This is a genomic window from Oryzihumus sp. JJN4-3R (genome assembly GCF_057747915.1).
The window spans coordinates 1,026,459-1,141,801 of sequence record NZ_CM173229.1; the positions used below are offsets into that span (position 1 = coordinate 1,026,459).

The 115,343-nt window shown below is 70.4% G+C and carries 89 protein-coding genes, 1 tRNA gene and 2 riboswitches (2 of these 92 cut by a window edge); of the genes, 35 read left to right on the top strand and 55 right to left on the bottom strand.

The window, feature by feature from the left end; translation table 11 throughout:
• The 4 genes from AC3ANM_RS04645 to AC3ANM_RS04660 all read left to right on the top strand — a co-directional run.
• Positions 1–576, top strand: the 3' portion of a protein-coding gene (locus AC3ANM_RS04645; RefSeq protein WP_488286972.1) for a globin domain-containing protein. Its footprint begins 636 nt before the window's first position; only the last 576 of its 1,212 coding nucleotides appear in the window; its start codon lies off the left edge, out of view; its stop codon occupies positions 574–576.
• Positions 577–786: 210 nt separating this feature from the next.
• A complete protein-coding gene (locus tag AC3ANM_RS04650; RefSeq protein ID WP_488286973.1) occupies positions 787–2,034 on the top strand; it encodes a DUF445 domain-containing protein in 1,248 nt (415 codons plus the stop codon).
• Positions 2,035–2,256: 222 nt separating this feature from the next.
• Positions 2,257–3,882: an APC family permease gene (locus tag AC3ANM_RS04655; protein ID WP_488286974.1), complete on the top strand. Its 1,626-nt coding sequence runs from the start codon at positions 2,257–2,259 to the stop codon at positions 3,880–3,882.
• A gap of 245 nt (positions 3,883–4,127) precedes the next feature.
• On the top strand, positions 4,128–4,871 hold the full coding sequence (locus AC3ANM_RS04660; RefSeq protein WP_488286975.1) for a hypothetical protein: 744 nt from the start codon (positions 4,128–4,130) through the stop codon (positions 4,869–4,871).
• Positions 4,872–4,945: 74 nt separating this feature from the next.
• Here the strand turns inward: AC3ANM_RS04660 and AC3ANM_RS04665 are convergent, their stop codons facing one another.
• Positions 4,946–5,299, bottom strand: a complete 354-nt coding sequence (locus AC3ANM_RS04665) for a hypothetical protein (RefSeq protein WP_488286976.1) — start codon at positions 5,297–5,299, stop codon at positions 4,946–4,948.
• Positions 5,296–6,402, bottom strand: a complete 1,107-nt coding sequence (locus tag AC3ANM_RS04670) for a hypothetical protein (protein WP_488286977.1) — start codon at positions 6,400–6,402, stop codon at positions 5,296–5,298. Before AC3ANM_RS04670 ends, AC3ANM_RS04665 begins: the two co-directional genes overlap by 4 nt.
• Before the next feature lie 37 nt (positions 6,403–6,439).
• Positions 6,440–6,558, bottom strand: a riboswitch (SAM riboswitch).
• Between the two features lie 151 nt (positions 6,559–6,709).
• On the opposite strand from AC3ANM_RS04670, the gene AC3ANM_RS04675 reads away from it, so the two are divergent.
• Together AC3ANM_RS04675 and AC3ANM_RS04680 are read left to right on the top strand one after the other, a co-directional pair.
• The gene (locus AC3ANM_RS04675) at positions 6,710–7,423 is read left to right on the top strand and encodes a hypothetical protein (protein ID WP_488286978.1); all 714 of its coding nucleotides are present in this window, start codon (positions 6,710–6,712) and stop codon (positions 7,421–7,423) included.
• Between the two features lie 89 nt (positions 7,424–7,512).
• Positions 7,513–8,115, top strand: a complete 603-nt coding sequence (locus tag AC3ANM_RS04680; RefSeq protein WP_488286979.1) for a dual specificity protein phosphatase family protein — start codon at positions 7,513–7,515, stop codon at positions 8,113–8,115.
• A gap of 10 nt (positions 8,116–8,125) precedes the next feature.
• On the opposite strand, the gene AC3ANM_RS04685 is transcribed toward AC3ANM_RS04680, so the two are convergent.
• The gene (locus AC3ANM_RS04685; RefSeq protein ID WP_488286980.1) at positions 8,126–8,830 is read right to left on the bottom strand and encodes an NUDIX hydrolase; all 705 of its coding nucleotides are present in this window, start codon (positions 8,828–8,830) and stop codon (positions 8,126–8,128) included.
• A gap of 84 nt (positions 8,831–8,914) precedes the next feature.
• Here AC3ANM_RS04685 and AC3ANM_RS04690 point away from each other — a divergent pair, with 84 nt between their 5' ends.
• From AC3ANM_RS04690 to AC3ANM_RS04700, 3 genes are read left to right on the top strand one after another with little or no spacing between them, the layout of a single operon-like run.
• Positions 8,915–10,360 (top strand): ADP-ribosylglycohydrolase family protein, encoded by a 1,446-nt coding sequence (locus AC3ANM_RS04690; protein ID WP_488286981.1) that lies wholly within the window; start codon positions 8,915–8,917, stop codon positions 10,358–10,360.
• The gene (pnuC, locus tag AC3ANM_RS04695; protein ID WP_488286982.1) at positions 10,357–10,971 is read left to right on the top strand and encodes a nicotinamide riboside transporter PnuC; all 615 of its coding nucleotides are present in this window, start codon (positions 10,357–10,359) and stop codon (positions 10,969–10,971) included. Before AC3ANM_RS04690 ends, pnuC begins: the two co-directional genes overlap by 4 nt.
• Entirely contained in the window at positions 10,968–11,990 is a 1,023-nt protein-coding gene (locus AC3ANM_RS04700) for an AAA family ATPase (RefSeq protein WP_488286983.1), read from the top strand. The genes pnuC and AC3ANM_RS04700 overlap by 4 nt, the downstream gene beginning before the upstream one ends.
• Here the strand turns inward: AC3ANM_RS04700 and AC3ANM_RS04705 are convergent.
• From AC3ANM_RS04705 to AC3ANM_RS04735, 7 genes are all read right to left on the bottom strand, one after another.
• Positions 11,987–12,904, bottom strand: coding sequence for a hypothetical protein (locus tag AC3ANM_RS04705; protein WP_488286984.1), 918 nt, complete (start codon positions 12,902–12,904; stop codon positions 11,987–11,989). The genes AC3ANM_RS04700 and AC3ANM_RS04705 overlap by 4 nt on opposite strands.
• Complete coding sequence (locus AC3ANM_RS04710; protein WP_488286985.1) at positions 12,904–13,473, bottom strand: hypothetical protein; 570 nt, start codon at positions 13,471–13,473, stop codon at positions 12,904–12,906. Before AC3ANM_RS04710 ends, AC3ANM_RS04705 begins: the two co-directional genes overlap by 1 nt.
• 154 nt (positions 13,474–13,627) lie before the next feature.
• A complete protein-coding gene (locus tag AC3ANM_RS04715; protein ID WP_488286986.1) occupies positions 13,628–15,256 on the bottom strand; it encodes a twin-arginine translocation signal domain-containing protein in 1,629 nt (542 codons plus the stop codon).
• Positions 15,253–15,714, bottom strand: coding sequence for a hypothetical protein (locus AC3ANM_RS04720; RefSeq protein ID WP_488286987.1), 462 nt, complete (start codon positions 15,712–15,714; stop codon positions 15,253–15,255). The genes AC3ANM_RS04715 and AC3ANM_RS04720 overlap by 4 nt, the downstream gene beginning before the upstream one ends.
• On the bottom strand, positions 15,711–16,319 hold the full coding sequence (locus tag AC3ANM_RS04725) for a hypothetical protein (protein WP_488286988.1): 609 nt from the start codon (positions 16,317–16,319) through the stop codon (positions 15,711–15,713). Before AC3ANM_RS04725 ends, AC3ANM_RS04720 begins: the two co-directional genes overlap by 4 nt.
• A gap of 86 nt (positions 16,320–16,405) precedes the next feature.
• Positions 16,406–17,227, bottom strand: a complete 822-nt coding sequence (locus AC3ANM_RS04730; RefSeq protein WP_488286989.1) for a hypothetical protein — start codon at positions 17,225–17,227, stop codon at positions 16,406–16,408.
• Between the two features lie 3 nt (positions 17,228–17,230).
• Positions 17,231–17,782 carry a MauE/DoxX family redox-associated membrane protein gene (locus tag AC3ANM_RS04735; protein WP_488286990.1) on the bottom strand — a complete coding sequence of 184 codons (552 nt, stop codon included), beginning with the start codon at positions 17,780–17,782 and terminating at the stop codon, positions 17,231–17,233.
• Between the two features lie 962 nt (positions 17,783–18,744).
• Here AC3ANM_RS04735 and AC3ANM_RS04740 point away from each other — a divergent pair.
• Positions 18,745–19,029 carry a hypothetical protein gene (locus tag AC3ANM_RS04740; RefSeq protein WP_488286991.1) on the top strand — a complete coding sequence of 95 codons (285 nt, stop codon included), beginning with the start codon at positions 18,745–18,747 and terminating at the stop codon, positions 19,027–19,029.
• 70 nt (positions 19,030–19,099) lie between these two features.
• On the opposite strand, the gene AC3ANM_RS04745 is transcribed toward AC3ANM_RS04740, so the two are convergent.
• Together AC3ANM_RS04745 and AC3ANM_RS04750 are read right to left on the bottom strand one after the other, a co-directional pair.
• The gene (locus AC3ANM_RS04745) at positions 19,100–20,032 is read right to left on the bottom strand and encodes a mechanosensitive ion channel family protein (protein WP_488286992.1); all 933 of its coding nucleotides are present in this window, start codon (positions 20,030–20,032) and stop codon (positions 19,100–19,102) included.
• Positions 20,033–20,115: 83 nt separating this feature from the next.
• The gene (locus AC3ANM_RS04750) at positions 20,116–20,622 is read right to left on the bottom strand and encodes a hypothetical protein (protein WP_488286993.1); all 507 of its coding nucleotides are present in this window, start codon (positions 20,620–20,622) and stop codon (positions 20,116–20,118) included.
• Between the two features lie 133 nt (positions 20,623–20,755).
• Between AC3ANM_RS04750 and AC3ANM_RS04755 the strand changes: the two genes are divergently transcribed.
• The gene (locus AC3ANM_RS04755; protein WP_488286994.1) at positions 20,756–22,339 is read left to right on the top strand and encodes a N,N-dimethylformamidase beta subunit family domain-containing protein; all 1,584 of its coding nucleotides are present in this window, start codon (positions 20,756–20,758) and stop codon (positions 22,337–22,339) included.
• 9 nt (positions 22,340–22,348) lie between these two features.
• Here the strand turns inward: AC3ANM_RS04755 and AC3ANM_RS04760 are convergent, their stop codons facing one another.
• Together AC3ANM_RS04760 and AC3ANM_RS04765 are read right to left on the bottom strand one after the other, a co-directional pair.
• Positions 22,349–23,293 (bottom strand): alpha/beta fold hydrolase, encoded by a 945-nt coding sequence (locus AC3ANM_RS04760; protein WP_488286995.1) that lies wholly within the window; start codon positions 23,291–23,293, stop codon positions 22,349–22,351.
• A 66-nt stretch (positions 23,294–23,359) separates the two neighbouring features.
• Entirely contained in the window at positions 23,360–24,565 is a 1,206-nt protein-coding gene (locus AC3ANM_RS04765; RefSeq protein WP_488286996.1) for a TQO small subunit DoxD, read from the bottom strand.
• Positions 24,566–24,732: 167 nt separating this feature from the next.
• Between AC3ANM_RS04765 and AC3ANM_RS04770 the strand changes: the two genes are divergently transcribed.
• Positions 24,733–25,788 (top strand): zinc-dependent alcohol dehydrogenase family protein, encoded by a 1,056-nt coding sequence (locus tag AC3ANM_RS04770; protein WP_488286997.1) that lies wholly within the window; start codon positions 24,733–24,735, stop codon positions 25,786–25,788.
• 37 nt (positions 25,789–25,825) lie between these two features.
• Here AC3ANM_RS04770 and AC3ANM_RS04775 read toward each other — a convergent pair whose 3' ends face one another.
• Both AC3ANM_RS04775 and AC3ANM_RS04780 read right to left on the bottom strand, forming a co-directional pair.
• The gene (locus tag AC3ANM_RS04775; protein ID WP_488286998.1) at positions 25,826–29,170 is read right to left on the bottom strand and encodes a TM0106 family RecB-like putative nuclease; all 3,345 of its coding nucleotides are present in this window, start codon (positions 29,168–29,170) and stop codon (positions 25,826–25,828) included.
• Between the two features lie 59 nt (positions 29,171–29,229).
• A complete protein-coding gene (locus AC3ANM_RS04780) occupies positions 29,230–29,655 on the bottom strand; it encodes a PNPOx family protein (RefSeq protein WP_488286999.1) in 426 nt (141 codons plus the stop codon).
• Positions 29,656–29,985: 330 nt separating this feature from the next.
• Here AC3ANM_RS04780 and AC3ANM_RS04785 point away from each other — a divergent pair, with 330 nt between their 5' ends.
• Positions 29,986–30,705, top strand: a complete 720-nt coding sequence (locus AC3ANM_RS04785) for a hypothetical protein (RefSeq protein WP_488287000.1) — start codon at positions 29,986–29,988, stop codon at positions 30,703–30,705.
• 66 nt (positions 30,706–30,771) lie between these two features.
• On the opposite strand, the gene AC3ANM_RS04790 is transcribed toward AC3ANM_RS04785, so the two are convergent.
• On the bottom strand, positions 30,772–31,296 hold the full coding sequence (locus tag AC3ANM_RS04790; RefSeq protein WP_488287001.1) for a hypothetical protein: 525 nt from the start codon (positions 31,294–31,296) through the stop codon (positions 30,772–30,774).
• 355 nt (positions 31,297–31,651) lie between these two features.
• On the opposite strand from AC3ANM_RS04790, the gene AC3ANM_RS04795 reads away from it, so the two are divergent.
• The 5 genes from AC3ANM_RS04795 (at position 31,652) to AC3ANM_RS04815 (ending at position 36,142) form a co-directional block, all read left to right on the top strand.
• Positions 31,652–32,863, top strand: coding sequence for a sensor histidine kinase (locus tag AC3ANM_RS04795; RefSeq protein WP_488287002.1), 1,212 nt, complete (start codon positions 31,652–31,654; stop codon positions 32,861–32,863).
• Positions 32,860–33,537 carry a response regulator gene (locus tag AC3ANM_RS04800; protein WP_488287003.1) on the top strand — a complete coding sequence of 226 codons (678 nt, stop codon included), beginning with the start codon at positions 32,860–32,862 and terminating at the stop codon, positions 33,535–33,537. Before AC3ANM_RS04795 ends, AC3ANM_RS04800 begins: the two co-directional genes overlap by 4 nt.
• 93 nt (positions 33,538–33,630) lie before the next feature.
• Positions 33,631–34,524, top strand: a complete 894-nt coding sequence (locus AC3ANM_RS04805; RefSeq protein WP_488287004.1) for a CPBP family intramembrane glutamic endopeptidase — start codon at positions 33,631–33,633, stop codon at positions 34,522–34,524.
• A gap of 132 nt (positions 34,525–34,656) precedes the next feature.
• Positions 34,657–35,049 carry a hypothetical protein gene (locus AC3ANM_RS04810; protein WP_488287005.1) on the top strand — a complete coding sequence of 131 codons (393 nt, stop codon included), beginning with the start codon at positions 34,657–34,659 and terminating at the stop codon, positions 35,047–35,049.
• A 583-nt stretch (positions 35,050–35,632) separates the two neighbouring features.
• Positions 35,633–36,142 (top strand): hypothetical protein, encoded by a 510-nt coding sequence (locus AC3ANM_RS04815; RefSeq protein WP_488287006.1) that lies wholly within the window; start codon positions 35,633–35,635, stop codon positions 36,140–36,142.
• Positions 36,143–36,272: 130 nt separating this feature from the next.
• Here the strand turns inward: AC3ANM_RS04815 and AC3ANM_RS04820 are convergent, their stop codons facing one another.
• The 4 genes from AC3ANM_RS04820 to AC3ANM_RS04835 form a co-directional block, all read right to left on the bottom strand.
• Positions 36,273–36,722 carry a hypothetical protein gene (locus tag AC3ANM_RS04820; RefSeq protein ID WP_488287007.1) on the bottom strand — a complete coding sequence of 150 codons (450 nt, stop codon included), beginning with the start codon at positions 36,720–36,722 and terminating at the stop codon, positions 36,273–36,275.
• Positions 36,722–38,140: a hypothetical protein gene (locus tag AC3ANM_RS04825; protein WP_488287008.1), complete on the bottom strand. Its 1,419-nt coding sequence runs from the start codon at positions 38,138–38,140 to the stop codon at positions 36,722–36,724. Before AC3ANM_RS04825 ends, AC3ANM_RS04820 begins: the two co-directional genes overlap by 1 nt.
• The gene (locus AC3ANM_RS04830; RefSeq protein ID WP_488287009.1) at positions 38,074–38,937 is read right to left on the bottom strand and encodes a hypothetical protein; all 864 of its coding nucleotides are present in this window, start codon (positions 38,935–38,937) and stop codon (positions 38,074–38,076) included. The genes AC3ANM_RS04825 and AC3ANM_RS04830 overlap by 67 nt, the downstream gene beginning before the upstream one ends.
• 75 nt (positions 38,938–39,012) lie before the next feature.
• Complete coding sequence (locus AC3ANM_RS04835) at positions 39,013–40,677, bottom strand: hypothetical protein (RefSeq protein ID WP_488287010.1); 1,665 nt, start codon at positions 40,675–40,677, stop codon at positions 39,013–39,015.
• Positions 40,678–41,509: 832 nt separating this feature from the next.
• A riboswitch (SAM riboswitch) is annotated at positions 41,510–41,623 on the bottom strand.
• Positions 41,624–42,264: 641 nt separating this feature from the next.
• On the opposite strand from AC3ANM_RS04835, the gene AC3ANM_RS04840 reads away from it, so the two are divergent.
• From AC3ANM_RS04840 to AC3ANM_RS04855, 4 genes are all read left to right on the top strand, one after another.
• Positions 42,265–44,328, top strand: a complete 2,064-nt coding sequence (locus AC3ANM_RS04840; protein ID WP_488287011.1) for a hypothetical protein — start codon at positions 42,265–42,267, stop codon at positions 44,326–44,328.
• Positions 44,303–46,198: a hypothetical protein gene (locus tag AC3ANM_RS04845; RefSeq protein WP_488287012.1), complete on the top strand. Its 1,896-nt coding sequence runs from the start codon at positions 44,303–44,305 to the stop codon at positions 46,196–46,198. Before AC3ANM_RS04840 ends, AC3ANM_RS04845 begins: the two co-directional genes overlap by 26 nt.
• Positions 46,195–46,716 carry a hypothetical protein gene (locus AC3ANM_RS04850; protein ID WP_488287013.1) on the top strand — a complete coding sequence of 174 codons (522 nt, stop codon included), beginning with the start codon at positions 46,195–46,197 and terminating at the stop codon, positions 46,714–46,716. The genes AC3ANM_RS04845 and AC3ANM_RS04850 overlap by 4 nt, the downstream gene beginning before the upstream one ends.
• Positions 46,717–47,028: 312 nt before the next feature.
• Positions 47,029–47,907 (top strand): EVE domain-containing protein, encoded by an 879-nt coding sequence (locus AC3ANM_RS04855; protein WP_488287014.1) that lies wholly within the window; start codon positions 47,029–47,031, stop codon positions 47,905–47,907.
• 617 nt (positions 47,908–48,524) lie between these two features.
• On the opposite strand, the gene AC3ANM_RS04860 is transcribed toward AC3ANM_RS04855, so the two are convergent.
• A complete protein-coding gene (locus tag AC3ANM_RS04860) occupies positions 48,525–49,190 on the bottom strand; it encodes a restriction endonuclease (protein ID WP_488287015.1) in 666 nt (221 codons plus the stop codon).
• A gap of 200 nt (positions 49,191–49,390) precedes the next feature.
• Between AC3ANM_RS04860 and AC3ANM_RS04865 the strand changes: the two genes are divergently transcribed.
• Positions 49,391–49,633 (top strand): hypothetical protein, encoded by a 243-nt coding sequence (locus AC3ANM_RS04865; RefSeq protein ID WP_488287016.1) that lies wholly within the window; start codon positions 49,391–49,393, stop codon positions 49,631–49,633.
• Positions 49,634–49,793: 160 nt separating this feature from the next.
• Here AC3ANM_RS04865 and AC3ANM_RS04870 read toward each other — a convergent pair whose 3' ends face one another.
• The 9 genes from AC3ANM_RS04870 to AC3ANM_RS04910 all read right to left on the bottom strand — a co-directional run bounded on the left by AC3ANM_RS04870 (position 49,794) and on the right by AC3ANM_RS04910 (position 78,032).
• The gene (locus tag AC3ANM_RS04870) at positions 49,794–52,004 is read right to left on the bottom strand and encodes a UvrD-helicase domain-containing protein (protein ID WP_488287017.1); all 2,211 of its coding nucleotides are present in this window, start codon (positions 52,002–52,004) and stop codon (positions 49,794–49,796) included.
• A complete protein-coding gene (locus AC3ANM_RS04875; protein WP_488287018.1) occupies positions 52,004–58,480 on the bottom strand; it encodes a DEAD/DEAH box helicase in 6,477 nt (2,158 codons plus the stop codon). Before AC3ANM_RS04875 ends, AC3ANM_RS04870 begins: the two co-directional genes overlap by 1 nt.
• Positions 58,480–63,141, bottom strand: coding sequence for a DNA methyltransferase family protein (locus tag AC3ANM_RS04880; protein WP_488287019.1), 4,662 nt, complete (start codon positions 63,139–63,141; stop codon positions 58,480–58,482). Before AC3ANM_RS04880 ends, AC3ANM_RS04875 begins: the two co-directional genes overlap by 1 nt.
• Before the next feature lies 1 nt (position 63,142).
• Positions 63,143–66,055 (bottom strand): helicase-related protein, encoded by a 2,913-nt coding sequence (locus tag AC3ANM_RS04885; protein WP_488287020.1) that lies wholly within the window; start codon positions 66,053–66,055, stop codon positions 63,143–63,145.
• A 140-nt stretch (positions 66,056–66,195) separates the two neighbouring features.
• Positions 66,196–67,899 (bottom strand): DrmB family protein, encoded by a 1,704-nt coding sequence (gene drmB / locus AC3ANM_RS04890; RefSeq protein WP_488287021.1) that lies wholly within the window; start codon positions 67,897–67,899, stop codon positions 66,196–66,198.
• Positions 67,889–71,053 (bottom strand): helicase-related protein, encoded by a 3,165-nt coding sequence (locus AC3ANM_RS04895; RefSeq protein WP_488287022.1) that lies wholly within the window; start codon positions 71,051–71,053, stop codon positions 67,889–67,891. The genes drmB and AC3ANM_RS04895 overlap by 11 nt, the downstream gene beginning before the upstream one ends.
• A 5-nt stretch (positions 71,054–71,058) precedes the next feature.
• Positions 71,059–72,780, bottom strand: a complete 1,722-nt coding sequence (locus AC3ANM_RS04900; RefSeq protein WP_488287023.1) for a UvrD-helicase domain-containing protein — start codon at positions 72,778–72,780, stop codon at positions 71,059–71,061.
• A complete protein-coding gene (locus AC3ANM_RS04905) occupies positions 72,777–77,402 on the bottom strand; it encodes a DEAD/DEAH box helicase (RefSeq protein ID WP_488287024.1) in 4,626 nt (1,541 codons plus the stop codon). Before AC3ANM_RS04905 ends, AC3ANM_RS04900 begins: the two co-directional genes overlap by 4 nt.
• A 171-nt stretch (positions 77,403–77,573) precedes the next feature.
• Entirely contained in the window at positions 77,574–78,032 is a 459-nt protein-coding gene (locus AC3ANM_RS04910) for a very short patch repair endonuclease (RefSeq protein WP_488287025.1), read from the bottom strand.
• 68 nt (positions 78,033–78,100) lie between these two features.
• On the opposite strand from AC3ANM_RS04910, the gene AC3ANM_RS04915 reads away from it, so the two are divergent.
• Together AC3ANM_RS04915 and AC3ANM_RS04920 are read left to right on the top strand one after the other, a co-directional pair.
• On the top strand, positions 78,101–79,204 hold the full coding sequence (locus AC3ANM_RS04915) for a DNA cytosine methyltransferase (RefSeq protein WP_488287026.1): 1,104 nt from the start codon (positions 78,101–78,103) through the stop codon (positions 79,202–79,204).
• A gap of 54 nt (positions 79,205–79,258) precedes the next feature.
• On the top strand, positions 79,259–79,993 hold the full coding sequence (locus AC3ANM_RS04920; RefSeq protein ID WP_488287027.1) for a hypothetical protein: 735 nt from the start codon (positions 79,259–79,261) through the stop codon (positions 79,991–79,993).
• A gap of 58 nt (positions 79,994–80,051) precedes the next feature.
• Here AC3ANM_RS04920 and AC3ANM_RS04925 read toward each other — a convergent pair whose 3' ends face one another.
• The 3 genes from AC3ANM_RS04925 to nrdR all read right to left on the bottom strand — a co-directional run bounded on the left by AC3ANM_RS04925 (position 80,052) and on the right by nrdR (position 85,870).
• Positions 80,052–82,130, bottom strand: coding sequence for a DUF262 domain-containing protein (locus AC3ANM_RS04925; protein WP_488287028.1), 2,079 nt, complete (start codon positions 82,128–82,130; stop codon positions 80,052–80,054).
• A 231-nt stretch (positions 82,131–82,361) separates the two neighbouring features.
• On the bottom strand, positions 82,362–85,301 hold the full coding sequence (locus tag AC3ANM_RS04930; RefSeq protein ID WP_488287029.1) for a vitamin B12-dependent ribonucleotide reductase: 2,940 nt from the start codon (positions 85,299–85,301) through the stop codon (positions 82,362–82,364).
• A 74-nt stretch (positions 85,302–85,375) separates the two neighbouring features.
• Positions 85,376–85,870 carry a transcriptional regulator NrdR gene (nrdR, locus tag AC3ANM_RS04935; protein ID WP_488287030.1) on the bottom strand — a complete coding sequence of 165 codons (495 nt, stop codon included), beginning with the start codon at positions 85,868–85,870 and terminating at the stop codon, positions 85,376–85,378.
• 1,018 nt (positions 85,871–86,888) lie between these two features.
• Between nrdR and AC3ANM_RS04940 the strand changes: the two genes are divergently transcribed.
• Together AC3ANM_RS04940 and AC3ANM_RS04945 are read left to right on the top strand one after the other, a co-directional pair.
• On the top strand, positions 86,889–87,479 hold the full coding sequence (locus tag AC3ANM_RS04940) for a DUF6318 family protein (protein WP_488287031.1): 591 nt from the start codon (positions 86,889–86,891) through the stop codon (positions 87,477–87,479).
• Positions 87,480–87,901: 422 nt separating this feature from the next.
• Positions 87,902–88,363 carry a hypothetical protein gene (locus AC3ANM_RS04945; protein ID WP_488287032.1) on the top strand — a complete coding sequence of 154 codons (462 nt, stop codon included), beginning with the start codon at positions 87,902–87,904 and terminating at the stop codon, positions 88,361–88,363.
• Positions 88,364–88,491: 128 nt separating this feature from the next.
• Here the strand turns inward: AC3ANM_RS04945 and AC3ANM_RS04950 are convergent, their stop codons facing one another.
• Together AC3ANM_RS04950 and AC3ANM_RS04955 are read right to left on the bottom strand one after the other, a co-directional pair.
• Positions 88,492–88,854, bottom strand: coding sequence for an iron chaperone (locus tag AC3ANM_RS04950; RefSeq protein ID WP_488287033.1), 363 nt, complete (start codon positions 88,852–88,854; stop codon positions 88,492–88,494).
• Positions 88,855–88,980: 126 nt separating this feature from the next.
• On the bottom strand, positions 88,981–89,361 hold the full coding sequence (locus AC3ANM_RS04955) for a LysM peptidoglycan-binding domain-containing protein (RefSeq protein WP_488287034.1): 381 nt from the start codon (positions 89,359–89,361) through the stop codon (positions 88,981–88,983).
• 220 nt (positions 89,362–89,581) lie between these two features.
• Here AC3ANM_RS04955 and lexA point away from each other — a divergent pair, with 220 nt between their 5' ends.
• Positions 89,582–90,292: a transcriptional repressor LexA gene (gene lexA, locus AC3ANM_RS04960; RefSeq protein WP_488287035.1), complete on the top strand. Its 711-nt coding sequence runs from the start codon at positions 89,582–89,584 to the stop codon at positions 90,290–90,292.
• Between the two features lie 267 nt (positions 90,293–90,559).
• The gene (locus AC3ANM_RS04965; RefSeq protein ID WP_488287036.1) at positions 90,560–90,808 is read left to right on the top strand and encodes an SCO4226 family nickel-binding protein; all 249 of its coding nucleotides are present in this window, start codon (positions 90,560–90,562) and stop codon (positions 90,806–90,808) included.
• 123 nt (positions 90,809–90,931) lie between these two features.
• On the opposite strand, the gene AC3ANM_RS04970 is transcribed toward AC3ANM_RS04965, so the two are convergent.
• From AC3ANM_RS04970 to AC3ANM_RS04980, 3 genes are all read right to left on the bottom strand, one after another.
• Positions 90,932–91,807, bottom strand: coding sequence for an NAD-dependent protein deacetylase (locus AC3ANM_RS04970; protein WP_488287037.1), 876 nt, complete (start codon positions 91,805–91,807; stop codon positions 90,932–90,934).
• Between the two features lie 106 nt (positions 91,808–91,913).
• The gene (locus tag AC3ANM_RS04975) at positions 91,914–93,305 is read right to left on the bottom strand and encodes a patatin-like phospholipase family protein (RefSeq protein ID WP_488287038.1); all 1,392 of its coding nucleotides are present in this window, start codon (positions 93,303–93,305) and stop codon (positions 91,914–91,916) included.
• Positions 93,306–93,435: 130 nt separating this feature from the next.
• Positions 93,436–94,557 carry an aminotransferase class V-fold PLP-dependent enzyme gene (locus AC3ANM_RS04980; protein WP_488287039.1) on the bottom strand — a complete coding sequence of 374 codons (1,122 nt, stop codon included), beginning with the start codon at positions 94,555–94,557 and terminating at the stop codon, positions 93,436–93,438.
• Between the two features lie 84 nt (positions 94,558–94,641).
• Here AC3ANM_RS04980 and AC3ANM_RS04985 point away from each other — a divergent pair, with 84 nt between their 5' ends.
• Positions 94,642–95,571 carry a LysR family transcriptional regulator gene (locus tag AC3ANM_RS04985; protein WP_488287040.1) on the top strand — a complete coding sequence of 310 codons (930 nt, stop codon included), beginning with the start codon at positions 94,642–94,644 and terminating at the stop codon, positions 95,569–95,571.
• A 108-nt stretch (positions 95,572–95,679) separates the two neighbouring features.
• Here the strand turns inward: AC3ANM_RS04985 and AC3ANM_RS04990 are convergent, their stop codons facing one another.
• The 4 genes from AC3ANM_RS04990 to AC3ANM_RS05005 all read right to left on the bottom strand — a co-directional run bounded on the left by AC3ANM_RS04990 (position 95,680) and on the right by AC3ANM_RS05005 (position 100,629).
• Complete coding sequence (locus tag AC3ANM_RS04990; RefSeq protein ID WP_488287041.1) at positions 95,680–98,049, bottom strand: ComEC/Rec2 family competence protein; 2,370 nt, start codon at positions 98,047–98,049, stop codon at positions 95,680–95,682.
• The gene (locus tag AC3ANM_RS04995; RefSeq protein WP_488287042.1) at positions 98,046–98,756 is read right to left on the bottom strand and encodes a helix-hairpin-helix domain-containing protein; all 711 of its coding nucleotides are present in this window, start codon (positions 98,754–98,756) and stop codon (positions 98,046–98,048) included. The genes AC3ANM_RS04990 and AC3ANM_RS04995 overlap by 4 nt, the downstream gene beginning before the upstream one ends.
• 405 nt (positions 98,757–99,161) lie before the next feature.
• Entirely contained in the window at positions 99,162–99,749 is a 588-nt protein-coding gene (locus AC3ANM_RS05000; protein ID WP_488287043.1) for a glycerol-3-phosphate acyltransferase, read from the bottom strand.
• Between the two features lie 4 nt (positions 99,750–99,753).
• The gene (locus AC3ANM_RS05005) at positions 99,754–100,629 is read right to left on the bottom strand and encodes a DegV family protein (RefSeq protein ID WP_488287044.1); all 876 of its coding nucleotides are present in this window, start codon (positions 100,627–100,629) and stop codon (positions 99,754–99,756) included.
• Between the two features lie 198 nt (positions 100,630–100,827).
• Between AC3ANM_RS05005 and AC3ANM_RS05010 the strand changes: the two genes are divergently transcribed.
• Positions 100,828–101,169 (top strand): hypothetical protein, encoded by a 342-nt coding sequence (locus tag AC3ANM_RS05010; protein ID WP_488287045.1) that lies wholly within the window; start codon positions 100,828–100,830, stop codon positions 101,167–101,169.
• 58 nt (positions 101,170–101,227) lie between these two features.
• On the opposite strand, the gene leuS is transcribed toward AC3ANM_RS05010, so the two are convergent.
• Positions 101,228–104,137, bottom strand: coding sequence for a leucine--tRNA ligase (leuS, locus tag AC3ANM_RS05015; RefSeq protein WP_488287046.1), 2,910 nt, complete (start codon positions 104,135–104,137; stop codon positions 101,228–101,230).
• A gap of 260 nt (positions 104,138–104,397) precedes the next feature.
• Here leuS and AC3ANM_RS05020 point away from each other — a divergent pair, with 260 nt between their 5' ends.
• The gene (locus AC3ANM_RS05020; RefSeq protein ID WP_488287047.1) at positions 104,398–105,549 is read left to right on the top strand and encodes a glycoside hydrolase family 43 protein; all 1,152 of its coding nucleotides are present in this window, start codon (positions 104,398–104,400) and stop codon (positions 105,547–105,549) included.
• Between the two features lie 47 nt (positions 105,550–105,596).
• Here AC3ANM_RS05020 and AC3ANM_RS05025 read toward each other — a convergent pair whose 3' ends face one another.
• Positions 105,597–106,238 (bottom strand): lysoplasmalogenase, encoded by a 642-nt coding sequence (locus AC3ANM_RS05025; RefSeq protein WP_488287048.1) that lies wholly within the window; start codon positions 106,236–106,238, stop codon positions 105,597–105,599.
• 147 nt (positions 106,239–106,385) lie between these two features.
• Between AC3ANM_RS05025 and AC3ANM_RS05030 the strand changes: the two genes are divergently transcribed.
• Positions 106,386–107,159 carry a hypothetical protein gene (locus AC3ANM_RS05030; RefSeq protein ID WP_488287049.1) on the top strand — a complete coding sequence of 258 codons (774 nt, stop codon included), beginning with the start codon at positions 106,386–106,388 and terminating at the stop codon, positions 107,157–107,159.
• 64 nt (positions 107,160–107,223) lie between these two features.
• Here AC3ANM_RS05030 and AC3ANM_RS05035 read toward each other — a convergent pair whose 3' ends face one another.
• The 7 genes from AC3ANM_RS05035 to AC3ANM_RS05065 all read right to left on the bottom strand — a co-directional run bounded on the left by AC3ANM_RS05035 (position 107,224) and on the right by AC3ANM_RS05065 (position 110,909).
• Entirely contained in the window at positions 107,224–107,949 is a 726-nt protein-coding gene (locus AC3ANM_RS05035) for a hypothetical protein (RefSeq protein WP_488287050.1), read from the bottom strand.
• Positions 107,950–108,078: 129 nt separating this feature from the next.
• A complete protein-coding gene (locus tag AC3ANM_RS05040) occupies positions 108,079–108,879 on the bottom strand; it encodes an LLM class F420-dependent oxidoreductase (RefSeq protein WP_488287051.1) in 801 nt (266 codons plus the stop codon).
• A 93-nt stretch (positions 108,880–108,972) separates the two neighbouring features.
• Positions 108,973–109,045 (bottom strand) — tRNA-Ala (locus tag AC3ANM_RS05045).
• Between the two features lie 80 nt (positions 109,046–109,125).
• Positions 109,126–109,770 carry a histidine phosphatase family protein gene (locus tag AC3ANM_RS05050; protein ID WP_488287052.1) on the bottom strand — a complete coding sequence of 215 codons (645 nt, stop codon included), beginning with the start codon at positions 109,768–109,770 and terminating at the stop codon, positions 109,126–109,128.
• A 3-nt stretch (positions 109,771–109,773) separates the two neighbouring features.
• Positions 109,774–110,130, bottom strand: a complete 357-nt coding sequence (gene rsfS / locus AC3ANM_RS05055; RefSeq protein ID WP_488287053.1) for a ribosome silencing factor — start codon at positions 110,128–110,130, stop codon at positions 109,774–109,776.
• A gap of 9 nt (positions 110,131–110,139) precedes the next feature.
• A complete protein-coding gene (gene nadD, locus AC3ANM_RS05060) occupies positions 110,140–110,706 on the bottom strand; it encodes a nicotinate-nucleotide adenylyltransferase (protein ID WP_488287054.1) in 567 nt (188 codons plus the stop codon).
• Positions 110,707–110,723: 17 nt separating this feature from the next.
• Positions 110,724–110,909 (bottom strand): hypothetical protein, encoded by a 186-nt coding sequence (locus AC3ANM_RS05065; protein WP_488287055.1) that lies wholly within the window; start codon positions 110,907–110,909, stop codon positions 110,724–110,726.
• A 202-nt stretch (positions 110,910–111,111) separates the two neighbouring features.
• Here AC3ANM_RS05065 and AC3ANM_RS05070 point away from each other — a divergent pair, with 202 nt between their 5' ends.
• Positions 111,112–111,981, top strand: coding sequence for a hypothetical protein (locus AC3ANM_RS05070; protein WP_488287056.1), 870 nt, complete (start codon positions 111,112–111,114; stop codon positions 111,979–111,981).
• A gap of 188 nt (positions 111,982–112,169) precedes the next feature.
• Entirely contained in the window at positions 112,170–113,210 is a 1,041-nt protein-coding gene (locus tag AC3ANM_RS05075; protein ID WP_488287057.1) for a glycosyltransferase family 2 protein, read from the top strand.
• Here the strand turns inward: AC3ANM_RS05075 and AC3ANM_RS05080 are convergent.
• The 3 genes from AC3ANM_RS05080 to proB form a co-directional block, all read right to left on the bottom strand.
• Positions 113,176–113,871: a class I SAM-dependent methyltransferase gene (locus AC3ANM_RS05080; RefSeq protein WP_488287058.1), complete on the bottom strand. Its 696-nt coding sequence runs from the start codon at positions 113,869–113,871 to the stop codon at positions 113,176–113,178. The genes AC3ANM_RS05075 and AC3ANM_RS05080 overlap by 35 nt on opposite strands.
• A gap of 26 nt (positions 113,872–113,897) precedes the next feature.
• Positions 113,898–115,181 carry a glutamate-5-semialdehyde dehydrogenase gene (locus AC3ANM_RS05085; protein ID WP_488287059.1) on the bottom strand — a complete coding sequence of 428 codons (1,284 nt, stop codon included), beginning with the start codon at positions 115,179–115,181 and terminating at the stop codon, positions 113,898–113,900.
• Positions 115,182–115,297: 116 nt separating this feature from the next.
• Positions 115,298–115,343, bottom strand: partial view of a glutamate 5-kinase gene (proB, locus tag AC3ANM_RS05090; protein ID WP_488287060.1) — the 3' end only. Its footprint extends 1,073 nt past the window's final position; only the last 46 of its 1,119 coding nucleotides appear in the window; its start codon lies off the right edge, out of view — the gene reads right to left on this strand; the stop codon is at positions 115,298–115,300.

Genomic DNA, 115,343 nt, shown 5'->3' on the forward strand with positions numbered 1-115,343 from the left:
CCGCGTCCGGAGACCGTCCAGATCACCGTGCGCCGGCAGCGCGGACGGGACGGCGCCCCCGACGGCCTGGTCTCCACCTTCCTGCACGACCAGGTGCGGGCCGGCCACCTGCTGGACGTGGGCACACCCTGTGGCGACGTCGTGCTGCAGGACGGCTCCGACCCCTTGCTGCTGATCAGCGCCGGTGTCGGCATCACCCCGGTGGCCGCGATCCTGGACGAGCTGTCGGCGCACCAGCCCGGCCGGCCCGTCACCGTCGCCCACGCCGACCGCTCGGCCGCACACCACCCGCTCTACGCGACGGTCGCCTCCGCCGCCCGCGCCCTCGACCGCCTCACCGTGCACACCTGGTACGAGCAGGTCGACGAGCGCGGCGCGTGCCGGGCGGCCAGCGAGGGGCTGATGGACCTGGCCGAGGTCGCGGTCCCCCGCAACGCGCAGGTCTTCATGTGCGGCCCGCTGCCGTTCATGCGCGACGCGCGGGCGGCCCTGATCAAGCGTGGCGTGCCTGCGAGCCGGATCCGCTACGAGGTGTTCGGTCCCGACCTGTGGGCCGGCGCCCCCGACGCGGCCTGACCGCCCCACCCCTCCACCACCTGACCACCTGACCCTGCGGGCGGCGACGCCCGCAGCCCCCGACCCCCGGCGGCGCACCTCCCTCCCCCTTTAGAGGTGCGTCGCCGGGTCATCACGCACCCACCCCGCGGCCGGTGGGCGGGCATCCGGACGCCGCCCGACCGCGCATACCGACCCGCGGGCGCACCCTCGGTGAGGCAGGATCGGGCCATGACGACCCTGGCACCGGACCCGGCCGACCTCGACCGGCGGCGCGGGCTGCGCCGGATGCGGCTGCTGGCGCTCTCGCTGCTGGTCGTGGCCGCGGCCGTCTTCGTCCTCACGCTCCAACGCGGCGGGGCGTGGGGCTATGTCAACACCACCGCCGAGGCGGCCATGGTCGGTGCGCTGGCCGACTGGTTCGCGGTGACCGCGCTGTTCCGGCACCCGCTCGGCCTGCCGGTGCCGCACACCGCGATCATCCCCACGCGCAAGGACGCTCTGGCGCAGAACCTCGAGGACTTCGTCGGCACGCACTTCCTCACCGCCGAGGCGGTGCGCGAGCGGTATGCCGCGGCGGACGTCACCCGCCGGGTGGGCCGGTGGCTCAGCGAGCCCCGGCACAGCGCCCGCGTGGTGGCCGAGGCCTCGGCCCTGACCGAGCGCGCGATGGCCCGCCTCGAGGACGATGACGTGCGCGCGGTGATCGAGAACGCCCTGCTGCCGGGCCTGCTCGAGGAGCCGGTGAGCCCGCTGGCCGGCCACCTGCTGGAGGAGGTCGTCGCCGACGGGGCCCACCGAGGGGTCGTCGACCTGGCGGTCAACGAGGTCCACGCGTGGCTGGTCGCCAACGAGGCGACCGTCGCGTCGATGCTCACCGACCGGGCGCCGTGGTGGACCCCGCAGTGGCTGGACGAGCGGGTCGCCGAGCGGATCCACCGGGAAGCCGTGGCCTGGGTCAGCGACATCCGCGACGACCCCGACCACCGGGTACGGCAGGCGCTGGACGACCTGCTCACCGACCTGGCCCACGACCTGCAGCACGACCCGGACACCATGGCGCGGGCCGAGTCGCTCAAGACCCGGCTGCTCAGCCACCCGCAGGTCGGCGAGACCGCGGTCGCGGTGTGGAACGCGATCCGCACCTCCCTGTCCCGGGCGCTGCGCGACGAGGGCGGGCTGCTGCGCCGGCGGCTGACCGAGGAGGTCGGCCGGCTCGGCGAGCGCCTCGTCACCGACGACGGGCTGCGGGCGCGGGTCGACGCCTACGCCGGGGATGCCCTCGAGTACGTGGTGAAGACCTACGGCCACGAGATCGCCTCGGTCATCTCCCAGACGATCAACCGGTGGGACGGCAAGGAGGCGGCCGAGCGGATCGAGCTGCACGTCGGCCGCGACCTGCAGTTCATCAGGATCAACGGCACCATCGTCGGCGGCCTGGCCGGCCTGCTGATCCACACCGCCGCCACCCTGCTCTGAGGCGGCCCGGGCGACCGGGCGGCATACCCCGTCCTTCCCGCAGTTCCCTTGCGCCACACGAGTCGGCGGACTCTGGGAACGGCCTGAAAACGGGCTGTGGAGGCTGCTGTGACGCCCGCCTCATTAGGGTTCCCTTTGTCCCGGTTTGTGCTGCTAGCGTCCGGCCACTTCCGTGCCCCCTGCACATGGGCTCACCGAGTCATCCCCCTGGAGGTCCAGCACATGGCCCAGACCACGACCGCCCCGAGCGGATCCGGAAGCTCCCCCAAACTGAGACGTGACGTCGGGTTCTGGGGCCTGACCTTCGTCTCCCTCGGATCGATCATCGGCTCCGGGTGGCTGCTCGGTGCCCTCCTCGCCGCCCAGGTCGCCGGACCGGCCTCGATCATCTCCTGGCTGATGGCCGGCGCCTTCCTGGCGGTCCTGGCCCTCGTGCACGCCGAGCTCGGCGCGGCCTACCCGGTCTCCGGCGGCACCGCCCGCTTCCCCCACATCGCGTTCGGCTCCATCGCCGGCTTCACCAGCGGCTGGATGGGCTGGCTCCAGGCGGTGACCATCGCCCCGATCGAGGTCGAGGCGGCGCTGTCCTACACGAACAACAAGCTCCCCGGCCTGATCCACGACAACGGGACGCTGAGCACCACCGGCCTCATCGTGGCCTCGGTGCTGATGCTGCTCTTCACCATCATCAACATCGTCGGGGTCAAGCTGCTCGCCGAGACCAACACGGTCACGGTGATCTGGAAGACGGCCATCCCGGTGCTGACGATCGTCGTGCTGCTGCTGATGTCCTTCCACTCCTCCAACTTCCACGCCGGCGGCGGGTTCGCCCCCTTCGGCGCCCACGGCGTGATGGCGGCGCTGCCGGCCGGCGTCGTGTTCGCCCTCCAGGGCTTCGAGCAGGCCATCCAGATGGGCGGCGAGGCGCGCAACCCCCAGCGCGACATCTCTCGCGCGGTCATCACCGCCATGGTCATCGGCACGATCATCTACCTGATGCTCGAGGTCGCCTTCATCGGCGCCATCAACCCGGCCAACCTCGCCCACGGCTGGGCCAACCCGATCGGCAAGGGCGACTTCGGCCCATACGCCACCCTCGCGACGGGCATCGGCGCCGGCTGGCTGGCTGCCCTGCTCTACATCGACGCGGTCATCTCCCCCACCGGGACGGGCCTGCTGTATGTCGGGACCTCGGCGCGGCTGTCCTACGCGCTGGGGCACAACCGACACCTGCCTCGCGGCCTCGCCAAGGTGAGCCTGCGCGGCGTGCCGCTCACCTCGATCCTGTTGGCGTTCATCGTCGGCGAGATCGCTTTCCTGCCATTCCCGAGCTGGCAGTCGCTGGTCGGACTGGTGACCTCCGCGACGGCGATCATGTACGGCTTCGCGCCGGTCGCCCTCGGGGCCCTGCGCCGCGTGGACGGCGAGCGGCACCGCCCGTTCCGCCTCCCTGCGGCGTCGATCCTGAGCCCGCTGGCCTTCATTGCGGCGAACTTCATCGTCTACTGGTCCGGCTGGAAGGCCGACGAGAAGCTGGTGATCGCCGCCCTCATCGGCCTGGTGCTGTTCGGCATCAACTACGTCCGCACGCCCGCCGAGGAGCGCCCGGTGCTGGACCTCCGGGCCTCGGCCTGGGTGCTGCCGTGGCTGCTGGGCCTGGCCGTCATCTCCAAGCTCGGCCAGTTCGGCGGCGACAAGGTCATCCCGGCCTGGGTCGACCTGGCCGTCGTGGCCGTCTTCGCCCTCGCGGTCTACCACTTCGGTGCCCGCTCCGGCATGGAGGGCGCCAGCGAAGAGGCCGTGCTCGAGGACGAGCGCGCCGAGGAGGGTGACCTCGTCACCGCATAGGTCTGCACCGCACCGTCGTCGGGCACGCGAGCTTCAGGCTCGCGTGCCCGACGCGTCTGCATTGGGTAAAGACGACCCGCGGCCGGTGCCCCGCTGCCTACCGTCGCAGGCGGGAGGACACCGGCGCACCCGCTGGGCCGTGGCCGGGGGCCACCGCGACAGGGCGTGACGGGGTCGTCCCGCCCCTCCCCCCGTGACCCGCCCGCACCCACCCCGGGCAGGGTCTTTCGCGAAAGGTTCCACCCATGCGCCTGACCGCCTTGTGTGCCGCCGCCGGCCTCGCCGGCCTGGCCGGCCTTGTTGCCCCCTCCGCCGCCATGGCGGCCTCGCACGCGTCGGCCCACCCGGCCGACCACGGCAAGCACGCCGCCACCTCCCACGGCGCCAAGCACGACAAGCTCGCCGGCCTGCGCAAGGGCACGACGGCGGTCATCGCCGCCCAGACCCGCTCCGTCACCAGGCTCCTCGCCACCGAGAACGCGTCCTCCCGACTCAACACCACGGACAAGGCTGCCCTCGCCGCCGCGACCGCGAACGCCCTGACGGCTCTCGGCGCCGACACCTCTGCGGTGAAGACCGCCGCGACGGCACGCGACCTCCAGAAGCTCGGACAGGCCGCGGTCCGCACGGGCCAGGTCGCCCACGCGCAGTACGTCGTCGTGCTGGCCGCCGACCGGCAGGAGAGCGCCTCGGCCGCCCTGGCCCAGAGCGTGACCGCGCTGCAGACGCAGGTGGGCACCGCGACCCAGGCCGGCACCGACACCACGGCCCTGACGGCGGCCCTGACCGACCTCACCACCCAGCTCGCCACCGTCGACAGCAGCGCGAGCGGCGTCGTGACGGCGATCCTGGCGCTCTCCCCGACCGCGTCCCACACGGACCTGGTGACCGCCGAGCGCAGCGCCCGCACCGCGCTCCAGGCTGGGCACACCGCGCTCGCGGCCGCGACCACCGACGCCGACACGGTGAAGGCGGCCCTGGGCGGCTGACCCCGGGCACGTGGATCCGTGGGGTCGCGGACACCGGGCCGCGCGTGAGCTCGACCTTCGGGCTCACGCGCGGCTCAGGCGCCGGGTGAGAGGTAGGACGGCCCGCTGGGCGCCGGCGGCTCCTGCGTCTCGGGCACCTCCCCGGTGCGCTCGTGGCGCTCGATGAGCCGACGGCTCACGGCACGCAGCACCCGGGCGACCTCGACCGGGTCGGTGCCCGACGGCAGGAAGCCCCAGAGCTCCGGGCGCGGCAGTGCCACGTCGTCGAGGAACCCCTCCGGATCCACCGCCCAGAACCGGGATCGGCCGCGCGCCACGGCCAGGCGCAGCAGGTGCGGGGACCCCGGCAGCGCGAAGGTCAGGTGCCAGCCCCCGTCGGTCGCGACCCCGAAGCCGACCAGGGTCGCCTCGGTGGGCAGGAACGTCACGGCCGGTCCAGGGCGTCGTCGACCAGCTCGGCCAGCCCGCCCATGATGAGCGTCAGCACGTGCGCACTGCCCGGGAAGTCGGGCACCGCGGCGAGCAGGTCGTTGCTCAGGAACGCCGAGTAGCGCAGGCCGTCGTCGCCCACGGCCCACGCCCCGAAGGAGGTGTGCGCCTCGCCCGCGGGCGGACGGGTGCGGCCGGGCAGCTCGACGTCGACCCGGAGCCCCTCGCCCAGCCAACGGGAGGGCGCGATGGCGACCCTCAGGCGGGCACGGGTGCCGAGCTCGGCGGTCGAGCCCGCGTCCTCGTGCTCGAAGGCCCAACCCGGCAGGTCCCACAGCATCTGGTCCTGCAGCAGCGGCAGGGCGAGCCTGGCGGGACTGTCGACGCTCGACAGGAGCCTCATCGGAAACCAGCCCGAGGACTCGGCCAGGGCGGTGTGGACCAGGTCGGCTGCCGCGGCGAGCGTCAAGGCCTCCCGACGGTCCTCCAGCCGCGGTGGCACGGTGAACGACACGGTCAGGTCCGCCCCACCGTCGACCCCGGGCGTCCATGTGCCGAAGACCCCGGCGCCACGGCGGTCCCGCCGAGGCACGACCATCCCCGGCGTGGCGCAGGTGAGGTGCGCGCGACCGGTGGACGCGTCATACCGGCGGGTGAGGGTCGTCCGTCCCCAGCCGGAGCTGACCGCAAGGCTGTCCCGGCCGGCCCACAGCTCGCCGGCGAGCCACCGGCGCAGCGTCGCCCGCGCGTCCGGCAGCTCGATCGCGCACGGCGTGAGCTCGTCGTCGGCGTCGGCGCAGGAGAACCAGTGGCCACCGCAGATGAGCCCGTCGAGGGCAGGGATGACCTCGGCTTCCGGTCCGTGACGCTGGACCACCGCGCGCAGCCGCGCGGGCTGGTGGTGCCACCACCGCCGCTGCGCGCCGTCGGGCATCTGGACGAGCACCACGTCCCCCTCGAACCCGAGGACCCGCGCCGGCTCGCGGTCGGCGAAGTGCCGGCGCACCGGGATCCAGTGCATCTGGTGCCCGCGCCGATGGCTCAGGCAGCTGTTGACCTCCGGGATCTTGCGCCCGGACTGCTGTGAACTGTTGCCAGCCATGCTGACCCCCACACCTCGAGGCGCGGGTGACCCGCGCCTGCCGCTCGTACCGCCGGCACGGTGCCGGACAGTCGGGTCTTCTCCCAGGGGCACCGTGTGCGGAAGCGCGGTTGCCGTGACGGCCAGCGGGAGCCTGTATGCCGTCAGCTCAGGACCACCTCCACGGTAGACCCCAGCGCTGACAAGGGTTCTCAGGCCCGCGGCCCCGGCGCGTCGAGCGCAGGTGCAGCCGCGAGACGCCCTCTGTCGGTGGTCACCCCTACCTTCTTCGTACCGGCGGCGCACGCCGTTGTCGGGGGGAGGATGCGTGAACGACCAGCAGGACCGGCGGCCACGGGCCGAGGCCAGCGTGACCGTCGGTGGGACCACCCTGGGCCCGTTCGTCCTGCCCCGCCACAGCCCGGCGGGCGTCGGACGCGCGCCCGGCTGCGCGATACGGCTGGAGCCTGACTGGGCCCCGCGACGGCTGGCGACGTTCGCGCCGGTGGACGACGGCTGGTTGCTGCGCAACGGCGAGCGCACCCGGCTGACCGCCGTCAGCCGGACCCTGCGCCACGGCGTGTTCGAGCGCGGTGCGGTGGTGTTCCTGCAGGCCGGGCGCTGGAGCCTGGCGTGGGACCTCGACGGCGTCTGCACGGCCGAGGTGCGCATCACCTCGGTGCCGCAGGAGGCGAGCGAGCAGCTGCCCTACGCGCTGGACGACACGGTCCGGGACGCCGGCGCCGGCGTCATCGTCCGCACCGCGGTCGCCGGGGCGCGCATGCCCCTCTCGCCGCGGACCCGGCACCGGCTCGCGGTCCTGTTCGCCCACGAGCTCGACGGCACACCCCCACCGGAGAACCTGTGCCGCGCCGCCGGGCGACGGCTCGACCTGGCCGAGGCGCAGGTCAAGCGGACCGCGCTGCGCGTGCGCGACCGGCTCAACGCCCGGCGCGAGCACCCGCTGCAGTCGTTGGAGGAGCTGGGCTACTACCTGGTCCACGTGTCGGGCGCCATCGGCCCCGACGACCTGGATCCGTGAGGGTGGGGCAGGTACCCGGGTACCTGTCGTCCCGGTTCGATCCGTCGCAGACTGGGGAGGAATCCCCGACCTGACCCGTTGGAGTGCTTGTGCCGCCCACCCCACGCCCCGCGTCCGCCAACGCCAGCTTCGTCACCGACCGGCTCGCCGTCGGCGGTGACCTGAGCCCGCGCGAGGAGCTCGCCCTCGTCCAGCTCGAGGAGCTCGTGGAGCACGGCGTCAGCCACATCATCGACGTGCGGATCGAGTGGAGCGACGAGGCGTTCGTGGCCGAGCACGCCCCGCAGATCCGCTACCTGCACCACGGGATGGACGACGCCGGGCAGCAGGTCGACGCCCGCTGGTTCGACTCCGGGGTCGGCTACGCACTGGAGGCGTTCGAGACGACCCCCGACGCGGTCGTGCTGGCCCACTGCCACATGGGCATCAACCGCGGGCCCTCCCTCGGCTTCGCGATCCTGCTCGCCCAGGGCTGGGACCCGGTCGAAGCGCTCGACGCGATCCGGGCGGCCCGGCCGATCGCCTATATCGACTACGCCAAGGACGCGTTGCGCTGGCACCACGAGCGGGTCGGCAGCGAGCGCGCCGCTCTCACCCGCGACCTCAAGCGCCTGGCCGCCTGGCGCCGGCGCAACGAGCTCGACGTCGTCTCGATCATCCGCGGCATCCGCCGGGCCGAGTTCGCCGGCTGACCGCCCCTCGTCAGGGCGCGGGGCGCAGGATCGGCGGGCTGAGCTGCTCGGCCGGCCCCGCGCGATACAGCATGGCGGGGCGGCCGCCGCCGCGCGTGGTCCGCTCCCCCGTCTCGATGAGGAACCCCTCGGCGCCGGTGACCTTGCGGTGGAAGTTGCGCGGGTCCAGGGGCGCCCCCCAGACCGCCTCGTAGACGGCGCGCAGCTCGCCGACGGTGAACTCGGGGCGGCAGAACGCCGTGGCGAGCGGGGAGTACTCCAGCTTGGCCCGCGCCCGCTCGACCCCGTCGCGCAGGATCTGCGCGTGGTCGAAGGCGAGCCGGCGTGACTCCCCCAGCGCCTCGGCCACCGGCACCCAGCGCGCGTCGGCGGCGTCACTGCCCGCCCGCGGGTCAGGCAGGTCGGCCCCGAGGGCCAGCCACGCCACCGAGACCACGCGCATGCGCGGGTCGCGCTTCGGCGCGCCGTAGGTCCGCAGCTGCTCCAGCACCACCTCGGCCCGGCCGACCCCCGCCTCCTCGGCCAGCTCGCGGTAGGCCGCGTCCTCGATGTCCTCCTCGACCTGGGTGAACCCGCCCGGCAGCGCCCACCGGCCGGCATAGGGCTTGCCGCCGCGGCGCACGAGCAGCACCTGGAGCGCCTCGTCGCGCAGGGTGAGGACAACCAGGTCCGCCGTCACGGCGAAGGGCGGGTACTCGCTGGGGTCGTAGGCCATGACCGGATGGTAATCGTCATCTTGACGCTATGCATCCCCGTGACTTATCGTCATCACGACGAGATCGAGAGCAAGGGGGTTGGCATGGAGCTGACGACGATGCAGGCGGACCGCGCCGCCGGGGTGCTGCTGGCGCAGGCCTGCGGGGACGCCCTGGGCGTGCCCTACGAGTTCGGCCGGCCGCCGGTCGGCGAGCCGCAGATGATCGGCGGCGGCCTGGGGCCCTACGCGCCCGGCGAGTGGAGCGACGACACGCAGATGGCGGTCTGTATCGCGCGGGTCGCCGCCCGCGGCGACCTCACCTCCCCCGCGGCGCTCGACGAGGTCGCCGCCGCGTTCGAGGGGTGGCTCCACGGGGGCGCCAGCGACGTCGGCAACCAGACGCGGGTGGTGCTGACCCAGGCCGGCCGTTGGGATGGCCCGGCGGCGCAGCGGCTGCGGGAGGCCAGCGAGCAGCTCCACGCCCGCAACGGCCACACCGCCGGCAACGGCGCCCTGATGCGCACCGGGGTGGTCGGCCTGACCCGACTGGACTCCCGCGAGACCACGGCCCGGGCCGCCCGCGCGATCGCCGAGCTCACCCACACCGACCCGCTCGCCGGCGACTCGTGCGTGCTGTGGTCCGAGGCGATCCGGGTCGCCGTGACCCAGGGGCGGCTCGACCTCATCTCCGGGCTGGACCTGATCCCCGAGGAGCGTCGCGGCCAGTGGTCCCAGTGGATCCACGAGGCGACGGGCGTGGAGTCGAAGACGTTCTGCCCCAACGGTTTCACGGTCACGGCACTCCAGGCAGCGTGGGCCGCGATCAGCTCCACCGACGAGGGCGACGGTTCACCAGCGCACCTGCAGCGGGCACTGGCCGCGGCGGTCCACGCCGGCAACGACACCGACACGGTCGCCGCGATCGCCGGGGCCCTGCTGGGCGCGCGCTACGGCGCCTCGGCGGTCCCGGCCCGGTGGCGCCGGGAGGTCCACGGCTGGCCGGGGATGCGCGCCCGCGACCTGGTGTCCCTGGGCGTGCAGGCCGCGCGCGGCGGCGTGGGCGCCGGACAGTGGCCGCTGGCGAAGGCGATGGCCTCCGGACGCGAGCCGGCCCGCGCCGTGCCGCACCCGCACGATCCCGGGGTGCTGCTGGGCACGCTGGCGGACCTGCACCGCACCGCCGAGCTCGGCGTCGACGCGGTGGTCTCGCTGTGCCGTCTGGGCGCCGACGAGGCCCCCGCCTCCGGCGTCGCCGGCCGCGACCACCTCGAGGTGTGGCTGGTGGACAGCAACCTGCCGGCGGACAACGCCCACCTGGACTTCGTCCTCGACGACGCGGCCGCCGCGGTGCAGCTGCTGCGTGCCGAGGGCAAGCGGGTCCTGCTGCACTGCGTCCACGCCGAGCAGCGCACGCCCAGCGTCGCGCTCCGGTATGCCGTGCGGTTGGGGGCCGACGCGCGCGAGGCGGCGCGCGCGATACAGACGGTGCTGCCGAGCACCCGTGGCTACGGCCGCCTCTGGGAAGCGGCCACGGGAGGACGACGATGAGCTGGACCGAGGTCGCAGGCTTCGCCAGCGGCGCCCTGTGCGTGTGGCTGGTGGTCAAGCAGCACGTGGGGAACTTCCCGGTGGGGATCGCGAACAACGTGTTCTTCATCGTGCTGTTCGTGGGGGCCGGGCTCTACGCCGACGCCGGGCTGCAGGTCGTCTACATCGCCCTGGCGGTGTGGGGCTGGTGGCTGTGGCTGCGCGGCGGACCGCGGCGGAGCGAGCTGGCCGTGCAGCGCACCCCGAGCGGGGCGTGGCCGGCGGTCGTCGTCGGGATCGCTGCCGGCACAGCGCTGCTCGGCTGGGTGCTGTCGACGTGGACGAACTCGACGGTCGCCGGGTGGGACGCGCTGACGACGGTGATGAGCCTGGCCGCGCAGGTCATGCTGAACCGCAAGTGGATCGGCAACTGGTGGGTGTGGATCGCCGCCGACGTCATCTACATCGTGCTCTACGCGGTGAAGGACCTGTGGCTGACGTCGGGGCTCTACGTGCTGTTCCTGGCGATGTGCGTCCAAGGCCTGCGTGAGTGGCGGCGGTCGCTGGCCGCGCATCCCGTTGTGGTGGAGGCTCCTTCGGACGTCGTCGCGGCGGAGGTGGCGCACCCGTGAGCGTGCGCAGGTTCCGGCACGGTCTGGTGCTGGGCAAGTTCTACCCCCTGCACGCCGGGCACTCGGCCCTGATCCGCTCGGCGCTGGCGCAGTGCGACCGGGTGACGGTGCAGGTCCTGGCCAGCTCGGTGGAGTCGATCCCGCTGGAGGTGCGCGCGGGCTGGGTGCGGGAGGAGCACCCGACGGCGCACGTAGTCGCGGCGATGGACGACGCGGAGGTCGACTTCGCCTCGCCGTCGGCCTGGGACGAGCACATGGCCCTCATCGCCGGGCTGCTCGAGACGCCGGTGGACTCGGTGTTCACCTCCGACCCCTATGGCGCAGAGCTGGCCGCACGGCTGGGTGCCACCTGGGTGCAGGTCGACCCGGGCCGGGTGTCGACGCCGGTGTCGGGGACCGCGGTGCGCGCCGGTGTGGAGGGGCACTGGTGGGCACTTGGTCCGGCGGCGCGGGCGTGGTTCACCCGGCGGGTCGTGGTCCTGGGGGCGGAGTCCACCGGCACGACCACCCTGTCGCGGGCGCTGGCCGCGCACTACGGCACGTCGTGGGTGCCGGAGTTCGGGCGCGAGTGGTCCGAGGTCCGCCCCGGCGGCCTGGCCGCTCCGTGGCACACCGCCGAGTTCGACCTGGTGGCAAGGGAGCAGGCCCGCCTGGAGGACGCGGCGCTGCGCGCCGTCCCGCGGCCGCTGCTGGTGTGCGACACCGACGTGCTGGCGACCACCGTGTGGCACGAGCGCTACCTGGGCTCGCCCTCGGCGACGGTCGAGGCGCTGGCCAAGGCGCGGGTGCCAGACCTCTACGTGCTCACCGACTGCGACATCCCGTTCGTCCAGGACGGGCTGCGCGACGGGGAGCACCTGCGGCCGTGGATGACCGCCCGGTTCCGCGAGGTACTGGCCGCCCAGCCGGCCCCCTGGGTCGAGGTGAGCGGTCAGCACGAGGCCCGGCTGGCGGCGGCTGTCGCGGCGGTCGACGCCCTCCTGGCGCGCGGCTGGGACCTGGCCGACCCGCTCGGCTAGAACCCGTAGGTCACGATCGCCTGGGTCTCGGCGACCTCCACGGCGGCGGTCGAGGTCGGCCCCTTGAGCTCGGTCGGGGCGCCGGGGATGGTGACCGGGGTGCCGTTGACCGCGAAGGTCACCGACCAGACCGGCCGGGCCGTCGCGGCGAAGGCCGGCTGACCGTCGTCACCGTGGGTGCTGCCGGACACCGAGGAGCGCGGGTAGACGTAGGAGCACTGCGCCGACCGGGACGTGGTCCACGGGCAGTTGGTCGGGCCGCTGCCGTCGCCGGGGTCGAGCTCGAGGTGGTCCGGGGTCGCCCGGGCGACGAGGCCGAACGCCGAGGATCCGGTGAGCGGCCCGGCGGACAGGCCCTCGGCCCAGAACCAGGTGTCGAGGTAGACCAGCGTGCGGTGGTCGGGGTTGAACCGCAGCTGGGCGGTGGGTGGCCGCAGCGCGCCGAAGGCCGTCAGCGCCTGCTCCTGCAGGCTCGGTGGCTGCGGCTTCTTGGTGTTGTCCCACACGGCGGTGCCCGACCAGGTGGCGCCGCTGAAGCACATCACGACGTGCCACTGGGCGTCCTTGGACGGCGGCGGCCCCTGGGGCGGGGCGTAGGGCGCGACGTTGTCCTTGATGTAGCAGGGCGTCGTCCCGTCGCAGAACGTGGCCGGCGGCAGGAGGGTGCAGCTCGGCGTCGAGGCGCCGCCACCCCCGGGCTCCCCCGGCGTGCCCGTCGAGGTCCCGTCGGTGCAGACATAGCTGATGCTGCCGTCGGGGTTGTGCCGGACCTCCATGTTGTCGCAGGCGTGGGCGAGCTGTGGCGCCATCAGCATCGTCACGCCGACGGTGGCAACGAGCACGAGCAGTCGGCTCACCGCCCGGGCCCACCGGTGTCCGGGGCGGTCGGCCCGGCGCAGGGTGCCGGCGCGCATCAGCGGGCCCCCGGCGTGCACGCCGCGCCATCGCTCTGCCCGGTGACCAGCCACCGGCTGCCGGCACGCACGAAGCGGACGGTGACCAGCAATGGCGGCGCCGGCGTGGCCGTGGCGAGGGCCTCCTGCCCGCCCTTGCGCACCGAGTAGCCGCCGCGGGTGTCGACGCAGTCGACCAGGACCGCGGTGTTGCCGGTCACCGTCGTCGAGCGGACGTCGCGGCCCCAGGGCTTGACCTGGATGTAGCCCGCCGACTGCGTGGCGTCGAGGTTCTTGGCGTACTTCAGCGCCCAGGGGTCCTGGGCGACCTCATGCATCTTGGCCATGTCGACCTTGGCTCCCCCCGAGATCGCGTTGGACAGGTCGCGGTAGCGCCCGTAGGCGTCGATCACCGCCTGCTGCTCCGCCGAGGGCGCCGGCGCCGCCGCGGCAGTGGTGGTGCCCGAGGGCTGGTAGGTCTTCAGGGATCCCGCGCCCGACGCCCCGCCGCAGCCGGCGAGCAGCGCGACCACGGCGATCGGTGCGACGACGGCGATCGGCGCGCAGCGCCAGGCCGTGACGGTCCCCATCAGACAAGCCCCCTCGTCAGTCCTTCCCCGCCGCCGCTGCGTCGGCGTCCCCGGGGGTCCGGCACGCTGATGCTAGCCGCAGGTCTCCGCCCGTGGCGAGCCCGGGCCGTATCGCGCCCACCTCACCGACGGGGGCGGTCAAGGACCTCGTTGGTCACGACGGCGTCGGTGACGGCTGCGGCGGCTGCGGCGAGGTCGGCTGCGGAGCAATGGTGATCGTGCCGTGCTCGAAGTCGGCGTGCTGGGTGCCGTCCGGGTCGGTGACCACGTCGGAGACCGGGTAACCCCACGTGCCGGTCTCGGCGCCGTCGGTCTTCCACTGCGCCAGCACCGGACCGGCGAGGACGTGGCCGGCCCCTCCGCCGACGGACCAGACCTCGCCCCCGGTGAAGACCTGGAAGACCCCGCGTGCGTCGGCCCCGGTGCCCTGGTCGGCCGTCGGGTAGCCCAGCGACCCGCTCTCGGCGCCGCGGGCCACCCAGACGGGCAGGGCCATGCCGCGCACCACGCACGGGACCGTGGCCGGGCTGTCGAGGATGACGCCGCCGACGAAGACCTGGCGCCACGACCCGTCGGACCTGGTCGTGCGGTTGCCCTTGGGGTAGCCGAGGACGCCCTTCTCCCGGGAGAGCTTGACCCACTTGCTCATCGCGTCACCGTGGACGACGGACAGCGGGGTGGACCTGCTCCGGCAGATGACACCCTTCTGGAACGTCTGCGCCCAGCCGGAGCCGTCCGGCTGGTTGGTCTGGTCGGCCGCCGGGTAGCCCAGCACCCCCTTCTCGCGGCCGTTGTGGACCCAGGTGGTGAAGGCGTCGCCGTGCGTCTCCGCGAGCGCGGTGGTGGCGGTGTCGCACACCGCGCCCTTCTCGAAGACCTGCAGCCATGCGCCGCTCGCGCCCGGGATCCGCTCGCTGGTCGGGTAGCCGAGCGCACCCGTGGGGCCGCCCCGTGCGCGCCACTTGGTCAGGGCGGCACCCGAGACGGCCCGCGCCCCGTGGGCCTGGGTCCAGTAGATCGAGCCGTGCTGGTAGTTGACGTACCTCCCCTTGCCGTCGCCGACCGCCCGCTCGGGACCGGTCGAGCCGCCAAGGTAGGAGCCGTTGGCACCCAACGCGTTGTAGCGGGTCAGGATCGGCCCGCAGCCCTGCTCGCAGGGCGCGCTGTGCTCGGCGGTCCGGTTGTCCACCAGGGTGGTCGTCGAGCAGTTGTCCCACTTGTATGGCGGGACACAGCTCACCACGCGGCAGGCGACACCCCCGCTGCACCGGACCTGGGTGTTGCACTGGCCGTAGCGGAACGCGTTGCAGCAGTGCCGGCGCTGGTCGCAGGTGTGGGTGGAGCCGGAGCACCGGCAGGACCAGCAGCGGCTGTCGCAGATGTGGTCCCCCGCGCAGCCGGTGCTGCACGAGGTGCACGTGGCGTTGCAGTCGACGATGTATCGGTAGCCCCCGCAGCACCAGGAGGAGTCGGCGGCCTTCCACCAGCCGGCGCTGAACGTGCCGGGCGGGCACGCGTTGACGCCGTTGTTGACGGTGCAGCAGAAGACGGTCCAGCCAGCGGAGAACGTGTTGCCCGGACCGCAGATGGTGGCGTAGGCGTCCTGGGCCTTCAGGACGTAGTCCTTCGGCGCGACGGCCAGGGCCGAGCCCATGACCGCGGTCCGCACGAGGAACCCGCGCCGGGTGAACCGGCCGAGCGCGCGGGAGACCCGGTGGACGAGGCGGACGCTGCCGCCGGCCGGGCTGGTGGCCTGCTCCAGGGTGGTCAGGACGTTGCTCATCGGTGCTTCCATCCGCTCTCGACGCCGAGCTGGGCGACCTTGCGCTCGGCCTTCGGGACCACGGCCATCCGTCGGGAGTGGCTGCCGAGGACGACGAACAGGCAGAACGCCCGGTCGCCGTCGGTGAAGAAGTGCTGGGCGGCGCTGCGCCCGCCGAAGACCCGCTGCAGCCGGGCCGGGGAGAACTGCGAGGGCGCCAGGCGCGGCATGCCCCGCGGGGCGAACAGGCCCTGCCCGGCCAGCTCGGGGTCGAACTCGACCAGGGAGATGAAGATGTCGTTGCTGCCGAGCAGGTCCACCGCGCCACTGCCCAGGTCGCCGCGGTCGGCAGGCAGCGGCCGGGTGCTGGCGTGCAGGATCGGCAGGGTCTGCTCCCCCGGCGCCGCCGTGCGTTTGAAGATGCGGTGGTCCCAGCCGTCGCCGACGGTCACCGACAGACCGTGGTTGCGCAACCTCATGACAGCACCCCCTCGACGGCGACGGCGGCCAGCACCAGGGCGGCCGCCGCCAGCGTTGCCTGCGCCAGCCGGTCGGCCGGCGTGGCCCAGCGCTCGAGGCGCCGGAAGACGCGGTAGAGGCCCGACCGGTCGTGGACCCGGGCGAGCAGCGGCACCGGCAACGCACGGACCAGGCCGAAGAGACCGCCGATCGCCAGACCGGCGCGCAGGTCCCCGCTCCACGCGGCGAGCAGCACGGTGGCATAGACCGTGGCGCTGGTGATGATCGTGACGACGCCGAAGCCGAGCTGGGTGCCGAAACCCACGCCATACACCCAGCCGCGGTAGCCGGAGAGCCAACCCTCGTCGACCTGGCGGCGCCAGCTGGGCAGGCGGCGGCCGCCGACGCCCCGGTCCAGGAGCAGGCCGAGGGCGATGAGGGCGACCAGGACCATTGCGGCCCAAGGCGACTGGCGCGCGGCGACGGGCAGCAGGGAGCCGAGTGCGGCCGCGAGCAGACCGAGGGCCAGACCCCCGGCGAGGGACCCGAGCAGGTAGGCGACGACCGTCACCGACCAGCGGGTGGCGCGTGCCCGTTCACCGAACGGGCTGATGCTGGAGAGCATCGACTCGCCTCAAGGCGACCAGGTCGAGCGCACCGCGGCGACCGCGGCCATGGGCAGGCCCAGGGCCAGCGCGGTGGCGAGGGGGCTCATGGGCGGTCGGCCTCCGCGGCGCCGGAGGTGGTGCCGGCCGTGACGCCGCCGGTGGTGTCCGGCGGCTCGTACATGCTCGTGTGGCCGGGGTGGATGCCGGCATGGAGCAGCTCGCGGTCGATACGGGCGAGGTCGTCGCGGTCGCCGGACCCCTTGTCCCACGGGCCTTTCCGGCCGGCCTTGCGGCGCGCCTCGGCGGTGTCGTCGACGGCCTGGCCCATGAGGTCGACGACCTGAGCCCACGTCGTCGAGGAGCCCTCGCCGGTGATCTGTCCGTCCTCGACGTAGACGAAGTAGGGCGAGCCGGGGACGCCGTAGTCGGTCCACGCGGCGGAGGACTGCACGACGTCGAGGCTGTCGCCGGCGAGCTGGCGCAGCCGGGTGACGCTCTCCTCCTCCGGGCCCTTGGTGACGACGACGAGCCGGGCACCGCCGGGGATCGCGGTGTCGCCGCCGGAGAGCTCCTCCCAGAACGTCGCGCACACGCTGCACCCGCTGGAGAGGAACGCGACCAGGGTGCGCCGGTCCTCACCCGTGACGGGGATCGCGACCTCTTCGTCGCGCAGCGTGCTGCCGATGATCTCGGAGGCCTTGGTGTCCGGCGCTCGGGTGTTGGGCACGACGCCCTGCTCGAGCTGGACCGGCACGGGGCCGGAACCGTTGTGCTGGCTGGACTTCCCGCCGTCGGTCTCGAGCTCGAGGCCGGCGCCGAGCTCGTGCAGCGCCTTCATGATGAGCGCGTGGCTGCGCAGCAGGCCCAGGACCAGCACCGCGAGCAGCGCGATGGCGACTCCCTCGGCGACCACGACGGCGAGCATCGGCTATCCCTTCTGCGGGGCGGGTTGGGCGGTCTGCTGCCGGCCGCGGACCGCGGCAGGGGTGGTGGTCGGCAGCACGGCCATCATCAGCCAGGCGAGGAACGCGACCAGCGCGGCATACCCGAGGATCACCAGCGGGTATGCCGTGCCGGTCACCACCGACTGTCCGTCCGCGGCGAGGGCGGTCCACGCGCTGGCCGCGGCCAGCGCGGCGGTGACGAGCAGGTGGGCCTTCGTCGGCGGGGTGTCGGGCTTGCCGAAGCAGCCGCACGAGTCCAGGACTCCCCCGCGGCTGAGCGCCAGGGCCACGAAGCCGCTGAACACGAGGTAGGCCAGGGTCACGAGCCCGGCGGTCACGGGGCCCGGGCGGACGAAGCCGGCGACCCCCAGGACGACCTCGGCGGCAGCCAGCAGCCGGATGCGCTGCCGACCCGCCGGGAGGCCGACTGAGCGGATCGCACGCACCAGCGGCAGGGGGTCTCGCAGCTTCGGCAGCCCGGCGGCCACGAGCAGTGCGCAGGCCGCGAGGTAGGGCCCGGCGAGGAGATCCCCCATGGTCGGAACCGTAGCCGCCGCGCTCCACGGCGACCGCGCGAAATGCGGAGATTTCACGATTCTCCGTCAAATTGGTGGCGCAGGGCGTCGGCAGATTCGGCACGGCGCGTCCGGGGGTCCCAGCAATCCGTTCCCACGGCGGCACTCGAAGGGCGACCATAAGGCGATCGAACGCATGGGCGCGCGGCGCATCCGACACCACGGGGGAACAAAGGCCCGGCCGCGACCGTGTGAACGCAACGAGGCGGGAGGTTGCCGTGCTTGAGCAGTACAGAGACGAACCCCAGCATTGGTTCGTCAGGGACTCAGGATCAAGGGTCTTCCATCATCTCGACTACGACCGCCCCGAGTTCGATCACGCTCTATGCGGACACGCGTTTCGGGAGATCCTCTCGGAGGTGACGCTCCGACCGACCAGGGTCTGCCGCGCGTGCCAGGAACGCCTCCCCCAACACGAACTCAAGTGGTGGCAGGCACGGGCCGAAGCTGAGTCGGAGGAGCACGCTGACACACGACGAGCCCTACGCAGCGCTCGCGGACGCGCGACGTGGGCCGGACGCCGGCTGGCGGCAGCTGAGACTGAAGTGGAGCGGCTCGGGGCCATCGAAGAAGAGCTCGCCGCAGCCAGAACGGAACTTTCCCGCAAGCGCGAAAGAGTCGAGCACCTCAGGCAGGAGGTGAAGAACCTGACGACTGCCCTGACCAGGCTGAAGGCGGCCAGCTCGAGGCAGGAACGCGTCGCAGCAAGCGCGTCCCCGGGTCGGCCTCGACGGCGCCGGGTCGCTCCGCAGCCGCGAACAGGGGTCAAGAAGCACTTCTATCCGGTGGAGGGCGCCCCGTTCACGCCCAAGATCGTGTCTGGTGGGCTTCCCGGGCAAGGCAAGCGACGCTGACGAGATCCGAGTGTTCACCACACGCGCTCAGGTGAGCGGGCGGCATACCGGCGTATGAGGTGTCAGGGGGTGGGCAGCGAGGGGGACGTCGTGCTCGGGGTGACCGACCCGCCCGGGCTGGTGGTGCTGCCGCTCGTCGTCGTCCGGGTGGTGCTCGTCGGGCTCGGCGTCGTGATGGTGGCGCCCGTCGAGGTGGGCGACTCGATCCGGGTCGTGGTGCTCGTGTGGGTGGCTGTGGGCTCGCGGGTCGGCGTGGCCGTGCGGGTCCGGGTGGGGGCGACCGGGACCACCGTCGCCGGGGTGACCGGCGTGCTCGCGGGTGAGCCCACCGGTGGCGGGCGGACGAGGACGTAGACCGTCAGGGTGACCATGAAGATGGCAAGCAGGACCCAGGTCGAGGTGCGGATGGCGCGCAGGTGGGACATCAGTCGGTGCCGGAGCCGCTCTGGGTGCTCGTCGGGGTGTTGACGCCGGTGCTGACGCCGGTCGGCTCGGCGGTGTCGAGCTCGGTGGAGACGCTGATGCCCTCGCGCAGCAGGCCGACCGCGATCCGGGCGCGCAGGGCGCGGCCGACGTCGAACTGCTTGCCGGGCAGCGTGCGGGCGACCACCCGGATCTGGACGTGGTCCATGTCGATGCTCTGCACACCCATGATCGCCGGCTCGTCCAGGAGGAGCTGGTTCAGCGACGGGTCGTTGAAGGCCTCCTCGCCGATGCGGTGCAGCAGCTCGCTGACCCGGCTGACGTCGGAGGTGGCCGGCACCGGGACGTCCACGACGGAGCGGGCCCAGTCGCGGGAGAGGTTGGTGACCTGGGTGATCTGGCCGTTGGGCGTGATGACGACCTCGCCGTCGGCGGTGCGGATCGTGGTGATCCGCAGGGTGACGTCCTCGACCGTGCCGATCGCCGGGTCGGAGATGCCGGGGGCGTTGAGGCGGATGAGGTCGCCGAAGCCGTACTGCTTCTCGGTGATGATGAAGAAGCCGGCGAGCAGGTCCTGCACGACACGCTGGGCGCCGAAACCCAGGGCGACGCCGGCGACCGCGGCGGGCGCGACCAGGCCGGTCACCGGCACGCCGAGGCGCTGGGCGATGCCGACCGCGGTGGCGCAGTAGATGATCACCAGGATCGTCCAGGTGATGACCTGGACCAGGGCGTGACGGTGCTTGGAGGCCTCGGAACGCACCAGGGAGTCGGTCTCGGCGGCGCTGGCGTCGATCCGCTCGGTGATCCGGTTGCCCGCCCAGGTGGCGAAGCGGGTCAGCAGCATCGCCCCGGTCACCAGGAGCACGATCTCCAGACCGCTCCTGCGCACCCAGAGCCAGAAGTCGGTCAACGGCTGGACGTTGGAGAACATTGCTGTCCATGGTCGCGCGCCCGGGCGTGGTTGACCACCACTGCTGCCGGCCACGCACGCGGGCCCCGCCGGCCGAGCAGTCGTTACTCGAAGGGCAGCAGGTCGGTCAGGCGCAGGAAGACCTGCAGCTTGTAGGTCGCGCCGTGGGCTGCGGCCGCCTTCTGGAGCTGGGTGGCCGTGTGCGGGTCGGCGTTGTGGACGACCAGTCGGTCGGCCTGCTGCTCGTCGAAGGCGCGGCGGACGAGGTCACGGGCGAACTCCGGGGACGCCTCGTTGACGTCCCACAGGTCGACGCGGGCGCGCTTGCAGCGGAAGCCCTCGACGCCGGCGATGTGGACCAGGGCGAGGCTGGTGGCCTTGACCGTCGACCACTCCGGCGCGCGCCACGTCCTGATCTCGTTGACTGCGGTCGCGCCGTGCTTGCGCCAGTCCTTGGCTACGGCCGTTGCCGTTGTGCCGTAACGACTCCAGCCCTTGACGGCAGTCAGCGCCGCAGCACCGTGGCGCTGCCACTGGGCGACGTTCACGGGGGGCAGGGCGGGGATCCGGCCGCGGAGTGTCGACTTCCAGTCCGTGGGTGTCGCCGTCATGGACGCCAAGGGTAGATGTGCCCCATATGTCCGGATCACCGGGGGCTCGGGTCGCAGGGGTCCCCCGTTCGGTGGCCGCTTCTCACCTCCGTGGGTGAGGTGGCGCCCGCCGGGTCGGACCTAACCTCGGCGCATGGTGGCACGACCTCTGGCGGTCGTCGGCGGGGTGGCCCTGACCTTGGCGATGTGCTGCGCAAGCCAGGTCGCCGACCCGGCCGCCCGGGCGGTGACCAGCCCAGCACGGGCCGTGACCACGCCGGTCTGGGCCGCACCACTGACCTCCCCAGGCCGGGTGCCGCACGCCGGGCCGCACAGGACGGCGGCGCCACCGCTGCGGCTGGACCCGCACTGGCGGATCACGCGGCTCGGCGCCGAGCACGCGATCGAGGGATGGGCCGACCGCACCAGCATCCTGCCGGGTGAGCCGGTGGGGTTGCACGTCTCGACCGTGGCCCCTCGCTGGTCGGTGACGGCGTTCCGCATGGGCTGGTACGGCGCCGTGGGCGGGGCCCGTGTCTGGCACGCGAGCCGGCTGCCCGGCATACAGCGCGCGGCGAGCTCCGTTGACCCTGCGACCCACACGGTCCAGACGGACTGGCCGACCTCGCTCTCCCTGCCCACCGCCGGCTGGCCGCCGGGGGCCTACCTGCTGCGGCTGGACAGCGCCGCGGGGCAACGGTTCGTCCCACTCACGGTGCGCTCCCCCGACACCACGGGCCGGATCGTGCTGGTCGACGGCGTGACCACCTGGCAGGCCTACAACCAGTGGGGCGGCTACGACCTCTACCACGGGCCGGGCGGCACGGCCGACTTCGCGAACCGGTCGCGGATGGTCACCTTCGACCGGCCGTATGACGGGGACGGGTCGGGGCAGTTCCTCAAGCTCGACCTGCCCACGATCGCCCACGCCGAGCGGCTCGGGCTGCCGCTGGCGTACGCGACCGACATCGACCTGCACGCGGTGCCGACGTTGCTGACCGGCGCCCGGGCGGTGGTGACGTTGGGCCACGACGAGTACTGGTCGACGGCTATGCGCAGCGCCGTGACGCGGGCCCGGGACGCGGGCGTCAACGTGGCGTTCCTGGGCGCGAACGCGGTGTTCCGGCACATCCGGTTGGGGCCGACACCCTTCGGTCCGGACCGGGCGGAGGTCAACTACAAGGCGCCCTCGGACCCGCTGCGCGGTGTGGACGATGCGGAGGTCACCGTGAACTGGCGCGAGCCGCCGGTCCCCCGGCCGGAGAGCGAGCTCACCGGCGTCTTCTACGAGTGCAACCCGGTCAGTGCCCCGATGGTGGTGACGGACCCGGGCAGCTGGCTGTTCGCCGGGACGGGGGCCACGGCCGGTCTCCAGCTGCCGCACCTGGTCGGTCCGGAGTACGACCGGGTCAACCCCGGGGTGCCCACACCGGCCGGCATCGAGGTGCTCACCCACTCGCCGGTGACCTGCCGCGGCGTTGACAGCTTCGCCGACAGTGCCTGGTACACCGTGCCCTCCGGCGCCGGGGTGTTCGCCTCCGGCAGCAACTGGTTCACCTACGGCCTGCCCGAGGCCGGGGCGACCGGGACGACCGCCCGGGTCGTCGGCGGTGAGCTGACCAACCTGCTGCGGGCCTTCGCCGCCGGGCCTGCGGGGCTGGCGCACCCGTCGAGGTCAAACCTGGCGGGGCTGCACGCGTTCGCCGGCGACCCGGTGGCCCGGGCATACGGCCAGTGACCGTTCGAGTCAACGTGAAAGGCGTTGCAGGACCTCGGTGACGGCGTCCGGCGCGGCGAGCATCACCAGGTGACCGGCACCCGGTATCACCACGACGTCGTGGGTGCGCAGGCGTGCGGCGGTCGCCATCGCGCTGGCCCGGTCCATCTGCGGGTCCTTGCTGCCGTAGACGACGGTGGCCGGGAGGTGGATCTGTCGCTCCTGGGCGTAGGTCAGGCCGATCAAGGGCTGGCGCAGGATGGCCTTGAGGGCGCTCTCGGCGCCCGGCACGCGCAACGGCGTGAGCCACTGGTGCGGGTCGAAGGCGGGGCAGGTCGGCCCGCACGCGCTGCGGTAGGCACGCTCGGGCAGGCTGGTGTGCCGGGTGACGATCCGGAGCAGGCTTGTCGCGTACGGGTCGACGAACAGCCGGTGGACCCAGCCGGGACCGACCCCGTAGGGAGTGCCGTCCCCGTCCATGAACACGACGCGCCGCGCTGCTGCGGGGTCGAGACGGGCCACGTCGCCGACGATCGCCGCGCCGCTGGAGTGCCCGACTAGCACCGGCGCGCTGTGGTGGGCGGTGTCGAGGTGCAGGGCCGTGAGGAACGCGCGCAGCTGGGCGGTGTCCCCGGCCAGGGTGTAGGGACCCCGGCGCTCGGTGTAGCCGAAGCCGCGCACGTCCAGGGCGTAGACCCGGAAGTCCTCGGCGGCCAGCTGCGGACCGACGCGGTCCCACACCGCCGCGGACTCCATGAACCCGTGCACCAGCACGATCGGCGTCCCGCGGTCGCCCCACTGCTCGTAGTGGGTGCCCAGGCCTCCGGCGTGCACCATGTGGCCGTGGGTGTCCAGCGGCGGGACCGGCATGGTGTCGGCGCTGGTCCAGTCGTAGGTTGCGGCCGCCACCGTGACCACGACGAACGCGCCGAGCGCGGCGAGCCCCACGCGCCCCAGGACCCGACGCAACCCCACTGTGCTTCTCCCGTCAGCAGATCCAGCCCTGAACGCCCTGCGCCACTATCGGCGGTGACCGGGCTCCTAGCCAACCCGGATCTGGCCGCCCACGACGTGGACGGGGATGCTCGACAGCGGAGCCGGGGGTGGCCCCTGGAGCACCTGACCGGTGCGGCCGTCATACACGCCACCGTGGCAGGGGCAGAGGAACTGCACGCTGGAGGGGTCGTACTGGACCGGGCAGCCGGCGTGGGTGCAGACCGCCGAGAAGGCGACGACCTTGTCGGCGGCGGTGTGGACCGCCCAGCCGGGGTTGCCGTCGGCGGGGTTGGTGAACGACACCGCGTGGCCGACCGGCAGGGAGGACAGCGCTCCCACCGCCGTGGTTCCCGAGGACGAACCCGCGGTGGGGCTGGGAGCCGACGGGCCGGCGGTGGCCGGTCCGGGCCCGGCCACCTTGCTCACCCCTCCCACGGCGCGGCCGACCATCGCCGTGAGGGCGGCCACCAGCGCGGCCACGGTCGCCACGGCGCCCGCGGCCGCGCCGCCCTTGACCACGGCGCGCCGCCCGATCTCGTGGCGGACCTCCGGGCGCAGCTGCTCCTCGACGGGGAAGACCGGGCAGCCGGCCAGGCGCGTGCACTGCCCGTCCGCCGCGAGCCCGCACTTGCCGCCCCGCGCGCACAGCTGGCGCAGCCGGGGCACGCTCACCGGCACGACCGCCGGCTCGGGGCGCAGCCCGAGCTCGCCGCGGGCGCGATCCCGCAGCCACGCGTCCAGGCTGAGCACTCCCCCGGCGCCGAAGGCGAGCAGGACCGACCAGGCGAAAACGAAGACGATGTCGGCGCCGACGTAGTAGGGCGTGGTGTTCCAGCTGACCGTGAGGAAGAACGTCAGCGCCAGCAGCGCTCCGCCCGCGGCCGCGGCCCGGGCCCACAGGCCCAGCAGGGTGGCCACGCCGACGAGAAGCTCGCCGGTGGCGATCATCAGCCCGACCAGCGCCGGGGCGTGCAGCGACAGGGCCAGCAGCGGCCCGATCGGGCTGCTGTGCTGAAGCACCGTCATCTGGTGCACGACCGAGGTCGGGTCGTTCGCGTCGAAGAACCCGGGGTTGGCGAACTTCTGCAGCGCCGCGTACGTGAAGGTCAGCCCGAGGAACACCCGCAGCGGCAGGATCAGCCAGCCCGGCTTGTCCCGCACGCGCTGCCAGAGCGTGCGCGGGCGGAGCGTGCCCGGCCCGAGCTGGTCGCGATCCAGGGCCCGGGCTCCACGGAGCGGTGTGCGCGCCACACCCCGCAGGATGCGGCCGTTCGCTGGGAGCCACGTCAATGGCGGCTGTGAACGACCGGTCTGGGACGTTGCGCCCTACCCGCCTCCTCCCGGTTCTTCGAGAGTGAGGTCAGGCGGACCCGGCTCCGGGCTGCCGCCCCGGGGGACCATCGAGGGAGGAATCACTCATGAAGGCACTCGTCTACCACGGACCCGGCCAGAAGGCGTGGGAGGAGGTCCCCGACCCGGTGATCATCGACCCGACCGACGTCATCGTCCGGGTCGAGACCACGACGATCTGCGGCACCGACCTGCACATCCTCAAGGGCGACGTCCCCGCGGTGACCGACGGGCGCATCCTCGGGCACGAGGGCGTCGGCACCGTGACCGAGGTCGGCTCGGCGGTCTCGAGCGTGGCGGTCGGCGACCGGGTGATCATCTCGTGCATCAGCGCCTGCGGGGCGTGCTCGTACTGCCACCAGGGTCTCTACGCGCACTGCCTGGCCGAGGAGGGCGCCAGCGGGATCGGGTGGATCTTCGGGCACCTGATCAACGGCACGCAGGCCGAGCTGGTGCGGGTGCCGTTCGCGGACAACTCGGTCTACAAGGTCCCCGAGGGCGTGAGCGACGAGGCTGCGGTGATGCTGTCGGACATCCTGCCGACAGGATTCGAGATCGGCGTGCGCTACGGCCGGGTGAAGCCCGGCGATGTCGTCGCCGTCGTGGGGGCCGGCCCGGTCGGGCTCGCGGCGATGATGACGGCGAACCTGTACGGCGCCGCGCGGATCATCGCCCTCGACCTCGACGCCAACCGGCTCGACCAGGCCCTGACCTTCGGCGCGACCGACACCGTGGACAGCGGCGCCGCCGGGTGGGAGGAGCGGGTGAAGGCGATGACCGACGGGATGGGCGTCGACGTCGCGATCGAGGCCGTCGGCATCCCGTCGACGTTCGAGGCGTGCACCAGGATCGTGCGGCCCGGCGGGTCCGTGGCCAACGTGGGGGTGCACGGCGCTCCCGTCCAGCTGGCGTTGCAGGACCTGTGGATCATGGACCTGTCGATCACCATGGGTCTGGTCAGCACCTCGACCACGCCGATGCTGTTGAAGCTGGTGGCCCAGCACAAGCTCGCGGCGGAGAAGTTCGCCACCCACCACTTCGGCTTCGACCAGATGATGGAGGCCTACGACACCTTCGGCCGGGCGGCCGAGTCCAAGGCGCTGAAGGTGGTCATCCGCCGCTGAGGCGGGGTGTGCAGGGGCACCGCGGCGGGCGCGCGCACTAAGGCGTCCTACGCGTCGTCAGGGTCTGGACGTGCGTTGTCACCCGCACCGGCTCGGCCTCCTCGACGTAGCGGCAGAGTGCGTTGACCGCGCGCAGCTGCTCGGGGGTGTGCACCTCGGCGTTGAGCAGCTCGGGGCTGGCGACGACGAGGCTCAGTGCCTTGGCCCGGGACAGCGCGACGTTGAGCCGGTGCAGGTCGTAGAGGAAGTCCACGCCGCGGGGTGCCAGCGCCGCGCTCGAGCTGGCCATGGAGTAGATGACCACCGGGGCCTGCTGCCCCTGGAACTTGTCGACCGTGCCCACCCGTATGCCGTCCGGCAGCAACGCGCGCAGCGTCGCCACGTGCGCGTTGAAGGGGGCGACGACGAGGACGTCCTCGGTGGTCAGCGGCTTGGTCACGCCGTCGGGGTCGGTCCAGCAGCGCCCGAGCAGGTCCTCGATCAGCGCCTCGACAACGCCGACCTCCTCGGGGCTGGTCGCCTCGCGACCGAAGTGCTCGACCGGCACCCAGCGCAGCCCCGACCCGGAGAGCGGCCCCTGCCCCGAGATCGCCTGCCGTTCGCGGTGGGGCGCCGACTCCAGGCGGCCGTCGTACGAGAGCTCGGAGACGAACCGGGTGACCTCGGGGTGCATCCGGTAGGTCGTGCCGAGGAACACGCCGCGGTCGGCGGGCACGGTGTCGTGCTCGCCGATGAGGTGCTCCAGCGCGGAGACGCCCGCGCCGTAGGGGTGGGTGGCCTGGGTCGGCTGGGTGAGCTGCTGCGGATCGCCCAACAGCACAAGGGACTTCGCGGCCGAGGAGACGGCGACGGCGTTGGCCAGGGAGAACTGGCCGGCCTCGTCGATGACGAGCACGTCGACGGCCTCGCGCATCTCCGGGCGCGCCCAGAGCCAGGCCGTGCCGCCGAGCAGCTGCACCTGGCCGCTCGCGAGAGCATCGGCTGCCTCGCCGTTGTCGGCGATGAGCCGGACGTCGCCGTCGAAGGGATCGTCCTCGGGCACCTCGGAGACCTTGTGCATCGCCGGCTCGCCGACCTCGGTGAGGACGTGGCGGATCACCGCGTGCGACAGGGCCGTGACCCCGACCTTCTTGCCCGCGTCGAGCAGGGCGCGGATGAGGTGCGACGCGGCATACGTCTTGCCGGTGCCGGGCGGCCCCTGGACCGCGAGCACCTCCCCCTTCAGGCCTTTGCCGACCCGGACGACGACGTCCTTGGGCGCCTCCCCCGGACGCGCGGCCAGGAGCTCCGCCGGCGGCACGACCCCGCGGACCAGCCGAGCACCCATGGAGTCCTGCCCCGCGATCAGGTCGCGGCCGACGTCGGCGATCGACTCGCGCAGGACCTTGTCGTTGATCGGACCGGGCGGGCCGAAGCCCCGCACGGGCGCGGGCTCCTTCCTGACCCCGATGGACAGCTCGATCCAGCCCTCGACCGGGTCGTAGTCGCAGACCGTGCCGATGCCGGCCTGGGTGTCGACGTCGTGGGCACGGTCGCCGATCCGCAGCTTGCAGTCCTGCGGCGGGAACGGGTAGCGCCAGATCCGCGAGGTGACCCGGCCGGTCTTGCTGAGCACGTCGCGCACGGCCTCGGGCTCCCCGGGCGCGCCGATCGCGGTGGCGTCGTCGATGAGCTGCTCGGTGTCGAGGTCGCGGTAGCGGAAGAACTCCCACCAAGCCGGCCGCGCCTCGCGCCGGTGCCAGCCGACGCAGCCGGCGAGCAGGTCGTGCCCGGCGTCGAGCAGCTCCTCGGCGAGCGCGGTCTCGGCGCGCTCCTCCTCGGAGACCTCCTTGGTCTCCGGCGGTTGCGGGCGGGACAGCGTGTGACCGGCACCTGCCAGCTCGTCACGCCGGGCCTCCAGCCAGCGGTGCAGGTCGTGGGTGGAGCGCACGTCCTCGCGGTTGTAGTCCGCGATCGCCTCGAGGATCCCCTCACCGCCCTCGACCAGCCAGCGTTCGTACTCGATGACCGAGCTCAACGCATCGGCGACCTCGTCGCCCTCCCCGTGGCGGGTGTGGCCCCAGTAGAAGTCCTCGAGCTTCTTGATCGAGTAGGACGGCTTGCTGATCCGCACGCCCTGGCGCACCACGGCGTAGAGGTCGACGAGCCGCTCCCCGCGCAGCAGCTGGTCGAGCTCGGCCTCCCGGCTGCCGTGCCGGCTGGTCAGGCGCGCCAGGGCCGTCCGCTCGTAGGGCGCGTAGTGGTAGACGTGCATGTCCGGGTCCCCGGCCCAGCGGCGCATCAGCTCGTCGACGAGGTCCTCGGTGAGCCGCTTCTCCTGCTCGAAGTCGTGCGCCCAGAACGTCGTGAACGTGCCGGCGTTGTCCCAGATCCCGGCGAGGTACTCCCGCCCCGCGCCGCCCTCGGCCCACGGGTCGCCCTCGAAGTCCAGGTAGACGTCGCCCTTGCTGGGCGCGGGCAGCCGCTGCAGCCCTCGCCCCGGCTCCGGCACGAGCAGCTCGTATGCCGGGTGGTCACCTTCGCGCTCGGCCAGCTGGAGGCGCGCCTGCTGGTGCACCCGGGCGGCGGTCTGCCGGCTGAGGGCGCTGGCCACCTGCTCCGGCGGCGCGGTGGCCAGGGCCTTGAGCGTGGTGATCCCGTGCTCGCGCAACGCTTCCCGCTGGTCGGCACGCAGCCCGGCGACCTGGACGAGGTCGTCGGCGGCCGTCCACTCCTGCTCGCAGTGCTCCTGCCAGCGGCACTGGACGCACTGGGCGACGGGCGCGGGCTCGGTGGCGGGCTGCTCCTCGATGGCGGCCAGCAGCGCGGCTCGGCGCAGCCGCGCATACGGGGCGACGTCGACCAGCCGCCACGGGTGCTCGGCCTTGTCGCCGGTGACGACGACCAGGTGGCGGGGGGCCAGACCCTGCAGGGTGGTGAGCCGCTCGGCATACGTGGCCATCTGCAGCAGCGCCGGCACCTTGAGCCGGCGGGCGAGCTTGGTGTCGGCGATGTCGTAGGACCAGTCGCCGAGGTCGCTGGGCCGCTCGGTCCGGACGAGGAAGTCGGCGTAGCCGACCCAGACCCCGTCGAAGAGCGTGGCCTGGTAGATGACGTCGACGCCATCGCGCATGGCGCGCAGCGTCTCGATCTCGGCGAGCTGCCGGTCGGCCGTGCGGGCGATCTCGACGACCTCGAGCCCCCGGTCCCGCAGCTCCTGGAGGTAGCCGGCCTCGTGGGCGTTGCCCTTGGCGAAGATGAGGTTGAGCGCGTCGTCGGGGCCCTTGGCGCGCGGGCCGCCGTCGCCGAGCGCCCCCAGGTCGAGGGTGGTGATGTGCGGGCAGGCGACGTGCTTGGTCAGGTCCGTGGGGCTGAGCACCAGCTGGCCGTCGACTCGCTGCATGGCCCGACCATGCCACAGGGCTCGGACAGACCTGCCGGTCCAGCCCTCGACCTGCGTGGTCAGCCCTCCGCCGCCGCCCACCCGGTGGCGGCGACGACGCGGCAGACGAGCACCCGGTGGAAGGGGCGCTCGGCGTACTGCGGGACGGTCTCGGCCAGCCGCGCGGCCAGGACCTCGGTCAGCGACTCCGGCGGGTCGGGCACGTGCTCGAGCTCGGCCCGCACCCACCACAGGCGCGACCAGTTCTCGGCGTCCCAGTGCTCGACCAGCAGCGCGCAGCGCGGGTCGGCCACCAGGTTGTCCTCCCGCTGCAACCGCGAGGATGCCTTGGGCTTGACGGCGTCGATGGGGATCCCGACATGGCCCTCGGCCACGGCGTAGATCACGGGCACGGGGTCGGGGCCGCGCCGCGGGTGCATCGTGCACAGGACGCCGTGGACGTTCGCGGTGAGCCGGGCCTGCGCCTCCTCGGCGCCCAACCTCATCGCGGCGCTCCTGCCGTTGCCGCCGCGCAGCGAGGGTGCCGCGAGCGCGCGCGGACCGTCGCTGCCGGCGTGTCTCCGATGCCGGACACCAGCAGGCCAGAACCCAGCAGCGGCAGGACATCCGTCACGGACTCGACTCTGCCACCAACGGTGGGTCGACGCTGGACCCGTCGCGGCTGCTGGCCAAGCGGTGCCGGCAACGCCGAAGCCCGCGCGCGACAGGCCCGTCGGCGGATTTGCCCCGATATTGCCGCATTCAGGCCATAGACTCCCGCGACGTTCCGGTTCGATCTCATCGCCGGTGGCACACAAGGGGAAGGTGTCTGACTCATGAGCGACCGTTTCGACGCGCGCGCGTCCCTCGAGGGCGCGTTGGAGAAGGCACTGGTGATCCAGCAACCCCTGGTCGCCAAGCACGTGGAGCGCATGAAGGCTTCTCGTCCCGGCTGCAACCCGGCCGAGATCGTCCGCGCCCTGGAGAAGCAGTTCATGGCCACGCTCTCCGGGAGCGGGGCCGCCGTCGGTGGCGCCGCTCTCGCCCCGGGGGTGGGCACGGGCGTCTCCCTCGCGCTGTCCGCCGGGGAGACCATGACGAGCCTGAACGCCACGGTGCTCTACATGCTTGCCGTCGCGGAGGTGCACGGAGTCCCCGTCCACGAGGTGGAGCGCCGCCGGACATTGATGCTGGCCATCCTGCTGGGCGACAGCGGCACCAAGTTCGTCCAGAAGGCGACGGAGAAGACCGGCGCCCACTGGGCCAACCAGATCATCACCAAGATCCCGATGAGCCAGATCAACCAGATCAACAAGGTCCTCGGCCCCCACTTCATCACGAAGTACGGCACGCGGCAGGGCGTCCTCGTCCTGGGCCGGGTGCTCCCCCTGGGCATCGGCGTGGTCATCGGCGCCGGCGGCAACCTGGTCGTGGCCCGATCGATCGTGGCCGCCACCCGCAAGGCCTTCGGCGAGCCGCCGAGCGACTTCGTCACCGCGACGGCAGCCCCCGACGGCCATGTCCCGGAGCTCGTGGTCGAGGCCGCAGACTCGTAGCGCGCACTCACGCGCCGGGTCTCGGAGTGAGACCCGGCGCGTGAGCTGTTAAGGCGGTGTGACCGTTCAGACCAGCGCGGGAGCGGGGCGACCGGTCGAGCGCATCGCTCGCACCGTGGCGACGCCGGTGACGGCAACCCGCGTGACCACCATGGCCAACGCCATGAGGATGAACGCGGAGGTCCAGGCGTCGGCGCCGGTGATCTGGTGGGTCATCGAGAACTGCCCGACCTGCCGGCCGAACCAGTGCTCGGCGCCGTAGGCGAACGCCACCCGGCCGCCGATGACGGCGACCCACAGCGCGGCATACGTGGCACCGGCCCGCATCACGAGGCGACCGCTGCCGTCGCGGCCGACCCGCACGAGCATGCCCGCGACGACGCCGAGCACCGCGCCGAGGCCGACGCCGGCGAGCTCGAGGTCGAGGTCGTGGCCCACGGTCGGCACGTCGCGCAGGAAGGCGGCTGCCGCGACTGCCACCAGAAGCAGGGGGAGGACGAAGCGCTGGCGGGTGACCCGGCGGGTGCCGAGGTTGGCCCACAGCACGAAGGCGAGGAGGCCGGCGTTCAGGAGGTACTGGGTGGTGCTCATCAGGGGGTCCTTCCGGGGAGTCAGGCGGTGGTGATCGGTTCGATGACGACGCTAGGGACGCCCGCCCGCCGTGCCATCGCCGCTGGGGTGGAACTCCCGCCCGCCGCCTCTCCACCCACGGGTGGACGGACTGGCCCGCGGCTCCACTCCTGAACCGATGTCGCACCGACCTGCGCTGTCCTACGTTGCTGTGTGTCAGAGGCCGCCCGCGGCCGACCACCCCGCGCCCGAAGGAGCCCGCCCGCATGTCCGACCAGGTCAGCGACCGGCTGTATGCCGTGGTGCTGGCTCCCGTCGACCGCCTCCGGTATGCCGGGTGGCCGGCTGACACGCCCCCTGCCCCCGGGAGCACGCCGTGAGCGGCACCGCCTTCGGGGCCTCCGGCCCGGACACGCGCCGCTGGCTGGTCATCGCCGGCTGGGCCACCGCGGGGATCGTCGCGGTGTCTGCGCTGACCAGCGAGCTGCCCACCGCGCCCGGCACCCGGGCCGCCACGGTCGCCCTCACGGCGCTGGGCCTGGTCCTGTGGTGCGTGGCGCTGGTGCCACGGCTGCGCATCGTGTCGTTGCTGACCCTCACCCTGCTCGGCGCCGGCCTGTGCGGCGCCGTCCTCAACCTCATCGACCCGGGCGGCCAGGGGTTCGTCCTGGCCTACATGGCCGTGGCCGGCATCGGCCTGACCCTGCCCCGCCGACGGGCGGTGTGGGTGGCGCTCGTGGTGGCCGTGGCCACCGCCGTTGCCGAGGCGACGAACACGCCCCACCCCATCCCGGCGGCGCTGACCATGCTCGCGGGAATGGCGGCGTTGTTCCTGGCCACGCTGTTTGCCGGCGCCTCGCGCGACGCCCAGGCGCAGGCGCAGGCGCTGCTGGAGCAGGAGGCAGCCACCCGGGCGGCCCGCGAGGAGGCGGCCGTGCTCGGCGAGCGCGCCCGGCTGGCCCGCGAGCTGCACGACGTCCTGGCGCACACCCTGTCCGGGCTGGCGGTCCAGCTCGAGGGCGCCCGACTTCTCGCTGAGCGCACCGGCGCCGACCCGAGGCTGGCCGAGCAGGTCGCCAACGCCCAGAAACTGGCCCGCGACGGGATGGCCAACGCCAAGCGGGCGGTGGCGACGCTGCGCGGCGACGCCCTGCCCGGGCCGGCGCAGGTGCCGGACCTCGTCGAGCAGGCGCGTTTGTCCGGACTGCCGGCCACCCTGACCGTCGTCGGCAACCCTCGGCGGCTGCCGGCCGAGTCCGGGCTCGCGGTCTACCGCGCCGTGCAGGAGGGGCTCACCAACGCCGCGAAGTACGCCGGTCACGGCGCCTCCGCCACGGTGACGCTCACCTGGGCCGACGATTCCCTGACCGCCGAGGTCGTCGACTCCGGCGGTGACGGCGCCACCGCCGACCTGCCCTCCGGCGGCTACGGCCTGGCCGGCCTGGCCGAGCGCGCAGCGCTGGCCGGCGGCCGCCTGGACACCGGACCCACCACCGACGGGTGGCGAGTCGCGCTGACCATGCCGCTGCCCGCGGATACCCCTGCTGTTGCTGACGACTCCCCCGACGCCAAGGAGGCCCTCCGATGACCACCGCGCAACCGTTGCGGGTGCTGGTCGCCGACGACCAGAAGGTGGTCCGTGACGGGCTCGCCATGATGCTCGGGCTGCTCGACGGCATCGAGGTCGTCGGCACCGCGGTCGACGGCGAGGACGCCGTGCGGCAGGCGGTCGCGCTGGACCCGGACGTGGTGCTGATGGACCTGTCCATGCCCAACGTCGACGGGGTGGAGGCGACGCGGCGCCTGTCTGACCTGGGCGCGCGGGCGCGGGTGGTGGTGCTGACGACGTATGCCGACGACGACTGGGTGTTCCGCGCGCTGCAGGCGGGGGCGCGGGGGTTCCTGACCAAGGACGCCGGCGCGGCCGAGATCTCCGAGGCGATCACGACGGTGGCCTCCGGGCAGGCGCAGCTGGACCCGTCGGTGCAGCGCCGGCTGCTCGAGGCCCTGGCGTCGGGGGCTGCGCTCGGGGTTTCGTCGGGCACTGAGGCGGCCGCGGTCGACGACGGGCTGACCGCGCGCGAGGAGGAGGTGCTCACCGAGATCGCGGCCGGGCACTCCAACGCCGAGGTCGCGGCCCGGCTGTTCGTCTCCGAGGCGACGGTCAAGACGCACGTCAACCACCTGCTGGCCAAGACCGGCTGCCGCGACCGGGCGGCGCTGGTGGCGTACGCGTTCCGCACCGGGCGAGCCTCGGTATGACGCGCCGCCTCCACCCGTGGGTGGAGGCGGCGTTGGCGCAGATCCACTCTGGCGTCGATGTCTGCGCAGGTCAGCGTCCCTAGCGTTCTGGGCATGACCTCTTCTGCCTCGCCGCTCCGCCCGGCTACCCCGTCAGTTGCCGTCGCCTCCCCGCCCGTGCGCCCGCGTGGCGTGGACCGGGCGCTGGTCCTCTTCTTCGTCTTTGCCTACCTGCTGCCGTGGTCGGTGTGGGGCAGCCGGATCGCCCAGGAGCACGGGTGGATCGGCTGGCACCTGCCCGGCGGTGCCGCGCTGTGGACCCTGGTGCCGGTGACCGTCACGGCTGTCGCGCTGACCGGTGGGCGGGCGGGGTTGGTCGACCTGCTGCGCCGGATCACGCGCTGGCGGGTGGGTTTCTCATGGTGGCTGGCGGCGGTCAGTGTGCCGCTCGGTTTGTCGCTGGGTGCTGTCGGGGCGGACCTGCTGACGTCCGGGCGGACGCACTTGGGCTCGACGATGTCACTGCCTGCTGCGCTGTCCTACCTGCTCGTCGGGCTCGGCCTGTTCCTGCTGACCGAGGAGGCGGCGTGGCGCGGCTTCGCCCTCCCCCGGCTGATGCGGCGGTTCTCGCCGCTGGTCGCGAGCTTGGTGCTCGGCGTGGTGTGGGCGTTCTGGCACGCGCCCCTGTTCCAGCTGGCCGGGGAGCATGACTCGGCGATCCCGTTCTGGGGCTTCGCGATCATGACCGTGGCCACGAGCGTGATCACCGCCTGGCTGTATGTCGGGACCGGCGGCAGCGTGCTGCTCTGCGCGATCTTCCACGCGGTTACCGACGCGGCGTACTCCTACGTCGGGATCGTTGGCCACGACCACCACGCCTTCTGGGCGGCCGTCGTCCTCGAGGTGCTGCTCGCCGTCGGGCTGAGCCTCCGCTGCGGCCCGTCCCTGCGCGGCACGGGTCAGGGCGTGCTGGCCGCGAGGGCCGGTGCCGGGACGTCGGCCGGCTGAGTCAAGCCGCTCGCGCGGCTGAGCCAAGCGATGCACCCCAGCGCCGTGGCCTCGCGCCCTGCCTCCCGCCGATCGGTCGTCCTATCATTCCCCGCGACCGCCGCACCTGGAGAGACGTTGGGGACTGACACCGTGATCGAGCCACCCGCCCCGACGCAGATCGACGCGTTGCAGGCCGCAGAGCTCAACGCGGCGGCGTGGATGCGGCATTGGGGCCACCCCGACGCGGCCGTCACGGGCGGCGGAGCCGACGGTGGCGTGGATGTCCGGTCAGCCACGGCCGTCGCTCACGTGCAGTTCGGGGCGGCCGAGGTCGACGCGCCTGCCCTCCTGCGCCTGGTCGGCCCGCGCCGCTTTGACCGGCCCCCGGCGGTGTTCGTCTTCACCAGCGCCGGTTACGCACGGCGCGCTGTCGACTACGCCGACACGAGAAACGTCGCCTTGTTCACGTACGGCCATGACGGGTCGATGCACGCCGCCAAACGCCGTTGCATCAGTCGTTCAGGACCGCGCCCGGAACGCTGACACGTTCCCCGTGGACGAGGTGGCGCGCTGGGCTGCCGCCGTCCAGGAGCACAACGCGGCCACGACCGCAGCCAACGCGGGATTCGTGCGCCGCAACGGCTGGCTGGCTTGCTCCACGGTCTGCATGGTCGTAGCCATCGTGATGGGCGTGCGGGCCGCCGGCCTAGCGACTCCGACTTCCGGCGAGCAGCCTGCTGGCTGGGGGCCCGTCCTCGGGTATCTCGCCGTGAGCCTCGCGTCCTTCCTGCTCTGGAGCCGCCAGTCGCGGCGTCGAGCGACGCTGGCCGCCACCATCGGCAGCACCCCCGAACCAGGCCCGATGCCCCCGGCTGCTCGGGCGGTCGTCCGGGAGATCCCCGGGGTCCGGCTGGAAGCACCACCCAGGACAGGATCAACGCCATCAAGCGGTTGCGCACCACGGTGCCGGGGCTTGGCATGGCCGAAGCGAAAGCGCTCGTGGACGCCGCGGTCGGCGAAATGGACACCCCCCACCTGCGGTAGCGCCAGGGCCAGGTTCCCCACGATCCCTCAAGACTCGACAAAGCCGCAGGTCAGCCGACTGCTGCGTCCCTACGCTCGAATCATGACGACCGAGGGGGCGGCGACCGACGCGGAAGGGAATGCCCGTCCGGACGTCATCCAGCTTCGGTACGCAGGCAAGTGCCGGTGCGGGGTGAGTCTGGACCGGGGCGAGCGTGCTGGTTATGACCGCACGGCGCGACGAGTCGTGTGCCTGGCGTGCATGGCCGACCGCCAGGCCGGTCGGGTCGACCCGGGCACGCTCGCCGCTGAGGTCCCGGGCCCTCCCCTCCCGGGCACAGCCGGTGGCTCGGCGAGAAGCGAGTTCGACCGCCGCGCAGCCAAGCGGGCCGAGCGTCTGGCGCAGCGCAACCGTTTCATCCGCTTCGCCGCGGCGTTCACCAGCGAACCCCAGTCCACGACCGCCTGGGCGACGGGCGCCGTTGGCGAGGAGGTCGTCGCCCGGACGCTGACGGTCCTTGCCGACCGTGGAGTCCTGACCCTGCACGACCGCCGGATCCCCGGCCGGCGCAGTGTGGTCGGTCAAACAATGACCATCCAACGGTCACGATGACATTCCCGAGCATCGAAGGCCGCGTAAGAAGACGCAGGGCTGGAGCACCACATCCCAGCTACCGCGTGCACAGGTGGGCCGGGCAGACCCCACCCGTGACGTGGAGTAGGTCCGCAGTGCAGCGAAGGTGCTACCGGGATCGGTAGTTGACTCGCTCGCGGCGGCGCCACCTCGTGTTGCGCAGGCTGAGACCCAGCCGGGCGCACACCTCCCGCTCGAGGCTGTTCACCCGCTCCTTCGGAGTCGACTCGTGCAGCGGGAGGACCCAGTACGCCACCCACTCCTCGCCTTTCGACGGAGCGGCACTGGTGTGCTGAGCCAGCCGCCCAGCGGCTGCGTCGGCCCGGCCCGAACGCGGCTTGGTCTGGCCGGCGTAGCACGCGTACCCAGCGTGGTTTACCGGGATGTAGATCGCCTTCGTCTCGTCCCCGGCCCGGCTGCCGACGGCAACCGGGTAGGGGCGCAAGACCAGCAGATCCCCTTCCGCGAGAGCGGACAGCACCCGATACCGCTCCTCGGTCATCTTCACCACGCCGCCCCAGACCGCGGTCGGCTTCTGGCGCTCGGACCCCGCGGCCATCAGAACTCCTCGAGGGGCTCGAGAGACAGGGCGGGGACACGGGAGCCGAGCGCCCGGAGGATCTTCACCGTCGCCTCGACCTCGGCCCACTGGAGCTTGTCGGTCGTGCCGTTCGACTCGCGGTGCTCGAGGTAGTTTTCGAACGCGCCCTTCGCGACGGCCACGGCCTCAGCGAAGGCCGTCCACGCGTGGCGCTCCTGGAGGCTCCCGGGGATGACCGCGGCGTGTGTGCTGCGCTGCTTGGCGGCCAAGCGCAGGTTGGCGTTGTAGTCGGCGCCGGCCCAATCCGTGGGCGCGTCGACGAGGTTGCCCTCCTCGTCGATCCAGCGCAGGGGAAGGCCCGCGCGGGACCGCTTGATGCCGTCAGCCAGCAGGTCGATGCCCCAGCCAAAGCGGCTGATCTTGTCGACAATCGCGCCAACGGAGCTGCGGTCCACCTCCTGACCGACGCGCTGCGCAGCGCTGCCGCCCGGGGCCAGAAGGTTGCCGGTGGTCACCAGGGCGAAGAGGCCCAGGACGCCGAGGAGCCGCTGAGCGCCGGCGCCCTGAGGCAGGCCGTCGCGGGCGTAGTGGGCGAGCAGGTCCACGTCGGCGTCGGTCTCGATGTTCTCCACCGCCCACGGGCGGGACACCAAGTCCTGCCAGGTGCACACGGACTCGAACGCGTTGCGGATCTGCTTGGCGTCGCGGGAGTCGTCCTCGCGCAGGGTGACGCTGTAGGAGCGCAGAGCGAGCTCCACCGCGGGCTGGCTGCGGTCGGAGGCGTGCAGCTGCCCCGACCCCTTGATGCGGGCACGCATGAGACGGCGCGTGTCCGGGTCGCCAGCCGTCATCACCCGGAACACCAGAGCGGCTCGAAGGTCAGGCAGCCTCGGGTTCAGGTTGAGCCGCGTCATGGCGTCGGCGACCCCGTTCCGGCCGATCAGGACCGACGCGTGGTCCTCGTCGATAACGTCCGCCTCGAGGAGGTCGTTGACGATCTCTTCGGCGGTGATGGCGTGCTGCGCCTGGTCGGTCAGCGGCCTACCTTCGACGTTCATCTGGACGAGCAGGGCACGCACCGCCTGGGCGAACCGGCTCATGCCGTGCCGGTGGGCGTCGTCGTCGTTCCAGCCGACGATGATCCGGGCCTTGACGGTCAGCGAGTTGAGCGCGGCGGCCGCGTCGTTCCGCTCGAGAAGGTCTTTCTTGTAGCCGCGGGAGTCGGAGGGCTTGGCTGGCTGCAGCAGGCGGTCCGAGGCCCGCTTGGCGACCTTCCGGGTGAGGGCGCGACGTTCGCTCAGCGTGAGGTTCATCAGCAGCGACGGGGTGAGGGACACCAGCGCCCCGCGCTCCATGTCGCTGTACGGCTTCACCTGCTGGAGTGATGCCGGGAGCCACTCGAGGAGCACCTTGATCTTCTCCACCGCACTGGACACCCGGCAGTTCCCGTCCGCGGTGACGAACGCCGACCGGGCCGGGGGGGCTGCGCGCCGTCGGCGGCGGGCGGCTGGACGATGGTCGGCACCAGAGTGACGGGCTGCTCGATCAGCCGGCGACCGACGTCCTGCCGATTGACGGCAAGGACCTGACGGAAGTTGTCGTCCGCTGCCCGGACGAGGTGATCGATACCCGCCGTGTACACCAAGGCGGCGTACTGGGGGTGCGAGGTGGGCAGCGGCACAGCCCTGAGCGTGGACCTGGCTGCGCTGGGGTCGGCGTCGTAGTCGCTGTCAGCGACGAGACGGTCGTTGGCCAGGCTGACGTCGGCGGTGAGAGTGAACACCCGGGCCTCGATCTCGGCGAACCAGCCGTCGTCGACACGCTGCCACGAGACGGGCGTCCCGGCGAGCGTGGCGGGGTCGACGGCGGACAGCGCGAGAGCGTCGATGAGCTCGTCGGGCAGGGCGAGGTCGCCGCGGTCACGCAGACCCTTGAGATGCTTGGCCGGCTTCTCCTTCGCCGTGGTCGGCGGGACCCGGAGCGTCCACCGGTCCTCACTGTCGCGGGTGCGGTCCAGGGGGATGACCTTGATGGGCACGGGGAGCGCCAGCTTCTCCTCGGTGACGTCTTCAGCCGTGTCCTGCCTGATGAGTACGTCAGAGAACGTGCGGGTCGGCGCGTCGGGGTCCGTGCTGGTCTGGGGCGCGGCATCGTGCGCGCGGTCGCTGCCCTCGGTGGTGTCGACGAAGTGGGGCTTGTCCTGGGTGACGTTCAGGTTGGCGCTGCTGCTCATGGGGCGTTCTCCTTGGTCGGCGGGGCCATCGCGGCATCCCGCACGCCTATCCGCGTGATTGGGGCGCTAACCGCGCTAGTTGCCTGCCGGGGCGGGAAGACTTGCCAGGAGCGCGGCGACGGCGGCAACGGCGAACTCCGGCTCCTCTCCGACGGTCGAGGGGTCGCCGGCCTCGGCCGGCAGCGCGGTCACCGTGAGCCTCCGCGCGCTGGACTCGCCGACCGCGGCGTCTCGCAGCCGTCCAGACTCGATCGCCTCAAGGGCGTCGAGCAGGGCGGCGTCCCAGCCCTGCTCGAGCGCTGCGGCCCGGTCGATGACCCCGTCGTCGGCGATCAAAACCTCCTCGGCGAGCGCCTCGGCCTCCAGGGTGAGGCCCTGCGCGTCACCGCGGACGCAGACCTGGCGAGTGACCGGGTCGAACTCCAACGCCAGCACCTCGTCGCCGCGGCGAGCATGCACCTCGATCAGGCCGCCGTCCCACGCGCCAGTCTGCAAAGGCGTCCACCCCGCGTCGCCGAGTGCGTCCTGCAACAAGTTGGGCATTGAGTCGATGACGTCCTGCGGGCGGCGGACGTGCCGCGCCCCGAGCAACTGGCCACGCCACGCTGGTCCGGCAAGTGCCGCGGCCTCGGCCGCGACCCTGGCCAGCGCCAGCCGGCCAAACGTTGCCTCCAGCACTGGCATGGCGACTGCGGCGCACCCGCCCCGGAGGCACGCGCCACGTCCCGGGCAGCTCGTGACCACCCGGTGCAGCTTCGCGATTCGCTCGGGGTCGGCCGGGTCGGGCACGCCGAGCAGGACGAACGTGTGGTGGACGATCGGGCCCGCCGGCGGCTCGCCGTTGGTAGTGATCCCTTGACCGGAGACCAGCAGCAGCATGCCGACCTGCTCCGCGCGTTCGCTGCGCCAGCGGACAGGGCCGTGCTCAATCAACAGCTGGTCGGTCCACGCTTCGTACAGCTCGCCGTCCGCGGTCACTAGCGCGGACGGTCGCCACAGCACCTCGCCGTGAAGAGCGGCGGCAACCGCGTCGAGCGTTTCCTCGTTCAACTGCTCGCCGTAGGCGCCATCAAAGACTGGCACGCCACCCAGGGTCGCGGTGGTAGCGAGCAGCTCAGCGACTCCGGCCGGATCGGTGCCCGGGGCAAACTGGAGCTCGCCCCCGTCGGCGGCAGCGAGGCGTGCCGTGACCACATTGGGGTCGGCGGCACGCGCCGTGAGCGGCCCGGCTGGCGGAAACGCCGCGTGCAGCAGCAGGTCGAGGGTGCCCATGCCCGGCTGCTCGGGCAGCGGCAGTCCCGGCAGGTCGTCCTCTCCGCGAGCCGGCAACCGAACTGACACCGGCCCCAACTCGACGAAGCATTCCAGGGTGATCTCCGCAGTGCCCTCGCCCACCGACGGGTCGCCGGGCGGCAGCGCGGCGCGCAGGGCAGCGAGAGCATCACGTCGGGCAAGTTCTTCCCGCGCGATCTCGTGCACCCGTTTGCGCTCGGCCTGCCGCACGTAAACGCCAGCATTGTCCAGGCGCGCCATCAGCGTGGCGGCGTCCTGTTGATCCCAATCGTCGCCGAGTTCCAGCGGTGGCTCGTCGGCCAGATATGCGCCCGCGGCGGCCCGGACCGCGGCCCGAACACGACTAGCAAGGTCGCCGCCTGCAACGGTGAAGGCAAGAACTGCAGCCTCAAGCCCCTTCTCGCCCGTCAACTGGTCTGCGCTCGCGCGCAACATCTCGTTCGACATTCGGTCCCAGCCCAACACTTGTGTCCTCCAACCGACTTCGGCCCTCGGCGTCCGCGCATCCGCGCCCGCCCGTGTCCTTTCGCTTCTTGTCCTACTTGTCCTTTGCTCGCCCTAGGCAGCCTTCCGCAGCGGTAATCGACTAGCACTGAACACTGACCTGCCGAATTCAAATCCTCAGTTCATGCCCGAGTCCGCCCCTCTAGGGCATGCTTTCGTCCCTGTCCAACGCCGGTTTGGGTCCGCAGGAATAGGCGGTGGCTGTAGTCGCCTACCTCTTGGATAGCGAGATCGAGGCGACATTGCTGAAGGAAGCGATTCGGGTCGAAGCGATCGTTCGTCGCACACATCGCGTCAGCGATCTCAAGCGCGAGGGTTTCCTTGTGCGCCTTGGGAACCTCTGCCTCCACGATGGCGGAGGCGAGGCTCTCGTAGTCTGCTCGGGTCATAGACATCTGTGGGGTACTCCTTACAACTCGGTTGTTGGTGCCCACCTGCGGATGTCAAGGCATGCGAGGTCTCGCCCAATGAGGGCAATGAGACGCGTCCGGGGTGGGAAGTAGGGGGCGGCGTTTCGCGGCAAGGCCGTTTTAGCCCGGGGCCCCGTTTCATAGTGGCGTCGCACAACCAGCTATGTTCAACGGCGCCCGTCAGGCAGTCGCTGTATAAAGTCGGTTCCTCGCCTGGCGTCTAAACGCCGAGAACTCACCGACTGTTAGGCGGTAGCGGCGATCCCGGCGATAGAGACGCGGCTAAGCGCGGTGGGGCTAGACCTTTCGCCATGCTCACTCCTTGAGTTGTCTCAAGGAACCCGTTTGCGCACTCGTGCGCCCGTGATCCCGTCTTGACCACCACTAAGGTGGCCCGGGTCTTCTCCGGAGGGCACCGTGTCGGGAATGACGCGGTTGCCGGTCGGCCACGTCCGGAGGCGTGCGGCCGACGAACCACCAACACATTGAAGCGTTGATGCTCTGGACCCGATCAGCGATGCACCATGCGCCGCCGACATCGAAAGAATAGCGGAAACGGGATACCGCCAAGGCCACTTTCGGCAAAACGAGACTCCTGGGCCAACGGCGCCGTCCAGCGACCGGCCCCTACTCGTCTTCCCGCGCCACTCGGCCGCCTGGCGGCATCGCCGCCCTCGACGAAGTCGCTCGCCGTCGGCGATGCTCGTTAGCCGAATACGGCTGACGCTTGGGCGTCCACGCCAGGGGGCGCGCACCGCGCGCACACGGACAACCTGGCAGGGCATCTTCTAGCTTCAAGTTCGTCCCCCGGAGCAGCAGCAATGCCACTACCTTCCGAAACGACACGCCCAGCAGCGCACCATTGGCACTAGCGGTTCGGACCGCACCAAAGCGGCCGTTTTTCCGCACGGGTCACCGGGGCGGGCGCAGAGTCAAACGGATCCAGCCCGGCACCGTACGGAATAGCGCTTCGAGCGACCCGCGACTCACCGTACTGTCATTCGTGCATGGGTATCTTCCCCGATTCCCAAGAGTTCCGGTCGGCGAGATTTGGCACGAAACCCCCCAGTCAGGGTCACGCGCCAATAGGGTCGTCGTAACCCAAAAGGAGGGGACGGACGTGAGCGCCGACATCGAGTCTTCGTCAGGCAAGGTCGACTCGACCACGCCTGATGCCCTGTTAGCGAGGTTCAACCGCGCACTGATCCGCCTCAGCGACAAGGCGTCGGTGGCCAGCGACCCGGAGATCCGCGACGACGCGATCAGGTTGCTACGGCAGACACTTACCACCCAACTCATCCTCGATCACTACCTGGTCGCGGTGGCGGGATCACAGGGCGCCGGCAAGACGACGCTGGTGCGCAATCTCTACGGCCTCGACGAGAAGTGGCTGCCGGGCAATCTCGGAGTTGGGGAACAGCTCCCGATTTTCATCGTTGAGAATGGCGACGTGACGGCACCGGTCGCCGAGCTGATCTCGCTCGCCGACCAGGACGGAACGGTGCAGCGAGTCCAGCGCAGAGTCGATGAGGCGGAATGGATCTGCGAGATCCAGAACCCTCGGTCGACCCTCGTGGCTCGGCTGACGGTTCCCCCGACCGTCTTCGGTATCGACTCGGCCGGATTGCTGCTGCTCCCCGGCTACGAGCTGGACGACGACAGCGACAAGCTCGCCCAGCAGCTCATGCGCCTGAGCCTGGTCTCCTCGCCCGCGGTCCTTTTGGTGACCGACGAGCAGCGCTTGGCCAGCAGCACCCAGCAGGCCATCACCGAAGACCTGAAGCGTCGCTACCTGGAGGGGCGGCGCCCGATCGTCGTCGTGAGCAGGTGCGAAGGGATCGAAGCCGGAAGCTCCGCGGCCGAGGAGCTCCAGCTTCGAGCCGCTGAGGTCTTCGAGGTGTCGAGGGACGACCTGGACAGCGTCGTCCTGACGAACACCAACGACCTGGCAACGTGGAAGCCCGCCCTGGTCGGCGCGCTCTCCGAGATCGCCCGTGGCAGTCGCAACGCCCGAAGGAACCAGCTCAACCACCTTCGGAGGGTGATCGACGACGACGGCGGCTCGCTGCTCGACTCGGTGCAGCTCTTCTACAGCAAGCAGCGGCTCAGCGGTGGTCCGACCGAGGAGTACCGGGACCAGCTGGACGTGTTCGATCTACGAGCCGCCCAGATGCGCGAGGACTTCCGCCGCAAGATGACCAAGGCCCTGGACCACAAGGCAGTCAATGCCCGGGTGACGGTCGTCGACTTCATCCGCACCAAGCTGAAGGAGGGCTGGGAAGGCGTCTTGAAGAAGATCACCAACTTCCTCGGGATGAAGGAAGCCAAGAGCCGGGACGAGCTCGCCCACACGATCCTCCAGTCCTGGCACGACGCGGACGACAACCTCTCCGAGGCCTGGGATGAGGTCCAGAAGGCGGCCGTTCGGCGGGTTCTTGGGCACAACCCGCCGTCGGCCGGGAAAGAGCTCGAGAGCGGACCTCGCCTGGCGTCGTTGGACGACGTGAGCGAGCACACCATTGCTCTGGCGAAGCTGGGAACAGACCCGGACACGGTCCTCCTGGTCCAGTCTGTGGAGCTCCTCCCGGTGGCGGCCCTGGAGCTCTTCCGCCTGGCGTCCGACCCCCAGATCCGACCCCTGCTCGACAACCGCACGAATTTGTCGCAAAGCGATTGGGCCGCGGCCGTCGAGGGTTTGAGCCTTGACCAGCAGCGACTGCTGCGCACCCTGATCGGTTTCGTCGGGGTTGACCTGGCCGTCGATGCCTCGGGAACGTCCATCCCGGGGCTCGCGAGCGGTCTGACGGCGGCTTTCGGTGGCGGCGGTGCGGGGGCGAGTGCCGCGATGACGGCCGCTGCGACCAGCGTTGCGGCCGGGGTCGTCATCACTGTTGGTGCCGTGCTGGCGATTCGTGCCATGAACAATCAGGACCTCCGACGGCGCATCGAGGCAGACCAGCTCGTGGAGGAGGTTCGGGGGAAGTACTGGGCCGCCTATGACCAAGCGCTCGAGCTGGCGCTCGAGAGCGTCCAGGAGGTCTTCGAGGCACGCCTGCGCACCCACTTCAACGTCAATGACCAGCAGAACCGGATCTGGGCGCTACAGAAGGCGCTCTCCGACTTCAAGGTGGCGAGATTCGACCTCATCGGAGCCTGTCGTGACGCTACCGACATCGTGGAGTGAGGCGCTCTCGGAGCGGTGGGCCTGGGCACACCTCGGGTACGCGGACTTCCGCAACGATCTCGACGACGCCTACCGCCAACTCATCCCGGAAGGAAAGCGCGAGCTGACGATCGTGCTCTTCGGACCGACGCAGGTGGGCAAGACCACGCTCCTCCTCCAGCTCCTGGGAGTCGACGACGCCTCCACCGGCGTGGTCGCAGAGGTCCTGCGGGCAGGGCGTCCGAGGGGCAACTCGTCGACCAGCGTGGCCACCCAGTACTTCTGGTCGGCCTCGGGTGAGTGGCAGTTCGCGCCACCCGGATCGAGCACCTCCGACGTGACCGAGGCCGGGCTCATGGACCACCTGGCCCTGCTCCGGTCTTCCATCGGAAGCGGCCGCTCAGACGTACAGGACCAGCTACACCGGGTAGGGATTCCGCCGCGCTACCGCGACCCGCGCGCCGACCAGAACCAGTGGCCGAACGTGCTCGACCTCCCCGGGAGTGCGCCGAAGGACCCAGGCGAGGCGGCGCGGGTGACCCGAATCGCGGAGACACACGTTCCGGCCGCCCACCTCATCGTGCTCGTGACCAAGTCCGACGACCTGACACCGCTTCGTCCGTCGTCCCTGGGAGAGATCTCCCCGATGCTGGCAGCGTGGCCGCTCGACGAAGACCGGTACCGCTTCGTGTTCACGCACACGGTGTCGAACTTGATGGGCCAGGGAGACGCCGGCCGAGAAATCGTCTCCTCCGCTTCCACCCTCCGGTCCGAGACGGCTCAGCAGGTGAGCAGGGCGCTTCGGCGAGAGATTTCGCCCGACCTGCTCTTCCCCATCGAGTACGGCGACTCCTGGAGCCGGCTCAAGGCAGACCGGCCCGACGTCTACGGGTCGGCGGCGGAAGCGGTCGGATCGCTCATGGCGGAGTTGCAGAAGACGCTCACGAGTGTCGAGCGCGAGGATGCGATCTTCCTCGCCGCCCTCCGGGCTCCCCGGATCCTCGAGAGAGCGGTCCAGGCGGCCATCGACACCGCGGCGGATGACGTCGAGAAGACGCGAACGCGCCTCCGGCGATGGGCGTCCGAGCGGGACGAACACACGGCAGCGGCACAACGGCTGCAGGCGCACGTCGAGGAGGCCCAGCGACGGCTGGTGCACCTCGACGACGCCCGGCGACGGCTCACCGAGATTCGGTTCGAACTCGACTTCACGAAGCTCGACCACGGGGCCGCGCTCGCTAAGCAACACTGGGCGGCCAGGTTCCAACAGTTCGACGAGCTCGGAGCCACCGCCAGCCTCGGAAAGCTTCAGTCGTCGGCGGAGCGCTACGCAGACAGCGACCTGAAGGCCGACGTCTACGCCGCACTGGAGCTCTGCGTCCGCTGTCCGGAGCCCTGCGAGAAGAGAGTCTTGGGCGTGAAGTACGCGGACAAGTGGTGCAGCTCGGAGCACTGCCTGGCTACCCATCGATCACGGCTCGAGAAGGCCAGTGTCAAGGTCTCATCCCTGCTCGCCGGAAAGGCGGCACAGCTGGTCGAGGAGGAGCGCAATCGCGCGGGGGCCGACCTGCAGAGCAGGCAGAGCAAGCTCGCGGACGCTGAGGTGGTTCGTGACGTCGCGACCCGAAAGGCAGAGGAGTGTGAACGACGTCTGGCGAAGGCGGAGGAAACGCGGGAGCGCGTCACCTCGTCCGGCGACAGGCAACGGCAGGTCGCCAGCAATATCGAACGGCGTCTGCACGACTCGTGGGACCGACAGAGCGAAGGCGTTCGGCACCAGCTCGCACACGCGGAGACGCACGCGGAAAAGATCAGGCTGACGCTCGGGCTCCTGGCGATGCACCGGACGCGCGACCTGATTCTCGGACCCACGGGAAAGTGGAACAAATGAGCGACGAATCTATCCTGCAAGCGTCCGACGAGGACCGCCGTGCGCAGGAGACCTTGGACGACGTGGTCCGGAGCATCGTCAAGCCTTCGCTCGACGAGGTGGTGACGACGATCAAAAACGACAACGCCCCGCTGCGGGACGCCCTGCAAGGCGTCCGTCGTCAGATCGACGACGCGACGTCAGCGACGTCGAAGTCGATCCGTGGCGAGCTTGCCGAGCTCCGAGACGAAACAGAGACTCAGTCACGCGCACTGCAGGACCTCCTCACCAAGACTCGGACCGCGAACCAGGAGGACTTCTCGACCACCGTCGCGCGCCTCGCGGAAGCTGCCGAGGCCACGCGGGCGCTCAGCGTCCAGGTCGCGGAGCTGCGCGAAGACCTGAGCACGGGATCACGAATCGTCCAGAGCACCCGGGCCGACCTTCAGCGGTACCAGCGATCGTTGTGGATCGTCGCAGGACTGGTCGGCCTGCTGACGGTGGCAAACCTCGTGCTCACCGTCGTCTGGCACGCGTGATCCTCGGTGATCTTCGAAACGCGCGGGCGAGGCGCTTCGCCGCAATTTCTGAACGCCTTCGACTATCAGACGCTTTTGCGGGTGCCTGGAGTCGTCGTTGCTCAAGGCTCCGCTCCCCTGACACTGCCGCCACGTACACATCCACAAACGGCGCATAGACAGATCAACCTTTCGGTTGCCTGCGCGGTGGGTCTCCAGCGCTCGGCCGAAGCCGATCGCCTACCAGCTTCTTCTTGCCGGCCGGCCGCAGCTGAGCACATGGGCAGCTGAAATCTCCATTAGCCTCAGTACAGCAACCAATCGGAGGGCGACGTGGCGCGAGCATGGCTGCTACAGGCGAACCCCAAGAAGTGGGACATCTGGTCTTGGTGGGAAGACCAACGCGAGGATCTCGACTCCTGGACCATCGCGATCCACACCGACGACGTGAAGCACAACGACGATTTCGCACTCTGGATCAGCGGCCCTCAGGCAGGTGTTTACGCCATCGGCAAGCTCCGCAGCGGCTACTACGGCCCTTTCAGGGTGAGCGGGGGCTACTGGATCGACCCGCCCCGAGGCGATGTCTACGGAGTGGATATCGAGGCGACCCGGTACCTGTTCGACCACCCAATCCTCAGGTCCGACCTGGCGGCCGACCGCGACTTCTCTCGGTCTCTGGTGCTCCGAATGCCGGGAACGGCGAACCCCATCCCGCTCAAGCCGCACGAGTGGCAGGCGATCAAGCGCCGTGTCGGAAGCGGCCGACTTACGTCGAAGCCGACGAGCTCCTCCCCCATCGTGTCTGCTCGCCCCCTGGGCGAGGTGCCGGAGGGCATCACCGTCCCGACCAGAGCTCAGGAGCAAAGGCGCACCTTCCGCGAGGCACAGCTCGTCAAACGCTACGCGGCGTCCGTCGGCCGACAGCTACTCGCGAGGTCGGTGAGGCTGCCTTCCGGGGAGTTGCTGGTCTGCGACGTCTTCGACGAGACCAGTGACCAACTGATCGAGGCGAAGGCGTCCGCGAGTCGCCAGGACGTCCGAATGGCTATCGGCCAGTTGTTTGACTACCAGCGTCACCTTGGGAAAAGGTCCTCTCTAGCGCTGCTGCTGCCGGAGCGGCCTTCGGACGACATCCTGGATCTGCTGCGCGGGCTGCGTATCGCGACCATCGTCGAGACATGCCCGGGTAACTTCCTAGCGATCAACTGAAGTTCCGGGTGGCGTCGAAAGCTGGACGAACGAGACCCCCGGGTGCTGCTTGACCAGGTCCGAAGGAAGAGTTGCGCCAGTGCCGACCAGTTTGTCCCTATAGCGACCACGCATTCCGTCCTCGCTGACCAAAGCCAGACCCCGGCCTGAGACTGTCGTTGTGCCTAGGACAGTTCGATCGGGTCGCCCATCGCCAGAAAGGAATGCGCCGAGCAGACGGCGCGCTTCGCGGTAGCGCGGCACATGGACCTGGCACCGTCCTGGCGAACGACGTGACGTCCATGGGGACCGCTGGCCTCGCGTGGCGGGTGCAGCTCTCGCCGATTGATCTCGTTGATCAGGACGGTGGAACCTTGGCACTCAAGATGCGCGGCCACCGCTCTCGGCGGCTGTGCGCGGCCGGGATTCGCCGAGCCCGATCACTACGCGGCCCGACGGTGGCCAGCTCCTTCCCAGCGGTGTGCCCGGTCGGCGCAGTTGGCCCGACCATCAACCACGGCAGACCTTCCGGGAACACGCAGAGTGCTCGCGATGCCGAGCGCGGCCGACAGACCTTGGGATGCATTGGGCGCACCGAGGCCGGGTCAGCGCGCCTCGAGGGCGCCCAGGCAGTCCCTTCACCTGTGCGCAGGCGCGATCGCAGATGCGAACGCCGTGCTCCCTGCCATCCACCGACCGAGCTCCTCCCGCCTGAGGATGTAGATCCCGTGCTTACCAGCAATCGCCCGAGCCTCTGCCGTGTAGCCCGCCGTCGTCACGTACAGCGGCATGTGGGCCAGGTGCTCGGCCCACGCCATCCCGACGAACAGCTGCATCTCCTTGGAGGACACCGAGCGCCCAGGCAGGTAGCGCTTGCACTGGACCACGATCCGCTGCCCGTCGGGAGTGATCGCAATGACGTCCGCCCCGCGGTCGCGGGCCCCGCCTGCGACGCGCACGTCCCGCATTCCGTCGCGGACCAGAAGCCGCCGGACGAGCTGTTCGAACTGCTGGCCGCTCATGCTGTCCGCGGTGTGCAGGAATCGATCCCGTTCGGCCTGCTGCGCGGCGAGGGCCCGCCGCCTCGCACGTAGCCTCTGCTTGTCGACCTCGCGGCGCCAGTACCACAGGCCAAACCCGACGACGAACAGGAGCAAGATGACGGTGATGCCTCCTCGGCCCAGCGAGTGAAGCGCGGACGCGATCATCTTGAGGATGATCACGACGAAGAGCAGGCTGGCGCCGACCCCCATCAATTCTTCGATTTGACTGCGCTTCTTGCGCTTACGTCTCCGGGTTGCCACGGCCGGGAGCGTATAGGGCGATCCGGACACGTCGTCGAGACCCCCAGGCCAACGCCGGTGATACCGATACGGCGACCGGCTGGAGCTCCTCGAGCACCGGAGCCGGAGGCTTCGCGGCTGATGGGTGCGCTGGAGGCACACCGACTCGCCGCGGGGCTGGACGGGTAGCTTCCGGTCGGCGGCTTTGCCAAGCTTCACCCGTGGCCAACAAGGACGACCTCCAGGACTGGGTGCTCGAAGCGGTCAAGGCAAAGGGCGGATCGGCGCGCCCCATCGAAGTCGCGAAGCACATATGGCAGGTCCACGAGCAGGACCTCAGAGGCTCAGGCGACCTCTTCTACACCTGGCAGTACGACATGCGTTGGGCCGCTCAGAAGCTCCGCGATTCCGGGCGCTTGGCCCAGAAGCACGGCCGACGATCTGGGACCTGGGACCTGGCCTGATGCCAGCTTGTCGGACCTTCGGGCCGGCGCCTCATCCAGGCCAACGCCGCGGATGGGTGGTGATCGATCGACCGCAGCACCACCCACCCGGCGAGCGAGCAATCGACGCCTGCGCCACGGCCAGAGATCAGCCTTTACCGATACGGATCACGATCATCTGCTATACCGAAACCTTCACCAGAGGGCTGCGCTTCCCTGACCAGGTGACCAGCAGGAGGTCCCGCGCCCGCGTAGCAGCGACGTAGAGCAGGGACCGTTCGCGGAGGTAGCCGTCAGCCTTGGCCGAGTCGTCGTAGTCCAGGTCGCGCAGGGCGGCCGGGATCGAGCCGTCCCTCACCCCGAAGAGGATGACCTTCCCGAACTCGGTCCCCTTGGAGCGGTGCATCGTCATGACAACAGGCTGACCGGGCTTGGCCCCACCCGAGTCGACGCTCTGAGCCTTCACTCCCCTCTCGGCCAGACCGTTCACGACGCGTTCCTGCTGAAAGCGGTCCTTCACGAGCACAGCGAGGGTCTCGGCTGCGTCGCCCGCCTCGAGCCAACTCCGCAGCGCTGCAGCGGCCTCATCCAGCTCCTCGCTCTGAGTCGCGCACTGCACCATCCTTACCGGCGGTCCGCTCCGGGCGGACCGGTACCCCGTGTGGTCCTCTTCCTCGCCCGCGAGGTCGGAGTATTCCGCACCATCGAGAACCGACATCGCCCAGCGGAGGTTCTGCGCGGTGGTGCGGTAGTTCAGGGTGAGGCGACGAGCCCGGCCCACGACGTTGATCCCGTGGTGGGACAAAGTGATCCGGTGTCCGTAGATGCGCTGATGGGCATCCTCGGAGATGAAGAGGTCGTTGGGGCCGACCTCGACAGCGGCGCGCAGAAGTTTCCAGTGCGACGGCGAGAGATCCTGTGCCTCATCCACAAGGACATGGTCGAACACGCGCCCACGCCCTGCCTCGGCCTCGAGCTGCAGGTGCTTGGCCGCGAGCGCCGCGACCTCAGCAAAGTCCACGCGGCCGTGAGCGCGGCCGCTCGCGCGGTAAGCGGCAACCACGTCCCAGACGGCCGTCCTCCTGGAACGGTCGAGGGCCACGCCCCGGCCGGGGCGTCGCACCCGCAGATACTGGGTCAACGTCGTGATCTCGCCGGGCAGGATGACGGCGGCGTACTCGTCCTCGAAGAACGCGCGGCTCCGCAGATTGTCGGGCACGTTCTGCCCGGCAACGCTGATGGCGTCGTCCCATGCGGCGTGGGGCGTGCGCTCCAGGACATCGAGTGTCGCAACGCCCAGAACAGCCTCGGTCGCCTTCGATATGGCGGCCTGAGCCTCACGAACCACCTGAGTGGCGAACGCGTCGATCCCGTTGACGTAGATGCCGGGTTTCCCGATCGACGCTGTCAGGGGGGTGTCGGCATCCAACCGCAGCAGGTCTCGCTTCAACATGTCCGCCAGATTCCGCGTGAAGGTGGTGACCAGCACACGCGGTGTCGGCTCGCGACGGACGAGGGCACGACCCCGGTGGAGGATCACCACGGTCTTACCGGTGCCTGCCCCACCGGTCACGCGAGCCGGGCCCTTGTAGTCCTTGTCGACGAACCGGCGCTGCTCCGGGTGAAGGAACACACGCCACGCGCCGAAGTCCCCCTCGTTGATGACCCGCTCGAGCTCCTGGTTGGACTCGATCCACGCGAAGGTCAGCTGTCCGGCGGGCTTGCGCAGCCCCTCGATCAGGGCCTCGTCGGACTGTGTGTCCACCTCGGCGGGCTTGCCGAGCCCCAGTCGGTCGTTGATGTCGGTGATCGACAGGCCGCTTGCGAGGTCCAGGACCGCCAGTCCCTGCCACTCGGCGGGAGCCGTTCCGGCCACGGTCAGAAGGTCGTCCTCGTCCGCTGCGGTGAGGACGCGCTCGGCGAACCGGGTCTCGAGCCCCAGTCCGTCCGTCAGGTCCTCCAGCCGGTATCCGTACTCCGCGAGGAGCGGCTTGGCCCCCGGAACATGAGCCGTGGCCTTCGCCGCCGACACAGGCGCCGGCGCAAGGCTGGCGGCTACCGCGGCCTCGCCGCTCTCGATGATCTCGGGCACTCCCGAGATCGGGTTGAGCGTGAGCCGCACCTTCTTGGCAACAGCAATCGCGTCGTCGTGCGGCCAGATGCCGTGCAGCACGTAGTCGACGCTGTTCGGCGTCGTGAGCTGGAAGAGGACCGCGCGATAGCCCTGGTCGACCCGTCCGGTGCGAACACGGCTGTCGACGCTGTTCAGGATGGGTTCGATGTGCAGCCCCGGTAGCGCATGGTCCTCGTTCAGCTTCTCCAGGAAGGCGAACGCCTTGGCGCGCAACGCCGGCTCGAGCTTGCTCACCGTCTTGGTGATGATGACCGACATCAGCGGGCTCCCTCTCCTGCGCTGAGCGCCTCGACAATTGCCTGCACGTCCGGATTGACGACGCGCCACCCGTCGGTCCGGAGGTCGGCGACCGTTTCGTCGTCGACGTCCAGGACAACGACGACTCGCTCGTCGGGCCAGACGAAGTCGACCGGTATGCCGTCCGCGACCTCGGCACCATAGACGGGGGCGCCGACACCCGCCTGCGCGAGCGCCGCGACCAGCACGCTCTCGTCGCCGCGCCCCACCTCGTCCAACAGCTTCGCCCACGCGGGTGACACCCCGTCGGGCACTTCTCGCTGTCGCAAATCGACCGCGACGACGCCCTCGGCCCGCTGGACCTCCGTCGAGGAACTGCTGACGAGCGTCACGGGGTGACCCGAACCAGCGAAGGCATTGCTGAGCTGGAGCCAACGGCGCCACGACGCCGGATGGTCGCCCGACGTGAGGGCCGACTCCCGGTCGTCGATCACGACCACCGTCTCGACGGGCACCCCGTGACCGATGTCCACCACGGTCAGCACGCCGACGTGCCCGGCTCTCCACCACAGGCCCTGCGACGAACCGTCCCCCGCAGCCACCGCGTCGCCGGTCATCAATCTCAGAGCGGCATCGTTCGCGGCCACACCGTCGAGGCGCCCGATCGTGGTCACGCCGGGCTGACTCGCGACCAGCAACCAGACCGCGTTCGCCAGCGCCTGGCGCGGCGCGTGATGCGGCTGCTGGATCCACGCGACGAGGAAGTCCATCGGCCCACCGCGCAGCACGTTGACGGCATCCTGGTTGAAGCCGCCGCCGGGCGCACTCGCCGGCTGTGCCATGAGCGCAGATGTGACCTGCGGACTCACCCAGTCGTAGTCGGGCGCCTTCGACTTGTCGTCGGCCAGGTCCGCATCCGTGAGTGCCAGGACGACGTGGTCGTTGACGCGCAACGTGTTCCGCTTGCCGGCATCGTCAGCGATCCGGTTGTGTTGCGGCGACGCGTGATAGGTCCAGCCGTCCGTGAAGATCGCGACGGGGGCGATGGTCGGGTCCGACGACCGGAGGACAAAGTCGGGCTTCGATCCGTGCGTGAGCTGCTGAGGGGTAAGAGTCCAGACCCGCGCGTCGTTGGGCAGCGTGACCGTGATGATGTTGCCCGACGGTCCGGGCTTCTCCTTCACCGTCGCGTTGATCGCTGCCATGCGATCGGCGAACACCTTGCGGAACAGCAGTTCCAGGGGGGACTCTCCCGATCCTGCCCCGACTGCCCCCTCGGTCACGACCCACTGCGGGGACTCGGCGCCGACAGCGGCGCCCTCCTCCGCGTGGTCACCGAGCAGGATCGCGCGGAGGTGGCGCTCGGCCGCGACGCGCGACAAACGCTCGGCACCGAGACCACGTGAGAAGGGCAGAAGGCATCGGTGGCAGGCAAGCCGGTTCTCCAGGCGACACTCGCAGTTCGCGACGATCCGATACGCGGTGGCGAGCACGCTCCAGATCTCGTCCGGGTCCACGAGGTCGGTCAGGTAGCCGGTCCCGCCGGGCACCGTGTCATGGAGCAGGAGCGCGTCGCGGACCTCACCGGGTGCACCGTCTGCCACGGGAACGGGAACCGTCACGACGGCGATGTGGTCGGGGTTGCCGCCCATGCGCTCGCGCAGTCCGAGGAGCAGCGCGGCTGCGAGGCTGGGCACCGCGAAGGAGTCACCCAAGGTCACAGCCAGTGGCAGGGTCAGGCTGAGGGCCTGCGTCGTCAGCGATCGGCTGAGCCCGACCGACCGCGTGGCCTCCGTGGTGGAGAGGCGATGCGGGCACCACGGCCGGTGCTCCGAGCGGGCGTTGGCGTTGGTCTCACTGTCGGCCTTCCCGCACGAGGCACATACCCGGAAGAGGGTGTTCGGGATGCCCGTCCCGGCGACAGTTCGGGCCAGCACGGCGCCGGCTCCGACGCGCCCGGCGTTGATCCACCTGATGTCCATGGCACGGTAGAGGGCGACGCCGAACTGCGCATCGCCGACCGTCCACTGACGCGCGACCTTCGCCTGGTCGAAGTCGGGGGCGGGGACGATGACGAACTGCGCCTTCTTGCGCTCGTCACGCGACTCGCCGATGCGGTGCTCGTCCCGACGCACCTCGCTCATGACCCGGGCCAGCTCGACGACCTCGAGGCGCTGGCCCGCGTCGGCGATCTGCCCGCTGCCGCAGCGCGGGCACGTCGACACCGTGACGGGTCTGCCGCCCTGTTCGAGGTCCACGCCGTAGCCACACCGGTCGCACCACGCCCACCGCCGGATGAGGTTCGCCTGGCTGCCGAGGTCGAGGCCGTCGATGTCCATCTCGAGGCCTCGGGCGTAGAACGTCGCGCCGGGGGCGAACTCGCGCAGGGCGTTCGACGCAGCGCGGTTGAAGCTGCGCGGCTCGGAGACGAAGTCGTTCGTATCCGGGTCGCGCCACGTCACCGAGACGTCGAGCGTCACGGTGTCGTCGAGCAGCGTGTAGTTGGGCAGGAGGCCATATTCCTCGAGCGCCGCGATCCACGGCTTGGTGCGGTGGTCGTCGTGGTGACGCTCGACGAGGATGAGCGCGGACCGTGCCGATCGGAAGTCACGCTTGTCGTCGTCGGTGGCCGCAGGTCCCTCGGCTGCGGCCTTGAGGGCGGGGATGGTCTCGAGGATCTCCTTGCGGCGATAGGCGAGCTCGGCGTTGAGCGTGCCCCAGCGTTGCGAGGCGCTGTATGCCGCCGAGGCCAGCCCGCTGGTGCCCGCATCCACCGCTCCCTCCGCTGTCAGGGACGGCGTGGCCCACTCGACGAGCCCGTCCCGAGCGGCGTCGCTGAGCGTCCCGAGGGAGTCGAGGAACGCGGCAAGACGGGTGACCGCATGCTCCTCGGCGTCCGCGACCACGGCGTGCAGGAACGAGCCCTCCCCTGCCGACTCCAGGGCGACGGCGGCCTTGCGGGGCATCCGTTGCGAGGGGTCCCGGGCCAGACCGTCGATGACCGAGGCCACGTACTGCCGTCGCAGGATCTCCTCGGCGTTGAGGTACGTCGCCGGCGGGCGCACCTCGCCGTTGATGACCGACAACGGGTCACCCAGGCGCGGCAGGTACTCCCCCCGCCCGGTGACGAATGCGAGGTTCAGCGCATTACCGGTGAGGCGTCCGGCGCGGCCGACCCGCTGGAGGTAGGACGCGACGGTGTTCGGCAGCGATGCGAGGACGACGGAGGAGAGGTCGCCGATGTCGATGCCCATCTCGAGCGTCGGCGTGGCGACGAGGACGTTGGGCGCACCCGGGTCGTTACGGCCGGTCTTGAAGTCGCGCTCGTATTCGAGTCGGAGCTCGTCGTCGAGCAGGCTCGAGTGCTCGCGGGAGACGATGCGGCGCATGTCTGCCGACGCGTAAAGGCGGCGGTAGAAGTTGTCCTCGCGAGCGGCGGCGCGGACTCGGCCCACGCATCGCACGCCGCCGCATCGGCTGCCGTCCAGCTGGGCGACGACCTCGGGTGAACCGCTCGACTGGCTGCGGCACACATCGCAGACAAGAAGTGTCGACATCCCGACGAGATCGTCGTCATCGATCGGGATGACCGAGATCGCCGTGGGCGGGATCGCGTAGACGGTCCCGCCGGACTCGGTGGCGGAGGAGGTGAGCACGTTCGCCTTGACGAGTCGCTCGAAGAGCTCGCGGGCGAGCTTGGCGCCGTGCTGGGCGCTCACGCCGAGCGACCGGGCGGTCCACACGGCATACCAGCTCTGGGCGGAGGTCACCTGGACGAGCAGCGCCTCCCGCCCGGCACCGGCTCCACCGACCTTCGGGAAGGCGGGTGCGGCGCGCCCTGGCGGGAAGGCGGGCATGCCCTGGGTCCGCGGTCGCCCGCCCCAGATGAAGTGCCGACGCCCGTCCGTGGCGAGGTAGCGAGCGAGCCACTCGTGCTGCACGCCGCCCTGTCGTCGCATGTGCTCCAGCACGCCACGCACCCACGCCACGACCTGCGCGTCGGATGTGGCCGACAGCGGGGAGTCGAGACGGTCGTCCGTCGTGGCGTCGAGGACCTGCCGGCCGACGGCGACGAGCTTGGCGGGCGGGCCCGCATCGACCTCGACGGCCACCGCGCCGGTGCGCTCGAGCGTCCGCCCGATGCCGGACTGCAGGCCGAACTCCAGGGTGGCGTCGAAGAGCAGCCGCCGCTTGACCCGGGCTCGGGCCTTGCCGCGCTCGCCTGCAGGAACGCGCGCGTCCCACCACGCATCGAACTCCTCCCGCCCGATGCAGTCGGGGGGGATCATGCGGTAGCGGTGGAAGATGTCGTCGCCGGCTTGCACGAAGACACGCTCGGCGAGCTCGTCGAGGTTGCAGCGCTCACTCCCGACGGCGGTCCGGAGCATGGCGCGGAAGGTCAGGGTGGCGGAGCGGGCCTCGACGAAGCCCGCTCGATGCGCTGCATCCTGCACGCTATCGGTGAAGACGAGCGACTTCTTCTCCGCTGAGTCGAGCGTCTCGGAGCCGAACATGCCCGACAGGCTGACCGACAGCAGGGTTGCGATCGCGGTGCCGAGGAAGCGGATCCCGTCCCGCTGCAGGCAGGACGGGCACGTCTCGCTTCTCGACAGGTCGTCGGCGTCCGGGCCCCGGTGGGTGAGAACGGGCAGGACGAGGCCCTTGAGCACATCGGCGGCGTCCGGGTCGGCAAGCTTCGGGCGCAGCGAGCGGTCGCCGACGGAGAGCCAGACGAGGCCGCGGATCTCCTCGGCCTCGTGCGCCTCGCCGCGCCCCAGGCTGCGGTCGGCCTCGGCCAGTGCGCTGAGCAGTGGGCGAAAGCGGCCTTCCTTCCGCGCGTGACGAGCCCGAATGCTCATGTCGTCCGCATGGAGGTCGTCACCGGTCGCCGCGAGCTCGACCCCCCAGCCCGACCGGCCGCAGTGCCGGCAGTAGACAGCGGGGAACGACGGTGGGAGCGGCTCCCCGTCGAGGGCGCCGACGCGGGGTCCGTCGTCGAACCACCGGAAAGCTGTCGTCATCGACGCGTCCCGGTCGACGCGCGTCAGCTCACGCACCCAGAGATTGAGCTCCACGGTCAGCGCGGCGCGCCCAGCCAGCGCCCGGACGTGACTCAGCACGGCGACGAGTGAGTCCACGACGGTCAACCGGTCCGCGGGATCGTCCAGCTGTGCGTTGGGGAAGAGGAGATACATGACGTCCACCAGCGACGTCGCATCCGCTGTCCGGCGCGCCAGCTCGTGCACGTCCGGGAGCACCTTGACGAGGGTGAGAAGCCGGTCCGGATCGGTGAGGTCGCCCAGTTCCGCGGTCGTGTCGGACGCCGCCTCGGCGGTCTCGCGGCGCAACAGGGCTCGCAGGACCGTCTCGGTGAGCATGTCGATGTCGTCGTGTGCCGCACGGCAGGCCGCCGCGAGCGCCGTGAGCTCAGGACCGACAAGGTTCCGCACGCCGATGGCGGTCAGCTGCTCAGCGCTGACGGCGTCCTCCGCCTTGCCGACCCACTCGTCGAGGGCCAGGCGGGACTCGGTGACGACGCTGTCCGGAGCGAACTGCTCGCCGAACACCGTCTCGGCGAAGTCGAGCATGGTCGACGGTTCGCCCTTGTCCCCGAGGGTGGCCGACGTGGCGACCGGGGTAAGTCGGCCGAGCGGGCGCGCCCGGTCCTCGGCGGTGACCGACGGGTCGTCGTCGCCCCAGTGACTCTTGAGGGCGATTCCGAGTCGGCGCAGCAGCATCGCGACGTCGGTCCCCTGGGCACCGTCGTAGGTGTGGAACTCGTCGAGGACGAGATAGGTGAGCGACATGGCGCTCTTGGCCCAGATCGGCTGGTCTTGCTGACGCAGCAGCAGCTGGTCGAGCATCTTGTAGTTGGTGAGGAGGATGTCGGGCGGCGTCTCGCGCATCGTGCCGCGGTCGTTGATGAGCCCGAGCCCGCTGACCTTCGTGCGCTGGACGCCCTCCTTCTCGCCGATATAGATGCCGGCGGTGACCGACGACAGCTCGGGCCGGGACGTCAGCAGCTGGGTGAGCCGTCCGGCCTGGTCGGTCGCGAGGGCGTTCATCGGGTAGAGGATGAGCGCCTTCGTGCCGGTGGCGCCAGCCCGGTTGGCCCGGACGCAGTGGTCGAGGATCGGGTGGAGGAACGCCTCGGTCTTGCCCGAGCCGGTGCCCGTCGTGACCAGGGTCGGCAGCGGGCGCGGCTTGCGCGGTCCGAGGTCGATCGTCGTGAGCCGCTTGTATGCCTCGGCTTGGTGGCCGTACGGGGTGAGACCAGGGTCCCAGTCGAGGGAGTCCCTCCATCCTTCGGCCGCAGGACGGAACGGGAGTCGGAGACGGGCGTACGGCCCCTTGAACATGCCGTCCTGCGGGTCCTCGAGGAACTCGCTCAGGGCCTGCGCGGCCTCGGGGTCGGCGAGGGCGAAGGTCGTCGTCAGGTAGTCGACCAGCCCCTGGCGGAGGTCGGCCGCCATGAGGGTGGGCAGGAGCTCCGCCATCAGACGCCCTTGGTCTTCTCCGCGAGGCGGCGCTCGAACTCCGCGTATGCCGCCCGCATGTCGGCCTCGCGGTCGAGGGTGCCGAACGGCAGCTCGTAGGTGTACACGACGCCGCTGCCCGGGTGAACCGCCTTGCGCTCCTCCTCGGTGATGGCGTCGCCCTTCCTGCGCCAAACCGTCAGCACCGAGTTCGGCACAAGACGACCTGCGGCGTCGAAGTACCAATCCCTCCGGTCATAGCCGTACAGCACTGGAAACTGCGTACGGTAGACGGTGCACAAGCCATCGATGGGAACCCCAAGCATAAGCGCAACAAGGGCGTCGATTTCCACTTGAGCATTTCGCCGATCCCCATCAATTCGCAGAGGAGTCGATTCGTCCCAATTCGATTCCAAAGTGACAGGGCGGACGCGCGGCAAGATCGGTGAGTCATCCCTAAAGCGCTCCGACCAAGAACTTTCCCACAACTGCTTATAGTCGTCGGTTAGGCAGTTTAGCTGGAGCGTGCGTAGCGTAAGCGACGAGAGAAGGGGGTGATCCATTTGAACTGGCAGCCGAGCGATCACGCCGTCCCGAATGTCGCCCTTGGGGACCACCCTGACACAGAAGTCAGCCAGCAGTGATGACAGGTAGCCTGCCAATGCAGCCACACTAGAGGGGTTCGTATCGCCAACAGGAAAGGTCGCGGCGAATACGCCGTCAACATGAGTCGCACCCGGAGGAACGATGGCGGGCATCAGCGTTCGCTCTCCCTTATTGTCCGCCCGCCGCCGCCATGCGACACGAAAGGTATCCATCGGCGATGGTTGTTCCGGCCCCCAGCCCCCATACGCCGCCCGAGCAACTCGAGCAGGGACGGCGAGCTTGAACGAGGTGCAGGGCTGAGACGAATCGGTTAAGGCTTCCAGGTCGTAGGCCGTCGTATCACGATGATTCTTCATGGATTGATTGGGCCACTTATTATAAGGAGTGTTGACCGAAAGGTGGGTCCCAAGAATCACAGACTCCTCCCAGGCGGAGACACCCCATGAGCGCACGATGCGCCCCGACTCTTGGTCACCACTCTCATTCCAGCCACGCGAATAGAGCAATGGCAAAGATGACAAGCGCGGGCAAGCGGACAAGGAGTCCAGGACCTCGGTAGTGCCGGAGTTGACCGCATAGAGCATGGGGGCGGACGCGGCGCTCCTGTGCGAGTCGTCGCCGATCAGGAGTCGGGCCCATAGTTCCAGAGTCTCTGCCTGAACATGCTGAATTCGCCTCTGGTGCGGTCGGACATCCCACCGACCGTCAAGGTCCTTAAGACCAGGCTCTTCTCCGGATCCGTCATGTCTGAGGGATCGAACGACCGTTTCAGGATGATAAAGGCCGGCAGCGTGCAGGAACGAAACCTTGGCACTGGACGCACGGTATACATTTACACCGAACGACTTCTGATTCTGAATCTCGAAAAGCTTCAATTCATTGTAGAATTGCCAATGACGACGCAGCCTGCGGTAGCTTTCACGCCTGAGGACAAGCGTAGAGTTGTCGGTGAAATGAGACTCTAGGTGTATTAGCGCTTGCACCCCCAAGCCGTGCGACGCCCTCCATACATGACTCATGAACGCGCGATACAGGTCTGGCTGGCCATCGAGCAAAGGGAAGTTCGAGGTCGAATTAAGGAACTCGGCGAGTACCGTCGTCTCACCCGCAGCAGCCTTGACGAGATCCCGAACTCCAGGAATCTCGAGCGTCTGTGGTAGTCGCTCCAATTCTTGCGTCGTCGTCACGGCTTCTTTCAGGTGCCACCACGGGTCTCCTTCGGCCAGCAGGTCATCGGTGTCGACGCGAGGACGCACCCACGGTGGGTTACCCACCTGAAGGTCGAATCCGCCGCGGGCGAAGACGGTCGCGAAATCGAGCTCCCAATGGAAGAAACCTTGCTGGCGCGATACCCGCTCCCCCGCAGCGACCCATGGGTACTTCTCCCGCACGGCGTCGAGAGACTGGGCGCCCCCCCAGTTGAGGTCGTCCTGCTCCTCAGCGTTGAGACCCTCCCACGAGGACGAGTCGCCGGAGAAGGTCTCCATCCACCGGTGCTTCGTCTGCGGAGGAACGCCGAGGATCGCCTCGCAGGCACGGATCCACTCGTCGAGTGTCGGGGCCTTGACCTCGGTCTCGGTCAGCGGCCAGAACCACAGCGCGCACCAGAGGTCCATGACCCGGCGCAGCCGGCGGTAGGCGCCGTTCTCGTCGGCCAGCGAAGCCTCGATCTGCTCGCGCGTGACCGCAGGTGAATGTTCGGGGGTCTCGCGGCCCCACAGTTCGATCGCGCGGCTCGACTCCGCCTCGGCAATGCGGAGGCGTCGCAGCGCGAACTGCCAGAGCTTCTCCACGCGCTCCCCGAGGGCCGTGAGCTGCTGGGTCTGCTTCGTGGTCGGCTTCGCCCTCATCGCCTTGCGCCACGCCTTGAGCGCGGTCACCGCCTCCGGCGCGAGAGCCGCAACGTCCTTCGGCACCTCGGTGGCCGAGCCCCAGCCCTGGGCGGGCAGGAGGAAGTGGTGGATCCGGCTCGAGGTGGCGCTGAACGCGACGCCCTTGTCGATGTTCTCGGCGAGCTCGGTCGGCGGCACATCGGTCGGTGTGGCGGTCAACCAGGACTTGTCCTTGACCTGGCTCTGCGAGTAGGTCGCCCGCCTCGCGCCGATGAGCGAGTTGCCGCGTCGGAGCCGGAGCCCGAACCACGGCGCGGACAGACTCTTGACCATGGTGTCGAGCCAGAGCGACACCTCGGCGAGTTCCACAGCCGTGGCATTGAGGTCGACCCCGTGCACCTGGTGCAGCGCGATGTGCGCCTTGACCTTCTGCAGCTCGTAGGCGTAGTCGTCGGGGTCGATGCGTGTGCCGAGCTCGTCCTGGCGCCGCTTCAGGTACTCCGCCGCGAGCTGCCGGACGGCCTCGATGGCGAACGCGCCCGACCCGAGGGCCGGCTCGCAGACCGTGAGGCCGAGGATCTCCTCGGCCGTCGTCGTGTGGCCGCCCTGGTCGAGCAGCTCCTCTAGGGCCTGCGACACGGTGAAGCGGGTCAGCACCTCAGGGGTGTAATACGACGCCGACTGCTGGCGTTCCCGGCCGGCAAGGCGGAAGACGAAGGTCCCCTTGAGGTGACGAACCGGTCGCATCTCCATCGTGACCTCGTCCTCGACCTTGACGAAGTCGGCCGGGTCGAGGTGGTCGGCACGCGTCGTCGGCACGACCCACGAGCCCTTGGAGGAGTCGCCTCCCTTGGCGACCTCGAAGAGGTCATCCTCGGCGAAGAAGCCGGTGTATGACATGAGGCCCTCGTATACCGCGCCGAGCTGGTTGATGCCGAGTTCGACGTAGGAGATGAAGCCGCGGTCCTTGCCCCTGGACTCCTTGCTCAGCAACAGATGCCGGAGCACCCGTTGGAGTGCCTCGTTGCCCAGGCCGACCTCGTCGATGTGCCCGACAGCCGTCGGCAGGAAAAGGTCCGCGCGCAGGGGGTTGAAGACGAGACCCCGCACCTCGCTCGAATCCTCGACGGAAGCCGGACCGGCGGCATACGGCGTGCCCGTGTCAACGAGCCGGAAGAGCGTGGCGAGCGACTCGAAGAGGTGGGTGCCCGCTTTGCTCTGCTCGGTATGCAGGTCGACAAGCGTCAGATCACGGAGGCGGTCGAGGCTGTAGCCCTGGTCGTACTCCGCGGCGCCGACGGGGAGGACCTCGAGCTCCGGGGACGCCTCGGCATAAAGGAGGAAGAGGATGCGGTAGAGGTAGCGCAGCGACTGGATGGCCAGCGGCTGCGCCTGCTGCTGCGGGAGCGGCTCCAGACCCTGCGCGGCCCGGCGGCGCACCACCTCGTTGGCGATGATCTCGATCGACAGGCGCACGCCTTCGCGGAGGTCCTTGGAGACGCCGACCGTGTGCTTGACCGAGTCGTCCAGCACCTCGGTCCACCAGATGTTGCCGTCGGCGTCGGGCCCGAGCGAATTCGCCTCGAGGCACGTGAGGGCTCTGTCGATCTCGCCGCCGCGCTTGGCGTCGTTGCGCTCGGCGACCAGCTGGAGGTTGATCGCCAGGTAGCGCCCCTCGGGCCAGCGCTCCTGCTCGGCGACGAGCGCCCACGGCCCGGCGAGCACCAGGGCGAAGCGGGGTGCGTCGTCACGCACGAAGAGGCCGGAGAGCAGACGGCTCACCGACGTGATCTCGGTGTCGTCGTCGGTGACGTAGGGCGTGGCGAGGGTGCGGGCATCCTTGGCCACGAGGTCGTCCACGGTCTCCGTCGCCGCGGCGGACACGATGGCGAGGGGCGCCGCGCCGGTGAGGCCCTGGGTGGAGACCCAGGTCAGCGGGCCCTCGTGGTCGAGGACGTACTCCCCGGTGTGGAAGCCGAGGACGGACATCAGCTCCTCGTTGACCTTCAGGGTCCGGTCGACGCGCGTCCCGTCGTCGCCGTCGGCCGCGAGCCCGACGAAGGCCCGCTCGAGACCGCCGCGTGCCTCGGTGAACCGGTCGCGGCTCGTCGTCGCCTCCTCGGCCTCCCACGCCCTGCGGCGCTCGATCACCTTGGCGTTGAAGGACTGCGAGGTTGCGTCGGTCGTGAAGTAGTGCTCGCTGATCCAGTCCTCGCCGACGACGAAGGCGTCACTGACGGGCATCTCAGGCTCCCCCGGTGGATGGTGCGGTGTGTTCGGTGTCGGCGACTTGATGGTCTTGCGGGACCACGACGAGCAGAGGGCGGACCAGACGGCGGTCGGGCTCACGGCCGGCGGCGAGCCGCTTCTCCTCCTCGACGCCGACGCGGCGCTGCTTGATCTCGCTGCGCTGGATGAGCGCGTCGGCCTCGTGGGTCCAGTCCTCGACCCGGCTCGACCACTCCTCCACCTGCTTGCGGGCGGTCTCGGCCGCGAGGGCGAACTGCCCTTCCATCCGCGCCCGCGCCTCAGCCACGGCATACGGGATCAGGCCCGTCAGTGCGTCTACTCCGGAGGCGGGACCAGGGTTGGTCATGCTTGTCGTGATGCCGTGCTGGCGGAGCATCTCGGTGGCCGAGTCATGGATCTCGACCACGGCGCTCTCGGGCCGCTCGGGGTTGAGGAAGACCACCGAGATCCACAGCGATGAGACCGTGAGGCCGCGCTTGTTCGTCAGCGTGCCCTGCAGGAGCACCGTCGGCCGGTCGACCTGCCCTCGGACCGCCGCGACCTCGTTGCGGGACAGGGCCGCGAGCGCGCGATCGCTGACCCAGTCGATCACGGGATGGAGCGGGCCGAGGAAGTGCGCTTCGGGCCACGACGATCCGGAGTCGTCGGCGAGCGCCGCCTGGAGCAGGGCCTTGCCCTGGGCCTTGGACGTCGCGAGCTTGAGTCGCTGCGTCACCCGGCGGTCCGCGAGGTAGTCCTGCGGCAGGACCTCGAGGCGCTTGCGCAGGTCTGCGGGAGGCACGAACTCGACGATCTGCTCGGCGGCGTGGCGCCGCCAGCTCACACCGCCCGAGCGCCCGTCCGCGCTCGGAGCGGACTCGGGAGTCGTGAAGATGTGTGTGAGGGCTTCTTCGAGGAAGTCGACGTCGGCGGCATACAGCGATGACTGGCTCGTGGCGGCCGCCTTCGACTCGGTGGCGGGCGTGGGCTCGGCGTGGATGGCCTGCAGGCGGGCGAGCAACCCGAGCACGCTGTTGTCGCCCGCAACCTCCTGCGGCGTGGCCACGACGTCGTCGAGCTCCGCCTGCCCCGCGAGAACCTTGCGAATCTCCTTCTCCTCGGCGTCGACGTCGAACTTGCCCATGAGCGAGGCGGCGTCGCCGAGGGCCGTGTGTGCCTCCTGCTCCTTCTCAAGGAGACGGGTGAGGACCCGCAGGTCACCGGAGAAGGTGTCGTGGCTCGGCTCGAGCAGGAGCGTCGTGATCTGCGGCGCGTGCTTCTGCCCGTAGCGGTCGATGCGGCCGTTGCGCTGCTCGATGCGGATGAGCGACCACGGGATGTCGAAGTGGATCAGGTGGTGGCACTGGAGGTGCAGGTTGACGCCCTCGGACGCGACATCGCCGGTGACCAGGATGCGGATCGGCGAGCTCTCCTGCTTGAAGCTCTCGACGATGGCCTGCTGCTCCTGGTCGGCGAGGCCGCCGTGCAGGATCGTGACGGCGTCTGCTGGAAGCTTGAGGTCGCGGCGGAGGTTCTCGGCGAGCCAGTGAAGCGTCGCGATGCGCTCGGCGAAGACGACGGCGCGCATCGGCCGGCCCTTGCCGACCCCGATCTCGGTGAGGCGGTCAAGGAGGGCGGAGTACTTGCCGGACCCGTTTGCCGTCGCGCGCGAGGCGTCGGCGGCGAGGATCCCCAGGCGGGTGAGCGCCTCACGTTCGCGCGCCTCGTCGGGGCGGGTCGACGACAGCTTGGAGACGCGCTGCTGGATCGTCTCCGCAAGCGCCGGCGGGGAGGACAGGAAAGCCTTGGCCAGTGTCCACGGGAAAAGCGACGCTCCGCCGGAGTACGGGCTGGAGCCGCGCGGGTGCAGCCACACGTCGGCGAGCTCGGTGGCGACAGCGTCCTCTGCCGGGGATGCCTTGACCAGTCGGTGGACGGGCTCGGCCCGCTCCGCCCAGTCGGCGCCCACGACGCTGGCTACTTCCGGGCTGTAACGGTGGCGCCGGACCACGAGCCTGCGGACCTCGCTCTCGACGAGCTCGCCGCCGGCACGGACGGCCGTCGGCTCGAGGAGGCGGACCAGCTCGGCGAAGGACTCGTTCTTGCCGTTGTGCGGGGTGGCACTGGCCAGGATCAGGGTGTCGGTGTTCGGCGCGAGGACGCGCGCGAGGCGGTTGTTCTGGGTGTTCGAGTTGGTCACGCCGTGGGACTCGTCGATGACGACGGCGTCCCACCGGTGATTGCGCAGGTGGGCGAGGTAGCGGTCGTTCTTCAGCGTGTCGATCGAGATGATCGCCCGCTTATACATCGTGAACGGGTTGCGTGTGGCCGGGAGCTTCTGACGGACGCGCTGGATGCCCACGGAGTCGAGGCGGACGAACGGGATGGCGAACCGTGTCCACATCTCGTGCTGCATCTGCTCGAGGACGTGGCGCGGGCTGACGATGAGGATGCGCTCGCCGCGGCCGCGCCGGACGAGCTCGCTGAGGATCATGCCGATCTCCAGCGTCTTGCCGAGGCCGACGGCGTCGGCGAGCAGGACGCGGGGCCGGAGGTTGGCCGGGTCGAGGGCCCTGCGCACGGCGGCGTGCTGATAGTCGAGCGGGTCGGCGAGCGCCTGGGTGGACACCACCAGGCTGGGGTCGTCGACGGGGAGCGCCGTCTTGCGCAGTGTCGCCTCGAGCCACAGCCGGCTCCGGCGATAGCCGGGCGAGTCGTCGGCGACGACGGTCATCTTCGCGGGGTCGACGACGGTGATCGTGTCGAGCGACTCGTAGAAGGTCGCCGTCGTGTCGCGGACCAGCTCGGACAGACCACGGACGGTCAGGAGCTGACCGTCCGCCGTGGAGGTCACCGCCGTGACCAGCCACTCCTCGTCGCGGACCTGCACCACCGACCCCGGGGCGACCTCGAGGCCTGTGTCGTTCACGCCTGCGGTCATCCCCGCTCACCTACTCGCACACGCGCGAGGTTATCGGCCTCGGTCGACGCGCCCCCGGCTGGGACACGCGTTGCCCCGTTCACGGTCATCGCGATCCTCCGCCTCAACCCCCTCCATTGCGTCGGGGCCTACTGGAAGAGGGCTCCGAACAAGCCAGCAGCGGGTTTGTCCGGCATCCCGATGAGCGTGGCCCGGTCGAGCGTGAGGTTGAAGCGTTCACAGCTCGTCTCCGGGAGCAGGAGGCAGGCGTGGCAGGCGGCGAGGTTCATGCCGTTCACCCCCGACCCGGCCGACTCGATGCACACCGGGTCGGCCGTGCACCATCGCGCCCGGCGAATGCCGTTGGCGAGCGTCGTCAGGAAGCGGTCCTTATCGCTCAGTGCCGCAAGTCCGCCCAGGCTGCCGGCGCTGTCTGCCGTCGCGGTGTAGATGAGAATTCCCGCCTGGCCCGGCTCGTCGTACACCCGTTCGCGCAACGACGCCGCCGGGTACCCGGAGGTCAAGGACATCTCGTCGACGAGGACATGCGCCAGCGAGTGGAGGGCGAGCACTCGCGGCGACACGTCAAGCCCCGACGTCAGCGAGTTCCCCCCTACACCGGCCTGCGATCCCATGAGCAGGCGCGACCGTGACAACGCGAAGCCCCCGGTGGCCCAGGCCTCAAGGAGCCGTTCGTCCAGCCGGAGGAACACTCCCTCGCCCAGCACCTCGATCGCCGGCAGCCAGATGGGGTGCCCGGAGTCGGTCAGCGGCGCGACCGCGACGTCGTTCTCGCCGGTCGACGGGACCACCCGAGTGAAGCCCGTCAGCGCTCGGACCTCGCGCAGTCGACTCACTCGCGACACCTGGGCAACGATCTCCGGCACGCCGCTGTCGAAGAGGTCGACCTGCTCACAGAGGAACTGGTCGGAGGCCTCGACCGCGCCCCTGCCACGCACCAGGGCGGTGTACTCCTCGGCGCGCAGTTCGCGATCGCTGGGGGCTGCCTCGGTCGCGGCCGGGTTGCGCCAGCGAACGATGGCGCGCACCAAGTCGTCCGACGTGCAGCCCTCCGGTGGCCGGAGCCCGCGCGCGATCTCCTCGGCGCTCGCGTCGGGGTTGGCGTCGGGCATCCGCTTGGCGATGAACGTGTCGGCGATGTTGGGCACCGACGGGATGGAGATCGCCGAGCGCTGAACCGCGAACCACACATTCGAGGAACCGCGCTGGAGTGTGCGAAGCTCCTGGTCGCACGAGGCCTCGGATGTGCTCAACCAGGGCCGGGAGCCGGAGCACCTCTTGACGCCACGGAGGGCGGCGAGGTCGAAGGCCCCGGCCATGCTCCGACTCTGCCCGCACGAGCATTCCACGACAAGGTCGGACAGGGCGGACGTGTGGCCCCTGGCCACGAGCTTCAGGCTGTGGCCCTCGTGCCCCACGCTAGCGTCCTCGTGCACCCAGGCGCGGTAGGGGAAGTCCTCGATATGTCCGTTCATGCAGCAGGACACGAAGCGGGATGGCGACACCATCCCGTTGCAGCGGCCGCAGCGCTTCGTGTCATGGTCGGTGATGTCCCAGAAAGGGCCGAGCCGACGGCACTCGGTGCAGAAGGCCCACTCCGGGAACCTCACGGCGGGGACGTCACCCTTGCCCTTGCGCCAGGTCGGGGGGCTGCGGAACTCAGCGACCCCGAGGCTCCTGGCCAGCCGAGGTTCGGTGATCACGTCGCCCTTCGGCCACTCGTCGAGGCCGCAGATCATGACACTGTCGTCCTGCGCCGGCAGCAACGAGCCGACCCCGAAGGTCGTGACGAGCGACGTCCGTCGTGTCTTGGCGACGATCTCAACGCTCACGCCGGTTCCTCCTTCGTCGGATCAGGTAGACGGTGGACTCGGCGTCCACGTCTCTCATGCTGGTGAGGGTCGGCCAGGCCGGCTCGGCCGGAGGGAACGCGAACTCCGGCTCGTCCTTCCCGAGAACGCGGGAGGCCTCGACAAGCAGGGCGCCGCGCCACTTGTCGAACCATCCCTCGTAGTGAGAGACATGCGCGTCCGCCCAGTGGTCGATGAGCTCGGCGAGCTCGTCACGGATGGTCTCCGGCGACTCGTCCTCGGCCGGCGTGGCGCCCAAAGGACGCGCTTCGATGCTTCGCTGCACGATGAGGTCGGCGAGTTCGTCGAGCTTGTCGGTCCAGTCTCCCGCGTCGCGAGCAGCCGCGCTCAAACCGGCACCGGCGATGGTGTGGCGGGCGAGGGCGACCAGAACCGCGTGCAGCGCTCGGTCCCTGGCCCGCGGGGCGAAGGGCGTCGCGCCAGTGGCCTCGACGTGGCGGTAGAGCATCCGATGGTAAGCCGCAAAGTTCTCGTAGTGGGAGAGATCCCGGCTGCGTCCCGAGTTGTACACGGTGACGACCAGACCCGGCATACGGCGTCCGACCCGTGAGGTGGCCTGGATGTACTCGGAACTCGTCTGGGGCTGACCCATGACGACCATGAGGCCGAGACGGTCGACGTCGACGCCGACCGAGATCATGTTCGTGGCCAGGACGACGTCGGCCGCTTCGACGTCACCGCGAGGCTTCTCGAGGATCTCGAGCTCGTGCGGGATCTCAGAGGACCGCTTGCGGGAGGTCATCTCCCGGATCGCCTTCGGGTTCCGCATCGTCTCGCCACGCCGAGCGGCAATGACCTTCATCTGGTCCGGCACGTCGTCCATGACCTGGATGTAGGCGCCGCCCAGGATGCGGAGGCTGTTGAAGTAGCCGAGCAGGGTCCAGTAGAGGTCCGCCGAGGGGTCCTCCTGCGCAACCATGGCGGCCGACTGCAGGAGCGATGCGTACACGCGCACCATCAGCGTGGTCTGGCTGGCGCCGGGCGCCATGGCACCGACGTACTCACGGCTGGCCTTCTCGGAACGCGGAGCCTCGACGGCGAAGAACGAGTCACGCTGCGTCAGTCCGGGTGGAGGGAACTGCCGCGCGGTTCTCGCGAAGACCGCACGTACCTGGTCGGACGCACGGCGGATCGTCGCCGTCGACGCCACGACCTTGGCGGGTGCCCGGCGGCCCGCGATCCCGTCGACGGCCGTCTCGTACAGCCCCACCATCGTGCCCAGAGGCCCGCTGATCAGGTGCAGCTCGTCCTGCACGATGAGGTCCGGTGGCAGGTAGTCGAAGTTCGGGTCTGCCACCGCTCCCCCAGCCCCGAGCAGAGCCCCGACCTCACGCTTCCACGGCATCATGGCGAACTTGTCCACGGTGCCTATGACGAGCGAGGGGCGGTTGGAGTAGACGTCGCTGTCGATGATGTGCACCGGCAGGCCGTTGCGGAAGGCGCACGTGTTATTGCCGCAAGCCACCCGCATCCAGGCTCGGTCCACGATCTCGTAGTTGGTGTGGTCGAGCGAGCTGCCACACCAGGGGCAGCGCCTCAACTGGACCGGGTCACTGGCGTCCTCGTCAGCGTCGCGAGCACCCGGTCGGCGGGCTTTCTGCAGCACGCGACGCGCCGTGTCGACGTCGTTGGGGGTGGAGGCCTGGCCAACCCACAAACCGATCGAGATGGGCGCAGTGCCCGGCAGGTGGGCCTGGCGCTCGATCTCCAGGGCGCAGATGAGCCCCGTGGCGCGCTGGTACTGCTGCAGGGTGAGCAGCCGAAGCGTGTAACGCATGAGCACCGAGACTCCTGCGGCCTTCGGGTCGCGGAGGCGGCGCAGGAGGATCGCCATGCCGATGATCCCGAGGTAGGCCTCGGTCTTGCCGCCACCGGTCGGGAACCAAAGCAGGTCGGCGATACCCCGGTCGGGATGATCGGCGTCAGCCAGCCCGGACAGGTTCGTCAGGATGAAGGCGATCTGGAAGGGGCGCCAGCTCGCTGCACCTGTGGACTGCGGGTCACCGATGCCGCCGCTGCGGTGATGTTCCTGCCGGCTGCGCTGCTGAGCCATGGCGAGGTTCGTCAGCTGGAAGGCCCTGCGGACGTGCTCGTCCGTCCGCAGCAGCTCCAGTCCGGCTGCCATACGATCGGACGCAGCTCGTGCCTCCCGCATGTGCAGTTGAAGGGTTGCCTCCTCCTCGTCGTCCAGCGGATCGGTCACGGAGGCCGGCAGGCCGTCGATCCAGGTCCGGTAATCGGCGATGAGCCGTTCGAGCACGTCGAACGATTCGTCCGCGGCCAGCGCGTCCATCGACAGGTCGAGTCCGTCGCCGCCAGCTGCCTCGCTCAGGAGCAGCTCGTATCGCGGCAGATAGGTGGTGACGACCGCCTCCGGTTCGCTTCCCTCCCACTCCACAGCGCAACCGTGACCGACGGCGAACGAGCGGACGTCGCGGAAGAGCAGCTTCTGAGACCGGATTTCCAGCTCGTCCACCCCTGCGACCGTGGGAGCAGGACGCTCCCGCAGCGCAGCGTTCACGGCTCGAGCAAGGATGCGCGGGCGGAACCAGGAGGCTCCGTCCTTCTCGCCGTGCGGGGCCAGCTGAGTGTTGACCAGGGTCAACGTGACCGCGATGGTGCCACCCCGCGGCTCGCGGCTGTGGACGACGAGTTGCAGACCGTCCACGACGTCGAGCCGCTCGAGGCGCGGCGGGTGAACGGAGACGTGGATCGGCCTGTCCGGGATGTCGACCGCTCGCCATTCGGTGTCGTCGACGGACTCGTACCGCGTTGCGGAGACCCGCACCTCGAGACCCGCGTCAGGCGCCTGCTCGAGGGCGACTGTCAGACCCATGGATCGGGGATATCGGACGCGGGCCAAGGACACGCCGGGGTCGACGAGATTGTCAGGAGCGTCGCCACCGGTCTCGGCCTCGACGTCGTTCTCGACGTCCTCCTCGATGGACGTCTGAGCCGGTGCGTCACCATCGGCGTCCGGGTACAGGACACCCATCACGAACCGCGACAGGGGCGCCTCGGTGAGCTTCGCGTCAGCAGGCCCACCGAGGAGGTCCTCCGACAGACGCTGAAGCACCAGCTCCCGCGTGCCGTATGCCTGCTCAAGACCACGCATCCCACTCACTCCCATTCGAACGAAACCGGACCGCCTACTCGAACGCCGACCCAGAGGCCATGACGACCGGGGCCCGCTGCGGCAGGGTCGCCCACGAGCGTCTCCGTGCCCTCGACCCGACCCCCGGTGAGACGGGGCACGCGGTTGCCGTACGACAGACGACGCACGAGCCGCCCGAACGCCTCGCCAGTCCGAGCGACCTCGAAGCCGTCGACCGAGGCCAACCACGAGGGCAGTTCCTCGGAGTCGACGGTGATGATGTCATCGGCCCTGGACCACGTCACGGCGGCGCGCGCGACTGCAGACAGGTCGTGCGGCGCCGGCCCGAGATGTCTGGCGAACTGGGGCTCGAGGATGACGCCGAGCGCTCCACGCCCTCGGAAGGATGTTCGCAGCCAGACGCCGTCGCGCTGATCCTTCTTCCAGAACTTCGTCGAGATGCCGCGGCCTCGGGTCAGTCGCGACCGTGCGCGTGACATGGCGACGAAGAGACGACGGGCAGCCGCGGCGGACGCGCGGTCCTCGATGAACCAAGACTCAGGGTCGACGAGGACGACATTGTCGAACTCCTGCCCCTTGGCGCGGTGGACGGTCGATGCGATGACCTTGCTCTGCGGTTCGCGCAGCAACGACGGTGGGTAGCGCCGAGCGCGGAGCCCCTTGGCGAGGTCGCGAAGCTCCAACTCGCGTCGCGAGGACGCAACCTTTGTGAGGGTTCGCCACATAGCCTCTGCGTCGGACAGACCAGAAGACGCCGCCTGGTCCATGAACTCGTCGAACGCGATGCTGCCGGAGTCCCAATCGGCCAACAACGAGGCGATCCATGGGGCCAGCGTCGGGTCCGCGGCCGCCGCAGCGAGCTCTACGGGGAGCCCGAGAGCCGAGAAGTGTGCCGCCACGAGACCCGCGCGCGCGTTGGTGTCGCACAGGAGGGCGGTGGTGCCCTTCCAGCGCGCGATGTCGTCGGCCGCGTCCTCGTCCAGCTCGCCGAGAGGGGGGAGATCAGCGCCCAGGTCGCGTAAGCGAAGCAGCTGGTCGGAGGCTGCAAGACCTTCCAACTCGTTGCGAGCGAGCGCGACCGCGCGCGCCTCGCGCGTCCTCGACCTGTACTCCCCCTGAAGCACCACGGTGTCGGCCCCGAAACGCTCCCGAACCGTGTCGAGGAAAGCCTCCGAGGTGAGGTTCTCGTCCACCTCGAGCTGGAAGTCGTACAGGCTCTGCATGGGGTCGCCCAAGAGCGTGAAGCCGAGTTCGTCCTCGAAGGCGCGGTCGAGCAGCGCCAGGACGAACTTCGCGCGGACGCCCACGACGTCCTGGACCTCGTCGACGATGACGTGTCGTACGTCAGGAAAGACAGGCTCTTCGGCATCCTCGAGAAGCTTCGTGGCGCGCACTATCGATTCGTCATACCCCGCGAAGCGCACCTCGCCGTCGTCGAGCTCGCCCCGGACACGGGCCGCCAGGGAGTCGATCGTGGCGCAGTCCACTACTCGGCCCTCGTCGACCACGTCCTTCGTGCGTGCGCGCACGACCTCGACCGCCACGTTGGAGAACGAGATCACCAGGATCTCCTCCGGGTAGACGTCGTCCTCGATCAACCGGCGGCAACGCTGACCGACTACCTCGGACTTGCCCGCACCCGGACCGGCGATGACGATCTGGCGTGCGTCCGGACCAGCCGAGGCGGCACGCTCCTGCTCCGGGTCGAGCACCGTGCTGTCCGTCATCGATCGCCTCCTCGGCCCCACAGATGCTCGAAGTGCCGGAAGGCGAACTCCTCGCCGAAGTTCGTGAGGTTGTCCGCGACATTGACGATGAGCACTTCTTCCTTTCCCCCGTTGAGGGGACCGCGCAGGCCACGCCCGATCATCTGCTGGTAGACGTTGGGGCTGAAGGTGGGTCGGGTGATGAACACGGCGTCGACCTTGGGCACGTCGAAGCCCTCGGTGAAGACGTTGTAGTTCGTCAACACCCTCACCCGCTTGGCCTTGAAGTCCTCGACGTAACGACGGCGCGCGTGTGGGTCGGTTGTGCCGGCGACAGCTCTTGCCTCGACGCCGTTGAAGGTGAGCAGGGCGGCGAGCACCTTGGCGTTCTCAACCGACGTGGCAAACAACAGAGCCGTCTCGTCGTCCGGCAGCTCGAGCACAGATCGCACGATCTCGTTGTTCCGCTTGTCGTTCTTGCCGAGCCGGTTCTCGACCGACTCCGGAAGACGGCGCATCTTCGTCGCGTGAGCGAGCTCCTCATCGGTCAGCTCGAGATCCGCGCCCATGAGCTCTCGGTGCCTGATGCGGGCGAGCACCCCGTGTCGCTGGAGATAGCCGTAGACGTCGTCGCCGGGGAAGACGCCGGCGTCAAGGAGGTTCCGGTGGTAACGGTTGGCGAGCTGCTCCGTCTCCGTGGCGTTGAATCCGCGGAACGGCGTCGCCGTGAGGCCCAGGAGCGGTGTGGTCATCTCGGCCACGCGCTTCGTGCCGCCCATGGCACTCAAAGTCCTCGTGTACTGCTGGCCGATGGATCGGTGCGCCTCGTCGACGACGATGATCGTCGGGTCGACGAGCCAGCCGTATGCCTCCTGCCAGGCGCCGTCGTTGCGCTTGACCACGGCATCGAGCTTGGCCAACGAGGCGACGACCACCTGATGGCCGTCCCGCTCGTTGGGCTCGTTGCCGGCCCACAGCCTGCTGAGTGTCATCGGCGTGCCCGCCCTGCCCTTGGCCCGCCATACCTGGGACCAGGTCTGGGTGGCCTGCTCGCAGAGCTCGTCGGTCTCGGCCAGCCACAGGATCCGCACGTCCGACTCGCAGTGGCACATGTGCTCGACGAGGGCCTGGACCGCCACACGCGTTTTCCCTGCCCCGGTGGGCAGAGAGAGCAACCCACGTCGCATCTCGCTGTTGGGTTCGAGAAGCGCTCGGACCCGGTCGGCGATGCTGCGCTGATACTCATGAAGGTCGCCGAGAATGGGTGGGCCCTCTACCTCGATCTCCGCCTCACGCGCCATCCCCGAGAATCCGGCGAACTCGATGGGGAAGCCGAGCTCCCTCACCCACTCACGCGCCCTGCGCCTTCCGGCCCAGATGGAAGGCGGGTTCAGGCCCTTCCTTAAGAGGCTGGACGCATGGATCTGGAGCACCCCGTACCCGTCGACCGCGAGTGCGAGCTGGGCGATCTCTTTGTCCTCGAGGTCTCGCTCCGTGTCGTGCCGGAGGCCGTCGAGGGCGGCGGCAGGCACCGACGCCCTGAGGTTCTCGACGCCGACGGCAAGCAGCAGCTTGTCGAGCACGTCGGACGCCTCGGCGATGTCCTGGCGTAGCTGGTTGCGTCGCTGCTCCTCCATCCGACGGAGAACGACGTCCGGCTTCAAAGTCACTTCGAGAGCTCGCGCCACCTGGGCCAACACTTCGCGTTCGTCCCAGGCGGTGACGAAGATCGTCCGATCGTCGAGGTACTGCGCAAGCGGCCGGGACTGCTGACCGTTCGGAGTCGCGGTGAGGACCTCGAGGCGCTTGCAGGGTTGGACGAGGACGTCGTGCTGATCCGGTTCGAGCAACAGACGCAGCGGTGGGAAGTGGTCCACGAGCGCGTAGGCCTCGCCCGCCAGCTCGTAGTCGACGGTCTCCGTGAGCATGTCCTCGCCGTCGGCCATCCGCCAGCTGTCGCGCAGCACCTCGAAGTCGCCTTCGGACAGCGCGAGCACGGCAGGGACCTGGGCCGTGACCAGGGACTCGAACACGTCCCTTCGCCACGTCACAGCGGCCTCAGCGGGCGGAACCTCGACGAATCCAGGCCCCCTCCTCACGCGGATGCGACCGGGCGCCGGCTGGCCCACAAAGGCAGCCCAGGCATAGAGCAGGAATCGGCGGTCGTCCACCCATCCCATGGCTTCCTCGAGGATGGCGGCCCAGTCCTCGGGCCGAATCTCGCTCGCGTCACTCTTGAGCCGGAGCGCCTCGGCCTGGAGGTCTGTCACGGTCGGGCGCACGAACGGCAGCGGCTGCTGCACGCCGTCGATCTGCACCTCGGACTCGTTCCACCGCAGGCACCGCGACACCGGCTGAATGCCGATCTGCGTCTGAAGCCGACCGTGCTCACGGATGTGTTGCCAGGTCTGGTCCAGCACCGACTTCTGCGAGGAGGCGCCCCCGGTCCTGGTGATCCGCCACCGCTCGTCGCCCGAGAGTTGATGCAGCACGACCTCGGTGAGCGCAGCCTGCCCTGCCGGAGTCAGTCGCGGCAGCGGGTCCAGGGGCCAGAGGACCCGCCCTTGGTCGATGTCGATCGCGGAGTCGGCGAGCCGCGGCTGCCCCGTCTGCTTCCGGTACCCGTCGCGGACGGCGGCGAGCCGGGTCTCGCGCCATACCTCCATCGGCGGAGTCGTCAGGCTGCGTGGGGCCGACACCAGCCCGAGGCGGCGCAGAAGCTCGATGTCCTGAACGTGAAAGCGCGGATCGACAAGGAAGTCGGCGTCCCGGGAACCGTCCGCAGGGATGATCTCCCCGGCGAGGAATACCTCGCCAGGGGATTTCCACTTGCCTGAATATGTCCTCACTCGCAGACTGCTCAGCAGCCCCTCGCCGAGAACGTCGCGGAAGATGGCCTCGGAGGCATCCGTGGTGTTCTTGCGGGCGGACACCCACACCTTGTCCCACTCCCTCGACGCGCGGGCGAGCTCGCTCCGGAGCTCACCTGCGTTGTCGAAGATCTCGATCCCCAACGACTTGAGGGCAGACACCACTGGGGGGCTCGCCGCCACGACCGGGTCGATGACAAGTCGTCCAGGAACCGGCGTCGGCCCCGGCAGGAAGACCTGACCGCGGCGACATGCATCGACGGAACCATCCTCCAGGAGCAGAACCCGGGCCCGCTTCAGCTCGGCCACCTGCTGCGCATCCGTCAGGCGACCGAGCAGTCCGGCAACCAGCCGAACGGCAACAGCAGACCCCTCCGGCGTCGCCTCCTTGACCAAGTGCTCGACCCACTGACGCAGGGTGACCTCTCCGCGCTGGTGGTAGGCCATGAGGCGCTGCACTTTGGAACGGTATTCGTTGCCCACCACGGCATGGCTGGCCCAGCCGTCGGGGTCAGGACAGGCCGACGCCCAGAGCGCGAGCTCGTCAGCTGTCACATCCGCGGGGTGAAGTTTGACGCGCGTGGGGCGTCGTAGCGTCCCGCCGAGTGTGGGGATGCAGTGGCGTTGACTCACGGCCCGCATCACCGGATCGTTGAGGATGTCGTCCGCGATGTTGCGAGCTTCCTTGCCACGGGCCGGCAGCACATCGAGGACCCCGGTGGGTTTGTCGGGGCGGTAGATGCTGGCGAGAGCGTCTCCGACGAGACTCGGAAGGACCTTGGTGAGGAGCTCCTCGTTGAACTCGCCCGGCAGGAGCGACTCCCGATCGTCGGCCAGCTTCCAAGGAGCGTTCACGATGCCGGACAACGTCGTCATCGAAGTCGTGGGGAAGTAGGCCCAGAAACGTCCGATGCCCTTGGGTACCCCGTCAAGAGGAGCAGCCCAGGAAAGCTCCACGCTTTCACGAGCCGCGGCGTAGCCACCGTCCTGCAGTGCACCCTTGCTGGGGTGGTGCCGCTGGGAGCGCACCACCCATTCCGAACGCCGTCCGGCGTCATTGAGCACCATCGAGCCGGACTCATCACGCGACAGCGTGATCGCCCGCGCCACACCTGACACTCGGTCCTCCAGCCCCACCTGCTCGACCTGCTGGGAGAAGAGCAAGAATTCGGCAGGAAAGCTGACCAGCCCCCTCGCCAGGACGTCGCGGTTGCTCTTGAGAGGGGCCACGATGACGGTCGTCGCCCATTTCATGAAGGTGGTGAGGATCGGGTCGTTGCGGCTCACGTCGGTCGGGTCGACCGCGGTCGCGAGTCGCATCACCGGGTAGTGGTCCAGGCCCGGAACGAGCGCCCGCAAGGTCTGCTCGGACGTCTTCCTGTCAAAGGTGAAGGACCCGGTGCGGCTGAGGACCTGAGGGCTGTCCGTTACCGCGAGCAGGGACTTGAAACCCAGCCCGAAGCGCCCGATCTTGTCGTCGCGCTTGACTGAGTCATGCGTGCCCATCAGCGCGATGACTCCGTCGATCGTGAACGACTCGCCCGTGTTCGCGACGTAGAGGGTGTCGCGTGTGAGCAGGACCTCGCATCGCCCCCGGGCGGTGTCCCCCCTGACTGCGTCAGCCGCATTCTGGACCAGCTCGAAAAGCTGCCGGGATGCATAGGCGCCCTCGGCGATCGAACGCTCGATGTTTGCGTCCTGCTTGATCCGCCTCGGCTCGTTCCTGTAGGTCTCCAGCGCCGTCCGAGTCTGCTCCTCAACAGCCTGTGCCAACTCGCCATCGAGCCCGCGCCACCCTGAACTCAAGCCAACCATCCTCATCCCAAGCCACTGTCGACCGGAGCGTTGCACAGTTGCCGCGTTCCGTGGGCTCGAATCGCCCACTCTGTCCGGATTGTGACGATCCTCGGCGCCGGCCGGCAAGCCCTCGCAGACGGCCGCCCCCTATGGCTTGGCGCGCCGAGGATCGGCGCTCGGGTGGTCGCCGCGGTTGCGGCGTAGCGCATCTTCCACGAGGTCGGCCGCCACCGGCGCCGGCACATGCTCCCAGATGCGGACGACCGTCCAGCCGAGGTGCTCTAGGTGCTCCGTTGTCTGAACGTCGCGTTCACGATTGCGGTCCAACTTGGCCGCCCACCATTCGGCATTGCTGGCAGGGCGCGTCGAGTGCTCAGGGCAGGAATGCCAGAAGCAGCCATCCACGAAGACGGCCACCTTGGCACGAGTGAAGGCCAGATCGGCCCGACAGCGAGGGAGCCCTGGGAGGGCGTAGTCGACGCGGAAGCGCCTACCCCGCGCGTGAAGGGCCTGTCGCAGAGCCAGCTCCGGGGCGGTGTCCCGCCGCCGCTGACGGGACATGCGCATTGTGACGCCCGGCGATGACGGGGGCGGTCGCTCGCTCATGCACCCTCCAGCGTGCTGGCGGCGAGTCGCCGACAGGTCCGTCGGGGCCGCCGGCTACAGTTTGCACGGTGGCGGCAGGGATAACTCAGCAGACCTCGACAGCGACCGCAGACGAGGTCCGCGTCCTCGACCTGTTCGCAGGGGGTGGAGGCCTGACCCAGGGGTTCCACGAGGCGAGTCGTCGCTTCCGGACAGTTCGGGCGGTCGAGATGGACATCGCTGCCGCTGCAACCTACGAGGCGAACCATGGCAGCGTCGTCTATCAAGGTCCAATTCAGGATTGGTTGGCACATGAGGACGTGCCACAGGCCGACGTTGTCGTAGGTGGCCCCCCTTGCCAAGGATTCTCGACACTCGGCAAGCAGGATGCTGAGGACGAGCGAAACGACATGTGGCGTCACTACGCTCACACGATCCGTCGAGCCAGACCGAAGTTCTTCGTGGTCGAAAACGTCGCGACGTTCCTCGAGTCCAGTCAATTCGCCGACTTCGCCGAAGACGCCAGCCCTACCGGCTCGCTGAGCGAGTACAAGCTCGAGCCTATTGTGCTCAACGCCGCCGACTTCGGCGCCGCACAGACCCGCAAGCGCGCGGTCGTGATCGGACACCACCGGGACATTCCCTTCCCCGGCTTCCCTCAACCGACGCATTCCCGTGATTCCTGGGTGCCGTTGAAGGAGGTGCTTGCGGGTCTCCCGGAACGCATCAATGACATATCTCTGCCGAACCGGCGCACCACATTCGGCGGGAAGGTCCTGCCTGGCACGTTCACGACCGACGAGCTGCATCTTCACCGCAGGTATGAGCCCAAGTCGCTCAAGCGCTTCGGCCACATACCTGCTGGCGGCAATCGATTCGATATTCCAGAACACTTGTTGTCGCCCTGCTGGAGAGCTCACCGCTCGGGCTCAGCGGACGTCATGGGCAGGCTGCGCTGGGATCGACCGTCGGTGACCATCAGGACCGAGTTCTTCAAGCCCGAAAAGGGCCGCTACCTTCACCCGACCGAGCACCGCGCCCTCACGCACCATGAGGCGGCCCGGATCCAGGGTTTCCCGGACGACTACCGCTGGGTGGGGTCGAAGATCGCCATCGCCCGCCAGATCGGCAACGCCGTGCCTATCCCCCTTGGCCGGGCGATCGGCGAGGCACTCCTCGCGGGCCTCAAATAGCAACATCCGTCCGATGGGCCTTCGTGACGCAGCAGGAGCTGGCAAGCTCTGCACGTGCCACGCGTCGACTGCCTCTACCTGAACGAAACCCTTCGGTACCCCAAGCCGGCCAAGCCGCATGAGCCTGAGTTGGATGGTCTGAAGAACTTCCATCACGCAACACGAGGTTCTCGGCCTGGATCGCCGGCGCCCATGCTGGAAAGCGGGATCAATCGGACGGCGATTGTCGGAAGAGGAGGCGAACGTCGGCGACCCGCCATCTTGATCCGCTCGAGCCCCTGGAAGGCCGGGACCACGTCAACGCCGTGGCACGACTCTTTCGAGCTGGGTGAGAGCAGGGTGGTCTATTTCGGCGACCACAAGTCCGACACGATCGGTCCACTCGGCTCCACGCCGGGCAACGCCGCCCTTGAACAGGCATGGGCCCTCCATTCGAGCTCCTCTCGCAGGCACCGACTTGCTGCCCCGCCTCTCCTCATTTTCCGCGCCACGCCCTGGACGGACCGAGCAGGGGTGGTTCGTCAAAAGGGAGCGGTGGACTTCATCGGCCTTGCAGTCATCTCAGAGTTCGCAACCTCTCGGAACCTCGACCCTGACTCGGGCTTGGCGTTTCCGAACTACCGCGCGGTGCTGCGCCTCATGGCACTCGACGGCCGCCCTGCTGCCCTCGACTGGTCGTGGATCAATGCGAGGAGGGAGGCGACGCTGTCCCTCGAGGAGACCCTCAGCGGAGCACCGGCGTCATGGCAACGCTGGGTCGATACAGGTCACTCTGAAGTGTCGGCATGAAGGGTTGGGCCTGCTTGGAGAGCCCCCCTTCCCAATAGTTCGGGGTCCCCGGTGGCGATCAGCGAGCAGACAAGGCAACTTCCGCGGCGGAGACAACAGCCTCGTCGTCAGCCAGGCCGTCGACCGACGTGTCCGGCGCCGCGTCCTCAACCTCGAGGAAATATGACGCCGCCCCACGGAGCACTGACCGCTCCCCAGCGTCGAGAAGCTCCCAGTCCCCGAGGAGTGCCTCGATTCGTTTCGCCAGCTCCGATGCCAGGACGTGGTTCGTGGCATGCCCATCAAGGTGTCCGGGCAGAAGCTCAGACAGCTGCTTGATCTCCTCCGAGGTCGTCTCAACGCAGTGTGGCTCAACCGCGGGCCAGAGAGTGCCGAGCTCCTGCCGGAATCGCTCCCTTGCCGCGAGCACGGTATCCGTTCGCGCGTTCTGCACCTGACCGTCGCTCGCATCCGGTCGAGCCCAGATCGCGTCGGCCACCTCGGCGAGCCATGCCTGGCGCTCATCGATCTGCTCGGGGCCCCATTCGTCCCAATCAACCAGTCGCTTGGTGAGCGCGACCTGAGAATCGGCGTAATACGACTTCTTATCGCTGAACAGCTTGTTGCTCGCCGGGATGTTGAGCCCAGAGAAGAGCAGCGTCAGATTCCCCCAGCGATTCACGTAATCCTGGTGCTTTAGCGCCTCGTCACCGAGTTGCCCGAGCCACTCATGAGAGAGCTTCTGAGGCATGATGTGCTCGATGTGCACGAGGCTCGCTGCTTTGAGCTGCTGCTCCTTGTTGTAAGTTAGCGACTCCTCGATCTTTCGGAGCGTGTAGCGCAGCAGGTACTGCGTTCCCATGGAAAGCCGGGCGAAGGCGACCTTGAACTGCTCACTGTCCGGCATGGCAGCCACGAGCACGGCGCGGGCTTCGTCCAGCTTCGCACCATTGCTCTGGTTCAACAGGTGCGCGGCGTCCCGATACTTCCGCTCGACGTCATTGGTTCCAAGCCCAACGACGCTGCTGTAGCGATATGTGAGGACCTCCGCAAGCGAGGCGAACTCGACGAAGTCCGCCTCAGAAAGGAGTCGTCTCGCCGGAAGGAGGGCGACGTAGCAAACGGTCGCTTTCAGGGTCTGCAGATCTGCCAGCACCCGACGGGCACGTTCATGAGTGACCAAGCTCGGGTTCTCGAACTCGCCGTATGAGATCGCCGCCTTTCGGAGGTCGGACAGTACCCACTGCGCTCCACGCCTATTGACAAGGGCCTTGAAGTGTCCGAAGACCTCGTCCTTCTTGACCTGCTGCAGCGTGCCTAGCAGGTAGTGGCGTAGGAACCTGGTGACGTCCACGTGTGCCCCGAGGTCCTCGAGCATCTCGTCCCACAGCCCCGCTGCCTCGTCAACGTCCTCGTCGCTTGCCGACTTCGCAATCTGGCCCAGCAGATGGCTCTTCAGGAGATCGGCGGCCGACAGCTGGAGGCCTCGATCGTTAAGGGTCTCGAACAGCAGGAAAGCGTCTGCAAGGTCACGCACCTCGATCACGACGAGCTCCACCCGCTCGACCAAATGCTTGTCGAACAGCTGAAGCCAGGAGACCTGTTGCTCTTCCGATAATCCCGCGAGGTGTGCCGCCACATGCCCCCGCAGCCGCGCGAAGTTGCTCAGAAGAGGTCGATTCCGCGCACGGGTGTCCTTGTCGAGCGACACTGCGTCGTCAAGAGACTTCCGCATGGCATCAGTGGGCGTGCGCATCACAAAGTCGCGGAAGACGGGCCAATTTGCGGAGCCCGTCTTGAACTTGAAATAGGCATCCCCGTCCGCCAGGTCGTCGGCTGTGAGCCGACGATCGATCCGCTGGACTTGCTGCGTCATCCCTCGCTCTCGGCATTCATCGCGGACTGCGGACATGAGCAGCATGAGCGTAGTGAGTCTCTGTTGTCCGTCGATGACCATCGGACGGTCCTCGTCCTCGGTGCTCATCACAATGGAGCCGAGGAAGTGTCCCGTAGCGACGTGCTCCTTGAGGTCCTCCCAGAGATCATCAACCTGCTCAAAGGTCCACGAGTATGGGCGCTGGTACGGCGGGATCCTGAACTGCTGCTCGTCGACCGAAAGCAGGCCTTTCAGCGTCTTCTTGTCTGCCTTCAAGTCCATGCCAGGTCCCCTTCCGGAAGGGTGAAAAGGTCTCTTAACAAAGCCCCATGTTGGCGCCCGAAAGCCCGGCGCAACCCCGCGATCCCGTCTCGCACCACGCGGTACGGCACGCTACCCGGCCAGCGGTGTCGGTGCACACGCACACGCCCTTCAGGGCACTCGACAGTTCCCAACGAGGCGGGGCCCGGACGAATACTCGCCCGGGCCCCTCAGGTGTGCTAGCGCTGAGGCTCAGCTGCAGCCGCTGGTAGAGCCGCAGCCCTCGCAGACGTAGCAGGACCCGGCGGGGCGCATCTTCGTGCCGCAGGTCATGCAGATCGGTGCGTCGGCGGCCACGCCCTGGAACTTCTCCAGGAGCTCGGCCGAGGAGCCGACACCCTTGACCTCACGGGCCGAGGCCGCGCCGGCACCGAACTTCACGTCCGAGGCGTCAGCCTTCGCGCCGGAGCCCGCCGCACCCGTGCCGGCCGACTCGATCGCCTTGGGCTTGCTCACCGGAGCCGACTGGGCGAAGGTCTCGAGCTCGCCCTCGACCTCCTCCTCGGACTCGTCCTCGACCGGCGCGGCATACGAGCCGGTCTCGAGCTGACGCGCCCGCTCCTCAGCGGTGTGGATGCCCATGAACGAACGGGTCTCGAAGTCCATGTAGTCCAGCGCCAGGCGACGGAACACGTAGTCCATGATCGACTGCGCCATCCGCACGTCGGGGTCGTCGGTCAGGCCGGCGGGCTCGAAGCGCAGGTTGGTGAACTTCTCCACGAAGGTCTCCAGCGGCACGCCGTACTGCAGGCCGATCGAGACGGCGATGGAGAACGCGTCCATGACGCCGGCCAGGGTCGAGCCCTGCTTGCCGAACTTCAGGAACAGCTCACCGAGGCCGTCGTCGGGGTAGGACCCGGCGGTCAGGTAACCCTCGGCGCCACCGACGGAGAACGAGATCGTCTGGCTCGGGCGACGCTTCGGCAGGCGCTTGCGCACCGGGCGGTACTCGATGACCTTCTCGACCTTGACCTCGCCGGCAGCAGCCGAGGCCTTGTCGGCCGCAGCGGCCTTGGCCGTGGAGCCACCGTCGGACAGCGGCTGGCCGACCTTGCAGTTGTCGCGGTAGACGGCGAGCGCCTTCAGGCCCATCTTCCAGCCCTGCAGGTAGACGTCCTGGATCTCCTCGACCGTGGCGGTCTCGGGCAGGTTGACCGTCTTGGAGATGGCACCGGACAGGAACGGCTGGGTGGCCGCCATCATCCGCACGTGGCCCATCGGCTGGATGGCCCGCGCGCCCATGGCGGTGTCGAAGACCTCGTAGTGCTCGGTCTTCAGCCCCGGGGCGTCGATGACGTGACCCTTGTCGGCGATGTACTCGACGATCGCCTCGATGGTCTCCTGGGTGTAGCCCAGCTTCTTCAGCGCGCGCGGGATCGTCAGGTTGACGATCTGCATCGAGCCGCCACCGACGAGCTTCTTGAACTTGACCAGCGAGAAGTCCGGCTCGATGCCGGTCGTGTCGCAGTCCATCATGAAGCCGATGGTCCCGGTGGGGGCCAGCACCGACGCCTGGGCGTTGCGGTAGCCGTTCTTCTCACCGAGTTTGACGACCTCGTCCCACGCCTTCGTCGCGAGGCGGTGGATGTCGCCGTCCATCGTGTCGAGGGTGCGGATCTGGTCGTTGGCCGCCTGGTGCTTGCGCATGACGCGCTTGTGCGCGTCCGCGTTGCGGGCGTACCCGGCATACGGGCCAACCACTGCCGCGATCTCGGCGGAGCGCTTGTAGGCCGCACCGGTCAGCAGCGAGGTGATCGCCGCCGCGAGCGAACGCCCGCCCTCGGAGTCGTAGCCGTGGCCGGTGGCCATGAGCAGCGCGCCGAGGTTGGCGTAGCCGATGCCCAGCTGGCGGTAGTTGCGCGTGGTCTCACCGATCGGCTCGGTCGGGAAGTCCGCGAAGCAGATCGAGATGTCCATCGCGGTGATGACCAGCTCGGCGACCTTCTGGAAGGTCTCGGCGTCGAACGTGTCGTCCTCGCGCAGGAACTTCAGCAGGTTCAGCGAGGCCAGGTTGCACGAGGAGTTGTCCAGCGACATGTACTCCGAGCACGGGTTGGACGCGGTGATCCGGCCGGTCTCGGGGTTGGTGTGCCAGTCGTTGATCGTGTCGTCGTACTGGATGCCCGGGTCGGCGCACTCCCACGCGGCCTTGGCGATCTTGGCGAACAGCTCGCGGGCGTCGACGGTGTCGATGACCCGGCCGTCGTCACGGGCACGCAGGCCGAACTCGGTGCCCTCCTCGACCGCACGCATGAACTCGTCGTTGACGCGCACCGAGTTGTTGGCGTTCTGGTACTGCACGGACACGATGTCCTTGCCGCCCAGGTCCATGTCGAAGCCGGCGTCGCGCAGCGCGCGGATCTTGTCCTCCTCGCGCGCCTTGGTCTCGACGAATTCCTCGATGTCGGGGTGGTCCACGTCGAGCACGACCATCTTGGCCGCACGACGGGTCGCGCCACCGGACTTGATCGTCCCGGCGGAGGCGTCGGCACCACGCATGAAGGAGACCGGGCCGGAGGCGGTGCCGCCAGAGGACAGCAGCTCCTTGGAGGAGCGGATGCGGGAGAGGTTCAGGCCGGCACCGGAGCCGCCCTTGAAGATGAAGCCCTCCTCCTTGTACCAGTTGAGGATCGACTCCATCGAGTCGTCGACGGCGAGGATGAAGCAGGCGCTGACCTGCTGCGGGCTGGACGTGCCCACGTTGAACCACACCGGGGAGTTGAAGCTGAACACCTGGTGCAGCAGCGCCCAGGTCAGCTCGTGCTCGAACAGCTCGGCGTCCTCGGGGGTCGCGAAGTAGCCGTGGTCCTTGCCGGCCTTGACGTAGGTCAGCACGACGCGGTCGATGAGCTGCTTGAGGCTCTTCTCGCGCTTGTCGGTGCCGACGGCGCCGCGGAAGTACTTCGTCGTGACGATCGTGGAGGCGTTGACCGACCAGAAGTCGGGGAACTCCACGCCGCGCTGCTCGAAGATCGTCTCGCCGGTCTTCCAGTTCTGCTGGACGACGTCGCGGTGCTCCCAGGTCACCTCGTCGTAGGGGTGGACACCAGCGGTCGTGAAGATCCGCTCGATCTTCACGCCCTTCTTCGTGCCCTTGCGCGCGGCTGCTCGTGCGCCCGTGGTCTCAGTCATCTGGTGTCCTCCCGTGACCCCATCGATGGATTTCAGTCTTCACCCGACCACCGACAGGTGGTGGGCCGTGCTGCTTACGTGCGGGGCGCGATACCGGAGCTGTCCGGCTCGGCACCCGTGGCTTCGCGCTCGGCGCGGAGCAAGGTGATGGCCGCCTCGAAGTCCTCGAGGCTGTCGAAGGCCTGGTAGACGCTGGCGAAGCGCAGGTAGGCCACCTCGTCCAGCTCGCGCAGCGGCCCGAGGATCGCCAGCCCCACCTCGTGGGCGTCGATCTCGGCGCTGCCGGCCGCGCGGATGGACTCCTCCACCTGCTGGGCCAGCAGGGCCAGGTCGTCCTCGGAGACCGGGCGGCCCTGGCAGGCCTTGCGGACGCCGACGAGCACCTTGTGGCGGCTGAACGGCTCGCTCGCGCCGGAGCGCTTGACGACGTTCAGGCTCGCCGACTCGACGGTCGTGAACCGCTTGCCGCACTCCGGGCACTGCCGGCGGCGGCGGATGGCGGTGCCGTCGTCAGCCGTCCGGCTGTCGATGACCCGCGAGTCGGTGTGGCGGCAGAAGGGGCAGTGCATGTGGGCTCCTCCCCCTTCGTTCGTGGTGCCTGCGGTGCGTGGTGCGGTGGTGCTGCGGTCCTGCTCGGTATGCCGTGTGCCTGGGGCTCGCGGCAGGTGCCTCTTGCGTCGTGATCCGGTGGTTGCACCCGGTCCCGTCCTGGCGTCCTGCTGCGTCGCCCTGTGGATGGACTTGGGGATTTCCCGTGGATGAACTGTGGGAAAGCCCCAGTCGCCTGGGGACTACATGTGGACGTCTTACAGGGGTGTAACTACTAGATGTAGGGATCATATGCCCTCTGCGGCCCAGCTCGTCACCGAATCGGCCGATGTCGATGTGATCATTTCGTTGCCGCAGGTCAGAGGCCATGGCGGGGACAAATCGGGCGTGTCAAGGGTCGGCGTGTCGCGGTTCTGTGGCCCCGGTCACAGGGCTTCGGACCCCCGGATGGCCGGTGCGGACGCCCTGTGGACCCCCACATCTGGGGGTCCGGCGGGCGCCTGTGGGGTCTCGGGGTGGGGTGTCGCTGGGTGCGCGCCGCCACTCCCCCTTGCTTCCCCGCTCTGCCGAGATTCGGTGCGCTCTGCCGAGGTTTGAACCTTGGCAGAGCGCACCGTTGTTCGGCAGAGCTCAAGTACGGCCGGCCCCCGCCGCGGTCGCCGCGTCTCCCGGCCCTGGGCCCTCGTCCTGGACCTGGGCCCTCGCCAGTGCATGCACGGTGGACCGTCGTCGCGGGGTTTCGGCGACTCATGGCGCCCGAAGTGCCGCGAGGTCGGTCGAGCGTGCACAGGACGATCGTGCCCTCTTGGCCTGGCCCAGCTCCGGCGCTCGTCTTAGCGGGCTGAGGGGTCGGCCCGCCGTGTGCAGCCTGTCCGTAGCGCGTCCTGCCGTCGTGACTGAGCGCCACGCGCACGCCGGGCTGTGGATCCACCGGAGGCGAAATGCGCCGATTCGGGCATGCTGGGCTCGGGAGCGGTGGGGGTTCCGCCAGTGGGGGCCCGCGCCGAACGATCCGACCGTGGGGACCGGGGAGGACACGTGGGGACTCAATCGACCTGGCGCTGGGCTATCGCGATCTCGGCGCTGGCGCTGACCACCGCCTGCGGAGGCCAGGCGACACCGGAGGCTTCGGGCAGCGCATCGGCGCCGTCACCGACAGCTGACCCGGCGCCCTCGACCAGCTCCCCCACCTCGTCCACACCAGCGATCGACCCCAACATCCCCGCCGCCGCCCGAGCCCACACCCCCGCCGGCGCCGAAGCCTTCGTCACGTACTACTTCGCTCAGGTCAACAAGTCGTGGGCCACACCACAGACTGGACTCTTACCCCCTCTCTGCCAACCCAGTTCTAAGAGCTGCGCCTCTTTCGAGCAGACGGCCGTCGACCTGAAGGCGAAGGATCGACGGTATGACGGCAACCCGGTCACCACAAAGCTTGTTGGAGCACTCGGCAAAGGGCCCGCTGGACAGCAGTCCGTGCTTTACGAGGGGATTCAGGAGCGCCGCAACGTAGTGGATAGCAGCGGGAGAGTAGTCAGCACGGACGCCAAGAAGAACGTGCGCTTCGAGGTCAACCTGGCTTGGCGTGATGGGGCCTGGTCGATCGCCACGATCAAGGGGATGGAGTGAGAGCCCGCGCTCGCGTTGGCTCCGCGATTCTTTGCGCGGCAATCATTGGGCTGATACCGGCCGGCTGGGCAGTGGCTGACGTCAACGGGAGTGGGAGGGCAGATGGCCTAACCGTAAGGATCACCGACCGCATCAAGGCACAGTCGCGCACTTCAAGGGATGGAGCCAGCAGTGTCCTGCCCAAGAACTACGCCTACTCGAGCGTGATTGCATGTGCCGACAACGCCCCAGGCACGGTGGCAGAACCATCGTGCAAGGCCGCGGTCGACGCCTGCGCGGGGAACACCAAGCAGCAGGGCCTAGGACCCTTGATTCGGATCTTCCGCCGAGAGGTGGACGGAATGGGCAAGCCCAAAGGGCCATGGGAGTGGTTGGGCACCAGTTGTGACCCCTCAATCGTGCCCGGGAAGCCTGTACTTGGCATGGCACAGATCATCAGCGCGTTCAGGCGCACGCCTTTCGCCAAGCCGCAGGTGCACATCCAGCCCGAGGGCAACCAGACGCTGGTCACCCTCCCCACCTACTTCGAGGTTCGCTGGCCAAGCGCCGGCTACCAACCCGGCGAGATCGACACTCCAGACCCCACCCAGATGCTCGGCCACACCGTCCGCATCCGGCCCCTCGCCGCCGGCTACACCTACGCCTTCGGCGACGGCACCCACCTCGGCCCGACAGACTCCCCCGGCGGCACCTACCCCGACGGCGACATCCGGCACACCTACGACAAGCCCGGCACCGTCACCACCCAGATCACCATCACCTACGGCGGCGAGTTCAGCATCGACGGCGGCCAGTGGATACGGATCCCCGCCACCGCCAGCGTGACCGGCCCGCCCCAAGCCCTACGCGTCCGGACGGCCCACAACCGCCTCTACAGCAACTGACGCCTTCGACCGGCGAGAACTGAGCCGTCGACCGGCACGCCCAGGAGGGTGGGAGACCACCCCCAGCCGAGCGCAGTCGGCGGGACCGCCACGGGCAGGGACCCACAGCGTCGACCACGAGTGGGCCGTCAGCTCGGGACGTCCGACCTCTCGCGGGCCAGGTGAGCCGCCATCCGCCCGATGAGCTCATAGGGAACGGGACTGCCGAGCGGGAAATGCAGCGTTCCCTTCGACGCGCGGAAGGGGACGATCTCCTCGCGGAACTCCGCGTCACCTTCGGGCACCGGATAGATGCTCACGTGGTTCTTCCACCCCGCGAAGTACACCAGGGACTTCCCACGGAGCGTGATGGTCGGGATCTGGTAGCTGATCCGCTCCCCTGCGTTCGGCACGGCGTCATGAATCGCACCGCGGATAGCCTCGAGGACGGCCTGGACCTCCACGGGGAAGCCCGCGATGTACTCATCGACATTCGCCCTCGGATCTGCCACCACGCCATCATCTGGCCAGACCGGCGCCGGAGCCACCACACGCACCCGGCATACCGGGCAATGCAGAGGCACCGGCATGAGAAGGGGCCTCACGCCGTGGCGCGAGGCCCCGAGAAACCGCCGGCCTTAGCCGACCCGCGGGATGAGCAGGCTCTGGCCGGCGTGGACGTCGCTCGTGCTCAGGTTGTTGGCCAGCTGGATCTGCACGATGCCCTCGCGGATCGGGAGCTTGGGCAGCTGGGTGGCCGCCACCTCGGACAGGGTCTGCCCGGCCGAGACGGTCACGGCGTGGTCGATCGTCACCGTGGGCACGGACGGGCCGGGGGCGAGCAGGAACGCCACCCAGCTCAGCACGCCGAGCACGGTCATGGTGATCGACAGGCGGCCGCGACGGGTGAGGCGGAGCCGCGGCGCGGGGCGGCAGTCCACCTGGTCACCCGTAGGCACCAGGCGGAGCTGGGGACGGGTCGAAGTGGGGGCCAGGTCCCAGGCAACTGCTGCGCTCATCGTGTCCTCCATGACATCAAGCGGGTCGGTCGGCTGAACGTGGAACTGTGTTCGATAGAACGTCTGTACGGATTTGTAGCACGAGCATCGGACGAATGGGAAGTGATTGGTCGAACAAACGTTTGAAATTTGTGTTCGACCCCACTACGCTTCGTTCATGTCAGGGAGCAAAACACCGACCTCTGACAGACCACCCACAGGTGCCGGACAAGGGGATGAGATGGCCGAGATCCACGAGATGCCCGACCGCGACAAGGGCGACACCCTGACCGCGCGGCAACGGCGCGTCCTCGAGATCATCCGCAACTCCGTGGACCGTCGCGGCTACCCACCCAGCCTGCGCGAGATCGGCGAGGCCGTCGGGCTGGCCAGCCCCAGCAGCGTCGCGCACCAGCTGTCCATGCTCGAGCGCAAGGGCTACCTGCGCCGCGACCCCAACCGCCCCCGCGCCATCGAGGTCGTCTCCCCTGACACCGGCGCCGAGGACAAGGGCTACCGCGCCGGCGACCAGCGCGAGGGCACCGTCGACGCCACCGGCAGCGGCGATGCGCACCCCGCCGCGTCCTACGTCCCGGTCGTCGGCCGCATCGCCGCCGGTGGGCCGATCCTGGCCGAGCAGGTCGTCGAGGACGTCTTCCCGATGCCCAAGCAGATCGTCGGCGAGGGCCAGCTCTTCCTGCTCAAGGTCGTCGGTGACTCGATGGTCGACGTCGCGATCTGCGACGGCGACTGGGTCGTCGTGCGCCAGCAGCCCAACGCCGAGAACGGCGACATCGTCGCAGCCATGCTCGACAACGAGGCCACGGTCAAGACGTTCAAGCGCAAGGACGGCCACGTCTGGCTGATGCCGCACAACGAGGCCTACCAGCCGATCGACGGCGACGAGGCCACCATCCTGGGCAAGGTCACCGCGGTCCTGCGCCGGGTCTGACCTCCGAGGGGTCAACCCCTCCACCTGTATGCCGTGTGGCCGGCCCTTCGGGGCCGGCCACCGCTGCATAGAGGCACCGTCGCGACCTGCCTTCGCTCGGCCCCGGCTTTGTCCGACGGTCGCGACGCTCCAGCGTGCCCGCGGTCGCGCACTCTGAGACCAGATCCAGCGCGGGCGACGACGTAGGCCAAACAGCCGACGGCTCTGACCCCACGCATGCCTAGCCTCGCATCGGCACCCCAGCCACCCGTCACGAGAGGTAGAGACATGCCCGAGTTCATGGACGTCCACACCGGGATGAAGGGGATCAGCCCGGAGGCCTTGGCCGAGGCACACAACGCTGACCTGGCCATCGAGGGCGAGGAAGGCGTGCACTTCAAGCACGCGTGGGCCGACCCCGAGAGCGGCATGGTCTACTGCCTGTCCGAGGCCCCCTCGGCCGATGCGGTGCGCAGGATCCACGAGCGGACCGGCCACCCGGCCGCCGAGATCCACCCGGTGCCGGTCCAGGCCTGAGATCCCAGGTCGCCAGCGCGCCCCACTGGTGCCGTCGGGCATCCGTGTGGCGCGCTCGCGCCGCGCCACATCGATCCGGCGCGGCACACGAATGCGGCACGGCCTACGGTAGGAGAACCCGCCTCAGGACGGCGAGGGGGCGCGATACCGGCTGACCCCGACCCGGCCGGCAAGCTCGGTGAGGGTCGCCCCCAGGGCCGCGTCGAGCCGGATCGTCGCCTCACCGTCGCCCCGGCTGTGACCCCGGGTCACGATCGCCACGGGGAGGCCGCACGCGGCGGCGCGCCGGACGAACCGGTAGCCGCTCATCACCTGCAACGACGAGCCGAGCACGACCAGCCCGTCGCTCGCTTCGACCTCGGCAAAGCACTGCGCCACCAGGGGTTTGGGCACCGACTCGCCGAAGAACACCACGTCGGGCTTGAGCTCGTCCGAGCCGCAGACCAGGCATCGCGGCGGGTGGAAGCGCGCCACCGCCTCCTCGGAGAGCACGACGTCGCCATCCGGGCGGATCTCGCCGATGACGACCTCGAAGTCCGGGTTCGCCTCGCGCAGCCGGGCATCGAGGTCGGCCCGGCGCGAACGGTCGCCGCACTGCAGGCAGACCACGAGGTCGAGGTTGCCGTGCAGCTCCAGGACGTCGCGGGCGCCGGCGGACTGGTGCAGGCCGTCGACGTTCTGCGTGATCAGCGCGCGCAGGTGCCCGGCCTGCTGGAGGGCGGCGACGGCCTCGTGCCCGCGGTTCGGCCCGGCGGCCGCGAACCGCCGCCAGCCGACGTAGCTGCGGGCCCAGTAGCGCCGTCGGTTCTCCGCGGACGCCACGAAGTCGCCGTAGGTCATCGGCGTCACCCGCCGCTTGCCGTCGGGGCCGCGGTAGTCGGGGATGCCGGACTCGGTGCTCAGGCCGGCGCCGGTGAGGACGACGACGTTGCCACCGGCGACGAGGTCGGCCAGACGGGCCAGCTCGCCCTCGGCTGTGTCCTCGATCGCCAGACTCACGCCAGCCAGTATCCCCCGCCGGGCCGGACCCGTTGGCCCGCACCCAGAGGGCTAGGCATCCGCCGGCTCCCCGTCAGCCGGCCGGCGTTGCAGGGCCGTCCCGGACCTACCAGCGCCCGAGCAGCGCCCGCTTGGCCGACCCGCGCAACGCCCGGCGGACCACGTCGTGGTCGGCGACCTTGGGGTGCGGCGGGCGCAACGGGGCGTCGATGCGGATCACGTCCGGGACGTAGCGGCGGACCACGTCGTCGGCGACGAGGTAGCCGTGGCGCTCGAGGATGCGCTGCTCGTCCTTGGTGAAGGCATCGAGGTCGGTGCGCACCGCGTCGATCAGCTCCACCGACGCCGGGTCGTAGCCCTCGGCGACGACGGTGTCGAGGCCCCACGTCGAGCCGGCCATGACGTCGCGGGCGAAGCTGGCGTGCAGCCAGCGCAACCGCACCGATGTGCCGCCACCGGTCGCGACGCCCAGGATCTGCAGCAGTCGGCCCCACACGGTGCGCTCGGTGTGCGCGCGGAACACCGCTCCCCCGTCGCTGACCAGGACGGTGGCGTGGTTGCGCCACACCGGCTCCAGGCCCAGGTTGTCGTAGACGCCACCGTCGGTCAGCCGGATCGCCTCGAGGATCGCGGCCCGCTGCTCCGGCGTCTCGTGATCGGGGTGACCACCGGTGAGGCCGAGGTCCTTGCCGGGCAACGTCATCGGCGCGAAGAACGGCGGAAACGCGCACGAGGCGGCTACGGCGTCAGCGATGCGCACCGACGACGGTGGGGCGGCGTAACCCAGCCGGTAGTCGCCCATCCTGCCGTTGGGCCGGTTGGCCGTCGGGTCGGCGAACGTCCAGTCGACGCCGTAGGCCACCTCGGTGGCGCCCATCACGATGGCCGGCCCCCCGGTCTCGTTGTCCCGTAACGGTTTCGACCACCACGGGACCGCCTCGACGTAGGCGTCGGCGAGCGCCCGCACCGCACTGTCGGGCATCGACCACCGCGACGGCCAGAGCTTGGACAGCAGCGCCGGGGTCCGCACGTTGCGCGAGGTCAGCCGGCGCAGCGGCTCGGCGACGTGTTCTTCGAAACCCTGCACCACCATGGCCTCGCCGCTGAGCATCGCGCCGTGCTCGGCCGGCCACACCAGGCCGGGGTCCGCGAGGAGGCTGGCCGTGATCGAGCCGCCGGAGACGGCGCTGATCGTGCGTATCTGGCCCAGGACGCCCAGCTCGTTGAGCCGGCGGACGGCACCGAGGTGGAAGAGCGCGGCGCGGAAGCCTCCCCCTGACAGGCACAGCCCCACGCCGTCGCGCCGGACCCGGGTCGGGGTCGGACTGGCGCTCTGCTCGGCCGGGGCAGGGCCCTGCCCGGCGACGGGCGGTGCCCCGGGGGCCCCCGCCACCGCAGGTTCCTCCGAGCCACCCCGCTCCCCCGGCGCCTGCTGCGGGACGACCTGCGTCTCCGCGTCACGGTCGGGTCGGCCCCCACGACGCTGCGACTCGCTCATTTCCGGATCCCACCACAGGCCACGGACAGTCGCGCGCGGAAGGCGGGCACACGGCATACCGGCCGGACCGGTGCGCCACCGCTCGGTCCGCGAGTCACCCGAGTCAGCATTGCCCGGTCCGCGAAAGGGCTCAGGTGGTGACGGGCAGCCCGGCCAGCGCCTCGGCGACGAGATCGACGTCGGCGCGGGTGTTCCACACGTGGAAGGCGATCCGCACCCGGCCCGCGCGCGAAGCGACCACCGCGCCCGCCTGCTCGAGACGGTGCGCCATCGCCCCGCTCGGGTCGCACAGCGAGACCACCGGACGGGCACACAGCTCCAGACCCAGCTCGCCGCGCAGCGCGTTGGCCAGGGCCACGTCGTGGTCGCGGATGACCGACGTGGGCACGCGACTGAGGACCTCCAGCGCCGGCACCGCCCCGGCCCAAGACAGCCACGCCGGGGAGACGTCGAAGCGCCGCGCGTCCTGGGCGAGGTGCATCGACGGGCCGTAGCAGGACGCCCAGATCTCGTCGCCGGCGTACCAGCCCGCGTTGACCGGGCGGAGCCGGTCGCGCACCTGCGGCGCGACCGTGAGGTATGCCGTGCCCCGGGGCTGGCACATCCACTTGTACGCCGAGCAGACGGTGATGTCGAAATCCGTTGCGGTGACAGGCATCCAGCCCGCCGCCTGGGTCAGGTCGCAGAACGTCAGGGCGCCATGGGCCCGCGCTGCAGCCACGACGGCCTCGGCGTCACAGAGGCTGCCGCAGGCGCTCTGCGCCAGCGAGAACGCCACGAGCGTGGTCCGCTCGCCGACCGCCGCGGCCAGCTCGCCGAGCGGCACCTGGCGCACGGTGATGCCTCGGCCCTGCTCGGCGGCCACGAGGAAGGGGTAGACCATCGAGGAGAAGTCCCCCTCGACGCACACCACCTCGGCGCCCTCGGGCAGCGAGGCCGCGACCATGCCGGCGAACACCGACGTCTGGGAACCCACGGCCACCCAGTCCCGCGGCACCCCGACGAACGTGGCGTACAGGTCGCGCGCCTGCTGGACGAGCCCGTCATAGCCGACCGCGCTGGCGCGGCCGGACTGCCACTCGACCAGCGCGCGCTGGAGGGCCTCGACGACCGGGATCGGCGGCAGGCCGAGGGTCGCGGCGTTGAGGAAGCCCGGCACCGGGGCGAACGCCGACGAGACGCGGGCGATCGACGAGGAGGCCTCGGAGGCGGCGTCCCCGGGCGAGGCGGCAGCGGGTGGAGCGAGCATCATGGCGCCACTGTCCCGCGGGTCCCATCGATCACACAAGGACATGGATTCTTGCCGGACGATAACGCGCAGTTATATCGTGGGCGCATGATCGATGCAGCCGGCCTCCGCGTCATGAAGGCAATCTCCGACGAGGGCAGCTTCACCGGAGCGGCCCTGTCCCTCGGCTACTCCCAGCCCGCGATCTCGCAGATGGTGCGCCGCCTCGAGCAGCGCACCGGGACCGTGCTGGTCGAGCGGGTCGGCCGCAACGTCCGGCTCACCGAGGCCGGTCAGGTCCTGGCCCGGCACGCGGTCAACGTCCTCGCCGCGCTCGATGCCGCCGAGGAGGAAGTCGCCGCGATCGCCGGCCTGCGCGCGGGGCGCGTGCGCCTCATGGCGTTCCCGTCCTCGTCGGCCACCCTGGTGCCCAAGGCGCTGGCCCTGGTCAAGGAGCGCTACCCCGAGGTCAAGGTCAGCTTCACCGAGGCCGAGCCGCCGGAGTCCCTGGCCGCGCTGCGCGCCGGGGAGTGCGACCTGGCCGTGGCCTTCGCCTACGAGGGCACCGACCTCGGCCGCGGCGAGGAGGACCTCGACATGTTCGTCACCAAGAAGCTGCTCGAGGACGAGGTCCGCCTGGCGCTGCCCAAGGACCACCCGATGGCCGGTGACAAGGTCGCCGACCTGTCCAAGCTCTCCGACGAGTCGTGGATCGCCGGCTGCCCGCGCTGCCGCGGGCACCTGCTCTCGCTGTGCAACCGGGCCGGCTTCGTGCCGAACGTGTCCTTCGAGACCGAGGACTACGTCGCGGTGATGGGCCTGGTCGCCGAGGGGCTCGGCGTCGCGCTGATCCCCGACCTCATCCTGCGCACGGCCCACCACCGCGACGTCGTGACCCTGCCGATCCACCCCGCCTCGCGCCGGACGGTGCACGTGGTGACCACCGCCGACCTGCAGCGCGTGCCCGCCGTCAAGGCCACGCTCGAGGCGCTGTGCGAGAGCGCGAACGCCCCGGTCCGGGTCCTCGCCGACGTCTGAGCCCCGAACCAGAGGGCCGGACCACCATCCGGTCCGCGCACCGCACAGCGCTCCGCCCGGCCCGAGCACCGGTATGCGCGGCCTTCCTGCGCACCCTCTGCGCGCACGTCATCGGTGCGTGGAGACCAGGACCCGCCCGTCAGGCGAGCGGGACACGGCCACGTCGCCGAGCAGGTCGGTCCGCAGGGCACGGATCCCGTTGTCCCGCAACAGCCTCAGCGTCTTGCTTGTCGGGTGTCCGTAGTCGTTGCCGGCTCCGACACTGATCAGGCCGATCGGCGCGCCGGTCTCGGCCACGAGCGCCGGGTCCTGAAGCGACGACCCGTGGTGGGCGACCTTGAGCACGTCGAACCGGCGACGGCCCGGCTCGCGGCGCAGCTCCAGCAGCACCTGGTGCGCGGCGGCCGTCTCGACGTCGCCGAGCATCAGGACGTGCAGCCCGCCGTCGTCGAGGTCCATGACGACGCTGGCGTTGTTGGGCACCGAGCCCTCCCGGATCACCCGCTCCGGCCACAGCACGTGGGCCCGGATGGTCCCCCACGTGAGGTCGTCACCGGCATACAGGGGCTGGACCGGGACCCCGGCCGCCGCTGCCTGCCGGTCGACCTGGGCGGCACCGCCCGGTGGGTCGCGCACGGGTGAGGTGAGGATCTGTCGCACGACCCTCCCGTGCAGCACCCCGGGCAGGCCGTCGACGTGGTCGGAGTGGAAGTGGGTGAGGACGACGGCGTCGACCACCCCGACGCCGAGCCGGGACAGGCAGCCGTCGATGAGCGCCGGGTCGGGCCCGGCGTCGACGACCACGGCGCGACCCGGTCCCGTCGGCAGGACGAGGCCGTCCCCCTGACCCACCGAGCACGCGACGACGCGCCACCCCGGCGGCGGCCACGACAGGCTCGTGGTCGGGACCGCCGCCCCCACGACGAGAAGGGCGAGAGCCAGCACCCACACCGGGCGCCGGCGCACCGTCGCCACGATCCACGGCCCCATGAACAGCAGGAGCACGCTCATGCCGGCCAGCAGCAGCGCCCCCGGCGCCCCGTCCGGCCATGGCAACGAGCCCATCGGCACGTCCGAGGCCACCCGCGCGACCCACGCGATGCCCATGGTCGGCAGGCCGGCCAGCCAGGCGAGGCCGACCGCCAGCGGGTGCGAGACCAGGGCGACCAGGGCTGCGGCGACACCCAGCACCGTCGCCGGGCCGACCAGCGGTGCGGCCGCCAGGTTGGCCAGCACCCCCACGACCGTCACCGACCCCTGCAGCAGCACGACGACCGGCCCGCACATCAGCTGGGCGGCGACCGGGATGGCCAGTGCCACGCCCAGCCCCTTCAGCCGTGGCGGGAGGACTGCCGCGATGCGTCGCCCCCACGACCCGGCGAACAGCAGCAGCCCGAGCGTCGCGAGGGTGGACAGGGCGAACCCGAAGGAGCGCGACAGCCACGGGTCCACGCACAGGAGCACGACCACGGCCGCAGCCAGCGCGGGGAGGCCGGCCTTGCGCCGGGAGGTGCTCAGGCCCAGCAACCCCACCGCGCCCATGACGGCGGCCCGCAGCACGCTCGGCTCCGGCCGGGCCAGGACGACGAACGCGGCCAGGCACAGCCCCCCCACCAGGGGGCGCCACCGACGGCGGAGGCCCACGAGCCGGCACAGTCCCAGCGCTGCGGCCAGCACGACCGCCACGTTGCTGCCCGAGACCGCGGACAGGTGGGTCATGCCGGTCGCGCGCATCGCCTCGGTGAGGTCCGCCGGCGTGCGGCTGGTGTCCCCGATGACCAGACCGGGGAGCAGCCCCCGCGCGTCGCTCGGCAGCCCGCTGACGGCCTTCCGGAGGCCCGCGCGGACGTGCTCGGCGGCGTCGGCGAGGGGTCCCGGACCGGCGAGTGAGGTCGGGCTGCCCCGCGGGTTGAACACCGCCACGACGTCGTCGCCCGGCTCGGCGACGTCGAACCGCCCGCTGACCCGCACGCGTTCGTGCCAGCGCACGTGCTCCCAGCTCGCGTCGCCGAAGACCAGGACGGGCGTGGCGGCGCTGCTGCGTTGTCCCCGGCCCACGACGGTGTCGACGTCGAGGCGCACCACGACCAGGGTCGTGTGGACGACACCGGTGCGGGTGACCACGCGCGGGTCGGTCGCCACCGTGCCCTCCACCGAGGCGCTGGCCCGATCCGCCGCCAGCCGTGGCACGAGTCCCGCCTCGCGCAGGCTCATGTGGGCGGCGGTGGCGACGAGGCAGAGGGCGGTCGCCAGCACCGTCAGTGCAGCCGCGGCCGACCACGACCGCAGCCATCCCGGGGGTCGCAGCGCCAGCCACGCACCACCGACGCAGGCGCCACCAGACATCGCCCACACCCAGCCGGGCGAGGTGCCCAGGGACAGCGCGACCACCGACCAGGCGACCAGCGCCGGCAGCAGGAGCCGGACGTCGATGCCCGCGGTTTCGTTCTCCGCTGCGGCCGCGGGCCGATCCGTCACACCCTGACCTTGGGCCGCAGCTGGGACATGAGCTTGTCGCCGATCCCGCTGACCTCACCCAGCTCGTCGACCGAGGAGAACCGCCCGTGCTCGGTGCGCCAGTCCAGGATCCGTTGTGCCAGAACGGGCCCCACTCCCGGAAGGCCGTCCAGTGCGGCGGCGTCGGCACTGTTGAGGTCGACCAGCCCTCCCGCCGTCGAGCCCACCGCCGTCCCCGTCCCTCCGGTCCCTGCCGGACCCGCTGGCGCGGCAACGACCTGCCCCGGCCTGGGCACCATGACCTGCTCGCCATCGACCAGGGGCCGGGCCAGGTTGACCTGGGTCAGGTCCGCCGACGGCAGCGCTCCCCCGGCCCGCTCGACCGCATCGAGGACCCGCGAGCCCGGCGGCAGCCGCACCACCCCCGGACGATGGACCTGGCCGACGACATGGACCACGACCACCCCGGACGTCGCCGGGAGCGCCCCCGGCGCCCCGGTCGACGACCCAGCCGTCGCCGCGGCCCCCGTGGCGAACGCCGAGGGCAGCGCGCGTCCCACCAGGCCCGACGGTGCGCCGGTGGCCGCCACAGGCTGGGGCTCGGCGGCGTGGCGGGCCCACGCCACGCGGACCCCGAACAGCATGAGCGCCGCCACCAGCGTCAGCAGCAGCCCCAGCACCGCCAGCCGCCGCGGTCGGGCCACGGCTCCGCGCAAGGGGTCCGGCACGGTCAGCAGCCGCGGCGGCGCCGGACGCCGGTGCCGTCCAGCCGACTCGCCCGACCGCGGCGGGACCTCAAGGCCCTCGCCCGGCCCGTCCTCCTTCGCGCCGGCAGGGGCGGCACCCACAGGTCCCCGGCGCCAGCGCTGCGCCACCTGTGCCGGTTGTGCCGGCCGTACCATCGATGGCGCCGAGGGCACCCAGCCGGCATCCGTAGATCCGTCAGACTCGGCCCGCCGTGGCGGACCGAGGACGGCGGCGAGGCGGTCCGGGGGCGGGGGCGGGAGGTGACGACGCGGCATACCGGCACGCTAGGAACGGCCCGCCCCCGCAGACAGGCCGCGCCGACAGCCTGTGGATGGTGGGACGAACGGCCGACCCCATGTGGACAACCGCCCCGGAACGGGCAGGCGTCAGCGCAGCCGGGTCGCCATCCAGACGCGGATGTTGCGGTGGTGCCGCCCGATGACCACCAGCGCCACGACGACCGACCAGAGCCGGCCCACCCCTACCGGCGCGGGCATCGGGGCGAACAGCCCCAGGGCCACCAGCGCCAGCGCGGCGCTGATCGAGGCCCCGGCGACCCAGCGGGTCGTGCCGGCGACCACGGCGAACACCGCCACCATGACCAGCGCGAACCAGGGCAGCACCGCCAGCACCGCCCCGAGCGAGGTCGCCACGCCCTTGCCGCCGCGGCCCTTGAGGTAGGGCGAGAGGATGTGCCCGAGGATGCAGGCCAGGCCGACCGCGTAGGCGGTGAACCGGTCGAACCACAGCAACGCCAACAGGGTTGGCACCAGGCCCTTGAGCACGTCGAGCACCCCGACGAGCACGCCCCACCTCAGCCCGAGCAGCCGGCCCGTGTTGGTCGCCCCGGGGTTGCCCGAGCCCAGCCGCAGGTCCCCATGGCGCAGCCGGGCGACGATCGAGGCCGGGCTGACCCCACCCACGAGGAAGCCGACCGCCGAGGCGAGGACCAGCACCACCCACGAACCCGGCACGGACTCAGCCCCGCCTGTCGGCGCCGGCCGGCCGCGGCGACACCACGACCCCCAGCGTCCCCGGCCCGACGTGGGCGCCCACGACGGCGCCGAGCTCGACGACCAGCGGCGTCGCGGCGTCGGGCATCCGCGCGTGCAGCCGGTCGGCGAGCTCGCCGGCGCGGGCCGCGGCGTCGATGTGGTGCACGGTCAGGTCGACGCAGCCCGCTCCCCCTGCCGCCTCGGCAGCCTCGGCCGCCAAGTCCTCCAGCCGCGCCAGCGCCCGGGCCGAGGTGCGCACCTTCTCGGCGAGGGCGATGTGCCCGTCCTCCAGGGCCAGCAGCGGCTTGATCGCCAGCGCCGAGCCGAGCAGGGCCGACGCCGTGCCGATCCGGCCACCACGGCGCAGGTGCTCCAAGGTGTCCACGCAGAACCACACCTTGGCCGCCTCAGCGCGTGAGAGCGCCACTGCGGCAACGGCTTTCGCGCCCTGCCCGGCGGCGGCCGCCTCCGCGGCCGACACCACGGCATACCCCATGGCCATCCCCATGGACCGCGAGTCGACGACGTGCACCGGCAGTGGCGCCTGCCGCGCGGCCAGCCTCGCCGAGTCGACGGTGCCGGACATGTCGGCGCTGATGTGCACCGAGACGACCTCGTCGGCACCGGCCTCGGCCGCCGCCTCGTAGGCCTCGAGGAAAGCGCTCGGCGTCGGCCGGGACGTGGAGACCCGGCGGTGCGCCCGCAGCGCCGCCGCCACCTGCCCGGGTGTCGCCTCGACCCCCTCGACGAGCTCCTCGCCGTCGATGACCACGTGCAGGGGCACGACCTGGACGCCGAGGCGCGTCACCGAGTCCTCCGGCAGGTATGCCGTGGAGTCGGTGACGATCGCGACGTTCACCCGCGCAGGTTATCGGCTGGGTCCACCGCCGCGGCGCTGCGCGTCCCCCGGCGGCCCCGGTCAAGGACCTTCGCCCATGTCCGACCCGCCAGCACCGGCAGAGGTTGGAGGTGTGGGACCAGAGCCACCGGGCCAGGGGCCATGACGACCGGGAGGCGTGTGAGCGCACCGGATAGGTGCGAAGGACGGGAGCAGACGATGCAGTCAGCATTGGTGGTCACATGGACGCACCCGGTGCCGGGGCGCGAGCAGAAGGCGCTCGAGTTCGCCGCCGAGGTGCAGGAGTACTGGGGCAGGAAGGCCAGCGAGGGCCGGTGCAGCGAGCCGCAGATGTTCTTCTCCGAGCGGGGCACGGGGCTGTGGATCGTCACGGGCGAGCGGGATGCCCTCATGGAGCTGCATGACGCCGAGGAGTCGCGCCTGTTCCTGATGAAGGGCGACCTGCTGCTCGAGAACTACAGCGCGGACATCGTCTACACCGGGGACAGCGCGATGGACTACCTCAAGCGCTACGGCAACGCCCTCAGCGTGATCGGCTGAGCCCGACGGGGCCCGGGCACCTCTGTAGACAGGTGCCCGGGCCTTCGTGCGTGAGCCCTCAGCCGGCGACGATGTTGACCAGCTGGGGCGCCCGGACGATCACCTTGCGGACCGTCTTGCCGGCGATCGAGGCCTGGACCCGCTCGCTGGCCAGGGCCGCGGCCTCCAGGTCGGCGGCGCTGATGTCGGCGGCCACCTCGAGGCGGTCGCGCACCTTGCCCTGCACCTGCACGACACAGGTCACCGTGTCGTCGACCAGCAGCGCCGGGTCGGCCACCGGGAACGGCTCGAACGTGATCGTCTCGTCGTGGCCCAGCTTGCGCCAGAGCTCCTCGGCGATGTGCGGGGCGATCGGCGAGACCATCTTGACGATGGTCTCGGCCGCCTCCCGCGGCACCGCGTCGAGCTTGGTCAGGGCGTTGTTCAGCTCGATCAGCCGCGCGATCGCGGTGTTGAAGCCCAGCGACGGGTAGTCCTTGGCGACCGCGTCGATGGTCCGGTGCATCACGCGCAGGGTGTCGGCGTCGACCGGCTGGTCGACGACCCGCACCTCGCCGGTCTCCTCGTCGATGACGTTGCGCCACAGCCGCTGCAGGAACCGCTGGGCACCGACGACCGCGCGGGTCTCCCAGGGCTTGGACAGCTCCAGCGGGCCCATCGACATCTCGTAGACGCGCAGGGTGTCGGCGCCGTACGCGTCGTACATCTCGTCGGGGCTCACGACGTTCTTGAGCGACTTGCCGATCTTGCCGTACTCGCGGGCGACCGGCTGGCCCTGCCAGGTGAACTGCGGGTCATGGGGGTCGCTGCCCTCGACCTCCTCGACCTCGGCGGCGGGCACCGGCTGGCCGCGCCCGTCGCGGTAGGCGAACGCCTGGATGTAGCCCTGCGAGAAGTACTTGCGGAACGGCTCCTCGCTGCTGACGTGACCCAGGTCGAACAGCACCTTGTGCCAGAAGCGGGCGTAGAGCAGGTGCAGCACCGCGTGCTCCACCCCGCCGATGTACAGGTCCACGCCACCGGGGTCGGTGACGCCCTCCGGGGCACCCTCGACCGGGGCCGGGCGCTTGCCCATCCAGTAGCGCTCGTTCTCCGGGTCGACGAACGCCTCGTCGTTGGCCGGGTCCAGGTAGCGCAGGTAGTACCAGCACGAGCCGGCCCAGTTGGGCATCGTGTTGGTCTCCCGGCGGTAGCGGCGCACGCCACGACCGTCACCCAGGTCCAGCTCGACGTTGACCCACTCCGTCGCGCGCGACAGCGGCGCCTCCGGGCTGGAGGAGTCGTCGTCGGGGTCGAACGTCTTGGGCGAGTAGTCCGGCACGTCGGGCAGCTCGACCGGAAGCATCGACTCCGGCACGGCGTGGGCGACCCCGTCCTCGTCGAACAGGATCGGGAACGGCTCACCCCAGTAGCGCTGCCGGCTGAACAGCCAGTCGCGCAGCTTGTAGTTGACCGTGCCCTCGCCGAAACCCTTGTCCTGCAACCACTCGATGATCCGGGCCTTGGCCTCGGTGACGCCCATCCCGTCGAGCGAGATCTCCTCGTTCGCCGAGTTGACCGCCGGGCCCTCGCCGGTGAAGGCCTCGTCCTCGGGGTGGCCCTCCGCCGGCTGCACCGTGCGGATGATCGGCAGGTCGAACCTGGTCGCGAACTCCCAGTCGCGCACGTCCTGGCCGGGCACCGCCATGATCGCGCCGGTGCCGTAGCCCATCAGCACGTAGTCGGCCACGAAGACCGGGATCCGTTGCCCGTTCACGGGATTGGTCGCGAACGCGCCGGTGAAGACACCGGTCTTGTCCTTGCCCTCAGACTGACGCTCCACCTCGGACTTGCGCGAGGCAGCCAGCCGGTATGCCGCGACCGCCTCCGCGGGCGAGTCACCTCCGTTGGTCCACGCCTCGCGCGACCCCTCCGGCCAACCGCCTTGCGGGACAAGGCGATCCACCAGCGGGTGCTCGGGCGCCAGCACCATGAACGTCGCACCGAACAGCGTGTCCGGGCGGGTGGTGAACACCTCGACCGGCGCGGTGGAGCCATCGGCCAGACCCGCCTCGAAGCGCACCCGCGCGCCGTGCGAGCGCCCGATCCAGTTGCGCTGCATGAGCTTGACCTTCTCGGGCCAGTCGACGCGGTCCAGGTCGTCGGCCAGCCGGTCGGCATACGCGGTGATCCGCATCATCCACTGCCGCAGGTTGGTCTTGAAGACCGGGAAGTTGCCGCGCTCGGAGCGGCCGTCGTTGGTGACCTCCTCGTTGGACAGCACCGTGCCCAGGCCCGGCGCCCAGTTGACCGGCGCCTGGGAGGAGTAGGCCAGCCGGAAGCCGTCGAGGACCTCGGCCCGCTCCGCCTCGGTCAGCGCCGACCAGTCACGCTCGTCCGGCGTCGCGCGGCGGCCGCTCGAGAGCTCCTCGACCAGCTCGCGGATCGGGCGCGCCTTGCCCCGGCCACCGTCCTCGCGGACGGCGTCGACGTCGTACCAGGCGTCCCAGATCTGCGTGAAGATCCACTGGGTCCACTTGTAGTAGTCGGGGTCGATCGTGGCGATCGCGCGCCGGTCGTCGTGGGCCAGCCCCAGCCGCCGCAGCTGGCGCTTCATGACGACCATGTTCTCCTCGGTCGTCTTGCGCGGGTGCTGGCCGGTCTGCACCGCGAACTGCTCCGCGGGCAGGCCGAACGCGTCGTAGCCCAGGCAGTGCAGGACGTTCTTGCCGGTCATCCGGTGGTAGCGGGCGAAGACGTCCGTGGCGATGTAGCCCAGCGGGTGGCCGATGTGCAGGCCGGCGCCCGAGGGGTAGGGGAACATGTCGAGCACCAGGAGCTTCTCGCGGCCGGCCACGCCCTCGGGGTCGGCCCACGGGCCGGCCGGGTTCGGGGCGTGGAAGGTGCCCTCGCTCTCCCACCGGTCCTGCCAGGCCAGCTCGACCTTCTCGGCCAGCTCGGCGGTGTAGCGGTACGGCGTGTCGTTCATCGTCGCGTCCTCTGGGTCTCGTGGTGCTGCCGGCGTGCTCGTCCCCCGCGTCGGACCCGCGACACAAGAAAACCCCTCACACAGGAGGGGTTGCCGCGTTGACGTCCGAACCGATCAACGCGGCTGGCTAAGGAGCAGCACGCAGGTCATGCGCCTAGGTTAGCGCAGACGCCCGGCCGGTCAGCGATCGGTAAAGACCGCCCCGGACCTGCCGGGGACTCCCTAGCCTTCAGGTGCCGACGAGACGCCGGGAGGGCACCGTGAAGAGTCGTCACACAGGCGCCCGCCGCAGCACCCGCAGCTCGCGCCGTCCCCGCTCCGCGCTGCTCGCGGTCGTCGCGGCGTTGCTGGGCGTGGTCGTCGCAACCCTGGCGGCGCCGTCGGCCCAGGCCTACCCCGGTGCACCGTGGTTCAAGGCCGGCGCGGTCTACCGCGCCAACTTCCCCGACCCCCACGTCCTGCGGATCGGCCGCACCTACTACGCCTACGGCACCAACACCGGCGGCGCCTATGTGCCGGCCATGACCTCGACGGACCTGCGCACCTGGGTGGCCCGCCCGGCATACAACCCGGGTCCGGCGATCAGCACGGACCCGTGGTTCAACGACGCCCTGCCCCGGGTGGCGCCCTGGGCAGCGCGCACCGGCCCGGGCAAGTGGAACACCGGTGCGTGGGCACCCTCGGTGCACCCCGTGGGCGGTCGCTACGTCATGGCGTACGTGGCGATGCGCAGCTACTCGCCGTGGAAGCAGTGCATCTCGGTCGCCACCTCCAGCTCGCCGCTGGGCCCGTTCACCGACAGCTCCCGCGGCCCGATCGTCTGCTCCAGCGACCCCCACGGCTCGATCGACCCCGACGTGTTCGTGGACCCCCACGGCCGACCGTTCCTCATCTGGAAGAACGAGGGTGTGCCGGGCTGCTGCCCCACCCGGATCTGGTCCCGCCAGCTGGCCATGACCGGCACCGCCTTCGCCCCCGGGTCGGTCGCGCGCAACCTGCTCACGACCCACGAGCGGTGGGAGGGGCAGCTCATCGAGGGGCCGTCCATGGTGGCCTACGGCGGGCGCCTCTACCTGTTCTACTCGGCGAACAGCTGGAACAGCACCGCCTACGCCACCGGCTACGCCTTCTGCGCCTCCGCCCTGGGGCCCTGCTCCCGCCCGCACCCGGTCAGCACCCCGCTGCTCACCTCCGGCCACGGCCTCAACGGTCCCGGCGGCCCGTCCGGTTTCGTCGACGCCTCCGGCCACCTGCGCCTGGCGTACGCCGCGTGGAACGCGCCGTACCACGACTACCAGCCCTACCCGGCCTGCCAGGGCCTCGCGACGTGCGCCCTCAGCCAGCGCTTCCTCCACGTGGCCTCCCTGACCGCCGACACGCGGGGCCTGCTGCACGTCACCAGCCTCGGCTGACGGCGCCTGCACCGGGGCGCCCTGATCGGTCCGCGGTGACTGCCGGCTCAGCGGGTGGCCGCTCCGAGCGCGCCGAGCACCATCAGCACCTGTCCGAGGTGGTAGGTGACCATCACCGCCACCCGCGATGCCGGGCGCGGCCGCACGAACCGGTCCAGCGCCAGCAGCGTGTCGGATGCGACGAAAACCACCGCCCCGAGCGCGACCACCGGGCGGCCGGTCCCCCACGCGGTGACCGTCATCGCCGCGATCACGAGCATGTATGCCGCGACCGCGCCTCCCAGCGCCCGGTCCTGTGCCGCGGCGGCCCGCAGGATGCGGCGCCCGGCGGTGGCCAGGTCCAGGGCGACGACGGCGGCACCGAGCAGGGCCCAGCCCTGGTGGAACCCGAGCGTGATGAAGGCGGCGACGTACGCCAGGTGCCCCAGCAGGAACGCGCTGAGGCCGCCCAGGAAGCGGGGCCCGGTGTCGCGCAGCAGCAGGACGTCGCCGACCGTGCCCAGGGCCAGCGCCAGCAGGAGCCAGCGGCCGGCCCCGGTGCCACCCGCGCCCAGCGCGAGCGCCAGCGCCGCGAGCAGGACCATGACCAGCGGCTTGGCGACGGTCTCCACGCGACGGTGGTCACGGCATACGGCCCACCAGTCGAGGACGGCGACGACGGCGAGCGCGGCGGCGAGGGCGGGGACCACGCGGGCAGCGTGGCAGACGGCCTCGCGCCGTGGGCGGGAACGTGACGCAGGTGACGGGACGGCGGCTGTCGTGCGGGTCGCCGCCGGGCGGGGACGGCGTGGCAGGATGCCGCGGGCCAGGGAAGCACGACGCCAGGGGGCACAGGGATGGACAGCGTCCTCGCCATCGCCGCGCAGTACGGACCCAAGGAGTGGATCGGCCTGGTGCTCACCTTCAGGTTGCTGACCTTCCCCCTGTGGGCCGCCGTCTACCGGCTCTTCACCCGCCGACGCCGTGCGCTGCCGTCGGCCGGCGAGCCTGCCGTCCCACCTGGTGGGGGTCCGGACGTCTACGGCGCGCTGCCGCCGGGCACCTCCCTCGGCCAGCCGGGCCGGGTCGTCACCCGGTCACCTGCCTTCCTGCGCTTCGTCGGCGTACCCCTGTGCCTGGCGATGTGGGTCGGCATGCTCGGCAGCGTCCGGATGGCCGTCGTCGAGCGCGACTGGCTGGCGCCGGTGCGCTCCTCCCACGGCGGTCCGGTCATGGGCACGATCGCCTGGCTCCTGGTGTCCTTCTTCCTGGTCGTCCTCCCGGTCGCGGCCTACCTCCTGCTCAGCTTCCGGGAGGTGCTCACGACCGAGGGCGTGACCACCCGCCTCGGCCGCCGGACCACCGTGACCAGCAGGGCCGACGTCAGAGGCATCACGTTCTACCCGGGCTCGGTCATCAACAGCCGCAACAAGCCGGACCGGGTGCTCGTGACCGGGCCGGACGGGCGAAACGTCGCCGAGTTCTCGGTCCGGGACCGCACCTGGCGTCCCTCGCTGGCGATCCTGTCGGAGTGGGTGCAGGAGCGACCGGAGCTCGCGACGAACCCGATCACCCGCGACTTCTTCGCTGCGCTACGAGGCGCGCAGACCCGCGCGCAGGACGGCGCATAGAGCGGCGCGGACGACGCGGAACCTTCCGGGGGCAGCCCCCGCCGATGACCCCTTCGGCGGACTCTCAGCCGGTCGTCCGGGGAGCCCACCCCTGCCGCAGCAGCAGGACACCGCTGACGCCCAGCCACCCGATCACGCAGACGGCGCCGGTCGCCTGCACCGGCCGGAGGTCGACCGGCAGGCCGGCCAGCCCACCGAGGGCCGCGGTGGATGACAGCCCGGCACCCACCCACGCCAGCGCGCCCGGCCACCGCGGCCAGGCGGTCCGCCACAGGGCTGCCGCGAGCACCGCCGGCAGGAGGCCCAGCAGGAGGAGCGCCCAGGCGTCGGAGAGCATCCCGTCGAGCAGCGCGATGCCCCGGGCGGTCCCGAACGCCGGCCCCCGGTCGGGGCCGGCGCCGCCGCGGAGGTCCTGCACGGCGAGCCGGAGGGCCGGCGCGGTCCCCCACGCCTCGACGAGCGCGAGGGCGACGCCGGCGGGGATCAGCACGCCACGGCCCACGCGGGACAGGCGGCCGGGCGCGAGGTCGGTGAGCGCCAGCAGCCCGACCGCACCCAGCAGCACGGCCAGGCCGCCGGTGAGGCAGACCAGGAGGAAGGCAGGCCCGTCCGCGACCCCGGCGAGGAGCTGCCCGTCGACGTGGTCCGGGCGCGGCCGCACCGCCCCGGCCGCGAGCGCCAGCACGGCACCACCCACCGCACAGGTGCCTGCCAGGCGCTGCCAGGCGTGCTGGCTCCGCTCCGCGTCACGCTGCGCGATGACGTCCCTGAGCTGGCTGAGGCCCTCCACCCATCCACCGCCCCTTCCCCGGCGGTGCCCCGACGACCGGCGCCCCCGCCCGGTCCCGGCAGGCCGGACCTGACCCACAGCGTGCGGGCCGCGGACACCGCCGCCCACGGGCAGATGTCCTAGGGCGGCTCACACCCCGGCGGTGGACGCCTCCCGTGCGTTCGTCTCGTCGCGCCAGCTCACCCACCGCCGCACGAGGTCCAGGTCGTAGTCCGGACCGTTGGACCCGAGGACGAACAGCGAGACGCCCTGGGCCCGTAGCGCGACCCCGGAGTCGAGCGGGTCCCCGCCGACGAGCACCGAGCGCTCGATCTCGGCGGGGTCGCGTCCGATCGCCGCGCAGGCGGCGTCCAGCACCCTCGCCTTGCGGGCGAAGTCCTCCCCCTCGGCGAAGGTGTGCCAGATGTCGGCGTGCCGGGCCACGAGGGGCAGCGTCCGGCGCTCACCACCCCCACCGATCATCACCGGGATGCGCCGCGTCGGCGCCGGGTTGAGCCGGGCCAGCCGGCCCTCGATCCGCGGCAGGGCGGCCCCGAGCGCGTCGAGGCGCTGGCCTGCCGTGCCGAACGGGTAGCCGTACTCGACGAAGTCGCGCTCCTTGAAGCCGGCGCCCACCCCAAGGACCAGCCGGCCGCCGCTGATGTGGTCGACGGTCCGGGCCATGTCGGCCAGCAGGTCGGGGTTGCGGTAGCCGACGGAGCTCACGAGCGGCCCGATCTGGACCCGCCCGGTCAGCTCCGCCCAGGCGGCGAGGACGGTCCAGCACTCCAGGTGCCGCCCGTCCCGGTCACCGCTGAGCGGGAAGAAGTGGTCCCACGTGAAGATCGCGTCGACCCCGGCCTGCTCGGCCTCGACCGCGGCGCGGCGCAGGTCCGCCCACCCGGCATGCTGCGGGTTGAGCTGGACGCCGATGCGGACCTGGTGTGCCATGGGACCCCCCTGCGTCGTGGTGGCCCCCGTGACCACCTGCCCCGACAACGCCGAAGGCCGGCTCCTGTCAGGAGCCGGCCTTCGTCGATCGGGTGGAGCTGAGGGGATTCGAACCCCTGACCCCCTCCATGCCATGGAGGTGCGCTACCAGCTGCGCCACAGCCCCGCACGATTTCTCGTGGGCTTCCCTTGCGGGAACGAGGAGTACTTTATCCGGCACCCCCCGGGTTTCTCCAAATCGGGTGGTCAGCCCGGGGAGTCGACCCCCGAGCCGGCCGGTGCGCCGGCGTTCCAGGCGACGACCCGCCAGCCGCGGTCGTACTCCTGCAGGTCCGCCCAGTGGCAGTTGTGCAGGCCGGCGATCGACATCCACGCCGCGTGCTGGTCCAGGCCGACCATCGACGCCACGAGCGCCCGCCCGGCCACACCGTGCGTGGCGATGACGGCGCACTGACCGTCGCCGAGCTCGGGCAGCAGGTCGTCGACCGCCGCCCGCGCCCGCACAGCGACCTGGGACACCGTCTCCCCGTGGATCCCCCGCGGCAGGTCCTCGCCGGCAGCCAGCGCCGCCTGCTCCTCGGGGTACTGCTCCGCCACGTCGCCCGCGGTCATCCCCTGCCACTCGCCGGCATGGATCTCACGCAACCGCTCGTCATACCGGATGGGCAGCCCGACCAGCTCGGCCAGCGTGCGCCCGGTCTCCGCGGCGCGCTTGAGGTCGCTGGCGACGATCACATCAGGCTTGTATGCCGCGAGTGCGGCTGCCGCTGTCCGCGCCTGGGCGCGCCCGGTGTCGGACAGGTGCGTGTCGAGCTGGCCCTGCCAGATGCCGCTGGCGTTGTGGTCGGTCTGGCCGTGGCGCCAGACGAGGAGGCGACGACGGGCGGCCATCGGTCAGGCGCTCAGGTCGATCGACGGGCAGTCCTTCCAGAGGCGCTCGAGGGCGTAGAACTCGCGCTCGTCCTCGTGCTGGACGTGGACCACGATGTCGCCGAAGTCGATGAGCACCCAGCGGCCGTCGCGCTCCCCCTCCCGGCGGACCGGCTTGGCCTTGAGCGTGTGGAGCTTCTCCTCGACGCTGTCGACGATGGCGTTGACCTGACGCTCGTTGGCCGCCGAGGCGATGACGAAGACGTCGGTGAGGGCGAGCTGGTCGCTGACGTCGATCGCGAGCACCTTGCTGGCGAGCTTGTCCTCTGCGGCGGTGGCGGCGGCCTTGGCCAGGTCGATGGCGTGCTGCGTGGCGGCCACGCGGTCCTCCTACGGTTGGGCGTACAGGTGGTGCTTGTTGATGTACTGGACGACGCCGTCCGGGACGAGGTACCAGACGGGCTCACCCCGGGCGACGCGCGCGCGGCAGTCGGTGGAGCTGATCGCCATGGCCGGGACCTCCTGCAAGGTCACCCGGTCGCGGGGCAGGCCGTTGTCGCTGAGCTCGTGCCCGGGACGGGTGACCCCGATGAAGTGCGCGAGGTCGAACAGCTCCTCGGCGTCCTTCCACGACAGGATCTGCGCGAGGGCGTCGGCGCCGGTGATGAAGAACAGCTCGGCGCCGGGACGCTGCGCCGACAGGTCACGCAGCGTGTCGATCGTGTATGTCGGGCCGGGCCGGTCGATGTCGACCCGGCTGACGGTGAAACGCGGGTTGGACGCCGTGGCGATCACCGTCATGAGGTAGCGGTGCTCCGCCGGGGAGACGACGCTGGCGTCCTTCTGCCAGGGCTGGCCGGTCGGGACGAAGACGACCTCGTCGAGGTCGTAGAGGGCCTGGACCTCGCTCGCCGCGACCAGGTGACCGTGGTGGATGGGGTCGAAGGTCCCACCCATCACACCCAGGCGGGTGGTCAGTGGTGGTCCCCGTGCGGGTGCCTGACCGTCTTGGCCGCGGTGTTGCGGAAGGACCACAGGACGCCCAGCAGGGCGGCGAAGGCGAACGCGGCGAGGGCGCCATAGGCCCACGTCGGGATCGGCAGCTCGCGGGTGTGCTCCTCGGCGGCGGCCAGGTGGGTCAGCAGGGGCGAGAACGACATGGCGCACAGCCTAGCGGGGCGTCACCGCAGGTGGGACGCCGGACCTCCCCACCCCGCTCGCGCCCGACCCTCCGCACCGACCGACGATCACGGCGGTGCCTCGGGCGCCTCATCGGCAGCCCACACCCGCCGATGATCGTCGGTCGGCGCGCGCTGGGGACAGTCCGCACGCCCGTGCCCCGCTCCGGGCCATCATCGACCGGTGTTCCTGCCCGACATGTGGGTCTCGCTGCACGAGCGCACGTGCCTCGACCGCCGCGCCGCTCTCGGCATCGTCACGCCAAGCCAGCTCCGGGAGGCCCTCGCTGACGGCAGCCTGGCCCGACCGGTGAAGGGCCACTACGCCCTTCCGGGCCTTCGGCCCGAGCTGGCGTTGGCCAAGGCCAGACGAGCGGTCCTCAGCCATGCAAGCGCCGCAGCACACCACGGACTTGATCTGGTGAACACTCCCACAGCCGTACACCTGACGGTCCCCCGCGGGCGCAACCGCCGCGACGCCGGAGTAGTGCTGCACTGGACCACCCGCCCGCTGGACTTGCGCGCCGGTGTCACGGATGTGCTCACCACTGTGCTCGACTGCGCCAGAACCTTGCCGTTCGCTGAGGCCCTGGTCGTGGCCGACTCGGCCCTGCGGGACCGACGGATCTCAGCCGAGGAACTGGTCCGCGCAGCTGACGAGTCGACGGGTCCCGGCGTGCGGGCTGCCCGGCGAGTGTCCAGATGGGCCAGCGGCGCCTCGGGGTCTCCGATGGAGTCCCTGGTGCGGGCAGTGATGATCAACGGCCGTATCCGGGGGTGGGTGGAACAGCACCTCATCGAGACCGGCAGCGTCCGGCACTGGACCGACTTCGCCTTCCCGGCCAGGCGCGTCGTGGTCGAGGCCGAGGGCTATGCATTCCACGCCGGAGTGCGGGAGTTCACCAATGACTGCGCGCGCTACAACCGGCTGGTGGCCGCAGGCTGGACCGTCATCCGTGTGACGTGGCGGGACCTCGACGACCCCGGGCGCCTGTGCGCGCTGCTGCGCACAGTCCTGAATGGCCGCCGCCGCCCCAGGGTGGTGGCCGCGTGACGCGGACCGACGATCACCGCCGCACCCTGGTAGCCGCCGAGCAACCCAACCGCCGTCGGTGCTCGTCGCTCGGAACTCACCGCCGCGGGCCGAGCGCGCCGGGTGCGCACGCGGCATACGGGCTCGGTGGAGCGGGAAGCCGGCGCAACCGCGTCGGCCGGGGACGGGTGGGCGGTTAGGCTTCCGGCATGTCCGTCGAGCTGTCCGTGGTCGTCCCGATGTACGACGAGGCGGAGGTCCTGCCGCTCCTCGTCGAGCGGCTGCGCCCGGTCCTCGACGCGACCGGGGCGACCTACGAGGTCCTCGCAGTCGACGACGGGAGCAAGGACGCCACCCCGGTGCTGCTGCAGCGCTACCGGCACGACTGGCCGCAGCTGCGGGTGCTGCGCCTGCGGGCCAACGCCGGGCACCAGGCCGCGATCTCGGCGGGGCTGGCCAACGCGCTCGGCGACTACGTGGCCACCATCGACGCCGACCTGCAGGACCCGCCGGAGGTCATCGGCCAGATGCTCGAGGTGGCCCGGCGCGAGGGCGTGGACGTCGTCTACGGCGTGCGCTCCGACCGCTCCACCGACTCGGCGTTCAAGCGCGGCAGCGCCCGGGCGTTCTACAAGCTGCTGCGCGGACTCAGCCAGACCTCGGCCCAGGTCGACGCAGGCGACTTCCGCCTCATGTCCCGCGCCACGGTGCAGGCGGTCAACGCCCTGCCCGAGCACCACCGCGTGCTGCGCTTCGTCGTGCCGGCGCTGAACTTCCCCTCCGCCTCCGTCGGCTACCGCCGGGAGGAGCGAGCCGCCGGGCGCTCGAAGTACCCCCTCGCCCGGATGGTCAAGCTCTCGATCGACAGCATCACCGGCTTCTCGACCGCTCCCCTGCGCCTGGCGACCTGGTGCGGCATCGGCGGCGGGATCGCCGCGATCCTGCTGCTGATCTACGCGCTGGTGGCGCAGCTGCGCAACGAGACCGTCGCCGGCTGGACCTCGACCGTCGTGGCCGTCGCCTCGGTCGGCGCGATCCAGCTGCTCTGCGTGGGCATCCTCGGGGAGTACGTCGGGCGGATGTACACGATGATGCAGGGCCGCCCGTCCTACTTCGTGGCCTACGACTCGGCCGCCGAGGCCGGGACCGCCCAGACCACCCAGCCCGCTCCGCAGACCCAGGCTGAGCCCACGGCGCCGGCCGCCCCGGCCCGTCCTACGCCAGTCGGCGAGCAGTCACGAGCAGGCTGACGCCGGGCAGGCCCTTGACCGGCAGGTAGCGCTCGGCGGTGATGATCGTGCGCAGCCCGGCGTTGACCACCGGGTGCAGGTCCTCGAGGTCGCTGCCGTTGGAGGAGCGCCGGCGCAGCGCCACGACGGGGCGCAGCAGGACGTTCCACGACGTCATCGACTCGATCTCGAAACCGTTGCGCTGCAACAGGTCCCGCAGCGTCGGCCGGGTGTAGCGGCGCACGTGGCCCACCGCCTCGTCGTGGGCGGACCACAGGCGCGGGTCGCACGGCACGGCGACGAGGAACGTCCCGCCGGGACGGAGCGCGCGGTGGATCTCACGGGCGCAGGCATCGTCGTCGACCAGGTGCTCCAGCACGTCGAACGCCACGACGAGGTCCATGGCCCCGTCCTGCACCGGCAGCAGCGTCGCGTCGGCGCGCATGACCGGCAGGCCACGCTCGGCCGCGACCTGGGCACCGTCGGCGCCGTACTCCAGCGCCGCCGCGTCCCAGCCGAGGTCACGCAGCACGCGGGTGTTGCCGCCACCGGCGGCCCCCACGTCCAGGGCGCGCCCGGGCGTGGCCCCCTTGAGGGCAGCGGCGAGCAGGTGCCGCCGCTCGCGATACCACCAGTGGGTGTCCTCGAGCGCGGCCAGCTTGCGAACCTCAGTGCCTTCCACGAGCGGCCATCCTGCCAGTCGCACGGTCAGGGACGAACTTGGCCGTCCCCCTCGACGACCCACTTGGTCGTCGTCAGCTCCGGCAGGGCCATCGGGCCGCGGGCGTGGAGCTTCTGCGTGGAGATGCCGATCTCGGCGCCGAAGCCGAACTCCCCGCCGTCGGTGAACCGCGTCGAGGCGTTGACCATCACGGCCGCGGCGTCGACCTCGGCGACCCAGCGCCGGGCGGCGGCGCGGTCCTCGGTGACGATCGCCTCGGTGTGGCCGGTGCCGTAGCGCCGCACGTGTTCCAGCGCCTCATCGAGGCTGTCGACGACGTGCGCGCTGATGTCGAGGGAGAGGTACTCGCGCGCATAGTCCTCCTCGGTCGCCGGCTCGTATGCCGTGCCCGCGGCGTCCGCGAACACCCGCACCTGCTCGTCGCCGTGCACCCGCACGCCCGCGCCGCCGAGGGCGGCCAGCGCCTTGGGCAGGAAGTCGGCGGCGACGTCGCGGTGCACGAGCAGCGACTCGGCGGCGTTGCAGACGCTGGGCCGGTGCACCTTGGAGTTGACCGTGATGGCCAGCGCCTTGTCGAGGTCGGCGGCCGCGTCGACGTAGACGTGGCAGTTGCCGACGCCGGTCTCGATCACCGGCACCGTCGACTCGCGCACCACGGTCTGGATCAGGTCGGCGCCACCGCGCGGGATGAGCACGTCGACCAGGCCACGCGCCGTCATCAGGGCGCGCACGGCGTCGCGGCCGCCCTCGTCGAGCAGCTGCACGGCGTCGGCCGGGATCCCTTGAGCCGCAAGGGTCTTGCGCAACACGTCGACCAGCGCACGGTTGCTCGACGCGGCGGCGGACCCACCCCGCAGGATGACGGCGTTGCCGCTCTTGAGCCCCAGCCCGGCGGCGTCGACGGTCACGTTGGGCCGGGCCTCGTAGATCATGCCGACCACGCCCATCGGGACCCGGACCTGCCGGATCTGCAGGCCGTTGGGCAGGGTCGAGCCGCGCACGACCTCGCCCACCGGGTCCGGCAGCGCGGCGATGTCGCGCAGCGCCTGGGCGACAGCGTGGACCCGCGCCTCGTCGAGGCGGAGCCGGTCGACCAGCCCCTCGGACAGCCCGCCGGCCCGGCCACGCTCGACGTCCTCGGCGTTGGCGTCGACCACCTGCGGCGCGGCGGCCTCGAGCGCGGCGGCCATCGCCAGCAGCGCGGCGTCCTTGTCGGCACGCGAGAGCAGCGCCAGGCGCCGCGACGCCTCGCGCGCCCGGCCGCCCAGCTCGGCGACGTGGGCGGTCACCTCGGGATCGATCGGAGCCATGGCCTCAGCGTATGCCGCCCGCTCGCCTCCCCTGCCAGTCGTTTCGTCCCGCGGACAGCGGCTTCACGGCAGCCTCTCCCCGGGGCCCTCCGTCCCGCGCCGCTGAGGTCGGTGGGTCAGAGGAGGACCAGGTCGTCGCGGTGGACGACCTCGCGCTCGTAC

Coding starts and splice junctions, on each gene's coding strand:
- AC3ANM_RS04650 (WP_488286973.1), top strand. CDS start 787: ATGACGACCCTGGCACCGGACCCGGCCGACCTCGACCGGCGGCGCGGG.
- AC3ANM_RS04655 (WP_488286974.1), top strand. CDS start 2,257: ATGGCCCAGACCACGACCGCCCCGAGCGGATCCGGAAGCTCCCCCAAA.
- AC3ANM_RS04660 (WP_488286975.1), top strand. CDS start 4,128: ATGCGCCTGACCGCCTTGTGTGCCGCCGCCGGCCTCGCCGGCCTGGCC.
- AC3ANM_RS04670 (WP_488286977.1), bottom strand. CDS start 6,402: ATGGCTGGCAACAGTTCACAGCAGTCCGGGCGCAAGATCCCGGAGGTC.
- AC3ANM_RS04685 (WP_488286980.1), bottom strand. CDS start 8,830: ATGGCCTACGACCCCAGCGAGTACCCGCCCTTCGCCGTGACGGCGGAC.
- AC3ANM_RS04690 (WP_488286981.1), top strand. CDS start 8,915: ATGGAGCTGACGACGATGCAGGCGGACCGCGCCGCCGGGGTGCTGCTG.
- pnuC (WP_488286982.1), top strand. CDS start 10,357: ATGAGCTGGACCGAGGTCGCAGGCTTCGCCAGCGGCGCCCTGTGCGTG.
- AC3ANM_RS04705 (WP_488286984.1), bottom strand. CDS start 12,904: ATGCGCGCCGGCACCCTGCGCCGGGCCGACCGCCCCGGACACCGGTGG.
- AC3ANM_RS04710 (WP_488286985.1), bottom strand. CDS start 13,473: ATGGGGACCGTCACGGCCTGGCGCTGCGCGCCGATCGCCGTCGTCGCA.
- AC3ANM_RS04715 (WP_488286986.1), bottom strand. CDS start 15,256: ATGAGCAACGTCCTGACCACCCTGGAGCAGGCCACCAGCCCGGCCGGC.
- AC3ANM_RS04720 (WP_488286987.1), bottom strand. CDS start 15,714: ATGAGGTTGCGCAACCACGGTCTGTCGGTGACCGTCGGCGACGGCTGG.
- AC3ANM_RS04725 (WP_488286988.1), bottom strand. CDS start 16,319: ATGCTCTCCAGCATCAGCCCGTTCGGTGAACGGGCACGCGCCACCCGC.
- AC3ANM_RS04730 (WP_488286989.1), bottom strand. CDS start 17,227: ATGCTCGCCGTCGTGGTCGCCGAGGGAGTCGCCATCGCGCTGCTCGCG.
- AC3ANM_RS04735 (WP_488286990.1), bottom strand. CDS start 17,782: ATGGGGGATCTCCTCGCCGGGCCCTACCTCGCGGCCTGCGCACTGCTC.
- AC3ANM_RS04745 (WP_488286992.1), bottom strand. CDS start 20,032: ATGTTCTCCAACGTCCAGCCGTTGACCGACTTCTGGCTCTGGGTGCGC.
- AC3ANM_RS04750 (WP_488286993.1), bottom strand. CDS start 20,622: ATGACGGCGACACCCACGGACTGGAAGTCGACACTCCGCGGCCGGATC.
- AC3ANM_RS04755 (WP_488286994.1), top strand. CDS start 20,756: ATGGTGGCACGACCTCTGGCGGTCGTCGGCGGGGTGGCCCTGACCTTG.
- AC3ANM_RS04770 (WP_488286997.1), top strand. CDS start 24,733: ATGAAGGCACTCGTCTACCACGGACCCGGCCAGAAGGCGTGGGAGGAG.
- AC3ANM_RS04775 (WP_488286998.1), bottom strand. CDS start 29,170: ATGCAGCGAGTCGACGGCCAGCTGGTGCTCAGCCCCACGGACCTGACC.
- AC3ANM_RS04780 (WP_488286999.1), bottom strand. CDS start 29,655: ATGAGGTTGGGCGCCGAGGAGGCGCAGGCCCGGCTCACCGCGAACGTC.
- AC3ANM_RS04785 (WP_488287000.1), top strand. CDS start 29,986: ATGAGCGACCGTTTCGACGCGCGCGCGTCCCTCGAGGGCGCGTTGGAG.
- AC3ANM_RS04790 (WP_488287001.1), bottom strand. CDS start 31,296: ATGAGCACCACCCAGTACCTCCTGAACGCCGGCCTCCTCGCCTTCGTG.
- AC3ANM_RS04800 (WP_488287003.1), top strand. CDS start 32,860: ATGACCACCGCGCAACCGTTGCGGGTGCTGGTCGCCGACGACCAGAAG.
- AC3ANM_RS04805 (WP_488287004.1), top strand. CDS start 33,631: ATGACCTCTTCTGCCTCGCCGCTCCGCCCGGCTACCCCGTCAGTTGCC.
- AC3ANM_RS04815 (WP_488287006.1), top strand. CDS start 35,633: ATGACGACCGAGGGGGCGGCGACCGACGCGGAAGGGAATGCCCGTCCG.
- AC3ANM_RS04820 (WP_488287007.1), bottom strand. CDS start 36,722: ATGGCCGCGGGGTCCGAGCGCCAGAAGCCGACCGCGGTCTGGGGCGGC.
- AC3ANM_RS04830 (WP_488287009.1), bottom strand. CDS start 38,937: ATGAGCAGCAGCGCCAACCTGAACGTCACCCAGGACAAGCCCCACTTC.
- AC3ANM_RS04835 (WP_488287010.1), bottom strand. CDS start 40,677: ATGTCGAACGAGATGTTGCGCGCGAGCGCAGACCAGTTGACGGGCGAG.
- AC3ANM_RS04850 (WP_488287013.1), top strand. CDS start 46,195: ATGAGCGACGAATCTATCCTGCAAGCGTCCGACGAGGACCGCCGTGCG.
- AC3ANM_RS04870 (WP_488287017.1), bottom strand. CDS start 52,004: ATGTCGGTCATCATCACCAAGACGGTGAGCAAGCTCGAGCCGGCGTTG.
- AC3ANM_RS04875 (WP_488287018.1), bottom strand. CDS start 58,480: ATGGCGGAGCTCCTGCCCACCCTCATGGCGGCCGACCTCCGCCAGGGG.
- AC3ANM_RS04880 (WP_488287019.1), bottom strand. CDS start 63,141: ATGCCCGTCAGTGACGCCTTCGTCGTCGGCGAGGACTGGATCAGCGAG.
- AC3ANM_RS04895 (WP_488287022.1), bottom strand. CDS start 71,053: ATGCGTGGTCTTGAGCAGGCATACGGCACGCGGGAGCTGGTGCTTCAG.
- AC3ANM_RS04900 (WP_488287023.1), bottom strand. CDS start 72,780: ATGACGGACAGCACGGTGCTCGACCCGGAGCAGGAGCGTGCCGCCTCG.
- AC3ANM_RS04910 (WP_488287025.1), bottom strand. CDS start 78,032: ATGAGCGAGCGACCGCCCCCGTCATCGCCGGGCGTCACAATGCGCATG.
- AC3ANM_RS04925 (WP_488287028.1), bottom strand. CDS start 82,130: ATGGACTTGAAGGCAGACAAGAAGACGCTGAAAGGCCTGCTTTCGGTC.
- AC3ANM_RS04930 (WP_488287029.1), bottom strand. CDS start 85,301: ATGACTGAGACCACGGGCGCACGAGCAGCCGCGCGCAAGGGCACGAAG.
- nrdR (WP_488287030.1), bottom strand. CDS start 85,870: ATGCACTGCCCCTTCTGCCGCCACACCGACTCGCGGGTCATCGACAGC.
- AC3ANM_RS04945 (WP_488287032.1), top strand. CDS start 87,902: ATGGCACAGATCATCAGCGCGTTCAGGCGCACGCCTTTCGCCAAGCCG.
- AC3ANM_RS04955 (WP_488287034.1), bottom strand. CDS start 89,361: ATGAGCGCAGCAGTTGCCTGGGACCTGGCCCCCACTTCGACCCGTCCC.
- lexA (WP_488287035.1), top strand. CDS start 89,582: ATGGCCGAGATCCACGAGATGCCCGACCGCGACAAGGGCGACACCCTG.
- AC3ANM_RS04965 (WP_488287036.1), top strand. CDS start 90,560: ATGCCCGAGTTCATGGACGTCCACACCGGGATGAAGGGGATCAGCCCG.
- AC3ANM_RS04975 (WP_488287038.1), bottom strand. CDS start 93,305: ATGAGCGAGTCGCAGCGTCGTGGGGGCCGACCCGACCGTGACGCGGAG.
- AC3ANM_RS04980 (WP_488287039.1), bottom strand. CDS start 94,557: ATGATGCTCGCTCCACCCGCTGCCGCCTCGCCCGGGGACGCCGCCTCC.
- AC3ANM_RS04985 (WP_488287040.1), top strand. CDS start 94,642: ATGATCGATGCAGCCGGCCTCCGCGTCATGAAGGCAATCTCCGACGAG.
- AC3ANM_RS05010 (WP_488287045.1), top strand. CDS start 100,828: ATGCAGTCAGCATTGGTGGTCACATGGACGCACCCGGTGCCGGGGCGC.
- leuS (WP_488287046.1), bottom strand. CDS start 104,137: ATGAACGACACGCCGTACCGCTACACCGCCGAGCTGGCCGAGAAGGTC.
- AC3ANM_RS05030 (WP_488287049.1), top strand. CDS start 106,386: ATGGACAGCGTCCTCGCCATCGCCGCGCAGTACGGACCCAAGGAGTGG.
- AC3ANM_RS05040 (WP_488287051.1), bottom strand. CDS start 108,879: ATGGCACACCAGGTCCGCATCGGCGTCCAGCTCAACCCGCAGCATGCC.
- AC3ANM_RS05050 (WP_488287052.1), bottom strand. CDS start 109,770: ATGGCCGCCCGTCGTCGCCTCCTCGTCTGGCGCCACGGCCAGACCGAC.
- nadD (WP_488287054.1), bottom strand. CDS start 110,706: ATGGGTGGGACCTTCGACCCCATCCACCACGGTCACCTGGTCGCGGCG.
- AC3ANM_RS05065 (WP_488287055.1), bottom strand. CDS start 110,909: ATGTCGTTCTCGCCCCTGCTGACCCACCTGGCCGCCGCCGAGGAGCAC.
- AC3ANM_RS05075 (WP_488287057.1), top strand. CDS start 112,170: ATGTCCGTCGAGCTGTCCGTGGTCGTCCCGATGTACGACGAGGCGGAG.
- AC3ANM_RS05085 (WP_488287059.1), bottom strand. CDS start 115,181: ATGGCTCCGATCGATCCCGAGGTGACCGCCCACGTCGCCGAGCTGGGC.